General features: G+C 68.2%; 105 protein-coding genes and 1 riboswitch (1 of these 106 cut by a window edge). Of the genes, 52 read left to right on the top strand and 53 right to left on the bottom strand.

What is annotated here, in order from left to right:
• Nucleotides 1–144: 144 nt before the first annotated feature.
• Together ABE434_RS09545 and ABE434_RS09550 are read right to left on the bottom strand one after the other, a co-directional pair.
• Nucleotides 145–729 carry a ferritin-like domain-containing protein gene (locus tag ABE434_RS09545; protein ID WP_179460352.1) on the bottom strand — a complete coding sequence of 195 codons (585 nt, stop codon included), beginning with the start codon at nt 727–729 and terminating at the stop codon, nt 145–147.
• Nucleotides 730–758: 29 nt separating this feature from the next.
• Nucleotides 759–1,241 (bottom strand): peroxiredoxin, encoded by a 483-nt coding sequence (locus ABE434_RS09550; protein WP_346478651.1) that lies wholly within the window; start codon nt 1,239–1,241, stop codon nt 759–761.
• A 251-nt stretch (nt 1,242–1,492) separates the two neighbouring features.
• Here ABE434_RS09550 and ABE434_RS09555 point away from each other — a divergent pair, with 251 nt between their 5' ends.
• Nucleotides 1,493–2,389 (top strand): DnaJ C-terminal domain-containing protein, encoded by an 897-nt coding sequence (locus ABE434_RS09555; protein WP_346478652.1) that lies wholly within the window; start codon nt 1,493–1,495, stop codon nt 2,387–2,389.
• A gap of 124 nt (nt 2,390–2,513) precedes the next feature.
• Here the strand turns inward: ABE434_RS09555 and pilH are convergent, their stop codons facing one another.
• Complete coding sequence (pilH, locus tag ABE434_RS09560; protein WP_176990568.1) at nt 2,514–2,897, bottom strand: twitching motility response regulator PilH; 384 nt, start codon at nt 2,895–2,897, stop codon at nt 2,514–2,516.
• A gap of 89 nt (nt 2,898–2,986) precedes the next feature.
• Nucleotides 2,987–3,982 carry a YhdH/YhfP family quinone oxidoreductase gene (locus ABE434_RS09565; RefSeq protein ID WP_346478653.1) on the bottom strand — a complete coding sequence of 332 codons (996 nt, stop codon included), beginning with the start codon at nt 3,980–3,982 and terminating at the stop codon, nt 2,987–2,989.
• Nucleotides 3,983–4,203: 221 nt separating this feature from the next.
• Here ABE434_RS09565 and hflK point away from each other — a divergent pair, with 221 nt between their 5' ends.
• The 4 genes from hflK to ABE434_RS09585 all read left to right on the top strand — a co-directional run bounded on the left by hflK (nt 4,204) and on the right by ABE434_RS09585 (nt 8,039).
• Nucleotides 4,204–5,325: an FtsH protease activity modulator HflK gene (hflK, locus tag ABE434_RS09570; protein ID WP_121038866.1), complete on the top strand. Its 1,122-nt coding sequence runs from the start codon at nt 4,204–4,206 to the stop codon at nt 5,323–5,325.
• Nucleotides 5,322–6,185: a protease modulator HflC gene (locus ABE434_RS09575; protein WP_019186091.1), complete on the top strand. Its 864-nt coding sequence runs from the start codon at nt 5,322–5,324 to the stop codon at nt 6,183–6,185. Before hflK ends, ABE434_RS09575 begins: the two co-directional genes overlap by 4 nt.
• A 69-nt stretch (nt 6,186–6,254) precedes the next feature.
• Nucleotides 6,255–6,440 (top strand): DUF2065 family protein, encoded by a 186-nt coding sequence (locus ABE434_RS09580; RefSeq protein ID WP_346478654.1) that lies wholly within the window; start codon nt 6,255–6,257, stop codon nt 6,438–6,440.
• Nucleotides 6,441–6,746: 306 nt separating this feature from the next.
• A complete protein-coding gene (locus ABE434_RS09585) occupies nt 6,747–8,039 on the top strand; it encodes an adenylosuccinate synthase (protein ID WP_088432983.1) in 1,293 nt (430 codons plus the stop codon).
• Between the two features lie 99 nt (nt 8,040–8,138).
• Here the strand turns inward: ABE434_RS09585 and ABE434_RS09590 are convergent, their stop codons facing one another.
• On the bottom strand, nt 8,139–8,552 hold the full coding sequence (locus ABE434_RS09590) for a hypothetical protein (RefSeq protein WP_346478655.1): 414 nt from the start codon (nt 8,550–8,552) through the stop codon (nt 8,139–8,141).
• A gap of 205 nt (nt 8,553–8,757) precedes the next feature.
• Between ABE434_RS09590 and ABE434_RS09595 the strand changes: the two genes are divergently transcribed.
• Nucleotides 8,758–9,111 carry a hypothetical protein gene (locus tag ABE434_RS09595; protein ID WP_346478656.1) on the top strand — a complete coding sequence of 118 codons (354 nt, stop codon included), beginning with the start codon at nt 8,758–8,760 and terminating at the stop codon, nt 9,109–9,111.
• Here the strand turns inward: ABE434_RS09595 and ABE434_RS09600 are convergent, their stop codons facing one another.
• Both ABE434_RS09600 and ABE434_RS09605 read right to left on the bottom strand, forming a co-directional pair.
• Complete coding sequence (locus ABE434_RS09600; protein WP_346478657.1) at nt 9,112–9,807, bottom strand: M23 family metallopeptidase; 696 nt, start codon at nt 9,805–9,807, stop codon at nt 9,112–9,114.
• Nucleotides 9,808–9,810: 3 nt separating this feature from the next.
• Nucleotides 9,811–10,788, bottom strand: coding sequence for a L,D-transpeptidase (locus tag ABE434_RS09605; RefSeq protein WP_346478658.1), 978 nt, complete (start codon nt 10,786–10,788; stop codon nt 9,811–9,813).
• A 205-nt stretch (nt 10,789–10,993) separates the two neighbouring features.
• Here ABE434_RS09605 and ABE434_RS09610 point away from each other — a divergent pair, with 205 nt between their 5' ends.
• Nucleotides 10,994–13,126, top strand: coding sequence for a methyl-accepting chemotaxis protein (locus ABE434_RS09610; protein ID WP_346478659.1), 2,133 nt, complete (start codon nt 10,994–10,996; stop codon nt 13,124–13,126).
• A 93-nt stretch (nt 13,127–13,219) separates the two neighbouring features.
• On the opposite strand, the gene ABE434_RS09615 is transcribed toward ABE434_RS09610, so the two are convergent.
• Nucleotides 13,220–14,080 carry a PA4780 family RIO1-like protein kinase gene (locus ABE434_RS09615; protein ID WP_346478660.1) on the bottom strand — a complete coding sequence of 287 codons (861 nt, stop codon included), beginning with the start codon at nt 14,078–14,080 and terminating at the stop codon, nt 13,220–13,222.
• A gap of 190 nt (nt 14,081–14,270) precedes the next feature.
• Here ABE434_RS09615 and ABE434_RS09620 point away from each other — a divergent pair, with 190 nt between their 5' ends.
• From ABE434_RS09620 to ABE434_RS09635, 4 genes are read left to right on the top strand one after another with little or no spacing between them, the layout of a single operon-like run.
• Nucleotides 14,271–15,398, top strand: coding sequence for a DJ-1/PfpI family protein (locus ABE434_RS09620; RefSeq protein ID WP_346478661.1), 1,128 nt, complete (start codon nt 14,271–14,273; stop codon nt 15,396–15,398).
• 4 nt (nt 15,399–15,402) lie between these two features.
• Entirely contained in the window at nt 15,403–16,089 is a 687-nt protein-coding gene (locus ABE434_RS09625; RefSeq protein WP_346478662.1) for a response regulator transcription factor, read from the top strand.
• Nucleotides 16,086–17,489, top strand: coding sequence for a HAMP domain-containing sensor histidine kinase (locus tag ABE434_RS09630; RefSeq protein ID WP_346478663.1), 1,404 nt, complete (start codon nt 16,086–16,088; stop codon nt 17,487–17,489). Before ABE434_RS09625 ends, ABE434_RS09630 begins: the two co-directional genes overlap by 4 nt.
• Nucleotides 17,455–18,276 (top strand): hypothetical protein, encoded by an 822-nt coding sequence (locus tag ABE434_RS09635; protein ID WP_346478664.1) that lies wholly within the window; start codon nt 17,455–17,457, stop codon nt 18,274–18,276. The genes ABE434_RS09630 and ABE434_RS09635 overlap by 35 nt, the downstream gene beginning before the upstream one ends.
• Nucleotides 18,277–18,302: 26 nt before the next feature.
• On the opposite strand, the gene ABE434_RS09640 is transcribed toward ABE434_RS09635, so the two are convergent.
• Complete coding sequence (locus ABE434_RS09640; protein WP_346478665.1) at nt 18,303–20,390, bottom strand: catalase; 2,088 nt, start codon at nt 20,388–20,390, stop codon at nt 18,303–18,305.
• Between the two features lie 181 nt (nt 20,391–20,571).
• Here ABE434_RS09640 and ABE434_RS09645 point away from each other — a divergent pair, with 181 nt between their 5' ends.
• Both ABE434_RS09645 and ABE434_RS09650 read left to right on the top strand, forming a co-directional pair.
• Complete coding sequence (locus ABE434_RS09645; protein WP_019183477.1) at nt 20,572–21,282, top strand: AraC family transcriptional regulator; 711 nt, start codon at nt 20,572–20,574, stop codon at nt 21,280–21,282.
• Nucleotides 21,283–21,357: 75 nt separating this feature from the next.
• Entirely contained in the window at nt 21,358–22,755 is a 1,398-nt protein-coding gene (locus ABE434_RS09650; protein ID WP_346478751.1) for an amino acid permease, read from the top strand.
• A gap of 714 nt (nt 22,756–23,469) precedes the next feature.
• Here ABE434_RS09650 and gcvP read toward each other — a convergent pair.
• Nucleotides 23,470–26,349 carry an aminomethyl-transferring glycine dehydrogenase gene (gene gcvP, locus ABE434_RS09655; RefSeq protein ID WP_346478666.1) on the bottom strand — a complete coding sequence of 960 codons (2,880 nt, stop codon included), beginning with the start codon at nt 26,347–26,349 and terminating at the stop codon, nt 23,470–23,472.
• Between the two features lie 88 nt (nt 26,350–26,437).
• A riboswitch (glycine riboswitch) is annotated at nt 26,438–26,539 on the bottom strand.
• A gap of 280 nt (nt 26,540–26,819) precedes the next feature.
• Between gcvP and ABE434_RS09660 the strand changes: the two genes are divergently transcribed.
• Both ABE434_RS09660 and ABE434_RS09665 read left to right on the top strand, forming a co-directional pair.
• Nucleotides 26,820–28,043 (top strand): multidrug effflux MFS transporter, encoded by a 1,224-nt coding sequence (locus tag ABE434_RS09660; RefSeq protein ID WP_346478667.1) that lies wholly within the window; start codon nt 26,820–26,822, stop codon nt 28,041–28,043.
• Nucleotides 28,044–28,114: 71 nt separating this feature from the next.
• Nucleotides 28,115–28,501 (top strand): hypothetical protein, encoded by a 387-nt coding sequence (locus ABE434_RS09665; protein ID WP_346478668.1) that lies wholly within the window; start codon nt 28,115–28,117, stop codon nt 28,499–28,501.
• Between the two features lie 81 nt (nt 28,502–28,582).
• Here ABE434_RS09665 and ABE434_RS09670 read toward each other — a convergent pair whose 3' ends face one another.
• The 4 genes from ABE434_RS09670 to ABE434_RS09685 form a co-directional block, all read right to left on the bottom strand.
• Nucleotides 28,583–30,565, bottom strand: a complete 1,983-nt coding sequence (locus ABE434_RS09670; RefSeq protein WP_346478669.1) for a M2 family metallopeptidase — start codon at nt 30,563–30,565, stop codon at nt 28,583–28,585.
• A 344-nt stretch (nt 30,566–30,909) separates the two neighbouring features.
• Complete coding sequence (locus ABE434_RS09675; RefSeq protein ID WP_346478670.1) at nt 30,910–32,562, bottom strand: phosphoethanolamine--lipid A transferase; 1,653 nt, start codon at nt 32,560–32,562, stop codon at nt 30,910–30,912.
• Nucleotides 32,559–33,329, bottom strand: a complete 771-nt coding sequence (locus ABE434_RS09680; RefSeq protein WP_346478671.1) for a phosphatase PAP2 family protein — start codon at nt 33,327–33,329, stop codon at nt 32,559–32,561. The genes ABE434_RS09675 and ABE434_RS09680 overlap by 4 nt, the downstream gene beginning before the upstream one ends.
• 100 nt (nt 33,330–33,429) lie before the next feature.
• Nucleotides 33,430–35,139 carry a glycosyltransferase family 39 protein gene (locus ABE434_RS09685; RefSeq protein WP_346478672.1) on the bottom strand — a complete coding sequence of 570 codons (1,710 nt, stop codon included), beginning with the start codon at nt 35,137–35,139 and terminating at the stop codon, nt 33,430–33,432.
• A 130-nt stretch (nt 35,140–35,269) separates the two neighbouring features.
• Between ABE434_RS09685 and ABE434_RS09690 the strand changes: the two genes are divergently transcribed.
• From ABE434_RS09690 to ABE434_RS09700, 3 genes are all read left to right on the top strand, one after another.
• The gene (locus ABE434_RS09690; protein ID WP_346478673.1) at nt 35,270–35,971 is read left to right on the top strand and encodes a response regulator transcription factor; all 702 of its coding nucleotides are present in this window, start codon (nt 35,270–35,272) and stop codon (nt 35,969–35,971) included.
• Nucleotides 35,958–37,298 (top strand): HAMP domain-containing sensor histidine kinase, encoded by a 1,341-nt coding sequence (locus ABE434_RS09695; RefSeq protein WP_346478674.1) that lies wholly within the window; start codon nt 35,958–35,960, stop codon nt 37,296–37,298. Before ABE434_RS09690 ends, ABE434_RS09695 begins: the two co-directional genes overlap by 14 nt.
• A 105-nt stretch (nt 37,299–37,403) precedes the next feature.
• Nucleotides 37,404–38,654, top strand: coding sequence for a DUF819 family protein (locus ABE434_RS09700; RefSeq protein WP_346478675.1), 1,251 nt, complete (start codon nt 37,404–37,406; stop codon nt 38,652–38,654).
• Nucleotides 38,655–38,796: 142 nt separating this feature from the next.
• Here ABE434_RS09700 and ABE434_RS09705 read toward each other — a convergent pair whose 3' ends face one another.
• On the bottom strand, nt 38,797–39,021 hold the full coding sequence (locus ABE434_RS09705; RefSeq protein WP_019183464.1) for a CstA-like transporter-associated (seleno)protein: 225 nt from the start codon (nt 39,019–39,021) through the stop codon (nt 38,797–38,799).
• The gene (locus ABE434_RS09710) at nt 39,021–41,102 is read right to left on the bottom strand and encodes a carbon starvation CstA family protein (RefSeq protein WP_346478676.1); all 2,082 of its coding nucleotides are present in this window, start codon (nt 41,100–41,102) and stop codon (nt 39,021–39,023) included. The genes ABE434_RS09705 and ABE434_RS09710 overlap by 1 nt, the downstream gene beginning before the upstream one ends.
• A 227-nt stretch (nt 41,103–41,329) precedes the next feature.
• On the opposite strand from ABE434_RS09710, the gene ABE434_RS09715 reads away from it, so the two are divergent.
• Nucleotides 41,330–42,181 (top strand): pirin family protein, encoded by an 852-nt coding sequence (locus tag ABE434_RS09715; protein ID WP_346478677.1) that lies wholly within the window; start codon nt 41,330–41,332, stop codon nt 42,179–42,181.
• Nucleotides 42,182–42,305: 124 nt separating this feature from the next.
• Here the strand turns inward: ABE434_RS09715 and ABE434_RS09720 are convergent, their stop codons facing one another.
• The 4 genes from ABE434_RS09720 to ABE434_RS09735 all read right to left on the bottom strand — a co-directional run bounded on the left by ABE434_RS09720 (nt 42,306) and on the right by ABE434_RS09735 (nt 46,921).
• Nucleotides 42,306–42,767 carry a hypothetical protein gene (locus ABE434_RS09720; protein ID WP_346478678.1) on the bottom strand — a complete coding sequence of 154 codons (462 nt, stop codon included), beginning with the start codon at nt 42,765–42,767 and terminating at the stop codon, nt 42,306–42,308.
• Between the two features lie 231 nt (nt 42,768–42,998).
• Nucleotides 42,999–43,721, bottom strand: coding sequence for an aquaporin Z (gene aqpZ / locus ABE434_RS09725; protein WP_346478679.1), 723 nt, complete (start codon nt 43,719–43,721; stop codon nt 42,999–43,001).
• Nucleotides 43,722–43,835: 114 nt separating this feature from the next.
• Nucleotides 43,836–44,699: a pirin family protein gene (locus tag ABE434_RS09730; RefSeq protein WP_346478680.1), complete on the bottom strand. Its 864-nt coding sequence runs from the start codon at nt 44,697–44,699 to the stop codon at nt 43,836–43,838.
• A gap of 158 nt (nt 44,700–44,857) precedes the next feature.
• A complete protein-coding gene (locus ABE434_RS09735; protein WP_346478681.1) occupies nt 44,858–46,921 on the bottom strand; it encodes a 3-hydroxyacyl-CoA dehydrogenase NAD-binding domain-containing protein in 2,064 nt (687 codons plus the stop codon).
• Between the two features lie 238 nt (nt 46,922–47,159).
• Here ABE434_RS09735 and rpoE point away from each other — a divergent pair, with 238 nt between their 5' ends.
• From rpoE to recO, 9 genes are all read left to right on the top strand, one after another.
• The gene (gene rpoE / locus ABE434_RS09740; protein ID WP_176989186.1) at nt 47,160–47,780 is read left to right on the top strand and encodes an RNA polymerase sigma factor RpoE; all 621 of its coding nucleotides are present in this window, start codon (nt 47,160–47,162) and stop codon (nt 47,778–47,780) included.
• Nucleotides 47,777–48,682: a sigma-E factor negative regulatory protein gene (locus tag ABE434_RS09745; RefSeq protein ID WP_346478682.1), complete on the top strand. Its 906-nt coding sequence runs from the start codon at nt 47,777–47,779 to the stop codon at nt 48,680–48,682. Before rpoE ends, ABE434_RS09745 begins: the two co-directional genes overlap by 4 nt.
• 85 nt (nt 48,683–48,767) lie before the next feature.
• On the top strand, nt 48,768–50,294 hold the full coding sequence (locus ABE434_RS09750) for a DegQ family serine endoprotease (RefSeq protein ID WP_346478683.1): 1,527 nt from the start codon (nt 48,768–48,770) through the stop codon (nt 50,292–50,294).
• A gap of 168 nt (nt 50,295–50,462) precedes the next feature.
• Nucleotides 50,463–52,253, top strand: a complete 1,791-nt coding sequence (lepA, locus tag ABE434_RS09755) for a translation elongation factor 4 (RefSeq protein WP_176989513.1) — start codon at nt 50,463–50,465, stop codon at nt 52,251–52,253.
• Nucleotides 52,254–52,353: 100 nt separating this feature from the next.
• Nucleotides 52,354–53,148 (top strand): signal peptidase I, encoded by a 795-nt coding sequence (gene lepB / locus ABE434_RS09760; RefSeq protein WP_176989189.1) that lies wholly within the window; start codon nt 52,354–52,356, stop codon nt 53,146–53,148.
• Nucleotides 53,149–53,180: 32 nt separating this feature from the next.
• Nucleotides 53,181–53,564 carry a DUF4845 domain-containing protein gene (locus ABE434_RS09765; RefSeq protein WP_179458246.1) on the top strand — a complete coding sequence of 128 codons (384 nt, stop codon included), beginning with the start codon at nt 53,181–53,183 and terminating at the stop codon, nt 53,562–53,564.
• Nucleotides 53,554–54,234, top strand: a complete 681-nt coding sequence (rnc, locus tag ABE434_RS09770; protein WP_179458247.1) for a ribonuclease III — start codon at nt 53,554–53,556, stop codon at nt 54,232–54,234. Before ABE434_RS09765 ends, rnc begins: the two co-directional genes overlap by 11 nt.
• The gene (gene era, locus ABE434_RS09775; RefSeq protein ID WP_176989192.1) at nt 54,231–55,127 is read left to right on the top strand and encodes a GTPase Era; all 897 of its coding nucleotides are present in this window, start codon (nt 54,231–54,233) and stop codon (nt 55,125–55,127) included. Before rnc ends, era begins: the two co-directional genes overlap by 4 nt.
• 31 nt (nt 55,128–55,158) lie before the next feature.
• On the top strand, nt 55,159–55,884 hold the full coding sequence (recO, locus tag ABE434_RS09780; RefSeq protein WP_346478684.1) for a DNA repair protein RecO: 726 nt from the start codon (nt 55,159–55,161) through the stop codon (nt 55,882–55,884).
• Between the two features lie 10 nt (nt 55,885–55,894).
• On the opposite strand, the gene ABE434_RS09785 is transcribed toward recO, so the two are convergent.
• Nucleotides 55,895–56,629, bottom strand: coding sequence for a response regulator (locus ABE434_RS09785; RefSeq protein ID WP_346478752.1), 735 nt, complete (start codon nt 56,627–56,629; stop codon nt 55,895–55,897).
• 137 nt (nt 56,630–56,766) lie between these two features.
• On the opposite strand from ABE434_RS09785, the gene rlmD reads away from it, so the two are divergent.
• Nucleotides 56,767–58,101, top strand: a complete 1,335-nt coding sequence (gene rlmD / locus ABE434_RS09790; RefSeq protein WP_179458249.1) for a 23S rRNA (uracil(1939)-C(5))-methyltransferase RlmD — start codon at nt 56,767–56,769, stop codon at nt 58,099–58,101.
• A 12-nt stretch (nt 58,102–58,113) separates the two neighbouring features.
• Here rlmD and ABE434_RS09795 read toward each other — a convergent pair whose 3' ends face one another.
• On the bottom strand, nt 58,114–58,725 hold the full coding sequence (locus ABE434_RS09795; RefSeq protein WP_346478685.1) for a hypothetical protein: 612 nt from the start codon (nt 58,723–58,725) through the stop codon (nt 58,114–58,116).
• Nucleotides 58,726–58,803: 78 nt separating this feature from the next.
• Between ABE434_RS09795 and ABE434_RS09800 the strand changes: the two genes are divergently transcribed.
• The 8 genes from ABE434_RS09800 (at nt 58,804) to ABE434_RS09835 (ending at nt 64,552) form a co-directional block, all read left to right on the top strand.
• Entirely contained in the window at nt 58,804–59,307 is a 504-nt protein-coding gene (locus tag ABE434_RS09800) for a CYTH domain-containing protein (protein ID WP_346478686.1), read from the top strand.
• 45 nt (nt 59,308–59,352) lie between these two features.
• Nucleotides 59,353–60,045: a DsbA family oxidoreductase gene (locus ABE434_RS09805; protein WP_346478687.1), complete on the top strand. Its 693-nt coding sequence runs from the start codon at nt 59,353–59,355 to the stop codon at nt 60,043–60,045.
• A gap of 67 nt (nt 60,046–60,112) precedes the next feature.
• Nucleotides 60,113–61,120, top strand: coding sequence for a beta-N-acetylhexosaminidase (nagZ, locus tag ABE434_RS09810; protein ID WP_346478688.1), 1,008 nt, complete (start codon nt 60,113–60,115; stop codon nt 61,118–61,120).
• Entirely contained in the window at nt 61,120–61,674 is a 555-nt protein-coding gene (locus ABE434_RS09815) for a hypoxanthine-guanine phosphoribosyltransferase (RefSeq protein ID WP_019183441.1), read from the top strand. Before nagZ ends, ABE434_RS09815 begins: the two co-directional genes overlap by 1 nt.
• Nucleotides 61,674–62,420 (top strand): S-methyl-5'-thioinosine phosphorylase, encoded by a 747-nt coding sequence (locus ABE434_RS09820; protein WP_176989199.1) that lies wholly within the window; start codon nt 61,674–61,676, stop codon nt 62,418–62,420. The genes ABE434_RS09815 and ABE434_RS09820 overlap by 1 nt, the downstream gene beginning before the upstream one ends.
• A gap of 88 nt (nt 62,421–62,508) precedes the next feature.
• Nucleotides 62,509–62,715, top strand: a complete 207-nt coding sequence (locus ABE434_RS09825) for a cold-shock protein (protein WP_019183439.1) — start codon at nt 62,509–62,511, stop codon at nt 62,713–62,715.
• Between the two features lie 63 nt (nt 62,716–62,778).
• Nucleotides 62,779–64,026: an NAD(P)/FAD-dependent oxidoreductase gene (locus tag ABE434_RS09830; RefSeq protein ID WP_346478689.1), complete on the top strand. Its 1,248-nt coding sequence runs from the start codon at nt 62,779–62,781 to the stop codon at nt 64,024–64,026.
• 256 nt (nt 64,027–64,282) lie between these two features.
• Nucleotides 64,283–64,552 carry a hypothetical protein gene (locus ABE434_RS09835; protein ID WP_176989201.1) on the top strand — a complete coding sequence of 90 codons (270 nt, stop codon included), beginning with the start codon at nt 64,283–64,285 and terminating at the stop codon, nt 64,550–64,552.
• 44 nt (nt 64,553–64,596) lie between these two features.
• Here the strand turns inward: ABE434_RS09835 and pdeM are convergent, their stop codons facing one another.
• Genes pdeM through ABE434_RS09855 form a run of 4 tightly spaced genes read right to left on the bottom strand, consistent with a single transcriptional unit; the run spans nt 64,597 to nt 70,301 of the window.
• Nucleotides 64,597–65,241 carry a ligase-associated DNA damage response endonuclease PdeM gene (pdeM, locus tag ABE434_RS09840; protein ID WP_346478690.1) on the bottom strand — a complete coding sequence of 215 codons (645 nt, stop codon included), beginning with the start codon at nt 65,239–65,241 and terminating at the stop codon, nt 64,597–64,599.
• Nucleotides 65,231–67,678, bottom strand: a complete 2,448-nt coding sequence (locus ABE434_RS09845; protein ID WP_346478691.1) for a ligase-associated DNA damage response DEXH box helicase — start codon at nt 67,676–67,678, stop codon at nt 65,231–65,233. Before ABE434_RS09845 ends, pdeM begins: the two co-directional genes overlap by 11 nt.
• Before the next feature lie 14 nt (nt 67,679–67,692).
• Nucleotides 67,693–69,297, bottom strand: coding sequence for an ATP-dependent DNA ligase (locus tag ABE434_RS09850; protein ID WP_346478692.1), 1,605 nt, complete (start codon nt 69,295–69,297; stop codon nt 67,693–67,695).
• A complete protein-coding gene (locus ABE434_RS09855; RefSeq protein WP_346478693.1) occupies nt 69,294–70,301 on the bottom strand; it encodes a ligase-associated DNA damage response exonuclease in 1,008 nt (335 codons plus the stop codon). The genes ABE434_RS09850 and ABE434_RS09855 overlap by 4 nt, the downstream gene beginning before the upstream one ends.
• A gap of 109 nt (nt 70,302–70,410) precedes the next feature.
• Here ABE434_RS09855 and ABE434_RS09860 point away from each other — a divergent pair, with 109 nt between their 5' ends.
• A complete protein-coding gene (locus ABE434_RS09860) occupies nt 70,411–72,042 on the top strand; it encodes an isovaleryl-CoA dehydrogenase (RefSeq protein WP_346478694.1) in 1,632 nt (543 codons plus the stop codon).
• A 67-nt stretch (nt 72,043–72,109) separates the two neighbouring features.
• On the opposite strand, the gene ABE434_RS09865 is transcribed toward ABE434_RS09860, so the two are convergent.
• The 3 genes from ABE434_RS09865 to ABE434_RS09875 form a co-directional block, all read right to left on the bottom strand.
• Nucleotides 72,110–72,514: a hypothetical protein gene (locus tag ABE434_RS09865; protein ID WP_176989207.1), complete on the bottom strand. Its 405-nt coding sequence runs from the start codon at nt 72,512–72,514 to the stop codon at nt 72,110–72,112.
• A gap of 150 nt (nt 72,515–72,664) precedes the next feature.
• Nucleotides 72,665–73,006, bottom strand: coding sequence for a hypothetical protein (locus tag ABE434_RS09870; protein ID WP_019183430.1), 342 nt, complete (start codon nt 73,004–73,006; stop codon nt 72,665–72,667).
• Nucleotides 73,007–73,130: 124 nt separating this feature from the next.
• Entirely contained in the window at nt 73,131–74,306 is a 1,176-nt protein-coding gene (locus ABE434_RS09875; protein ID WP_346478695.1) for a thiolase family protein, read from the bottom strand.
• Between the two features lie 176 nt (nt 74,307–74,482).
• On the opposite strand from ABE434_RS09875, the gene ABE434_RS09880 reads away from it, so the two are divergent.
• Nucleotides 74,483–77,350, top strand: coding sequence for a S8 family serine peptidase (locus ABE434_RS09880; protein WP_346478696.1), 2,868 nt, complete (start codon nt 74,483–74,485; stop codon nt 77,348–77,350).
• Between the two features lie 81 nt (nt 77,351–77,431).
• Here ABE434_RS09880 and ABE434_RS09885 read toward each other — a convergent pair whose 3' ends face one another.
• Nucleotides 77,432–78,529 carry a Glu/Leu/Phe/Val dehydrogenase dimerization domain-containing protein gene (locus ABE434_RS09885; RefSeq protein ID WP_346478697.1) on the bottom strand — a complete coding sequence of 366 codons (1,098 nt, stop codon included), beginning with the start codon at nt 78,527–78,529 and terminating at the stop codon, nt 77,432–77,434.
• Nucleotides 78,530–78,816: 287 nt separating this feature from the next.
• Here ABE434_RS09885 and ABE434_RS09890 point away from each other — a divergent pair, with 287 nt between their 5' ends.
• On the top strand, nt 78,817–79,932 hold the full coding sequence (locus ABE434_RS09890) for an HDOD domain-containing protein (protein ID WP_346478753.1): 1,116 nt from the start codon (nt 78,817–78,819) through the stop codon (nt 79,930–79,932).
• Nucleotide 79,933: 1 nt separating this feature from the next.
• Here the strand turns inward: ABE434_RS09890 and ABE434_RS09895 are convergent, their stop codons facing one another.
• The 3 genes from ABE434_RS09895 to ABE434_RS09905 all read right to left on the bottom strand — a co-directional run bounded on the left by ABE434_RS09895 (nt 79,934) and on the right by ABE434_RS09905 (nt 82,849).
• The gene (locus ABE434_RS09895) at nt 79,934–81,511 is read right to left on the bottom strand and encodes a phospholipase D family protein (RefSeq protein WP_346478698.1); all 1,578 of its coding nucleotides are present in this window, start codon (nt 81,509–81,511) and stop codon (nt 79,934–79,936) included.
• Nucleotides 81,512–81,559: 48 nt separating this feature from the next.
• Nucleotides 81,560–82,270: an rRNA pseudouridine synthase gene (locus ABE434_RS09900; protein WP_346471805.1), complete on the bottom strand. Its 711-nt coding sequence runs from the start codon at nt 82,268–82,270 to the stop codon at nt 81,560–81,562.
• An 81-nt stretch (nt 82,271–82,351) separates the two neighbouring features.
• On the bottom strand, nt 82,352–82,849 hold the full coding sequence (locus ABE434_RS09905; protein WP_313211374.1) for a M48 family metallopeptidase: 498 nt from the start codon (nt 82,847–82,849) through the stop codon (nt 82,352–82,354).
• A 72-nt stretch (nt 82,850–82,921) separates the two neighbouring features.
• Between ABE434_RS09905 and ABE434_RS09910 the strand changes: the two genes are divergently transcribed.
• Both ABE434_RS09910 and ABE434_RS09915 read left to right on the top strand, forming a co-directional pair.
• Entirely contained in the window at nt 82,922–83,473 is a 552-nt protein-coding gene (locus ABE434_RS09910) for a DUF2058 domain-containing protein (protein WP_313211375.1), read from the top strand.
• A 109-nt stretch (nt 83,474–83,582) separates the two neighbouring features.
• Entirely contained in the window at nt 83,583–83,849 is a 267-nt protein-coding gene (locus ABE434_RS09915) for a DksA/TraR family C4-type zinc finger protein (protein ID WP_121038682.1), read from the top strand.
• Nucleotides 83,850–83,894: 45 nt separating this feature from the next.
• On the opposite strand, the gene ABE434_RS09920 is transcribed toward ABE434_RS09915, so the two are convergent.
• Entirely contained in the window at nt 83,895–84,476 is a 582-nt protein-coding gene (locus tag ABE434_RS09920; RefSeq protein ID WP_346478699.1) for a mechanosensitive ion channel family protein, read from the bottom strand.
• An 80-nt stretch (nt 84,477–84,556) separates the two neighbouring features.
• Nucleotides 84,557–84,748, bottom strand: coding sequence for a hypothetical protein (locus ABE434_RS09925; protein WP_346478700.1), 192 nt, complete (start codon nt 84,746–84,748; stop codon nt 84,557–84,559).
• Between the two features lie 134 nt (nt 84,749–84,882).
• Here ABE434_RS09925 and ABE434_RS09930 point away from each other — a divergent pair, with 134 nt between their 5' ends.
• From ABE434_RS09930 to ABE434_RS09940, 3 genes are read left to right on the top strand one after another with little or no spacing between them, the layout of a single operon-like run.
• Nucleotides 84,883–85,467 (top strand): sigma-70 family RNA polymerase sigma factor, encoded by a 585-nt coding sequence (locus tag ABE434_RS09930; protein WP_346478701.1) that lies wholly within the window; start codon nt 84,883–84,885, stop codon nt 85,465–85,467.
• The gene (locus tag ABE434_RS09935) at nt 85,464–85,982 is read left to right on the top strand and encodes a hypothetical protein (protein WP_346478702.1); all 519 of its coding nucleotides are present in this window, start codon (nt 85,464–85,466) and stop codon (nt 85,980–85,982) included. The genes ABE434_RS09930 and ABE434_RS09935 overlap by 4 nt, the downstream gene beginning before the upstream one ends.
• 11 nt (nt 85,983–85,993) lie before the next feature.
• Nucleotides 85,994–86,875 carry a DUF4097 family beta strand repeat-containing protein gene (locus ABE434_RS09940; protein WP_346478703.1) on the top strand — a complete coding sequence of 294 codons (882 nt, stop codon included), beginning with the start codon at nt 85,994–85,996 and terminating at the stop codon, nt 86,873–86,875.
• A gap of 45 nt (nt 86,876–86,920) precedes the next feature.
• Here ABE434_RS09940 and ABE434_RS09945 read toward each other — a convergent pair whose 3' ends face one another.
• From ABE434_RS09945 to ABE434_RS09955, 3 genes are all read right to left on the bottom strand, one after another.
• Nucleotides 86,921–87,100, bottom strand: coding sequence for a hypothetical protein (locus tag ABE434_RS09945; RefSeq protein ID WP_019183415.1), 180 nt, complete (start codon nt 87,098–87,100; stop codon nt 86,921–86,923).
• 11 nt (nt 87,101–87,111) lie between these two features.
• Nucleotides 87,112–87,360, bottom strand: a complete 249-nt coding sequence (locus ABE434_RS09950) for a YkgJ family cysteine cluster protein (protein ID WP_019183414.1) — start codon at nt 87,358–87,360, stop codon at nt 87,112–87,114.
• A gap of 367 nt (nt 87,361–87,727) precedes the next feature.
• Nucleotides 87,728–89,083: an Hsp70 family protein gene (locus tag ABE434_RS09955; protein ID WP_346478704.1), complete on the bottom strand. Its 1,356-nt coding sequence runs from the start codon at nt 89,081–89,083 to the stop codon at nt 87,728–87,730.
• Between the two features lie 118 nt (nt 89,084–89,201).
• Between ABE434_RS09955 and ABE434_RS09960 the strand changes: the two genes are divergently transcribed.
• Nucleotides 89,202–89,537 carry a zinc ribbon domain-containing protein YjdM gene (locus tag ABE434_RS09960; protein ID WP_179458273.1) on the top strand — a complete coding sequence of 112 codons (336 nt, stop codon included), beginning with the start codon at nt 89,202–89,204 and terminating at the stop codon, nt 89,535–89,537.
• 6 nt (nt 89,538–89,543) lie between these two features.
• Here the strand turns inward: ABE434_RS09960 and ABE434_RS09965 are convergent, their stop codons facing one another.
• Complete coding sequence (locus tag ABE434_RS09965) at nt 89,544–90,683, bottom strand: tetratricopeptide repeat protein (protein WP_346478705.1); 1,140 nt, start codon at nt 90,681–90,683, stop codon at nt 89,544–89,546.
• Between the two features lie 230 nt (nt 90,684–90,913).
• On the opposite strand from ABE434_RS09965, the gene ABE434_RS09970 reads away from it, so the two are divergent.
• From ABE434_RS09970 to ABE434_RS09985, 4 genes are all read left to right on the top strand, one after another.
• Nucleotides 90,914–91,519, top strand: coding sequence for a hypothetical protein (locus ABE434_RS09970; protein WP_346478706.1), 606 nt, complete (start codon nt 90,914–90,916; stop codon nt 91,517–91,519).
• Nucleotides 91,520–91,566: 47 nt separating this feature from the next.
• Entirely contained in the window at nt 91,567–91,746 is a 180-nt protein-coding gene (locus ABE434_RS09975; RefSeq protein ID WP_346478707.1) for an oxidoreductase-like domain-containing protein, read from the top strand.
• A gap of 14 nt (nt 91,747–91,760) precedes the next feature.
• On the top strand, nt 91,761–92,408 hold the full coding sequence (locus tag ABE434_RS09980; protein WP_346478708.1) for a DUF998 domain-containing protein: 648 nt from the start codon (nt 91,761–91,763) through the stop codon (nt 92,406–92,408).
• Between the two features lie 99 nt (nt 92,409–92,507).
• Nucleotides 92,508–93,833 carry an AcvB/VirJ family lysyl-phosphatidylglycerol hydrolase gene (locus tag ABE434_RS09985; protein ID WP_346478709.1) on the top strand — a complete coding sequence of 442 codons (1,326 nt, stop codon included), beginning with the start codon at nt 92,508–92,510 and terminating at the stop codon, nt 93,831–93,833.
• Nucleotides 93,834–93,879: 46 nt separating this feature from the next.
• On the opposite strand, the gene mprF is transcribed toward ABE434_RS09985, so the two are convergent.
• The gene (mprF, locus tag ABE434_RS09990) at nt 93,880–96,444 is read right to left on the bottom strand and encodes a bifunctional lysylphosphatidylglycerol flippase/synthetase MprF (RefSeq protein WP_346478710.1); all 2,565 of its coding nucleotides are present in this window, start codon (nt 96,442–96,444) and stop codon (nt 93,880–93,882) included.
• Between the two features lie 193 nt (nt 96,445–96,637).
• Between mprF and ABE434_RS09995 the strand changes: the two genes are divergently transcribed.
• The gene (locus tag ABE434_RS09995) at nt 96,638–96,985 is read left to right on the top strand and encodes a RidA family protein (protein ID WP_346478711.1); all 348 of its coding nucleotides are present in this window, start codon (nt 96,638–96,640) and stop codon (nt 96,983–96,985) included.
• Between the two features lie 43 nt (nt 96,986–97,028).
• Here ABE434_RS09995 and rnfB read toward each other — a convergent pair whose 3' ends face one another.
• From rnfB to ABE434_RS10035, 8 genes are all read right to left on the bottom strand, one after another.
• On the bottom strand, nt 97,029–97,454 hold the full coding sequence (rnfB, locus tag ABE434_RS10000) for an Rnf electron transport complex subunit RnfB (RefSeq protein WP_346478712.1): 426 nt from the start codon (nt 97,452–97,454) through the stop codon (nt 97,029–97,031).
• A gap of 28 nt (nt 97,455–97,482) precedes the next feature.
• Entirely contained in the window at nt 97,483–98,124 is a 642-nt protein-coding gene (locus tag ABE434_RS10005; protein ID WP_346478713.1) for an HAD family hydrolase, read from the bottom strand.
• Between the two features lie 60 nt (nt 98,125–98,184).
• Nucleotides 98,185–100,263: a methionine--tRNA ligase gene (gene metG / locus ABE434_RS10010; protein ID WP_346478714.1), complete on the bottom strand. Its 2,079-nt coding sequence runs from the start codon at nt 100,261–100,263 to the stop codon at nt 98,185–98,187.
• A 97-nt stretch (nt 100,264–100,360) separates the two neighbouring features.
• Nucleotides 100,361–100,804, bottom strand: coding sequence for a DUF2147 domain-containing protein (locus ABE434_RS10015; RefSeq protein WP_070425636.1), 444 nt, complete (start codon nt 100,802–100,804; stop codon nt 100,361–100,363).
• A 101-nt stretch (nt 100,805–100,905) separates the two neighbouring features.
• Nucleotides 100,906–101,325: a VOC family protein gene (locus tag ABE434_RS10020; protein WP_176989229.1), complete on the bottom strand. Its 420-nt coding sequence runs from the start codon at nt 101,323–101,325 to the stop codon at nt 100,906–100,908.
• A complete protein-coding gene (locus tag ABE434_RS10025; protein ID WP_346478754.1) occupies nt 101,322–102,362 on the bottom strand; it encodes a serine hydrolase domain-containing protein in 1,041 nt (346 codons plus the stop codon). Before ABE434_RS10025 ends, ABE434_RS10020 begins: the two co-directional genes overlap by 4 nt.
• A 57-nt stretch (nt 102,363–102,419) precedes the next feature.
• Nucleotides 102,420–104,336, bottom strand: a complete 1,917-nt coding sequence (locus tag ABE434_RS10030) for a DUF885 family protein (protein WP_346478715.1) — start codon at nt 104,334–104,336, stop codon at nt 102,420–102,422.
• Nucleotides 104,337–104,467: 131 nt separating this feature from the next.
• Nucleotides 104,468–105,145 carry a DUF502 domain-containing protein gene (locus ABE434_RS10035; RefSeq protein ID WP_070425632.1) on the bottom strand — a complete coding sequence of 226 codons (678 nt, stop codon included), beginning with the start codon at nt 105,143–105,145 and terminating at the stop codon, nt 104,468–104,470.
• Nucleotides 105,146–105,244: 99 nt separating this feature from the next.
• Here ABE434_RS10035 and ABE434_RS10040 point away from each other — a divergent pair, with 99 nt between their 5' ends.
• On the top strand, nt 105,245–106,516 hold the full coding sequence (locus ABE434_RS10040; RefSeq protein WP_346478716.1) for a hypothetical protein: 1,272 nt from the start codon (nt 105,245–105,247) through the stop codon (nt 106,514–106,516).
• Between the two features lie 22 nt (nt 106,517–106,538).
• On the opposite strand, the gene ABE434_RS10045 is transcribed toward ABE434_RS10040, so the two are convergent.
• The 5 genes from ABE434_RS10045 to trxA form a co-directional block, all read right to left on the bottom strand.
• Nucleotides 106,539–107,270 (bottom strand): hypothetical protein, encoded by a 732-nt coding sequence (locus ABE434_RS10045; protein WP_346478717.1) that lies wholly within the window; start codon nt 107,268–107,270, stop codon nt 106,539–106,541.
• A 51-nt stretch (nt 107,271–107,321) separates the two neighbouring features.
• The gene (locus ABE434_RS10050) at nt 107,322–107,786 is read right to left on the bottom strand and encodes a DUF4442 domain-containing protein (RefSeq protein ID WP_176989233.1); all 465 of its coding nucleotides are present in this window, start codon (nt 107,784–107,786) and stop codon (nt 107,322–107,324) included.
• 69 nt (nt 107,787–107,855) lie between these two features.
• Nucleotides 107,856–109,487, bottom strand: a complete 1,632-nt coding sequence (locus tag ABE434_RS10055; RefSeq protein ID WP_346478718.1) for a CHASE2 domain-containing protein — start codon at nt 109,485–109,487, stop codon at nt 107,856–107,858.
• Nucleotides 109,484–111,073 carry a FecR domain-containing protein gene (locus ABE434_RS10060; protein WP_346478755.1) on the bottom strand — a complete coding sequence of 530 codons (1,590 nt, stop codon included), beginning with the start codon at nt 111,071–111,073 and terminating at the stop codon, nt 109,484–109,486. The genes ABE434_RS10055 and ABE434_RS10060 overlap by 4 nt, the downstream gene beginning before the upstream one ends.
• A 284-nt stretch (nt 111,074–111,357) precedes the next feature.
• A protein-coding gene (gene trxA / locus ABE434_RS10065; protein ID WP_176989235.1) for a thioredoxin crosses the window boundary here: on the bottom strand, nt 111,358–112,138 show its 3' portion. 89 nt of this gene lie beyond the right edge of the window; only the last 781 of its 870 coding nucleotides appear in the window; the start codon falls outside the window, past its right edge — the gene reads right to left on this strand; its stop codon occupies nt 111,358–111,360.

Here is a 112,138-nt window from a genome sequence, read left to right on the forward strand (position 1 = left end):
CTTGTGGGTTTGGGCGGGCTGTGGGCGGGCAGCACACCACCACGGGTTGGGGGGGCGGCGGGCCGGCCGGACACCTTGGCGCCGCCCCGGGCCCGGCACTACACGTGCCTTCGGATCCTGCGAGAAGCCGGCACGCGGCCGGCGTTACTCGCCGATCCAGCCGTCGAGCAGATCGGCGAATTCGTCGGCGTGCTCTTCTTCCTGCGCGAGGATCTCTTCGAGGATGCGCTTGGTCGTGGTGTCCTTGTCGCCGACGAAGTTGATCATCTCGCGGTAGCTGTCGATCGCGATGCGCTCGGCAATGAGGTTCTCGCGGACCATGTCGCGCAGGTCGCTGCCTTCCTTGTACTCGGCATGCGAACGTGCGGTGAGCGTATCCGGGTTGAGATCCGGCTCGCCGCCGAGCTGCACGATGCGCTCTGCCAGCTTGCCGGCGTGCGCCTGCTCCTGCTGGGCGTGCTCCAGGAACTCGGCCTTGATCGAATCGGCGAGCATGCCCTTGGCCATGAAGTAATGGCGGTAGTAGCGCAGCACGCACACGTACTCGGTGGCGAGCGCATCGTTGAGCAGCTTGATCACCGCCTTGCGGTCGGCGCTGTAGCTGTCGGTGATCGCGCCGTCTTCGATGTCCTTGCGGGCCTTGGCGCGCAGGGTGGCGGTATCGCTGATGCCCGGCGGACGGGCGGTGTTCGGGGCGGTATCGGGGGTGTTCTTGGCTGGCTTGGACATGGCTGGCCGGATTCCTCTGTTGCGTGGGTCTAGCGGGGGAGATGCTCCAGCACGTACTGCGCCGAAGACACCTCGAATTTTCCGGGTTCCTCGATGAAGGTTTCGCGCACGACACCGTCTTCAACGTACAGCGCGAAGCGGCGCGAGCGGATGCCCATCCCGGAGCTGCTGGCATCCATTTCCAGGCCGAGGGCCCGGGTGAAGTCGCCATTGCCGTCGGACAACAGCTGCAGGCCGTCGGGCACCTGCTGGCTCTCGCCCCAGGCCTTCATCACGAACGGATCGTTGACCGCCATGCAGAACACTTCGATGCCGCGGTGGCGGAACGCGGGGAACTGCTCGATGAAGCCGGGCAGGTGCCGGGCCGAACAGGTCGGGGTGAATGCGCCGGGCACGCCGAACAGCACCGCCTTGCGCGAATCGAACAGGGCATGGGTGTCGATGGTCTCCATGCCCTCGCGGATGCGCTTGAGGGTGACTTCGGGAATGCGGTCGCCAACGTGGATGGTCATGCGGACTCCTTGGACACAGGCAGGGTAGTGAGGGGCATGGGATGGCCATGTCAACACGTTGAAAACCGGACGTGCAGACCCATCTGGAGCGGGAGAGGCGGGCTACCGGGGGCAGCGTAGCCGGCCGGGATGTCCGCCGCATTGCGCAGGATCATTCGCGCCCGGCGTCACGGTGGGCCGGTCCGCAGCGGCTAGAATTGCGCGGACGGCGCCCGCCCACGCGGGTGGCCGAACTTAGTCGAGGTGTTTGGATGGAATTCAAGGATTACTACGCCACGCTCGGGGTGGAACCCACCGCGGGCGATGCTGAGATCAAGACCGCTTACCGCCGCCTGGCGCGCAAGTACCACCCGGATGTGAGCAAGGAAGCGGGGGCGGAGGACAAATTCAAGGCGGTCAACGAGGCTTATGAGGCGCTGCGCGACCCGCAGAAGCGCGCGGCCTATGACCAGCTGAAGGCGCAGGGCTACCGGCCCGGCGAAGAGTTCCACACCCCGCCGAACTATGGCGGTGGGCAGGGCTACGATTTTGAAGAGGTGTTCGGGGGCGGCGCCGGTGGCGGCGGCTTCAGCGACTTCTTCGAAAGCCTGTTCGCGCGCCAGCGGGGCGGCGGTGGCGGCCGCGCCAGCGGATTCGGCGGCGCCAGCCAGGGCCCGCAGCCCACCCGCGACACCCGCGCCAAGCTGTCGGTGCCGCTGGAAGCCGCCTACCAGGGCGACAGCCTGCGCATCAACGTGGGCGGCAAGCAGCTGGATGTGCGCGTGCCCAAGGGCATCCGCCCGGGCCAGGTGATCCGCCTGACCGGGCAGGGCACCGGCGGTGGCAACCTGCTGCTGGAAGTGGAATACGCCGAACACCCCCAGTTCGAGGTGGACGGTCGCAACATCCTGTACACCCTGCAGGTCACCCCGTGGCAGGCCGCGCTGGGGACCAGCATCAGCGTGCCGACCCTGGGCGGGGCGGTGGAGTTGAAGGTGCCGGCCGAGTCCGACGCGGGCCGCAAGCTGCGCCTGCGCGGCCGCGGCCTGCCGGGCAACCCGGACGGCGACCAGATCGTGGAGCTGGAGATCATCGCGCCGGCGCCGGCCGACGAAGCGCAGAAGAAGGCCTACAAGGCGCTGGCCAAGGCGTTCGGCGAGAAGGTGTGATGCAAGGCGTTGCGCGGCGTCCCGGTCATTGTTGCGTACCGACCAACGGTCGGTATCTACCGGGTCGGCCGCGATTGCCTTCGCGGTAGAAGCCGACCGTTGGTCGGCTCATCGTGCCATCGGCTCATGCCGTCGGCGGTTCCTGGTGGCTGAAAACGCGCTCCAGCACCTCGGACAGCTCGTCCTCGGAGAACGGCTTGGTGATGTAGGCCTTGGCGCCCTGCCGCATGCCCCACATGCGGTCGGTGTCCTGGTCCTTGGTGGTCACCAGGATCACCGGGATGTGCTTGGTCGAGGCATCGCGTGCCAGGGTACGGGTCGCCTGGAAACCATTGAGGTTGGGCATCACCACGTCCATCAGCACCAGATCGGGCAGCTCGGCCTTGGCCGCTTCCACCCCGGCCGCGCCATCGGTGGCGGTCAGGATTTCGTGCCCGAGTTTTTCGACGATCCGCTGTATCCCCAACAGCTGCGACGGTGAATCGTCGACGATCAGAATGCGTGCCATGTTGTTCCCCGTGTGATGCCCGCAGTGTAGTGCGGGCCTCGCACCGTCGTGAAGCGCCGGACGTGCCGTCCGTCGCCCGGCTGCCACGCTCAGTCGATTCGTACCAAAGTGCGGCCGTGGTTGCCGCCTGCGAGCAGGGCATCGAACGCTGCCGGCAGGCCATCCAGCCCGACTTCGCCCGTGCAGATCGTCTCCAGATGCGCCGGTTTCCACGCGCCGCCCAGCTTCGCCCAGACTGCTTCGCGCAGATCACGCGGTGCGCTGGAGGACGACACACCGATCAGCGACACGCCGCGGATGATGAAGGGCATGACCGTCATGTCCAGCGCCGGGCTCGCGGCCAGGCCGGCGCTGACGACCGAGCCGTAGGGCACGGTCTGGGCCAGCAGGCTGGTCAGCATCGCGCCGCCGGCATTGTCCAGGCCGCCGCCGAAGCGTGCCGATTCCATCGGCCGGGTGGTCGCCAGCACGTCCCGCGGCAGGACCTCGCGGGCACCCAGTCCACGCAGGTAGTCGGCCTGGTCGGCCTTGCCGCTGATCGCATGCACCTCGAAACCGGCCCGGGTGAAGATGTCCACCGCCAGCGAGCCGACCCCGCCGGTCGCTCCGGTCACGGCCAGCGGCCCGTGGGCGGGGGTCTGCCGGTTGTCCAGCATCCGCACCAGGGCCAGCGCAGCGGTGAAGCCGGCCGTGCCCAGGATCATCGCCTCACGCGGGGTCAGTCCCGTCGGCTGCGGGATCACCGCGCTGGCGGCCAGGCGCACATATGGGCTGTAGCCGCCATCGCGGGTCTCGCTCAGCCCGCAGCCGGTGGCCAGTACCGCATCGCCCTCGCGGTAGGCCGGATCGGTCGAGGCGACCACGGTGCCGGCCACGTCGATGCCGCCGACCAGCGGGAAGCGGCGCAGGATCCTGCCCTTGCCGGTGCCGGCCAACGCATCTTTATAGTTGACCGAGGACCAGTGCGCGCGGATCACCACCTCGCCCGGGTTGAGCTGGTCCAGGCCGATCGGTTCCAGCCCGGCGTGGTAGCCGGTATCGTCCTGGTGGATGCGGAAAGCGTTGAACCGGTCGGGAATTGCCATGAAGATGCCTGACGGGGGAAAACACCACCTTACCCGCTGCTCCGGCGCGCGGGGACCCTCACGGACCTTCGCGGATGCGGTTATGAATCGTTCCCCGAGATGCGTGACCCCTTCCAATCCTGTCGATCTGCCCCATCTAGTAGAATCGACAGCGATTTAACGTTTTAACGGTTGACGGTGCGGGAATGGCCCGCAGGCAACCTTACCTTGATGGAGCGTGCATGGCCTGGAATACACCCGGCGGCAACAAGGGCGGACAAGGCCCCGACGAGAATCGACGTGGGCCGTTCGGTCCTCGCGGTGGCGGCAATGGCGGCGGTTGGGGCGGTTTGCCCGGTCCGCTGAAAGACCTGTTCGATGGCGGCATCCTGCGGTGGGTGGCAGTGGCTGCGGTGTTGCTGCTGCTGTTCTCCAGCTTCCAGCTGATCGGCGAACAGCAACGCGGCGTCGTGCTGCGCTTCGGTCAGTTCCATCGCATCCTGCAGCCTGGCCCGAACTTCAAGCTGCCGTGGCCGCTGGAATCGGTGACCAAGGTCAATGCCACCGAGATCAAGACGTTCAGCAGCCAGGTGCCGGTCCTGACCCGCGACGAGAACATCGTCAACGTCTCGCTCAACGTCCAGTACCGCATCGACGATCCGCGTCTGTATCTGTTCGGCTCGGTCGATGCCGACCAGGTGCTGGAACAGACCGCGCAGAGCGCCGTGCGTGAGCAGGTCGGTCGTGCGGACCTCAACAACGTGCTGAACAACCGTGGCCCGCTGGCCGTGGCGGCCGAAGAGCGCCTGCAGGCCTCGCTCGGCAGCTACCGCACCGGTCTGTCGGTGACCGGCCTGACCCTGCCCGATGCCCGCCCGCCCGAGGAGGTCAAGCCGGCCTTCGACGAGGTCAACGGTGCCCAGCAGGTCAAGGAGCGTCTGATCAACGAAGCCCAGGCCTACGCGGCCAAGGTGGTTCCGGAAGCGCGCGGCCAGGCCTCGCGGGCCCGTACCACCGCCGAAGGCTACAAGCAGGCCGTGGTCGCCAAGGCCGAGGGTGATGCCTCGCGCTTCAGCCTGCTGCAGGTCCAGTACAAGGATGCCCCGGAAGTCACGCGCAAGCGCCTGTGGCTGGAAACGGTGCAGAAGGTGCTCTCGGAGAACCGCAAGATCATCGGTGGCGATGGCCGCCAGCTGATCTACGTGCCGATGCCGGGCGACAACCGCACCAGCACCAATGCCGCTCCGGCGGTGACCCCGGAAGTCATGCTGCCGTCGCTGCCTGCCAGCACGGCCGTCGATGGCGTTCGCAATGCGGAGCGTCCGACGACGCGCCCGACCGGTCGTGAGGAGGGCAGCCGATGAGAAGTTCACTGTGGATTGGTCTGGCCGTAGCGGTCCTGCTCGGCCTGCTGGGTTCGGTCTACGTGGTCCGTGAGGACCAGACCGCGATGGTGTTGAACCTGGGCAAGGTGGTCCGTGCGGACATCAAGCCGGGCCTGCACTTCAAGGTGCCGCTGGTGGAAACGGTGCGCGTGTTCGATCGCCGCTTCCAGGTGCTCGACACCGCCCCGGCGCGTTACTTCACCGCCGAGCAGAAGGACGTCAGCGTCGACTTCTTCGCGATCGGTTACATTTCCGACGTGCGCGCGTATTTCCGTGCGACCGGCGGCGATGCCCGCGTGGCGAATGCCCGTCTGGCCCCGATCATCACCGATTCCCTGCGCAACCAGATCAACTCGCGTTCGTTGCAGCAGCTGGTGTCCGGGGATCGCAGCGAACTGATCGCCAACCAGCTGACCGGCATCAACGAGTCGGTCAAGGCGCTCGGCATGCAGATCATCGACCTGCGCATCAAGCAGATCGACCTGCCGACCGACAGCCAGGTGATCAACGATGTGTACGAACGCATGCGCGCCCAGCGTAAGCAGGAAGCCGCCAAGCTGCGCGCCGAGGGTGAGGAGCAGTCGCTGACCATCCGTGCCCAGGCCGACCGCGAGAGCACCGTGATCGTGGCCGAAGCCGAGCGTGATGCCCAGCAGCTGCGTGGTGCCGGCGATGCCGACGCCGCCCGCATCTACGGCAAGGCCGGTTCGGCCGACCCGTCGTTCTACGCCTTCTACCGCAGCCTGGAGGCCTACCGTGGCTCCATGACCGACGGCAACGGCGTGATCGTGCTCGACAAGAACGACCCGTTCCTGCAGTACCTCAAGAGCGATCGCTGAGGCCGCAGGCGGTAGTCATCCACGGGGACCCGGTGCAGACCGGGTCCCCGTTTTGTTTGTGGAGATGTCATGAAAGAACTGTTCTCGGCCCTGTGCCTGGTCGCCGTGCTCGAAGGCCTGTTCCTGTTCGCCGCCCCGCTGGCCTGGAAACGGATGGCCGAGCAGCTGCTGATGCTGCGCAGCAGCGCCCTGCGTGCCTGGGGCGGGGTGATCCTGCTGGCCGGGCTGACCACGCTGTGGTGGTTGAAGCACTGAGCGGGTTCCCGCCATGCCCTGTCTGGTAGTGCCGGCCGCTGGCCGGCACCATTCCGCGGCGGTCCTGACCGGCCGGTGAAGTCCGCCCGCGGCCGGGGTGGCAGCGGCCACCGGAAACCCGGATAATGCACAAAAGCCGGACGGGCACTCTGTTTCAGGGTCACTCGTCCGGCTTTTTCCGTGTCTGGGTACCCCAGCGTCGGCGCGCTCCCCGCTGGAGCCCGCCACCCCGCGCTGATCGGCCACCCCGGCATGGTCCCAAACCCGCGGCCCCGATGGCCGCACAAAAACCAGGAGTTACCCGTCATGGGTCAGTCAGTTGTCGTGTTGGGTGCCCAGTGGGGCGATGAAGGCAAGGGCAAGATCGTCGATCTGCTCACCGAGGAAATCGGCGCTGTCGTGCGCTTCCAGGGCGGCCACAATGCCGGCCACACGCTGGTCATCAATGGCAAGAAGACCGTCCTGCACCTGATTCCGTCGGGCATCCTGCGTGAAGACGCGCTGTGCCTGATCGGCAACGGCGTGGTGATCTCGCCGGCCGCGCTGCAGAAGGAAATCGCCGAGCTGGAAACCTCCGGCGTGGAAGTGCGTTCGCGCCTGAAGATCTCCCCGGCCGCGCCGCTGATCATGCCGTACCACATCGCCCTGGACCAGGCGCGCGAACGCGCTGCCGGCGGCAAGGCGATCGGCACCACCGGCCGTGGCATCGGCCCGGCGTACGAAGACAAGGTGGCGCGTCGCGGCATCCGCATCGCCGACCTGCATTACCCGGCCCAGCTGGAAGAACTCCTGCGCACCGCGCTGGATTACCACAACTTCGTGCTGACCAATTACCTCAAGACCGACGCGGTCGACTTCCAGAAGACCTACGACGAAGCACTGGCTTTCGGCGAGTACGTGGAGCCGATGAAGTCCGACGTCGCCGGCATCCTGCACGACCTGCGCAAGCAGGGTAAGCGCGTGCTGTTCGAAGGCGCCCAGGGCGCGCTGCTGGACATCGACCACGGCACCTACCCGTATGTCACCAGCTCCAACACCACCGTCGGTGGCGCACTGGCCGGTGCCGGCGTGGGCGCCGATGCGATCGACTACGTGCTGGGTATCGCCAAGGCCTACGCGACCCGCGTCGGCGGTGGCCCGTTCCCGACCGAGCTGGACGATGAAGTCGGCCAGGGCATCCGCGACCGCGGTGCCGAGTACGGCGCCTCGACCGGCCGCCCGCGTCGCTGCGGCTGGATGGACATCGTCGCGCTCAAGCGCGCCGTGGCCATCAACGGCATCAGCGGCCTGTGCATCACCAAGCTGGACGTGCTCGACGGCATGGAAAAGCTGAAGGTCTGCATCGCCTACGAATACCGCGGCAAGCGTACCGAGTACGCCCCGCTGGACGCGCAGGGCTGGGAAGAATGCACGCCGGTGTACCTGGAGTTCCCGGGCTGGACCGAGAACACCCACGGCATCACCAACTGGGACGACCTGCCGCCGGCCGCCCGCGCTTACCTGCGCGCGCTGGAAGAGCTGGCCGGTTGCCCGGTCAGCATCGTCTCGACCGGCCCGGACCGCGACCACACCATGGTCCTGCAGGATCCGTTCGCCTGATCAGGCGCGTAGTCCCGGGCCATGTCCGGTATGGCGTGAAGGTCTAAGGCGTAAAGAAAAGCCCCGCGCAAGCGGGGCTTTTCCGTTGCCGAGCCCGGGTCAGCGCCGGCCGAGGCCCATCTGCAGTTCCGACAGTTCCAGATTCTCATCGTGGTTGGCATCCAGGTTCTGGAAACGCATCTCCGATGAGCGACGCATCTCCTCGGCACTCAATTCGCCGTCGCCGTTGAGGTCGGCGATGCGGACCCATTCGGCCGCCGAGAACTCGCCGTCACGTTGCGGGCCGAGCACCGCCTGCACCTCCTCCACGCTCACCCGGTAATTGTGGTCCGCATCGACCAGACGGAAGAAAGCATCTCCGTCGTACTCATCGCGGCTGACCTTGCCGTCGCCATTGCGGTCCAGCATCGCGAAACGATCCGGCGCGGTGGCGGGCAGGTCCTGCGCCCCGGCGGTACTTGCGGCGACTCCGCCGCAGAGAAGGAGCAGGGCAACGCGGTGCGCGAGCATCATCACAGGTGTCTCCAGACCGCAGGGGTGGGGCATGTCTTCAGCACGCAGTGTCCGCCGCGTCGATGCCCGGGGCAACGGCAATTTCCCGTATTCGCACCAGTAGTTTTACTGGTTGCCCGCGTCCATCGGACCGCAGTGACCACGCCCGCCAGCGCGGCGCCATGGCATGCTGTGCAGCCTCACCAATCAGCAGGGGCGACACAGGGTGCCTGAAGATCACGTGGCCACCGGCATGAGCAGCGCGGACCGCGCGTTGCATGCGGTGGTGTCCGAGCTTGAAGCGCTGTTGCGCGGCGACGGGGAAACCCACTGGGCCGACTGGATGCAGCGGGTCATCACCCAGCTTGAGCAGGGCGATCCAGGCGCGCCGGAGAGCGTGCTGCGCGCCTATGGCGGCATGGGGTCGTTCAATGATGTTGCGTTGGGCCTGGATTACAGCAATGGCCACTTCCAGTGGCGCGCAGACGCGGGTGAACTCAATGAGCGCCTGGATGCACTGCGCGGTCGCGCCTGGCAACTGGCGCGGGCGATCCGGGACGCATCCCCCGGCGCGCGTTGATCAGAGCGCCTGCTGTCCCTTCAGCACCGGATACGGATTGATCGATTCGCCTTTCCACCACTGCTTTTCCGGACCCAGTACATGAATCTCGAAATGCAGGTGGGGCGCCTCCGGACTCGCGTTGCCGGTGCTGCCGACATAGCCGATCACCTCACCGCGCTTGATCGTCTTCTTCTCGGCCAGCCCGTCGGCGTAGCGGTCCAGATGCGCGTAGTAGTAACAGTAGCGACCGCTGGGTTCGAACTGGTACACCGTCAGGCCGCCCCGCACGCTGTCGAACAGTTTCTCCACCGTCCCGTCGGCAACGGCCAGCACCGGCGTCCCGTTCGGCGCCAGGATGTCGATCGCATCATGTACGCGGCCTTCGCTGCGCGCATCGGTGAAGGTGTCCTGCAGCTGATCGGCCCCGACGCCCTGCACGGGCAGCAGCAACGCGCCCACCGCGCCGCTTGTCGGTGCGGGTGTCGAAACGCCCGCGTCCGGCGCGGGCGGTGTGGCTGAGGTGTCGGCGGGCACCGGTGTCGTGGCCGGCGCCGGTGGCGGCGGGGCATCAAGCGCAGCGCGGGCCGAACTGGTGGCCGATCCCACCTTGGCCGGTTCGGCGGCGCCAAGCCGGGATGAGGGGCCCGGCCCCAGCAGCCAGTACCCGACCACGCCGATTACCAGTCCTACTGCCAGTAGTCGAAAGGTCTTCATCCATTACTCCTGCATCACGACCGGCACCGAGGCGTCGACCGCAGCGGCGACCTGCAGCGCATCCCAGTTGGTCATGCGCACACAGCCGTGCGATTCGGTCTTGCCGACATGGCCGGGTTCGGGCGTGCCGTGCAGGCCGTAGTGGGGCTTGGAGATGTCGATCCAGACCACGCCGACCGGATTGTTCGGGCCCGGCGGCAGGACCGCCTTGCTGTCGCCCGCCTTGGCATCCCAGAACAGCTTGGGGTTGTAGTGGAAGGTGGGATCGCGGGAGATGCCCAGGATCTTCCATTTCCCGATCGGCAGCGGGTCATGCTTGCTGCCCGAGGACACCGGGAACTGCGCGTAGACTTTGCCGTCCGCATCGAACAGCCGCAGCGTGGAGTCGGATTTGTCGATCACCAGCTTGCTGGCCTTCGGCAGCGGGGCGGCCGCGATGTTCGGCACCTGGATCACGCTGCCGGCCTTGCCCAGGTCGACGCCCGGGTTGAGCGTCTTCAACAGCTCGGGGGAGGCATGGAAGCGCTCGCCCAGCGCTTCTTCAATCGAACCGAAGCCCAGGGTCTTCAGCTTGGCCTGCGCGGCCGGACCCTTGGGCGCCGGCTGGAACGGACCGGCCACGTCTTCCGCAGTGAGCGTGTAGCGCACCAGGGGCGGGGCGGCATCCGGCTGCAGCGCCTGCCAGGTGGCATCGTCCAGTTCGCCGGTCACCTTGATGCCATGGGCGGCCTGGAAGCCGGACACGGCGCGCTTCTGGTTGGAGCCGCGCTCCCCATCGATCTGGCCGGGGGAGAAGTGCGCGCGGTCCAGCAGCACCTGCGCATGCAGATCCGAGCGTGGACCGGTCGCCAGCGGCGTCGCGTCGGCGTCCGGGATCGCGGCGGGCGCGGGTGCCGTCTGTGCGACCGCCCAACCGGAGGAGACCCCCAGGGCGAGGGCGAGCGCGGTGAGGCGGGCGAGACGGTGCAGGCGAAGGGACATCGGCAACTCCAGCGGGAACGTGTTTCCACCATGCCTGCCGGGCGTGCGCACTTGCCGTGAAAAGCCTGACGGGGGGCTGAGCGGCGACGCGGGGGGCAACGCCGGCGTTATGTGAATCCATTCACAGCGGGCTCACGGCCGTCGGTCAAGGCGCTGCGTCTGCCGCCGATACCAGCCCACCCCCCCCACGTTTTTCGGATGTCTCATGGAATTTTTGCGGAACGTCAGCGTTGTCTGGCGTCTAGGTATGGGCTTTGGCCTGTTGTTGCTGCTGGTCGCGGCCGTGGTCGCCACCGGTGCCACCGGGAGTGCGGTACAGAAGCGCGCGATGCAGCAGGTGGTCGAGGTCAACGTGGCCAAGGTGCGGCTGCTCTCGGACATGCTCGATGCCAACAACCAGATGATGGTCGTGCGCCGGGAGATGCTGATCCGCCAGGGCGACGGTCTGGCCGAGGATGAGGCGCGCATCGCCGCGCTGGTCGCGCGCTATGAAGCCAGCTGGGCCGCCTACCAGGCCTTGCCCGCGCAGCCGGAAGACAAGGCCGTCGGCGACGCCATCGCGGCCGCCCGCGCGGTGGCGCGTCCGCTCAACAAGCAGATGAGCGAACAGCTTCAGCAGGGCGATTTTGCCGCTGCCACGGCCCTCACCCTGGGCGCCGTGCAGGCCGCCGCCAAGGGCTGGAACCAGGCGCTCAGCGAGGGCGTGGTCTACGAGGAAAAGGAAAGCCGCGAGGCCGCTGCCGAAGCGATCCGGCTGGGCGAGCGGACCCTGCTGCAGCTGCTGGTGCTGGGCGCGATCGCGCTGGTGGTCGGCATCGCCGCCTCCGTGCTGATCGGCCGCAGCCTGACCGGTCCGCTGGCCCGCGCCGTCGGCCTGGCCACCCGGATGGCCAAGGGTGATCTGGCCCATGACGTCCATCTGGGCGGTCGCGATGAGATCACCCAGCTCGGCAACGCGATGGCCACGGTCCGCCAGAGTGTCCAGGGCGCGATCACCGCACAGCTGGACATGGCCCGCCAGCATGAGGCCGGTGCCATCAGCCATCGCATGGACGAAACGGCCTTCCCGGGCGATTTCGGCCGGATGATCCGCGCCACCAACGAGCTGGTCGGTTCGCACGTGGCCGTCGAGTTCCATATGGTCGAGGTGATGCAGCGCTACGCGATCGGCGACCTGAGCCGTGATCTGGACAGCTACCCGGGCGAGAAGGCCGTGCTGACCACCACCATGGCCACCGTCAAGGCCAGCCTGATGGCGATCAACCAGCAGATCGAGACACTGGCCTCGGCCGCGCGTGCCGGCGACTTCTCCGTGCGCGGCGACGAGCCGGCGTTCCAGTTCCAGTTCCGCGCGATGGTCGCCCAGCTCAACGGGATGATGGCCAGCTCGCAGGCCAGCATCGCGGACCTGTCGCAGGTGTTGCGCGCGATTTCCACCGGCGACCTGACCTCACGCATGGACGGCAGGTACGAAGGTGTCTTTGCGCAGATGCGCGACGATGCCAACGTCACCGCGGTGCAGCTGACCGGCATCGTGCAGCAGATCCAGGGCGCGGCCGGCAGCATCAACGATGCCGCGCAGGAACTGGCGGCGGGCCACAATGACCTGTCGCGCCGTACCGAGCAGCAGGCAGCCAACCTGGAAGAAGCGGCGGCCTCGATGGAGGAGCTGACCTCCACGGTCCGGCAGAACGCCGAGCTGGCCAACCAGGCCGACCATGAAGCCCACGCGGCGGGTGCGGCGGTCAAGGCGACCGAGCAGGCGATCGCGCAGATGGCCGCGGTGATGAGCGAGATCGACCAGTCCTCGGCGCGTATCGGAGAGATTTCCTCGGTGATCGACGGCATCGCCTTCCAGACCAACATCCTCGCCCTGAACGCGGCCGTCGAAGCGGCCCGTGCTGGTGAGAACGGGCGCGGCTTCGCGGTGGTGGCCACCGAGGTACGCACGCTGGCGCAGCGCGCCGGCACGGCGGCCAAGGAGATCAAAGACCTGATCGATGAGTCCAGCAGCAAGGTCAAGACCGGACTGAGCGTCACCGTGCAGTCCGAAGCGGCGATCGCCCGCCTGACCCAGGCCAGCTCGCGCACCAATCAGCTGATGAGCGACATTGCCGCGGCGACCAAGGAACAGGCCGCCGGCATCGAGCAGGTCAACCAGGTGGTCGTGCAGATGGACCAGGTGACCCAGCAGAACGCGGCGCTGGTCGAAGAAGCCACCGCCGCCAGCCGCGCGCTGGAGCAGCAGGCGCACGCACTGACCGAATCGGTGGCGGTGTTCACGCTGGAGGACCCCGCGGCAGGCCTGCGGCGCCGGGGGTCACTGCAGGCCGCGTGACGGCACCTGCGCGCTGAGTTGGACGGAAAAGCCCCGCATCCGCGGGGCTTTTTTCATGCCGATCCAGCCGCCCGACGCAGCGGCGCCCCCCGCTCAGTCGTCGTTTTCTTCGGCGGCTTCGCGACCCTGCTGGCGGATCAGCGCTTCCTCGCGCGCATCGTTGATGGCGTGGCGCACGCCATCCAGGTCGATGGTGCTTTCATCCTGCTCGAACTCGCCGGTCAGCACGCTGTCCGGGAGCAGATCGCCGGCCTCGAACAGCGCCCACATCTCCTCGCCGTACCAGGTCTCCAGCAGCTCCGGCGCCCAGCGGCCGAGGTAGGCGGTGAGGTTGTTGACGTCGCGCAGCAGCATCGTGCGTGCGGCGTTGTTGCCTGCCGCGCTGACCACCTGCGGGAAATCGATCACGACCGGGCCTTCCGGGCCGACCAGCACGTTGTACGGCGACAGATCGCCGTGGATCAGCCCGCAGCACAGCATGCGCACGACCTGGCGGACAAGGATCTGGTGGAACTCCCGGGCCTGTTCGGGGCTCAGTTCGACCTCGCCCAGGCGCGCGGCGGAATAGCCCTCGGCATCGGTGACCAGCTCCATCACCAGCACGCCGTGGAAATAGCCATACGGCTCGGGCACGCGCACGCCGGCATCGCGCAGCTGGTACAGCGCATCGACCTCGGTGTTCTTCCAGGCCGCTTCCTGCTGCTTGCGGCCGTAATTGCTGGCCTTGCCCACGGCGCGCGCTTCGCGGCTGCCACGGACCTTGCGGCCTTCCTGGTACTGCACGCGCTGCTGGAAGCTGCGCTGGGCCATGTCCTTGTAGACCTTGGCGCAACGCACATCGTCGCCGCTGCGGACCACGTATACCGCTGCTTCCTTGCCGCTCTTGAGCGGGCGGAGCACTTCATCGATCACGCCGTCGTCGATCAGCGCCTGCAAGCCTTGGGGGGTCTTCACGGTATCTCGGGAATCGGCGGGCGCGGGGCCTGCCCTGGAGGGGGAGGGATTTTCGCATCTTCGGGGCGAGGGAGCCATCGACACGGCACCCGGCGGCCGGGTTGTTCAGCTGTGTGCACGCCGGCGCCGGCTTGAAATCTGCTTCACATCCGCGCGGCAGGCTGGGGTCACTTCCCAAGGAGTGCCGCTCATGATGCTGTCCCTGCTGCGCCGCACCGGTGCCGTCCTGGCCCTGCTGATGGCCATCCCGACACTGCACGCCCGCCCCGCGGCGTCCGATACGGTGCTGATCGTGGTCAGCGGCGAAGGACGCGATCACGGCAAGACCCGGCCTGGCTTCGAGATGGACGAGTTCGCCCAGGCCTACCTGATCTTCCGCGACAACGGCCTGGCCGTGCAGGTCGCCAGCCCGCGTGGCGGGCCGGTGGAAGCCGACAAGTTCGATCCGAAGGAACCGTTCAACGCGCGCGTCCTGGCCGATCCGGCGGCGACCGCGCTGCTGGCCGATACCCGCGCCACCGCGACGCTCAGCGCGGCCGACTACGCAGCGGTCTACGTGGTCGGCGGCAAGGGCGCGATGTTCGACCTGCCCACCGATGGCGCACTGCGCGCTCTGCTGGGCACGGTGCACGACCGCGGCGGCGTGGTCGCGGCGGTCTGCCATGGCCCGGCGGCGCTGGTGGAGGTGCGGCAGGCGAACGGATCCCGGCTGGTCGCCGGGCGCCGCATGACCGGCTTCACCAACGCGGAGGAGGGCGTGTTCGGCAAACGCTGGGCGAAGGAGTTCCCGTTCCTGCTGGAAACCGCGCTGCGCGAGCGCGGTGCGCACTGGGAGCAGGCGCCGCTGATGATGCCCAAGCTGGTGGTGGACGGTCGGCTGATCACCGGGCAGAACCCGTACTCCACGCCGGCGGTCGCCGAAGCGATCGTGCGCGCCATCGGTCGCACCCCGGTCGCCCGCACCCCTTGGCGCGATGAAGCCAGCATGGCGCTGGTGCAGCGCCTGCTCGACGGCGAGGGCGACGCGGTCAGGCGCACGCTGGCCAGCGACCGCACCGGCTATCACGACCAGTTGATCGGGGTGCTCGGCTACTACCAGCTGCAGGCCGCGCAGGACGATGCCGCGGTGCGGGATGCGCTGGCGATCATGCAGTTGGCTGCGCCCTACATGAGCGAGCCGCAGCTGCCGCTGGGCATCGCGCAGGCACATTGGCGGCTGGGCGAGGTGGCGCAGGCGCGCAGCGTGCTCGGCAAACTGCTGGAATCCCACCCGGACATGGCCGAAGCTAAGCAGCTCAAGGCCACGATCGAAGGCTGACCCGATGCACGACGGCCTGCACATCCTGGTCATCGAGGACAACCCGGCGCTGCGCGCCGGCATGGCCACGCTGCTGGAGGCGCGTGGCCATCGCGTGGCCTTTGCCGCCGATGGCCGCAGCGGCCTGCAGATGGCGCTGGACGAACCGCCCAACGTACTGGTGCTGGACCTGACCCTGCCGGGCATGGACGGCCTGCGCGTGTGCAGTCATCTGCGCGAACAGGCCGACCGCCACATCCCCATCCTGATGCTGACCGCGCGCGATACGCTGGGCGACAAACTGATCGGCTTCCAGGCCGGTGCCGATGACTACCTGGTCAAGCCGTTCGCCGGCGAGGAACTGTTGGCGCGATGCCTGGCGCTCGCCCATCGGCACGGCCGACGCGACGGGCACGTGCTGCGCATCGGGTCGCTCGGCATCGACCGCCGTAGCGGCGCCGTGTGCCGCAGTGGGCAGACGATCGAGTTACCACAGACGGCCTATCGGCTGCTGGTGCTGCTCGCCGAAGCCTGGCCGCGCACGGTGACCCGCAGTGAGTTGATCCGCCGTCTCTGGGGTGATGAAGCGCCGCCATCGGATCCGCTGCGCTCGCACCTGTACCTGCTGCGCCAAGCCTTGGACAGGCCGTTCGAGCGGCCGATGCTCAAGACCGTGCACGATGTCGGCTTCAAGCTGGAGGCCGACGCATGACGGCACCGGTGCACCGCCTGCGCAACCGCTTGATGCTGGCCTTCGCGGTGTTCGCGCTCGCGGTGGCCAGCCTGTTCGGCCTGTACGTGGCGGTGTTCGTGTACAGCGTGGAGGATCGCTTCTTCGAGGCGATGCTCGAACAGGAAGCACGGCAGCAGCTGGACCAGCGGGCTGCGAGTGGCACGTGGTCGCCGCCGCGCAATGCCTTCATGACGATCCACGACAGCCCTGCCACGTTCCCGGCGGACCTCAAGGTCGCCTTCAATGCCGAGCCGTGGCGCCGCGAGATCGCCGGCACCGCGGGACGGCACTATCACCTGCGCGCGCTGCAGCCGGGCGGATCCGGTGCACCGGGGTGGCTGGTCGCCGAGGTCAGCCAGCAGCTGGTGGTCCGGCCGATGCGCCGCCAGATACTGGCGTTGCTGGCCTGGTCCGGCGCGGCCGTGGTCGTGGTCGCCGTGCTGGCCGGTGCGTGGCTGGCGCGACGTACCACGCGGCCGTTGTCGAAACTCGCGGCACTGGTGGATGACATGGCACCGGATCGTTTGCCGGTCGGGTTCGCGGCTGATTTCCCCGATGACGAGGTCGGTGTGCTGGCCCGTGGCCTGGACAGGCTGAGCGGGCAGGTGCGCGCCTTCGTTGCGCGCGAACATGCGTTCACCCGCGATGCCAGCCATGAGCTGCGCACGCCATTGGCCGTGATCCGCAGCGCGACCGAACAGCTGGCCCGCGAGCCGGGACTGTCTGCGGCCGGGCGGTTGCAGCTCGACCATGTACAACACTCCGCGCGTCACCTCGAACAGACCGTGATCACCCTGCTCACGCTGGCCCGCGAAGAGAACGTGGAACGGGACGCGACGCCGCTGGCGGTACTGCCGGTGCTGGAACAGGTGGTGGTCGAGCAGGCGGCGCTGCTGGAGGGCAAGCCGGTGGCGGTGCGGGTCGATGTGCCCGGCGACGCGCGCCTGACGGTACCCGGTCCGGTCCTGCACATGCTGCTGGCCAATCTGGTGGGCAATGCATTCGCGCACACGCGGGCCGGGGAGGTGCACATCGACGTCGCGGCCGGACGGCTGCGCATCCGCAACACGGCGCCGGCAGGCGACCCCGACACGATCGTGCGGGCATTCGCGAAAGGCGAGGGCAGTGCCGGCTTCGGGCTCGGCCTGGCGATCGTGCACCGGCTGTGCGACCGCTTCGCCATCGACCTGCGCATCGAGGGAACCGAGCACGCCACGGTCGCCAGTTTCAGCGTGCAGCAAGGCCGCGCTCACGGCTGCCCCACGCAGGGCGTGGCAACGGGGGCCGGCCCGCTTCCGTCGACCGCAAAAGTACGCGATGCTCTGCCGAACGGGGGAGGGGCGCATGGGAAACAGGGACGAGGGCAGTATCCACGGTGACGTACCGGCGGGCATCGCGACCACCGCTGGCGGTGAGTCGCGGGCACCGGTGGATGATCAGGCGCCGACCGACTGGTCGTTGCTGCCGGTCACGCACGGCAATGAAGATTCGATGGTCGCGGTGATCTGGCGCCTGCTGCGGCAGGAGCCGGCGCTGATGGTGAGCGCCGGCTACGTGTTCCTCTCCGTGCTGGGGTTGTGGTCGAGCTACTTCTTCTATTTCAAATTCCGGCTGTCGATCCTGGACTACCTGCAGGTCAGCGACTTCCTGGTCGCCGGGCTGCGCGATCCGGCCTACGTCCTGATCCTGCTGCTGGGCGCGCTGCTGGCAGTGCTGCTGGGCTGGCCGGAAACACTGCGGCGGCGCAACCCGGCCAAGGTGGCACGCCTGCGTGCGCGGCACTGGGGATGGCGGATGCTGTTCTCGGAGTCGCCGTGGATGAACTGGGAATTCTCCGGGCTGCGTCCGCTGACCGGTATGTGCATTGCGGTGGTCTGCTTCATGGCATTCGGCGCGGCACTGTATGCCCTGAGCTCGGCCGAGAAGATCCTCGAGGGCAGGGGCGGTACGTCGGTGCAGGTCGTGCTCGGTGATGACGCGGCGGCGCTTCCCGGCACCGCGAAACTGCTGGGATCCAGCAGTGCCTTCGTGTTCCTGTGGTGGCCGGAGCAGCGGCGCGCCGAGGCAGTGCCGATCGGCTCGATCCGCCGGCTGCAGTCGATGGCCGTCCCCGTGAAGCCGGCGCCGGTGCCCAAGCCGGCCCCTGCGGCGCCCGCGCCGCGCTGAGATCAGCACGGCGCACCGCGCACGGCTCAGGCGAGCGTGCGCACCTTCGGCTCGCGGGCCCACTGGCGGGTGGCGGCAGCAGCGAGGAACGCCTTGGCATCCTCGGCCTCGACCACGCCGGCATCGTTGCCGACGCGGGCCACCTTCAGCAGCGCCTGTGCCCCATCGTCGGCGCCGATCGCCTTCAGATGCGCCCAGGCGTCGCTGACGAAGTCGATCGCGGCCGACTCCCTGCTCAGCTTCTTGGCCGCGTCATTGCTGAGCACGACGGCCACCGCATCGAAGATCACCGACGGCGTGCCTGCAAGCTGGCCGTCCGCCGCCAGCGTCTTGCCGTCACTGAGTTTGGCGCCACCGATCTTCGGCGCCACCAGCTTGACGCTGGCGCCGGCCTTGTCGGCGGCCTTGCGCAGGTTGGCGATCAGCGCGGCATCCGAGCCCTCGTCGAACAGGATGCCGATGCAGCGGCCCTTGAGCAGGTCCTTAGTGCGGCCGATGATGCGCACCTCCGGTGCCTTCGGGAAATCCTGCGCCGGGGTCTGCGTGGCGGCCGGTTCGGGCACGGCGGGCATCGCCAGACCGTCGGCCACGCGCTTGGCCAGCGTCTCGTCAATGTTGCGCAGGTGGCTCACGGTGCGCTCGCGCACCTTGACCGTCTCCACCTTGGACAGCTCGAACACCAGCGCCGAGGCCAGGTGCGCCTGCTCCGGGGCTTCCAGGCTGCGGAAGAACATCCGGGCCTGGCTGTAGTGATCGGCGAAGCTCTCCGCACGCACGCGGCCCTTGCGGCCATCATCCGGCGCGGTGGCGTGGCTGGGGAAGCCGTCGGGGGTTTCGCGCGGGGTGTCGCCCTGCAGGGAGCTGGGATCGTAGGCAACCCGCCCCTTCGGGATGCTCATCTGCATGTGGCCGTCGCGCTGGTGGTTGGCGAACGGACACTTGGGGGCGTTGACCGGAATCTGGTGGAAGTTCGGACCGCCCAGGCGGCTGAGCTGGGTGTCCAGATAGGAGAACAGGCGCCCCTGCAGCAGCGGATCGTTGCTGAAATCAATGCCCGGCGGCACATTGGCCGGGCAGTAGGCGACCTGCTCGGTCTCGGCGAAGAAGTTGTCCGGCCAGCGGTCCAGCACCATGCGTCCGATCACGGTCAGCGGGACCAGCGACTCGGGAATGATCTTGGTCGAATCCAGGTGGTCGAACGGGAACGATTCGGCCTGTTCCTCGGTGAAAAGCTGCACGGCCAGCTCCCACTCGGGGAAGTCGCCGGCGGTGATCGCCTCGAACAGATCGCGCCGGTGGAAGTCGTTGTCCGCGCTCTGCAGCTTGACCGCCTCGTCCCATACCGTGGACTGGATGCCCAGCTTCGGCCGCCAGTGGAATTTGACGAAGGTCGATTCGCCGGCATCGTTGATGAGCCGGAAACTGTGGATGCCGAAGCCTTCGATGGTGCGCAGCGAGCGCGGGATCGTGCGGTCGCTCATCGCCCACATGATCATGTGCATCGACTCGGGCATCAGCGACACGAAGTCCCAGAAGGTGTCGTGCGCGCTGGCCGCCTGCGGGAAGGCGCGGTCCGGCTCCATCTTCACGGCATGGATCAGGTCCGGGAACTTGATCGCGTCCTGGATGAAGAACACCGGGATGTTGTTGCCGACCAGGTCCCAGTTGCCTTCCTTGGTATAGAACTTCACCGCGAAGCCGCGCACATCGCGCGGGGTGTCGACCGAACCGGCGCCGCCGGCCACGGTGGAGAAGCGGGTGAACAACGGGGTGCGCACGCCCACTTCGCTGAGGATCCGGGCGCGGGTGTACTCGCCGAGCGAGCGGGTCAGCTCGAAGTAACCGTGCGCTGCGCTGCCGCGCGCATGCACGATGCGCTCGGGGATGCGCTCATGGTCGAAGTGGGTGATCTTCTCGCGCAGGATGAAGTCTTCCAGCAGGGTCGGCCCGCGCGGGGTGGCCCGCAGCGAGTTCTGGTTGTCACCGACCGGGATGCCCTGGTTGGTGGTCAGCACCGGGTGGCCGTTGCCCGCACGCTGGTGCAGTTCATCCCCCTCGCCGCGGACATCGGCAGGTGCGGGGGCGTTCTTCGTGCTTTTCTTGCTGGCGGCCATGAGGCGACTCCGGGAGCTGGCGGGAAGGGGATCGCCTCACACTGGCGGCCAGGGCGTTAATCGAGGGTGCGAATACGCGGCCCTGCTTGCACCCGCGCTTCACATGCCGCGTCCGGCGGCTGTGTGGGCGGGGCCCGGGCAGGTATCCTTGGGCGCGTCTTCTCCTGTGTTTCCCAGCCGCATGCGCGTTGAACCCGCCGACATCGAAGCCTTGTTTGATGCGATCCCCGACGTCCTGTTCTTCATGAAGGACTGCGACGGGCGCTATACGCACATCAACCAGACCATGCTGCGCCGGCTCGGCCTGAAGTCGCGCAAGGAGGTGATCGGGCGCACCGCGGCGGAGATCTATCCCACCGGGCTGGGCGCGGATTACGCGACCCAGGACGAACAGGTGCTGGCCGGCAAGGTCATCGAGAACCTGATGGAGCTGCATCTGTTCGCCAACCGCGAGCCGGGCTGGTGCCTGACCTGCAAGCGGCCGCTGCTGGTCGACGGGCAGATCCGCGGGCTGATCGGGATCTCGCGCGACCTGGGGCAGAAGGACAGCCTGGGCACCCAGTACGAACAGCTCCGCCTGGCCCTTGCCCATCTGAATGCGCACTACGCGGAGAACGTGCGCATGCAGACCCTGCTCGACATCACCGGATTCTCGCTGTCCAAGCTGGAGCGCACCTTCCGCAAGGTGTTCCAGATGACCCCGCAGCAGGTCCTGACCCGCCTGCGCATCCAGATGGCGGTGCACCTGCTGCATGGCCCGGACAGCATCGCCAGCATCGGCCAGGCCTGCGGCTTCACGGACCAGAGTGCCTTCACCCGCAAGTTCAAGGCCGAAGTCGGGCTGTCGCCCCGGGCCTACCGCGCCCAGATCGGCGAGCGCGCCGCCGCCTGAGGCGGGAAGGGGCTTCCGGCCTATGCCGCCGCGCGGCCGACAGGGTATGGTGTCGCACTTGTTGCCCGCCAATCGATTCCGATGCCCGCATCCCAGACTCCGGCTCCCGCCACCCCGCCCGCCGCTGCCCGCCTCGGGCACGCGCTGAAGCCCCGCCAGCTGATCATGATGGGCCTGGGCAGCGCGATCGGCGCCGGCCTGTTCCTCGGCTCCGGTGTGGGTGTTCAGGCCGCCGGCCCCGCGGTCCTGTTGTCGTATCTCGTCGCCGGCGCGCTGGTGATCATCGTGATGAACGCGCTGGGCGAAATGGCCGCAGCCAAGCCGACCAGCGGTGCGTTTTCGGTGTATGCCGCCGACGCGATGGGGGCCACCGCCGGCGCGACGGTGGGTTGGCTGTGGTGGGTGCAGCTGGTGATCGTGATTGCCGCCGAGGCGGTCGGTGCGGCCGGCCTGCTCGCCACGGTATGGCCGGCGATTCCGGTCCCGATGGCGGCGCTGGCCTTCATGCTGTTCTTCACCGCGATCAACCTGCTCGGAGTGAAGAACTTCGGCGAGTTCGAATTCTGGTTTGCGATCCTCAAAGTCGCCGCGATCGTCGGCTTCATCCTGATCGGCGTGGCGCTGCTGATGGGCTGGCTGCCGGACGTGGCTTCGCCGGGCCTGCGCAACTTCACCGAGCACGGCGGCTTCATGCCCAAGGGGCTGGCCGGCATCGGCGCGGCGCTGCTGGTGGTGATATTCGCCTTTGGCGGCACCGAGATCGTGGCGGTGGCCGCGGCCGAAACCGAGGATCCCGAGCGCAGCATCGCCCGTGCGATCCGCACCGTGGCCTGGCGCATCCTGGTGTTCTACATCGGTTCGCTGAGCGTGATCATCGCGGTGGTGCCGTGGACCAGCGAGGCGCTGAAGTCGCCGTTCGCGGCGGTGCTGGAAGCGGCGAAGATTCCGGGCGCGGCGACGGCGATCACGCTGATCGCGGTGATCGCGCTGCTGTCGGCGTTGAACGCCAATCTCTACGGTGCGTCGCGGATGATGTATTCGCTGGCGCAGCGTCGTGAGGCGCCGGCGGTGCTGGGCTGGACCGACCCGCGCCAGGTGCCGATCATCGCGGTGCTGGCAAGTGTGCTGTTCGGTTTCGCGGCGACGGTGATGGAGCTGCTGTTCCCGGACAAGGTGCTGCCGGTGCTGCTCAATATCGTGGGTTCGACGTGTCTGCTGGTGTGGACGATTTCGCTGTTGTCCCAGTTGATCCTGCGCCATCGTGCGAACCGCGATGGGACGCGTCTGCCGTTTCGGATGGCGGGGTATCCGTATCTGACGGTGTTCGGGTTGGGGGTGCTGGCGCTGATCTTCGGTCTGTTGCTGTCCGAGGCGCACACGCGGGTGCAGTTCCTGTCGATGGCGGCGCTGACGGTGGTGATTGCGGCGAGCAGTGAGATTTCGCGTCGGGTGCGTGCTGCAGCCAACAGCTGACAGCTAACAGCTAACAGCTAACAGCTAACAGCGGCAGGTTTTGGGGTCCGCTGGTTGGGGCGGGCACGGGTGGGTTGTCGGGACCCGCCGCAAGTACGTCCCTGTAGGCTCGTGTGTTGCCATCCATTGCAACACACGGTCCCGCCAACCCACCCATGCCCACCCTTTGACAGGGGGCTGGTGGGCAATGGAAAGTCCAAAGCAGAAAGCAGAAAGCAGAAAGCAGCCGAGCTGGCGCTGCGCTGCTCGCTTCTCGAGTCTGATTGCTCACCGCTAAGCGCTCAGCGCTCAGCGCTCGGCACTCAGTACTCAACGCTCGACACCAGCACCAACACCAGCACCAGCGCCGGTGCCGATGCCGATGCGATTGGCTGAAAAGCAATGCGACGACCGCAGGGCGTGCCGAGGCTCGTCTCCGCCGCGCGGCATCTGCGTTTGTTTTCTCATAGGCGACCGACCCATTGTCGAGGGGCTGGGGTGTGTGGGTTGGCGGGACCATGAGCGCCATGGATGGCGCGACACGAGCCTCCATGGATGGATTCACGGCGTGTCCCGCGAACCCACACACCCCCGCCCAGCCTGCAGAATCTGAGGGCCGCTCTCCTTCAAAAGCGCGCGGGAACCGGGAGTCGGGAGGCGGGGAGTCGGCAGCACCCCATAACAAAAACGGCCCGCTTGCGCGGGCCGTCTGCTGTTGCCTCAGGGCAGGAGGGCTTAGACCTCCACGCCCTCGTCTTCCTTGTACGCATCGACCGGGATGCAGGCGCACATCACGTTCTTGTCGCCGTAGACGTTGTCCACGCGCGCCACCGGCGGCCAGTACTTCTGCTGGCGCAGGCTGGCCAGCGGGAAGGCCGCCAGCTCACGCGGGTAGGCGTGGGCCCACTCGCTGGCCGAGACCGCCGTGGCGGTGTGCGGGGCGTGCTTGAGCGGGTTGTCCTCGCGATCCAGACGGCCGTCTTCGATCGCGGCGATTTCCTCGCGGATCTGGATCATCGCGTTGATGAAGCGATCCAGCTCGTGGAGCGATTCGCTTTCGGTCGGTTCCACCATCAGCGTGCCGGCGACCGGGAAGCTCAGGGTCGGGGCGTGGAAGCCGAAGTCGATCAGGCGCTTGGCCACGTCCTCGGCGCCGATGCCGGAGGTCTTCTCCAGCGGACGCACGTCCAGGATGCACTCGTGTGCCACCAGCCCGTTGCGGCCGGTGTACAGGGTCTTGAAGTGCGGGGCCAGGCGCTTGGCGATGTAGTTGGCGTTGAGCAGCGCGACCTGGGTCGCCTTGCGCAGGCCGGCGGTACCCATCAGCGTGATGTACATCCAGCTGATCGGCAGGATCGAGGCGCTGCCGAAGCTGGCCGCACTGACCATGCCGACATCGCCTTCGCCGCCCAGCACCTTCGGCAGGAACGGCGCGAGGTGCGACTTGACCGCGCACGGGCCGACGCCCGGGCCGCCGCCGCCGTGCGGGATGCAGAAGGTCTTGTGCAGGTTGAGGTGCGACACGTCCGAGCCCCACTTGCCGGGCTTGGCCACGCCGACCAGGGCGTTCATGTTGGCGCCGTCGGTGTACACCTGGCCGCCGTGCTTGTGCACGATCTCGCAGATGTCCACCACCTCTTCCTCGAACACGCCATGCGTGGACGGGTAGGTGATCATCAGCGCGGCCAGGCGGTCGCTGTACTTCTCCGCATTGATGCGGATGTCGTCCAGGTCGACGTTGCCGTTGGCATCGGTCTTGGTCACCACGACCTTCATGCCGCACATCTGCGCGGAGGCCGGGTTGGTGCCGTGCGCCGAATCCGGGATCAGGCAGACGTCGCGATGGCCTTCGCCGCGCGAGCGGTGGTAGGCGCGGATCGCCAGCAGGCCGGCGTATTCGCCCTGCGCGCCGGAGTTCGGCTGCAGGCTGACCGCGTCGTAGCCGGTGCACTCGACCAGCATCGCTTCGAGGCCGTCGATCAGTTCCTTGTAGCCGGTGGCCTGGTCGGCCGGGGCCAGCGGATGGATGTTGGCGAACTCCGGCCAGGTCACCGGGATCATCTCGGCGGTGGCGTTGAGCTTCATGGTGCAGCTGCCCAGCGGGATCATGGTGCGATCCATGGCCAGGTCCTTGTCCGCCAGCGAACGCAGGTAACGCAGCAGTTCGTGTTCGCTGTGGTGGGTGTTGAACACCGGGTGGGTCAGGAAGGCGCTGGTGCGCACCAGATCGGCCGGCAGCGCATCGGCGGTGGCCGCATCCAGTGCGTCCACGTCGACGGTCGCACCGAACAGCTGGCCGAGCGCGACGATGTCGGCGCGGGTGGCGGTTTCGTCCAGGCTGATGCCGACCGCGTCGCTGTCGATCGCACGCAGGTTGATGCGCGCTGCGGCGGCCTTGGCGTGGATCGCCTTGGCGTCGATGTCCTTGACGTGCAGGGTGTCGAAGAAGTGCTCGCCCACGTTGACGCCGGCGCTGCGCAGGGCAGCGGCCAGGATCGCGGCCAGGCGGTGGGTGCGGCGGGCGATGCGGGTCAGGCCTTCCGGACCGTGGTACACGGCATACATCGAGGCCATCACCGCCAGCAGCACCTGGGCGGTACAGATGTTGGAGGTCGCCTTCTCGCGGCGGATGTGCTGCTCGCGGGTCTGCAGGGTCAGGCGGTAGGCGGCATTGCCCTGCGCATCGACCGAGACGCCGATCAGGCGGCCCGGCATCGAGCGCTTGTACGCATCGCGGCAGGCCATGAAGGCGGCGTGCGGGCCGCCGAAGCCGAACGGCACGCCGAACCGCTGCGAGTTGCCGACCACGATGTCCGCGCCCCATTCGCCGGGGGCGGCGATCAGGGTCAACGCCAGCAGGTCAGTCGCCACCGCGACCAGGCCGCCGCGCGCGTGCACGGCATCGGCCAGCGCCTTGTAGTCGCCGATATGGCCGAAGGTATCCGGGTACTGCAGCAGCACGCCGTAGGCTTCGGCGTCCATCGCCTCGGCCGGGGTGCCCACGCGCAGCACGATGCCCATCGGCTCGGCGCGGGTGCGCAGCAGTTCCAGCGTCTGCGGGTGCACCGCGTCGTGCACGAAGAAGGTGTCGGACTTCGACTTGGCCGAGCGCTTGGCCAGCGTCATCGCTTCAGCGGCAGCGGTGGCTTCATCCAGCAGCGAGGCGTTGGCGATCTCCATGCCGGTCAGGTCGGCGCACAGGGTCTGGAAGTTGATCAGCGCTTCCATGCGGCCCTGCGAGATCTCGGCCTGGTACGGGGTGTAGGCGGTGTACCACGCCGGGTTTTCCAGCACGTTGCGCAGGATGACGTTCGGGGTCAGCGTGCCGTAGTAGCCCTGGCCGATGAAGGTGCGGAAGACCTGGTTCTTGTCGGCGATGGCGCGGATCTTGGCCAGTGCCTGCACTTCGGTCAGCGACTCGGGCAGGTCCAGCGGTGCCGGCGACTTGATCCCGGCCGGGACGATCGCATCGGTCAGCGCGTCCAGCGAGGCGTGGCCGACCACGTCGAGCATCTGTGCGATTTCGGCGTCGTTGGGGCCGATGTGGCGTTCGACGAACGCGTGGCTGTGTTCAAGCTCGCGCAGGGAGGGGGTGTTCTGGGACATGGCTGGCATCTCGGAGAGTGGGCACGCACGTTCGGAAGGCGGTCGGGCCAGGGCGCGTCGCGGGCGACAGCGATCCACCGGACCTTGCGGTCTTCCTGGGTGCCCCTCTGTCCTTTTGCCTGAGAGTTTAAAAGCGCGCATCTGCGTGCTTCGTGCCCCTTCGGCGCCGGCATTCGCCGGTCTCTCCAGAGTTTTGATGCGGGTGGTATCGGGCCTGAGCGATTACGGGCGTTGCGCCTTCGGCAGCGGGTGTCCGCTTCTCCCACCATGTAGCCCGGCGATTATAGCCCAGCGCTTTCGGCCGCTGGGCCTTTCCAGCACATGAATACGGGGCCATCCGGACCCCGGAAACGTGCCCCCGGGCATGGTGCCGGGGGCGGCAAAGGCCTATGATCGCTGGATCCTCGTATTCATCTGGCGCCGCCCGTACCGGGCTGGCGCCCGCCGCGCATTGCGCACGGCCGCTGACGGAAGCCCGCATGACGCCCGCCTCACCCTCGACCCGCCGCCTGGCCCTGCTGCTCGCAGGCCTGGCGATGTTCGGTCCGTTCTCGATCGACACCATTTTCCCGGCCTTCCTGCTGCTGGGCGACCGCATGCAGGTGGACCAGGTCGCGGTGCAGCAGACCATCAGCGTGTACCTGCTGTTCTACGGCCTGATGAGCCTGGCGCACGGCCCGCTCTCGGATGCGTTCGGCCGCCGGCGGGTGATCATCGGCGGGCTGGTGCTGTTCATCGGCGCCTCGATTGGTTGTGCGCTGTCGCGCGACATGACCACGCTGCTGGTGTTCCGCGCGCTGCAGGGCGTGACCGCCGGTGTCGGCGTGATCGTCGGCCGCGCGGTGATCCGTGATCTGTACCACGGCGCCGATGCGCAGCGGTTGATGAGCCAGGTCTCGATGATCTTCGGCGTCGCGCCGGCGATCGCGCCGATCATCGGTGGCTGGATCCTGCTGGGCGGCGGCGACTGGCCGTTGATCTTCTGGTTCCTGGTGCTGTTCGGCGTGGTGCTGCTGCTGGCTACCAGCAAGTGGCTGCCCGAAACCCACCCGGTGGAAGCACGCACGCCGCTGTCGATGCGCGAACTGCTGCGCAGCTACGCGCGCATGGGCTCCAACCCGCGCCTGCTGCGCCTGGCCGCGGCCGGTGCGTTCAATTTCTCCGGCATCTTCCTGTACATCGCCTCGGCGCCGGTGTTCGTGATGCAGCACCTGCAACTGGGCGAGGGCGGCTTTGCCTGGCTGTTCATTCCGACCATCGGCGGCATGACCGTGGGCTCGTTCCTGTCCGGCCGGATGGCCGGGCGGATCGTGCCGCAGCGGCAGATCGCGATCGGCTTCGCGCTGTGCGCGGTCTCGGCGCTGCTGAATTTCGGTTACGTGGTGTCGGTGCCGCAGATCGCATTGCCGTGGGCGGTGATGCCGATCTTCCTGGGCGGTGTCGGCATGGCGCTGATCTTCCCGATCCTGGCGCTGGCCGTGCTGGACATGTATCCGCATCAGCGCGGCCTGGCCTCGTCCATGCAGATGTTCATCCAGCTGATGATCAACACGGTGGTGGCCGGCGTGGTCTCGCCGATGCTCAGCAGCAACCCCCTGCATCTGGCCCTGGGCTACGCGGCGTTCTTCGCCGTCGGTGGCAGCTTCTGGTACTGGGAGCGGCACGCCGAGCGCCGCCGTGAAGTACTGACGCCCATCGAGTGACCCCCCTGCCGCACAGGCCCGCCAGGGGCCGTGCGGTATCCTTGGCGCTTTGACGCAGTCCGGATTTTCCCATGTCGACCACCTCCAAACTGCGCCGCGACATCCGCCGGCGCCGCGAAACCCAGGCCGCCAACCGCGAGCAGGCCACCGCCACGCCGGTTGAGCCGCATGCCGAACTGCGCGACCAGCAGCGCACGCTGCTGGCCGGCATCGTCCGCCGGGACGGCGAGTGGGTGCTGGGCATGGATGGTCGCATCGCCGGCCAGACGCGGAGCGCGGCGCGGGTGCTGGCCCTGATCATGCAGGCCGCCGAACTGCACGAACGCCAGGGAACGCCGGTGCGCCTGGTGTATTCGGATGCACTGAAGGACGCCGCGCATGCCGAGGCGAAAGCGGACGGCATGGATTTCGAGCAGTTCAAGGTCGAGCTGGCGGCAGCCCTGAAACCGAAGTCATAACGCCGCGCATCAAAAAAAAACCGGCCTTGCGGCCGGTTTTTCGTTTTACCGCTGTCGCCGGGCGGGCCCCGGCGGCAGCCGTTACGGTGCCTTGGGGGCCACCGGTGCAGCCGCGGCCGTCGGAGCCTGCCAGCCACACATCTGGCCCTGGTTCTGCTGCTTGAGCCACTCGTTGACCGGGGTGAAGTACTCGATCATCGGGCCGGCATCGAGCTTGTCGCCGCCGGTGATTTCCTTCAGCGTGGCCTGCCACGGCTGGCTGGCGCCCTTGCTCAGCATCGCCCAGAACTTCTGGCCGGCTTCCTTGTTGCCGTAGAAGCTGCACTGGTGCAGCGGGCCCTTGTAGCCGGACGCATCGCACAGGCCCTTGTAGAACTGGAACTGCAGGATGCGCGCCAGGAAGTAGCGGGTGTAGGGGGTGTTGCCCGGCACGTGGTACTTGGCACCCGCGTCGAAGAATTCCTCACCGCGCGCGCTGGCCGGGGCCACGCCCTGGTACTTGGCCTTCAGGTCCCACCAGGCCTGGTTGTAGTGGTCCGGGGTGATCGAACCGTCGAACACGCCCCAGCGCCAGCGGTCGATCATCAGGCCGAACGGCAGGAACGACACACCGCTCAGGGCCATGCGCATCTGCGCGTTGATGGTGGCTTCGCGGCTTTCCTGCGGCGTGTCGACCAGGCCGATCGAGTTGAGGTACTGCGGCGTCATCGCGAGCACGATGGTGTCGCCGATCGCTTCGTGGAAGCCGTCGTTGGCGCCGCCCTGGAACAACGGCGGCAGCGGGTTGTAGGCCAGGTCGTAATAGATATGGCCCAGCTCGTGGTAGATCGTGGTGAAGTTCTCTTCGTTGGGCTTGATGCACATCTTGGTGCGCACGTCGCCGTCCATGTTCATGTCCCACGCGCTGGCGTGGCAGACCACATCACGGTCCAGCGGCTTGATGAACTGGGTCTTGTCCCAGTACGACTTCGGCAGGGCCGGCATGCCGAGCGAGACGTAGAAGTCCTGCGCGCGCTCGGTCATCTGCTTGGCGGTGCGCAGTTCGGCCTCACGCTGCGCCTTGTACAGCGCCTCCACGTTCGCGCCGCTGCCGGCCTTGGCCAACGCGCCGCTGAGGTTGGTCTGGTACTGCTTTTCCAGTGCGGCGGTGATGTCCAGGTTGCCGGCGCCGGGGTACGGTTCCAGCTGGTCCCACAGGTTGGACCAGTCCTGCTGCCACATGTTGCCGGTCAGGTGCGCGGCGATCAGGCCGCCGTTGACCTCGGCTTTGTCCTTGCCGTAGGTGGCGTCGAGCTTGGTACGTGCATAGCAGTGCAGCTGCTCGTACATCGGCTTGACCTGGTCCCACAGGCGGTCGGTTTCCGGTCCGATCTGGTCGGCGGGCATGTCGTAGCCGCTGCGCCACATCTGGCCGGCGTCGGCGAAGCCCATTTCCTTGGCCCCTTCATTGACCAGGCTGACGAAGCGTTCGTAATCGGCGCGCATCGGCTTGGTGGTGCCGTGCCAGCCCTGCCAGGCGTCGAGCTGCGCGTCGTAGTCGCGGCTGCGGGCGAGCACCTGTTCCAGATCGCCGAGCTGGCGACAGGTCTGCGGGTTGGCTTCGTCGGTGCAGTACTTGCCGGAGCCGTAGGCGCCTTCCATGCGGCTGGCGATGCGGGTCAGCTCGGAGAGCTTGGCCGGGTCGCGCGGGGCGGGCATGGAGGTCATCAGCTTGAGCAGGTGGATCTGGCGCTTGGTGTCTTCGCTCATGGGCTGGCCGTCGTACTGGCCGGCCTGGGTGATCCAGCCGTTGAGGACGGTGAGCCAGCGTTCGTTGGCCTTGGCAGCGACGCGCTCGGAATCGTCATTGATGTAGGTGGAGGACAGCCACTGCGCCGAGGTCATTTCCGGGTACATGGCCTTGTACTCGGCGTTGACGCGGGCGATGAACTGGTCCGCGGTTTCCTTGGACTGGGTGGCGCCCGCAGCCGGTGCATCGGCGGGGGACGGTTCCTTCTGGCAGGCCGCCAGCGTCAGTGCGGCAGCACTGACTGCCAGGGCCAGCAGGAGCGGGCGGTGGTTCACGGGCACATCCTTGGGTGGTGACAGACCGGCGAAGGCTAGTGAAGCGCCGGTCGCACCGCAAGGGGCAGGGCAGCAGGGGGCGTTTCGATTGGCAGCGCCAACGTCAACGGCGATGCGTCCGTGCTCCGTGGGGCGGTGCGGTGCGGGTGGGTTGTCGGGACCCGCCGCAAGTACGTCCATGTAGGCTTATGTCGCGCCATCCATGGCGCTCATGGTCCCGCCAACCCACCCACACCACCCCGTCGACAGTGGGTCGGTGCGCACGGAGAAACAGCGGCTCTTTGTCCGGCTATCCGCCGACGCGCCGAACTGAAGAGCGAATATCTGACAGCAGACTGTCCGCTTCAAACCTCGCACCCGGCAAAAAGATCCCGGTCACGCTCATACACCGATGTCCTGACCTGCATCAGCCCGAGGACCGACGGGAACAGATTGTCGTGATCGGTGTACTTGCCCGCGCGCTCCCGCACGCAGGCCAGGTTGAGCCCACGGTTGGCGGCGAAGGACGGGGAGAACCACATCGCCATCGGCACGCGGGTCTGTTCCTGCGGCGCGATCGCGTACGGAACGCCATGCAGGTACAGACCCTTCTCGCCCAGCGACTCGCCGTGATCGGAGAGGTAGATCATCGCGGTGTCGTAGTCGTCCATGCCCTTGAGGGTGCCGATCGTGCGCGAGAGCAGGTGATCGGTGTACAGCAGCGCGTTGTCGTAACTGTTGGTGATCTGCGCGCGGCTGCACTTGCCGAGGTCCGGTGTATCGCAGGTGGGGGTGAAGCGGCGGAAGCGTGCCGGATAGCGTTCGAAGTAGCTCGGCCCGTGGTTGCCCAGCTGATGCAGCACCACCACGCGGTCGCCGGGTCTGGCGCGGACCTGGGCGGCGAGGTCGTCGATCAGGATTTCATCCATGCAGCGCCCGTTGGTGCACAGGGTCGGGTGCTTGGCATCGTCCAGTGCCTGCATCTCCAGGCCCTCGCAGACGCCCTTGCAACCGGACTGGTTGTCGCGCCACAACGTGGCGATGCCGGCGTGGTCCAGTACGTGCAACAGCGACTGGTGCGCGCGGATCTTCTTCTCGTCGTAGTCGTGGCGACCGTAGGGCGAGAACAGGCAGGGCAGCGAGACTTCGGTGCTGGTGCCGCACGAATGCATGTCGGGGAAGTTGATCACCCCGGCCTGGGCCAGTTCCGGCGTGGTCTGCCTGGTGTAGCCGTTGAGCCCCCAGTTCTGCGCGCGCGCGGTTTCACCCATGACGATCACCAGCAGGCGCGGGCGGCTGCCGGCGGCATGCGGGGTCGCCTTGGCATCCATGCCGATCGGCAGCTTGGGGGCGCGCTGGATCGGATTGTCACCGCGCAGTGCCTTGGGCAGGCCGAGCAGGACGTTGCCGGGCGTGGCCAGGTAGCGCACTTCGCGTTGGTTGCGCATCAGCGACGACATTTCCTGGAAGGACAGCATCGCCCCGCCGAAGGCGATCAACGCCGAGAGCAGCAGAAAACCGATACGCCACAGCAGCGCCGCGCCCAGCGTGCGCCGGCGCAGCTGCACGCGCCACAGCAGCAGCATGGGTGCGAAGGCCAACAGCAGCAACGGCAGGATCAGGGTGGGCGTGATCAATTCCCGGCTTTCCTTGTGATCGGTCGCCAGCACGTTGCGCAGCATGTCCGCATCCAGATAGATGTGGTAACTGCCCATGTAGTGCGCAGCCAGTGCGGTGCAGATCAGCAGCACGCTGAGGACCACTTTGGCATTCCAGCGCCAGACCAGCAGCCCCATCAGCAGGCTGTGCGCGCCGACCAGGAACAGGAACAGCGAGAGTGCGAATCCAATGCTGCCCGGGTGGGTCGCCATCGCGCTGTGCCAGAACAGGCCGTTGCAGGCGACCGCGAAGAACACGCTGGTGAGCAGGATCAGGGTCTCGGTGGTGCACTGCGGGCGCCAGGCGCGCAGGGTGGCCAGCGCCGGGAAGCGTGTAGCACGCGGGAGGGCGGCGCTCATGCCACGTCTCCCTGCGCACTGACGGGCGCCGCGCTGCGTTCGAGCACGCGGATGCGTTCCACCAGCAGGTACAGGGCCAGCGACACCGCCCAGCAGGTGGCCAGCGTCCACAGATCATGTGAGAGGAAATGCGCGCCACGCAGTTGCTGCGAAATCCCGAACACGCCGCCGGCCAGCAGGCCGATCGCCAGGCCGCGCCAGCGCCAGGCGGGGCGCACCATCAGGGCGAAGAAGTACAGGCTGATCCATGCAAAGCCTGCGCTGGAGTGCCCGCCCGGGAAGCACACCCCGCGCGGCATGCCCGGTGGGCGTGTGGCGAACAGGCCGATGAACGCGCGGGTGCCGCCGTAGCGGGTGAGATCCCACGGGCAGTCCATGTTGGTGAATGACTTGAGCAGCGAGACCAGACCGGTGCCCAGCGCGACCGCCAGCACCAGGTACAGCAGCGGCCAGCGCCACCCGGCCGCACGCTCACTGCGCCACGCGTGGAAACACAGCACGATCGCCACGAGCGCCGCCACACTGCTGGCCCATTTGCCGGCCTGATGGATCAGATGCGTGGTGAACCAGGCGTTCTGCAGCGCCCACTGCTGGCCTTCCAGGCGATACCACTGGTCGGCCAGCCACTGGTCGCCCCCGGCGCCCATCAGCACCGCACTGGCGAGCAGGGTCAACGCCAGCGGAGCCCAGAGGTGGTCGCGGAGGAAACCCGGCGTGGCCGTGGCAGCGGGCGCGGAGGAAAGAGCAACGGTGGACGCTGGGAACATGGACAAAGGGGCCGGCGGAGATTCCGGCGCCATGGTCGTCAGCGGGGTGTCGGAGAGCGGTCGGAGCGATGTTGGCCGCCGGTTAAGCGCGGCCTGCCGTTCAGTCTTCCTCGTCCTGCGCGGTGTCGGTCGCGGTCACCGCCGCGTGGCAGTCGGCCTGCCACGCGGTGCCCGGGAACAGCAGCCAGCGGTTGCGGTTCGCGCTGCCGATCTCGATCACGGCCGCGGGGTCCACGCAGGGACTGATCGCTTCATCCAGCACCAGCAGCCAGCGCTGCGCGGGCGCCTGCGCCAGCCACGGGCCGGCGGCCTGCCATTGCTGCTCCCACGGTGTCTTGAAACCGAAGTCGGTGACGGGGCGGTCGGCCTGCAGCAGGTTCTGCTCGCGCCAGGCGACCACGCCCAGTTCGGCCTGCGGGCCGATCCGCGCGCCCACCTGCCGCATCACGGCGGAGGCGGAGCTGTACGGATCCAGCGTGGGCATCAGCACCCAGCCATACAGATTCCAGAGCAGGCATGACGTCGCCACCACCAGCGCGCCGACACGGCGTGGCCGCCACCACAGTGCCAAGGCCAGCAGCAGCACGCCGAAGGCGAGCAGCCAGCCGCCGAGCACCGGCAGCAGGCTGTCGGGCATGGCGCGCCGTGCCAGTTGCGCATGCGCCCACGCACTGCCGTTCCAGAGCTGCAGGCCGATGTACAACCCGGCCGCGCCCAGCAGAACGACATAGGCCCACAGCAGCCAACGCAGCCCGGCACGACGCAGCAGCCCGGGCAGCAGGGGCGCGGCGGCCAGGCACAGCGCGGGCAGCATCGGGAAGATGTAGACCTCACGCTTGCCTGGGCTGGCGCTGAAGAACACCAGTACCAGCAGGGCCCAGCCCAGCAGCAGCCACCAGCGCCCGTCCAGGCGCTTGAGGCGCCGCCACCAGGCCGGGATCAGCGCCGGCAGCAGCAGGCTGCCGGGCAGCCACAAGGTCGCCATCACCTGCAGGTAGTACCAGGCAGGTTTCACGTGGTGCCAGGCGTTGGCGTAGCGGGTGCCGGTCTGTTTGAACAGCAGTTCACGCGCATACGCGTGCAGGGCCGGATCGGGCGAGTGCAGCAGTGCCACCCCCAACGGCGCCAGCCAGACCGCGGTGCCGAGCAGGAACGCCGGCAGCAGCCACCACAGATCGCGCGCGATGCCCGGCGGCAGCGCCGTGCCACGGGTGCGCCAGCGCCAGAGGGCGAACGGCACCAGCACCAGCAGCGGCAGGAAGCCCACGCCCTTGGTCACCGTGCCGAGACCCGCCGCGAAACCGGCCAGCCACAGCGCCGGCCGGTTGCGACCCTCCAGCAGGTGGCGCAGCAGCCCCCACAGCGACAGGGTGGTCATCGCCACCAGCACCATGTCGATCTGGGCCCGTTTGGCCATCAGGCCGAACTGCAGGCAACTGAACAAGGCGAGCATCGCCCACCCGCCGACGCGCCGGCTCCACAGCCGCCGACCCAGATCCCAGGTCAGCCACAGGGTCAGCAGGGCAGCCAGCAGCGAGGGCACCAGGAAGGCAACGGCCCAGCCGCCGAACAGCTGGTGGCTGGCCGCCTGCATCCACATGAAAACAGGGGGTTTTTCCGCATACAGTTCGCTGCCGCGGTGGGGCAGCAGCCATTGGCCGGAGTCGACCATGGCGCGGGCCGCCAGCACGAAACGCGGCTCATCCGGCGGCGAGGGCTGGCGCAGGCCGATGCCGGCCGCCAGCGCCACCAGCAGGGCAAGGCAGACCAGCACACGCGGCCAGCGCCGCAGGAAGGAGGATTCGGTCACGCCCAGGCTCATCGGCAAAACAGCCACTGTCTCCCCGACAGCGTAGGAAAAGCGTCGTAACCACCCCATTGCGACCGGATTCCGACATGGTTCCCGCTACCATGCGCCCAACCGGTCAAGAGAGTGTCCCATGCGGCTGCTGGTCATTGAAGACAACCGTCAGCTGGTTGCCAATCTTTTCGATTACTTCGAATCCCGGGGCCATCTGCTCGATGTCGCGCCCGACGGCGTGACCGGGCTGCACCTGGCCGTGTCGCAGCCCTATGACGCGCTGATCCTGGACTGGATGCTGCCGCGGATGGAAGGCCCGGAAGTGCTGCGACGGTTGCGCGCCGACCACGGTTCGGAAGTGCCGGTGATCATGCTGACCGCCCGCGACGAGCTGCCGGACAAGATCGCCGGTTTCCGCGCCGGCGCGGATGATTACCTGACCAAGCCGTTCGCGCTGCCGGAGCTGGAAGTGCGCCTGGAAGCATTGATGGTGCGTGCCAACGGTCGCAACCCGCGCAAGCTGCTGGAGGTGGCCGATCTCAGGCTGGATCTGGCCACGCTGGAGGCGCAGCGTGACGGCAAGCCACTGCACCTTTACCCGGCCTGCCGCAAACTGCTGGAAGTGCTGATGCGCGCCAGCCCGGGGGCGGTCACCCGCCAGCAGCTGGAGTTCGCGCTGTGGGGCGACGAGCTGCCCGACGGCGACCTGCTGCGCTCGCATGTCTACGAGCTGCGCCGCAGCGTGGATGGCCCGTTCCAGCAGAAGCTGATCCATACCCTGCCGCGGGTGGGGTACCGCCTGGGCGTGTCGGCTGCGGACAGTTCCGATGCAGTGGCATAAGCGCGTGGCCAAGCCAGCGCCGATGCACCGGCGCATGGTGTGGTGGCTGCTGGGCTATCTGGCGCTGATCTCGCTGGCGGTGTTCAGCGTGGGCAACTATGTGCATGAACACGCCGAGCACTCGGCATGGCGCGCGCTGCTCAACTCCGAGCTGGACAGCATCGTCAACCACATCGAACACGAGCCGCACTACCGCTGGCAGGATTCGGACACCCTGCGGCTGTTCCATATCAACGGCAGCCCTGCGGTGCCGGAGAGCCTGCGCACGCTGCACCCGGGCCTGCACGACGGGGTGATGGTCAACGACCGCCAGAGTGCGGTGATGATCCGCGAGACCCCGCAGCTGGGGCGGCTGGCGCTGGTGCTGGACATCAATGACTTCCACGAGCTGGAACAGTTCGCCACGCGCTGGGTGTTGCTGGCCGGGGTGCTGATGATCATCGTCACCGTGCTGATGGCGTCGTTCGGCGTCGGCCGGTTGGTGCGCCCGCTGAGCTCGCTGGCCAGGCGCATCGATGAGCTGCACCCGGGTGTTCCCGGGCAGCGGGTGGAGGTGGACCCGCGTGCCAGCTCGGAGCTGTACGTCATCGCCAATGCGCTCAACGATTACCTGGCGCGCAACGAACAGTTCGTCGAGCGCGAGCGCGTTTTCATCAGCACGGCCAGCCATGAGCTGCGTACGCCGATCGCGGTGATCACCGGGGCCTCGGAGCTGGCGCTCGGACAGCCTGACATCCCAGAGCGTGCACGGCAGCAGATGCAGCGCGTGCACCGCACGGCGCAGGGCGTGGAGCAGCTGATCCAGCTGCTGCTGGTGCTCGCGCGCGACCCTGCGCGGTTGGCCGCACTGGGCGAACGCATTCCCTTGGACCTGCTGGTACCGGACATCATCGAAGACCATCGTCACCTGATGGGCGACAAGGACCTGCGCATCGGGATCGATGGCCTGGCGCGGGTGGACATCATCGCGCCGCTGGGCGTGGTGCAGGCGGCGATCGGCAACCTGCTGCGCAACGCGATCGAGAACAGTGGCCGCGGCACCATCCACATCCAGGTCTCCGACCAGGCGGTGGTGACCCTGCAGGATCCGGGGCTCGGCATGAGCCCGGAAGAGATCGCGGCGGTGCACGCGCGCATGGCGCGGGGCGACCGCAACGAACAGAGCGGGATCGGCCTGGAGCTGATCGCCCGGCTCTGCGAACACCTGGGCTGGGCGCTGCAGATCCAGCCCTGCGTGCCGCGCGGAACCTGCGTGATCCTCGATCTGGGTGCTTCGCTGCCGGAACGCAGTGACAGGGGCTCGCTGCCAGCGTCGTCACCGCCCTGATCGCTGCGCTGCAAAGTGTGGCCTCGTGAAGACAATGTTAAGCTCCGGAGGCGCCGCTCTATGCGGCGCTTTTTTTTATCCCTTCGATCGACAGAGGATGGCGTGATGCCGACCGAACCCAGTACTGCCCTGATCACCAATGACATCGTCGGCCTCGGCCTGATCGCCGCCACGCTCGCCGTGATTTTCTGGGCCGCCAGCGGCCCGACGCCGTTGCTCAAGAAGGTGTTCGCCTGGGTGCCGGCGTTGCTGCTGTGCTACTTCATCCCGGCCATCTACAACACCGCCGGCCTCATCGATGGCCACAACACCTCGCTCTACAACCCGATCGCCCGTGACGTGCTGCTGCCCGCCGCGCTGGTGCTGCTGACGCTCTCGATCGACCTGAAGGGCATCATGAAGCTCGGCCCGAAGCTGCTGCTGGTGTTCTGCGCCGGCACGCTGGGCATCATCCTCGGCGCCATCGTGTCGTTCCAGACCATGTCCTGGATCCACCCGGCCACCGTGGCCGGCGATACCTGGAAGGGCATGGCCGCCCTGGCCGGCAGCTGGATCGGCGGCGGCGCCAACATGGTGGCGATGCGCGAAGTATTCGGCACCGATGCGACCACGTTCGGCCAGTTCGCCGTGGTCGATGTGGCCTGCGCGAGCCTGTGGATGGCGGTGCTGCTGTTCCTCGCCAACCGCGCCCAGCAGATCGATGCGCGCAACGGGGCCGATACCCGCGCCATCGATGAGATGAAGGCCCGGATTTCCGCTTACGAAGCGCAGAACGCGCGCATTCCCAGCCTCACCGACCTGATGGTGATCGTCGGTGTGGCACTGGGCGGTGTCGGCCTGGCGCATGCCATCGCGGCACCGCTGAGCGGCTGGTTCAAGGCCAACGTGAGCTGGGCCAGCCAGTTCAGCCTGGACAGCGCGTTCGTCTGGGTGGTGCTGTTGTCCACCGCGCTCGGCCTGGGTTTGAGCTTCACCCGCGCGCGGCGCCTGGAGTCGGCCGGTGCGTCGCGTCTTGGCACGCTGTTCCTGTACTTCCTGATCGCCTGCATCGGCATGCAGATGGATCTGCTCTCGCTGCTCGACCGTCCGTGGTTGTTCGCGCTCGGTGCGATCTGGATGCTCACGCACATCCTGGTGCTGTGGATCGCCGCCAAGCTGCTGCGCGCACCGCTGTTCTTCTTCGCGATCGGCTCGCAGGGCAACATCGGTGCAGCGGCATCGGCCCCGGTGGTCGCCGCGGCATTCCATCCGTCGCTGGCCCCGGTCGGCGTGCTGCTGGGCACCGTGGGCTATGCCACCGGGACTGGGCTGGCCTATGTGACCGGCCTGATCCTGAAGTGGATGGCCGGCGCGTAAGGCGGGATCGAGGCGCCACGACCCACGGTCGTGGCGGGTCCCGGCCGCAGGGCGGCCCAACAAAAACGGCGGCGCTTTCGCGCCGCCGATTTTTTGTAGCGGTGTCCCGATCAACGGTCGGGACCGTGCGGACGCTGCGGCTTCAGCAGCACCGTCCCCCGTTCTTGCCGCTGTAACGCGCCTCCTGGCGCTCGCGGAAGAACGTCTTGTAGTCCATCGGCACGCGGTCCGGATGCTTCTCCAGCACATGCCGGACGTAGTTGTCGTAGTCGGGAATCCCGCAGCACAGCCGCGCGGTCTGCACCAGGCGCCGCCAGATGCGGCGGTGGGCCTGGTACTGACCGGCGGGGACGAGTTCGGTACTCATCACAGGTCCGCCATCTGGTGCGGCTCAAGCGCCACGTACGGGGTTTCCCTGTCGGTCCGCTGCGGGGTGCGGCGGGCCATGAAGATGGTCTTGATCGCGTAGAACAGGATCGAGAACACCACGAACAGGAACAGCACGGTCAGGCCGGTGTTGACGTAGGCGTTGACCACGATCTGGTGCATCTGGCCGACGGTCTTGGCCGGCGCGGTCAGGGTGCCGGTGGCGATCGCATCCTGGTACTTGTGTGCCTGGGCCAGGAAGCCCTGTGCCGGGTTGCTGTCGAAGATCTTGATCAGGCCCGCATAGGTGGTGCAGATCAGCAGCCACACCGCCGGTACGCCGGTCACCCAGGCGAAGCGGTCACGCTTCATCTTGAACAGCACCACGGTGCCGAGCATCAGTGCGATACCCGCCAGCATCTGGTTGGAGATGCCGAACAGCGGCCACAGGGTCTGGATACCACCGAAGGGATCGACCACGCCCGTATAGAGCAGGTAGCCCCACAGCGCCACGCAGCCGGCGGTGGCGATGATGTTGGCGGTCCACGATTCGGTCTTCTTCAGGGCCGGGATGAAGTTGCCCAGCAGGTCCTGCAGCATGAAGCGACCGGCACGGGTACCGGCATCGACCGCAGTGAGGATGAACAAGGCTTCGAACAGGATCGCGAAGTGGTACCAGAACGCCATCATCGCGTTGCTGCCGCTCGGGATCGCCTCGTGCAGGATCTGCGCGATGCCCACCGCCAGCGTCGGTGCGCCACCGGCGCGGTGCAGGATGGTCGGCTCGCCGATGGCCGCGGCCGTGGCCTCCAGCTGCTCGGGAGTGATGATGAAGCCCCACGTATTGCTGATGTAGGCCGCAGCGGAGACCGCATCCGGACCGATCACGGCGGCCGGCGCGTTCATGGCGAAGTAGATGCCCGGATCGATGATCGAGGCGGCCACCAGCGCCATCACCGCGACGAACGATTCCATCAGCATGCCGCCGTAGCCGATGTAGCGCATGTGGCGCTCATTGGCGAGCAGCTTGGGCGTGGTGCCCGAGGCGATCAGCGCATGGAAACCGGACACCGCGCCGCAGGCGATGGTGATGAACAGGAACGGGAACATCCCGCCTTTCCAGACCGGGCCGTCGCCACTGGCGGCGAACTGGGTCAGCGCCGGCATCTTCAGTTCCGGCATGACGATCAGGATGCCGATCGCCAGCGCCACGATGGTGCCGATCTTGAGGAAGGTGGACAGGTAGTCGCGCGGCGCCAGCAGCAGCCACACCGGCAGCACCGAGGCGACGAAGCCGTAGCCGATCAGCATCCAGGTGATCTGGATGCCGGTGAAGGTGAAGGCCGGGCCCCAGACCGGATCGGCGGCGACCTTGCCACCGAACCAGATCGCGGCCAGCAGCAGGATCAGGCCGACCACGGAAATCTCACCGATCTTGCCCGGGCGGATGTAGCGCATGTACACGCCCATCAGGATCGCGATCGGCATGGTCGCGATGACCGTGAACATGCCCCAGGGGCTTTCGGCCAGCGCCTTGACCACGACCATCGCCAGCACCGCGAGGATGATGATCATGATCAGGAAGGCACCGAACAAGGCGATGGTGCCGGGCACCGGCCCCATTTCCTCGCGCACCAGATCGCCCAGCGAGCGACCGTTGCGGCGGCTGGAGAGGAACAGGATCATGAAATCCTGCACCGCGCCGGCCACGACCACGCCCACCACCAGCCAGAGCAGGCCGGGCAGGTAGCCCATCTGCGCGGCCAGCACCGGCCCGACCAGCGGGCCCGCACCGGCGATGGCGGCGAAGTGGTGGCCGAACAGCACGTGCTTGTTGGTCGGAACGTAATCCAGGCCATCGTTGTTGATCACCGCGGGCGTGGCCCGGGTCGGATCGAGCTGCATCACCTTGTCGGCGATGAACAGGCTGTAGAAGCGATACGCGATGAGATAGATGGAGACCGCAGCGACGACGATCCACAGCGCATTGATGGGTTCACCGCGGCGCAGCGCGACGGTGCCTAGACAGAATGCGCCAAGCAGTGCGATGACTGCCCAACCCAGTTTCGAAAAACCTTTCATGAGATTGCGTCTCCCTGGAGATCGTCGTAAGAGTCCGCCTTGGCACTGACGGGGTCAATGCAATGGCGGGGGCTTGCCGCTAGTACTTTGGTCGTAGGGTGGGTGGGGAGCGTGCCCGTGCACGTCATCGGAACATCACGCTTGGAACAATCGGTTGCGGGCATGACGGTTGGCCGGCGGGGCCGGCGAGGCCATCTTGTCGATAGATCACCGACCCTGGAGTCACCATGAGCAGCCCAACCCCGGTGCGCGTGCTGCGCACCATCCGTGGCATGGCCACCTCCGATGGCGCCGGCGTCCGCCTGACGCGGGTCATCGGTGGGCCGTCGCTGCCCGACCTGGATCCGTTCCTGCTGCTGGATGAATTCGGCACGGACCGTGCCGAGGACTACATCGCCGGCTTCCCCAGCCATCCGCACCGCGGGTTCGAGACCGTCACCTACATGCTCGACGGCCGGATGCGGCACAAGGACAACCACGGCAACGAGGGCCTGCTCACGCCGGGCAGCGTGCAGTGGATGACCGCCGGACGCGGCCTGATCCACTCGGAGATGCCCGAGCAGGAATCCGGCCAGATGCGCGGTTTCCAGCTGTGGGTGAACCTCCCGGCGCGCGACAAGATGACGGACCCGAAATACCAGGAGTTCGCGCCGGACCACATCCCGGTGACGGCGCCGGCCGAGGGCGTGCAGGTCAAGGTGATCGCCGGGCAGGTGGGTGACACCGTCGGGCCGATCGTGCAGCCGGCCACCGACCCGGTGTATCTCGACATCACCCTGGAGGCGCGCGCGGGCTGGAGCTACACGCTGCCTGATGGCCACAACGCGTTTGCCTACGTGTTCGAAGGGGGGCTGGAGATCGGCGAGGGCGACGATGCGCGCCCGGTGGCCAAGCAGGAAATGGCGGTGCTGGGCGGCGGTGAGCAGCTGGCGCTGCGCGCGGGCGAAACCGGTGCGCGCCTGATCCTGGTGGCGGGCCGTCCGCTGCGCGAGCCGGTCATGCGGCACGGGCCGTTCGTGATGAACACCAAGCAGGAGCTGATGCAGGCCTTCGTGGATTTCCAGGAAGGCCGCTTCTGAGGCGCGGCAGTGCCGGCCGTTGGCCGGCAACGGCATGACACCTGACAGGGTGGGAGGCGCCGACCAGCGGTCGGCGCTACCGTTGCTTCCGGGATGTGTGCGGCGCACCGTCCCGGCCTCTTCCTCAGCGCCCGGCGGCGACAGCCGAGGGCGTCAGGTTCATGCCCTGCGCCAGCGACTGCAGCGAACCCAGTTCGCTCCTGTCGCCCGCGTACAACGCAATCTGCGCGAAGCGGTTCTTGTCGAACTTCACCACGGTAATGCGGCGGGTGTCGTAGCCCGGCGGTTTCTGGCCGCCCAGGTCGGGCTGGTACCAGTACAGCGTTTCACCCGCGAAGCTGCCTTTTTCCTGGCGCAGCGCGCGGTTCAACGGCAGCTCCGGGTTGCGGGCACTCAGGGTGAGGCTGAGCACTTCACGCCCATCGGCGGTCCTGGCCTTGCACAGGATCAGATCCCGCTGGGCCAGTTCCTGCCACTGCAGGCCGCTGCTGGCGGGCAGGGACGGACATTCGCTGGTGGATTGCGCCGCAACGGCGCCGGCAGACATCGACAGACACACACACACGACAGCGCGCAGGACGTTCATGGTTCCCCCAGGGTCGATGATCGCGTCCGTCGCTGACAGGCATTCCGGCGGCCGTCGACAACCCAGGCCGTGGTGGCGCATTCCCCGCGCGCGTACCGGATGACTCGCTGCCGTCAATGTCGGACGAGTGATCCGGACCTTAACGGAATGTGACTCAGTGTACAAATAACGGTTTCAGGTGAACCTTTCTGCACCGCTGGCCGGGCAGCGCGAGGCCGCCCGGCCGGATCCTCAGCGGGGCGCCGCGCCCATCCATTTGTAGACGATGCCGCCGATCAGGCCGCCCAGCAGCGGCGCCAGCCAGAACAGCCAGAGCTGGCTCAGCGCACCGCTGCCGGCGAACAGGGCCACGGCGGTGGAGCGGGCCGGGTTGACCGAGGTATTGGTGACCGGAATGCTGATCAGGTGGATCAGGGTCAGGGCCAGGCCGATCGCGATCGGTGCAAAGCCCGCCGGTGCGTTGCCGTGGGTCGAGCCCATGATGACGATCAGGAAGAAGGCGGTCAGCACCACTTCGCACAGGAACGCGGCCGCGACGCTGTAGCCTCCCGGTGAGAGTGCGCCATACCCGTTGCTGGCGAATGCGCCGGCCTGGCTGCCATCGATCTGGAAGCCGGGCGCGCCGGAGGCGATCTGCAGCAGGATGAAGCCGGCCAGCGCACCGCCGAGCACCTGCGCGACGATGTAGGGGAGCAGGTCACGGGCCGGGAAGCGGCCGCCGGCCCACAGGCCGACGCTGACCGCCGGATTGAAGTGCGCGCCGGAGACATGCCCGAACGCATAGGCGCCGGTCAGCACGGTCAGGCCGAAGGCCAGCGCGACGCCCACGAAACCGATCCCCAGCGGATTGCCGTCGCCGCCGAACTTGGCGGCCAGCACGGCGCTGCCACACCCACCCAATACCAACCAGAACGTGCCCAGGAACTCGGCGGCCAGACGCTTGCCCATGCTCATCGATGTGCTCCACGTTATGCCCGGGGTGGGCAGGCGCAACGTAGCTGAATCGGGGTTCATCGGGGTGACGGTCACGTCAAGACCCGACGAACGGTTGGCCGCCGGGTGTGCGGCTCAGTACGCGGGCAGCGGAATCAACTCTTTGTCGTCGCCCGGAATCGTGCCGAAGCGGCCGGATTCCCAGTCGTGCTTGGCCTGCTCGATCCGCTCGGTGGAGCTGGAGACGAAGTTCCACCAGAGATGGCGCGGGCCATCGAGTGGCTCGCCGCCCATCAGCATCGCCTTGATCGGGGTCTTGGCGCGCAGGCGGCCGCGGGCGCCGGGCTCGGGAATGATCAGGTGCTGGGCGGGAACGTCCACGCCATCGAGCTGGGCCTGGCCTTCGAGGATGTACAGCGAACGCTCGGCGTGGCCGGTATCCAGGTCGATCTCCGCATCGGCGTCGAGATCGATGGCGACGTTGAGGGTATCGGCGAACACCTTGACCGGGGATTCTTCGCCGTACGCGCGGCCGGCGATGACGCGCAGCCACGCACCGTTGCGGCGCTGCTGGGGCAGGGTGTCGGCGGCATGGTGGTAGAACGCGGGATCGGTCTCTTCGGCACTCTTCGGCAGTGCCAGCCAGGTCTGCATGCCGTGCAGCGGATGGTCGTGTTCGCGCTCGATGGCGGGCGTCCGTTCGGAGTGGGCGATGCCGCGGCCGGCGGTCATCCAGTTGACGTCACCGGGGCGGATGACCTGGTCCGAGCCGAGGGTGTCGCGGTGGCCGATGGCGCCGGACCACAGGAAGGTGACGGTGGCCAGGCCGATGTGGGGGTGCGGGCGCACGTCGATGCCAGTGCCGGGGGAGAGCACGGCCGGGCCCATCTGGTCGACGAAGACGAAGGGGCCGACGCTGCGCGCCTGCAGGGTCGGCACGGCGCGGCGCACCTGCAGGCCACCGATGTCATGGATGCGGGGGGCGATGATGGTCGTCATGCGGGCGGTCTCGCTGGCGGGGACAGAGCGGGAGGATCGCATGCGGGGTGTGGGGGTGGGAGGCCTGTATCGGTAACAGGGTGTTCTGGTTGCACGCCGGCGGCGGAAACAACAACGCCACCCTGCGGTGGCGTCGTCGTTTCAGGTCACGGCGATCCTCAGATCACCGGTTCGCGCAGTACCGGCGAATCCCAGCCCGGGCGGGGCGCGAAACGGTCGCCATGGCGCTGCTGCAGAACCTTGAGGCGTTCGACCAGGGCGTCGGCACCGGTGGCGCGGATGTACTGGATCGGGCCGCCGCGGAACGGGGCGAAACCGGTCCCGAAGATCACGCCGGCATCGAGCAGGTCGGCATCGGCGACGACGCCGTCGTGCAGGCAGGCCACCGCTTCGTTGAGCAGCGGCAGGATCAGGCGGTCTTCCAGATCGGCCGGCACCTCGTAGTTGGCGGGGACGTCCGGCTTCTGCGCGCGGCCGTTCTCCCACTTGTACAGGCCCTGGCCGTCCTTCTTGCCGCGCTTGCCCTGTTCCACGGTCGCCAGTGCGGCCGGCACCTGCAGGCCGAGGAACGGCGCCAGTTCCTTGCCCACGCCGGCCGCCACATCCAGGCCGACGGTGTCGAGCAGTTCGATCGGGCCCATCGGCATGCCGAACTTGACCGCGGCCTTGTCCAGCACCGGGCCCGGGACGCCTTCGGCATACGCGGTGGCGGCTTCAAGCATGTACGGGAACAGCACGCGGTTGACCAGGAAGCCGGGCGTGCCGGCGACCGGTACCGGGAACTTGCCCAGCGCCTTGCAGAACGAGGCCAGGCGGCGCTCGGTCTCCGGCGCCATCCCGTCGTGATGGATGATTTCCACCAGCGGCATCTGCGCGACCGGATTGAAGTAATGCAGGCCGGCGAACTGCGCCGGACGCTGGATGTGGTCGCGCAGTTCGTCCAGCGGGATCGACGAGGTGTTGGTGGTCAGCAGCGCATCGGCCTTCATCTTCGGCTCCAGCGACTGGTACAGCTCACGCTTGGCCTCCGGGTTCTCGATGATGGCTTCGATCACCAGATCCGCCTGGGCCACGCCCTCGCCGGCAAGATCCGCCTTCAGGCGTGCCGCCACGGCCGGGCGCTTGCTGTCGTCCTTGACCCGCTTGGCGAACAGCGCCTGCGCGCGTTCCATGGCCGGGTCGATGAAGCGCTGCTCGCGGTCCTGCAGGGTCACGTTGAAGCCCTTGTAGGCCGACCACGCGGCGATGTCACCGCCCATCACACCGGCACCGACGACGTGCACGTGCTGGATGCCGTGGTCCTTGCCGCCGAGGGCCTTCAGGCGTTCGGTCAGGAAGAAGATGCGGATCAGGTTGCGGGCGGTCGGGGTGCCGGCCAGCTTGACCACGGCGCGGCGTTCGGCATCCAGTCGGGTCTGGATCGGGCTGCCACCGGTGCGTGCCCAGGTGTTGATCAGCGCGTACGGCGCCGGGTAATGCTCCTTGCGCGCCTTGCGGGCGACCTGCTTGGCCATCTGCGGGGCGAGCAGCCTGCGGGCCAGCCAGGTGTTGGTGATCCAGGCGGTCGCGCGCTGCTTGAACGGGCGGGTGGTGCCCTTCAGCGCGAGCGACACGGCGGTATCGAGCAGCACGGCCGGTGCGACGACCTTGTCGACCAGGCCGATGTTGCGTGCGGCCGAGGCCGACAGGTTGCGGCCGGTCAGCATCATGTCCATCGCGGCCGGTGCGCCGACCAGCTGCGGCAGGCGCGAGCTGCCGCCCCAGCCCGGGAAGATGCCCAGCTGGGTCTCCGGCAGGCCGATCCGGGTGGAGGGATCGTTCGACGCCACGCGGTAACGACAGGCCAGGGCCAGCTCGGTGCCGCCGCCCAGGCAATGGCCGTGGATCGCGGCGACGGTCGGGCAGGGCAGCTCGGCCAGCTTCTGGTAGGTGCTCTGGCCACGGCGGATCGCGTCATTGACGGTGCCGCGGCGGTCGAATTCCTGGAATTCCTTCAGGTCCGCCCCGGCGATGAAGCCGGCCGCCTTGATCGACTGGATCACCACCGCCTTGGGCGGGTCCATCGCGATCCGCTCGATCAGGTCGCCCAGTTCGAGCAGCACGTCCTGCGACATGGCATTGACGCTGCTGTCCTGGCGGTCGAGGCTGAGCACGACGACGCCATCGTCACGGATCTGCGGGTGCCAATGCGAGAAGCGGAGCCCATCGAAGCCTGAGAGCATGGGAACGTTCCATCCGGTTGTGTATGGAGAAGGGGGCTATGATCCAGAGGTTGTTTCCTCCCCGTCAAATCCCTATAGCTGGGGGAGAGAAGCCGTCGATCCATTGCCTGGATCGGAAACCTTAACGGAACGGTGGTTAAAAGCTGGTGCGGCGCGGTGTGATCGCGCGCTGAACTTTTCCCGGGATTGGCAGTCTCATTGCCCGACGTCGGTTGGGCTGACAGGAGTGCGGCCCCCCATGGCCGAGGTTGAAACACCACAGGAGCTGGACCTGGAGCTGGTCCGACGTGTGCAGCGTGGCGAGAGCGCGGCGTTCGATGTCCTGGTACGCAAGTACCAGCATCGGATCATCGCGCTGATCGGGCGCTACATCGCGGACTGGAGTGAATGTCAGGACGTGGCCCAGGACACTTTCGTCCGCGCGTATCGCGCGATCGGCAGTTTCCGGGGCGACGCCCAGTTCTATACCTGGCTGCACAGGATCGCCGTGAACACTGCCAAGAACCATCTCGCCGCCCACAACCGCCGCCCGCCCACCGATGACATCGAGATCGGGGACGCCGAGCAGTACGACAGCGGCACGCGCCTGCGCGACACCGACACGCCCGAGCGCGAGTTGATGCGCCAGGAGCTGGAGCAGACGGTGATGAAGGCGGTCTCCGCGCTGCCTGAAGAACTGCGCTCGGCCATCACCATGCGCGAGGTGGAGGGCCTGAGTTATGACGAAATCGCGCAGAAGATGGGGTGCCCGATCGGCACCGTGCGGTCGCGGATCTTCCGTGCCCGCGAGGCGATCGACACTGAACTTCGGCCGCTGCTCGATGTGGGCAGCGCCACCCGCGAGAAGAGCCGCGCATGAGCCACGATATGTCCAATGATGCTTCCCGGGGCGCGTCCCCCGATAAATTCGACGCCCATTACCGGCAGCAGTTGTCGTCGTTGATCGACGGTGAGCTGTCGGCCGATGAAGCCCGTTTCATGCTGCGTCGGCTGGAACACGATGAGTCCCTGTCGAGCTGCAACGAACGCTGGCAGATGCTCGGCGATGTGCTGCGCGGGCAGGCCTGCGCGCCGGCGCCGGTCGATTTCGCCGAGCGGGTCCGCGTTTCCGTGGTCGCTGAGCCGGCACCAGCGATGCAGGCCAATGTCGAGCGCAGCCAGGACCGCAAGGAACGCCGTGGCGGCTGGCGTCGTTGGGGCGGTGGCGCGGCACTGGCCGCTTCCGTCGCGGCCGTGGCGATGTTCATGACCCGCGAGCAGCTGCCGGACCCGGCAGCGCTGGACGCGCCGACCACCATCATCGCCAGCCAGGCCGAGCTGCCGCCCGCGCCCGCGCCGGCGCCGGCGACCGAGGCCTCTGCCGCCGAGCAGGCGCTGGCGGTAGCGGCGGTTCCGGCTGCAGCCGTGGCGGCCGCCAGCCGCCGCCAGGACGTGGCCAATGCGCGCCGCGCCAGTGCCACCCGCACCCAGCAGGCGGCACGCAGCGCTGCCGAGCGCAGTGCCGAGCCGCAGCGTGCGGTCGCCAGCCAGGCGCCGCTGACGCCGGCCGTACCGGCGGCCACTGCGCGCCAGTTCCCGTTCGGTGAGGTGGGCAATCTGCAGGCCAAACCGTGGCCGCGCTCCAGCCTGGCCCCGGCCGCGGGCGGCGCGCTCAATGCCAGCTTCTCCACGCAGGCACCGCAGGCCGCGTTCTATCCGTTCGAGCCGCGTCTTCAGGAATCGGCCGACACGGCCGAACCTGCGCGCCGGCACCGCGACTGAACATCGTTGCCCTGACGTTCCGCTCCGGCCTGTGCGCCGGAGCGCTCCCCCCCGCTTTGTTCCCTGACCCGGAGGTTCGTGTCTGATGACCGCCCGTATCCGTACCCATGCCCTGGCGCTGATCGCCATGACCCTGCCGCTGGTGGCCTGCGCCCAGTCGCCGTCACCGGCCACCGCGGCCGCCCCGGCGGCCGCTGCACCGCGCGCGCCTGCACCGCAGTTGGTCAGTGGCCTGCCGGACTTCACCAACCTGGTCGAACAAGTCGGGCCGGGCGTGGTCAATGTCGAGACCACCATCGTGCGCAGCAACAACCGCCAGCCCCGGGCCATGGGGCCGGGGGGCGACGATGAGATGCCCGAGTTCTTCCGCCGCTTCTTCGGCCCGGACTTCCAGATGCCGGGGCAGGGCCCCGGTGGCCAGGACGACGGTCCGCGCATCCAGGGCCGCGGCATGGGCTCGGGTTTCATCATCTCCGCCGATGGCTATGTGCTGACCAACTATCACGTGGTCGCCGACGCCAGCGAAGTGAAGGTCAAGCTCGGCGACCGCCGCGAGTTCACCGCCAAGGTGATCGGCAGCGATCAGCAGTACGATGTGGCGTTGCTCAAGATCGACGGCAAGAATCTGCCGACCGTGCGTGTGGGGGATTCCAACACCCTCAAGCCGGGCCAGTGGGTGGTCGCGATCGGCTCGCCGTTCGGCCTGGATCATTCGGTCACCGCCGGTGTGGTCAGCGCGGTCGGCCGCAGCACCGGCGGCCCGGACCAGCGCTATGTGCCCTTCATCCAGACCGACGTGGCGATCAACCAGGGCAACTCCGGCGGCCCGCTGCTCAACACCCGCGGTGAAGTCGTCGGCATCAACTCGCAGATCTTCTCCGCTTCGGGCGGCTACATGGGCATCAGCTTCGCGATCCCGATCGACCTGGCCATGGGCGCGGTCGAACAGATCAAGAAGACCGGCCGGGTCAGCCGCGGCCAGCTCGGCGCGGCGGTCGGCCCGATCGATGGCCTGAAGGCCCAGGGGCTGGGCCTGCCGGACAGCCGCGGCGCGCTGGTCAACGAAGTGGTCGCGGGCAGCGCGGCGCTCAAGGCCGGTATCGAGCCGGGCGATGTGATCCGCTCGGTCAACGGCAGCCCGATCACTACCTTCAGCGATCTGCCGCCGGCCATCGGCGCGCTGCCGCCGGGCAGCAAGGTGCGCCTGAGCGTGCTGCGCGATGGCAAGGAGCGGGAGATCACCGCCACCCTGACCGAGCTGGCCGAAGACGCCGAGCGCGGTCCGGCCCGTCCAGCCGCGGAAGCGGCCAAGCCGGAGACAGGTGCCAATGCCCTGCTGGGGCTGGAGGTGGCCGATCTGACCGCCCCGCAGCGCCAGCAGCTGGGCCTGTCGGCGGGCGAGGGCGTGCGCATCACCCGGGTCAATGGCCAGTCGGCGCGTGACGCCGGCCTGTCGCCGGGCCTGGTGGTGCTGCAGGTCGGCCGGACCCCGGTCGGCAGCGTGGCCGCGCTGAACAAGGCGTTGGGCGGCTACTCCAAGGGTGATGTGGTCATGCTGCTGATCCGCGCCAACGGCAACAGCGCCTTCGTGGCGGTCAAGGCCGGGCAGTAAGCCCCGCCCCGCCTGCGTTTCCGGGCCCGCTTCGGCGGGCCCGGTCGTTTCTGGCGGGGCGATCATGGCAAACGCGGGCGGCCGCACGCGGGACCGGGCCGGCCATGCGATAATCCGCAGTCATCCTGACGACGCGACGCGCCGCCGCCACCTATGTCTTCTGATTCGATGCGGTTCATCCGCAACTTCTCCATCATCGCCCACGTCGACCACGGCAAGTCCACGCTGGCCGATCGCATCATCCAGCTTTGCGGCGGCCTCCAGGCCCGTGAGATGGAGGCGCAGGTGCTCGACTCGAACCCGATCGAGCGCGAGCGTGGCATCACCATCAAGGCCCAGTCGGTCTCGCTGCCGTATGTCGCCAAAGACGGCCACACCTACCACCTGAACTTCATCGACACCCCCGGGCATGTCGACTTCTCCTATGAAGTCAGCCGCTCGCTGGCCGCCTGCGAAGGCGCGCTGCTGGTGGTCGATGCGGCCCAAGGCGTGGAAGCGCAGTCCGTGGCCAACTGCTACACGGCGGTCGAACAGGGGCTGGAAGTGGTGCCGGTGATCAACAAGATCGACCTGCCCACCGCCGATATCGACCGTGCCAAGGCCGAGATCGAGGCCGTGATCGGCATCGATGCGACCGACGCCGTGGCGGTCAGCGCCAAGACCGGCCTGAACGTGGGCGACGTGCTGGAAGCGATCGTGCATCGCATCCCGCCGCCGGTGCCGCGCGATACCGACAAGCTGCAGGCGCTGATCATCGACTCGTGGTTCGACAACTACCTGGGCGTGGTCTCGCTGGTGCGCGTGATGCAGGGCCAGATCAAGGCCGGCGACAAGCTGCAGGTGATGTCCACCGGCCGCAACCACCAGGTCGACAACGTCGGCGTGTTCACCCCCAAGCGCAAGGTGCTGCCGGCACTGAACGCCGGTGAGGTGGGCTGGGTGACGGCCAGCATCAAGGACGTGCACGGTGCGCCGGTCGGCGACACCCTGACCCTGGCCGCCGATCCGGCCGCCAAGCCGCTGCCGGGCTTCCAGGAAATGCAGCCGCGCGTGTTCGCCGGCCTGTTCCCGGTCGATGCCGAGGATTACCCGGACCTGCGCGAAGCGCTGGACAAGCTGCGCCTGAACGATGCCGCGCTGCGCTTCGAGCCGGAAAGCTCCGAAGCGATGGGCTTCGGCTTCCGCTGCGGCTTCCTGGGCATGCTGCACATGGAAATCGTGCAGGAGCGCCTGGAGCGCGAGTACAACCTGGACCTGATCAGCACCGCGCCCACCGTGGTCTATGAAGTGCTCAAGACCGACGGCACCATCATCAACATGGACAACCCGGCCAAGCTGCCGCCGGTGAACATGGTCGATGAGATCCGCGAGCCGATCATCCGCGCCAACGTACTCACCCCCGAGGAGTACATCGGCAACATCATCAAGCTGTGCGAGGAAAAGCGCGGCAGCCAGATCGGCATCAACTACCTGGGCAGCCAGGTGCAGATCAGCTATGAGCTGCCGATGGCCGAAGTGGTGCTGGACTTCTTCGACAAGCTCAAGTCGGTCAGCCGTGGCTATGCCTCGCTGGACTATCACTTCGTGCGCTTCGATGCCGGCCCGTTCGTCCGCGTGGACGTGCTGATCAACGGCGACAAGGTCGATGCGCTGTCGCTGATCGTGCACCGCAGCCATGCCGACCGCCGCGGCCGCGAGCTGTGCGAGAAGATGAAGGAACTGATCCCGCGCCAGCAGTTCGACGTGGCGATCCAGGCCGCCGTCGGCTCGCAGATCATCTCGCGCACCACGGTCAAGGCGATGCGCAAGAACGTGCTGGCCAAGTGCTATGGTGGCGACGTTTCGCGCAAGAAGAAGCTGCTCGAGAAACAGAAGGAAGGCAAGAAGCGCATGAAGCAGGTCGGCCGCGTGGAAATCCCGCAGGAAGCCTTCCTGGCCGTGCTGCAGATGGACAAGTAAGGCCGGATGGCTTTCCCGGCAGCGGCGGGCGGCACCGGATCGGTGTCGCCGGACGCGCAGGGGCACACCACACCGCTGCAATCGTTCCCAAGGACACTGCATGAAATTGTTTGAGCTCCTCCTGGTCGTACTGACGTTGGCCTCGGGCCTGATCCTGCTGGCCGAGAAGCTGTACTTCGCCAAGCGCCGCGCCCAGCGCGCCGGCCTGCTGGACACCGAGCCGGTGATGGTCGACTACGCGCGGGCGTTCTTCCCGGTGCTGGCGATCGTGCTGGTGGTGCGCAGCTTCATCGCCGAACCGTACAAGATCCCGTCCAGCTCGATGATGCCCAACCTGCTGATCGGCGATTTCATCCTGGTCAACAAGTTCTCCTACGGCCTGCGCCTGCCGCTGAACAACGCCAAGGTGATCCCGTTCGGCGAGCCCAAGCGCGGCGACGTGGTGGTGTTCCACTTCCCGGGCCATTCGGACAACGATCCGGCCAAGGGCGAGAACTTCATCAAGCGCGTGATCGGCGTGCCGGGCGACCAGATCGAGTTCCAGGGCAACGGCCTGATCCTCAATGGCGAGCCGGTCAAATACGACAACAAGGGCCTGTACGCCGGCCACAACGGCCAGGGCGAGGGCAGTTCGCTGCTGGTCGAGCACCTGCCGGGCCGCACCCATACCGTGCTGGAGACCGATTACGCCCGCGGCGAAGGGCAGTGGACCGTCCCGGCCGGCAGGTACCTGGTGATGGGCGACAATCGCGACAACAGTGACGACGGCCGTTTCTGGGGCCTGCTGCCGGAAGAGAACCTCCGCGGCAAGGCGTTCCTGATCTGGCTGAACTGCTCGGGCTGGTTCTGCAAGGACGGCTTTGAGCCGTCGCGGATCGGCACGGCTATCCATTGATTCATGGCACACGCGTATCTGGGGAGAACGCAATGAAGAACATGACATCGCAGCGCGGCATCACCTTGACCTCGTTCCTGGTGGTGCTGATCGTGGTCGCCTTTGGCCTGTACATCGGCATGAAGCTGTTCCCGATGTACCAGGAGTACTACGCCGTCCGTTCGGCGATGAAGAGCCTGGCCAAGGAGCCCGGCGTGGGCAATATGGAGCCGCGCCGCATCCAGGACATGTTCTTCAAGCGCCTGTACATCAACTACTCCGAAAACGTGAAACCCGCCGACGTGAAGTTCGATCGCATCGATGGCGGCTGGAACATGAAGGTCTACTACGAAGTGCGCCGTGAAATGATCGGCAACCTGGACGTGGTGGGCAAATTTGATTCAAACCAGGAATTGACCCGTAGCGGTGCCGACTAAGACCTTCCAACGCGGTGACCTGATCGGTCACGCCTTCAACGATCCGGGCCTGCTCCAGCAGGCGCTGACGCATCGCAGCGCCGGCACGCCCAACAATGAGCGGCTGGAATTCCTCGGCGACAGCATCGTCAACATGATGGTGGCCCAGGCGCTCTACGAACGCTGGCCCAAGGCCGACGAGGGCGCGCTGACCCGTGCCCGCGCCGAGCTGGTGCGTGAAGGCGCGCTGGCGGTGATCGCGCGCGAGCTGCAACTGGGCGAGCGCCTGATCCTGGGCCCCGGCGAGATGAAGACCGGCGGACATCGCCGCGACTCCATCCTGGCCGATGCACTGGAGGCCGTCGTCGCCGCGATCTACCTCGATGCCGGGTTTGCCGCCTGCGGCACGGTGGTGCTGCCCTGGTTCAGCGCCTCGATGCAGGCCCTGCCGGCCACTGGCAAGCCCGAGAAAGACCCCAAGACGCGGCTGCAGGAATGGCTGCAGGCCCGGCAGAAGGCGCTGCCCCAGTACGAGCTGGTGTCAGAATCGGGTGACGATCATGCCAAGACCTTCCGGGTACGCTGCGGCGTAACCGACCCCGCTGTCAGCACCGAAGGCGAAGGTGCCTCGCGACGGCTGGCCGAACAACAAGCGGCTGCCGCCGCCCTTGAGCAACTGGATTCCAAGTGAACGAAGCAACCCCCCATCGTTCCGGCAGCGTGGCCGTCATCGGTCGCCCCAACGTCGGCAAATCCACCCTGACCAACGCCCTGGTGGGCGCCAAGGTCAGCATCGTCTCCAACCGCCCGCAGACCACGCGGCACCGGTTGCTGGGCATTGCCAGCTACCCGGACGGCCAGATCGTGCTGGTCGACACCCCCGGCCTGCACCGCGCGCAGAAGCGCGCCATGAACCGGGTGATGAACCGCGCCGCGCGCGGCTCGCTCGAGGGCGTGGACGCCGGCATGCTGGTGATCGAGGCCGGCCGCTGGGATGACGAAGACACCCTGGCCTTCAACGTGCTCAGCGACTCCGGCATCCCGGTGGTGCTGGTGGTCAACAAGATCGACCGCCTCAAGGACAAGGGCGCCCTGCTGCCGTTCCTGCAGCAGGTCACCGAAGGCCGCACGTTCGCGGCCGTGCATCCGATCTCGGCGCAGAAGCGCAACGGCCTGGAGTCGCTGGTCCGCGACCTGATGAAGCTGTTGCCGGAAGCCCCGCCGATGTTTGGCGAGGACGAGATCACCGACCGCAGCCAGCGTTTCCTGGCCGGTGAACTGGTGCGCGAGCAGCTGATGCGCCAGCTCGGTGAGGAACTGCCGTATGCGACCACGGTCGAGATCGAGCGCTTCGTCGAAGACGGCAACCTGCTGCGCATCGGCGCGGTGATCTGGGTCGAGCGCGAAGGCCAGAAGGCGATCGTGATCGGCAAGGCCGGCACCCGCCTGAAGGAAATCGGGGCCAAGTCGCGCCTGCAGATGGAGCGCCTGTTCGGGGCCAAAGTCTTCCTGGAAACCTGGGTCCGCGTGCGCGAAGGCTGGTCCGACGACGAAGCCGCGCTCAAGGCGTTCGGCTACGAATAAGCCGGCCATCCCGGCCCCGGGCGGTTGAGCCATGCGCATCGAGGATGAGCCGGCCTTCGTACTGCACGCCCGGGCGTGGCGGGAGACCAGCCTGCTGGTTGAAGTGCTGACCGAGCAGTATGGCCGGATCGGGGTGCTGGCCCGGGGTGTCTCCAGCCCGCGCAGCCAGGCGCTGCGCGCGGCCCTGCAGCCGTTGCAGTGGATCCGCCTGACCGCCGTGCAGCGGGGCGAACTGGCCCAGCTGCGTGGGGCCGAAGCGCTCGATGCCGCGCCGCGGCTGACCGGCGAGGCGATGCTGGCCGGGTTCTACATCAACGAGCTGATGATGCGGCTGGCGCCCCGCCAGGACCCGCTGCCCGAGCTCTATGACCACTACGCGCAGGTGCGTGCCCGGTTGCGCGATGGCGAGCCGTTGGCCTGGACCCTGCGGCGTTTCGAGCGCGATCTGCTGGAGGCGCTGGGGTTCGGCTTCGATCTGCTGCACGGCAGCGATGACGAGCCGGTCGACCCGGCCGCGCGCTACGAACTGGACCCGCAGGAGGGGCCGCGTCGGCTGCTCAGCGACCGTGGTGTCGATCAGCGCCGTGGCACGGCGACCGGCAGCGCCTTGCTGGCGCTGGCCGCCGATGCGATGCCGGGGCCCGAGGATCTGGGCAGCCTGCGTCGGCCGATGCGCGCGGTGCTGATGCACCACCTGGGCGGACGCGGCCTGAAATCCTGGGAAATGCTCGAGGACCTGGCCCGGCGGCGCACGTAGCGTCGGGGATCTACTGCAGCAGCGCGTCGACCGCCACGCGGAAGCGTCCCTGGGCACCGGTGGATTCCGGGGCCTGGTGCAGCTGGCGGACCGCCCGCGCCAGGCGTGCGGCGCCGACGAACCCGCAGCTCGCCTGCAGCCGATGCAGCTGCCCCCGCAGGGCCCGCACATCGTCCTCGCGCAGGGCCTGGGCCACGGCATCGCGCACCCCCGGCAACTCGGCCAGGAACAGTTCGCGCAGGGCGATCAGGTGGTGGCGCTGCCCATTCAGCGCAGCCAGGGCAGTGGTCTCGTCCCAATCCTGGCGCAGGCTGTCGGCATCGTCCGCGTCCGGGTCGAGCGGGGCCGACAGGCTGCCGGCGGTATGTACCAGCGCACGACGGACCGCCTTGAGCAGGTGTTCGCGGCTCAGCGGCTTGACCAGGGTTTCGCTGAAGCCGGCGTCGCGCAGGCGCGAGTGGATCGAGGTATCGCCGTCGGCAGTGTGCGCCAGCGCCGGGGTGTCCGGCCGCGAGCGGCGCAGTTCCTGCAGCAGCTGGGTGCCGTTGCCGTCGGGCAGGTTGACGTCGATCAGCCACAGGTCATGCTGGCTGCCGCGGGCGCGGTCCATGGCGGTGGCCAGTGAATCGGCGGTATCGACCTGGGCCGGCAGGGTTTCCAGCGCGGCCTTGAAGAAGCCGCGGCTGATGGTGTCGTCCTCGACGAGCAGGAATCGGGGCATGGGATCCCTCGGGGTCATCTGCATATGGGCTGCCTCCATGTCAGCTGCCTCCATAGTAAACGCGAAGGCTCGGCCTGCAAGCGGTTTCATCGGGCGGCAAGTCAGTTGGCAGTTGGTATCTGCGACAATACGCACCCTTTTTGCCCGCAGCCTGTTGCCACGTGGCCCGAACCCGCTCCCGCCTCGACCGTACCCCCTTCCAGACCGACATCCTCGACCTCAGCCATGATGGCCGTGGCGTTGCCCGCCGCGACGGCGAGGGTGGCAAGGTCACCTTCATCACCGGCGCGCTGCCGGGCGAGGTGGTGACCGCCGAACCGACCGCGCGCAACCGCCATTTCGATGAAGCCCGGACCCTCGAGGTGGTACAGGCCTCGCCGCAGCGGGTGACCCCGCGCTGCCCGCATTTCGGCGTCTGCGCCGGCTGCGTGCTGCAGCACCTGGAGGAGTCGCAGCAGATCGTGGCCAAGCAGCGCGTGCTGATCGACAACCTGACCCGGATCGGCCACGTCAGCCCCGGCACCGTGCTGCCGCCGCTGGTCGGCGACAGCTGGGGCTACCGCCGCAAGGGCCGCTTCTCGGTGCGCCGCGTCGAGAAGAAAGACAAGACCCTGGTCGGCTTCCGCGAGCTGGATCCGCGTTTCGTCGCGGACCTGAGCCAGTGCCTGACGGTCATTCCCGAGATCGGCATGAAGGTCGGCGTGCTGTCCGAGTTCATCGAAACGCTCGATGGCAAACGCGATATCCCCCAGATCGAATTCATCGCCGGCGATGACGCGATCGTCCTGACCATCCGCCACATGCAGCCGCTCAGCGACGCTGACCGCGCGGCCTGGACCGCCTTCGGGCAGGAGCACGGCTTCGCGATCTCGCTGCAGCCCGGTGGCGTGGAGTCCGTGCATCCGCTGTGGCCGGCCGAAGTACCGCTGTCGTTCAAGCTGGCGCCGTGGGACGTCGAGCTGGCGTTCCGCCCGCTGGACTTCATCCAGGTCAACGCCAAGCTCAACGTGCAGATGATCGCGCACGCGCTGGCGCTGCTGGATGCCGGCCCGGACGAGCGCGTGCTCGATCTGTTCTGCGGCCTGGGCAACTTCACCCTGCCGCTGGCGCGTACCGTACGCAACGTCGTCGGCGTGGAAGGTGATGCCGGCCTGGTCGCGCGTGCGAAAGAGAACGCCGTGCGCAACGGCTTGGAGAATGCCGAGTTCCATGCCGCCGACCTGACCCAGGACCAGCGCCAGGCGTCGTGGATGCGCCAGGGCTTCGACAAGCTGCTGCTGGATCCGCCGCGCTCGGGCGCGATCGAAGTGCTGCAGCAGCTGCCGCTGAAGCAGTTCAAGCGGATCGTCTACGTGAGCTGCCATCCCGGCTCGCTGGCGCGCGACGCCGGCTACCTGGTCAACGAGCAGGGTTTCACCCTGGTCTCGGCCGGCGCGATGGACATGTTCCCGCACACCGCGCACGTGGAAAGCATCGCGGTGTTCGAAAAGCGCTGACCGCGTTCGGGCTCAGCGGCGGTCTGCCGCCGCGGCGTTCTGCCACTGGCCCTGTGCATCGAACACATAGGACTGCGGGTCGGTACCGCGCTCGGTGCCGTCCCCGGCGGTGACATCGCAGCGGATCTCCGCGGCCTCCGTGCTGCGCAGTTCGCAGTCGTCGATCGCCAGGATCTGCAGGCGCTGCTGGAAGGCACGCAGTTCCTCTCGGGCAGCGGCATCGTCGATGGCCGCGGCACGATGATGGAGTTGTTCGATGAGCAGTTCGCGGACGCGCTCACGCGGAGGCACCGGCGCGTCGACATCGGCGCGCTGCATCGCCCAGCCCATCCCCTGCGGGACGAAGCGCAGCATCCGGTAGCGGTTCTTGAGCCCGATCTCCATGCCGACCAGGCACTCGTACGCGCCGGTCACCGTCGTGCTGGCAAAGCACGGCCCATGCTCGAACCCGCGCGGGGTGAACATCGACTGCAGCAGCAGATCCTGGGCGGAGGCGGCCGGTTTCTTCTCGGCCTCGATCATGGCCATGATGGCCGCTTCGATCTGCGCGTGCGTGGGCGGCGCGGCGGCCGACACGGTCAGTGGCAGCAGCGACAGCAGCAGGGTGGGGAAAAGGGATTTCATCGGGCGTCCTTGCAGGGCAGCCGGCCAGTATAGAAGCAGCACGTGGCCGCCGTGCCGGGATCGCCGCATACTGTGCGCATGGGCATCGAAATCGAACGAAAATACCTCGTCACCGGCGAAGGCTGGCGCACCGCCGCACACGCGGTGATCCCGATGGCGCAGGGCTATCTCAACGACACCGCCTCGCTCGACAGTGGCGCACAGAAGGCCTCCGTGCGCGTGCGCATCCAGGGCGAGCAGGCCTTCCTCAACATGAAATCGCGCGAGATCGGGCATACCCGGCAGGAGTTCGATTACCCGATCCCGGTGGACGATGCGCGCGCGCTGCTGGCGCTGTGTGTCGGCGGGCTGATCGACAAGCGCCGGCATCTGGTCTCGCACGAAGGGCTGCTCTGGGAAGTGGACGAGTTCCTGGGCGAGAACGCCGGGCTGGTGGTGGCCGAAGTCGAGCTCGAGCACGCCGGTCAGGCGATCACGCTGCCCGACTGGGCCGGTGCTGAAGTGACCGACGAGGTCCGTTATTACAATCTGGCGCTGGCCGCACACCCGTTTTCACGCTGGTCCAGCGCTGAACGCGGCTGACCGCCAGACCTTGTAAACGCCCCGCGACACCCACAGTCTGGCCAGATGAAAATCGATATCTGGTCGGATGTGGTGTGCCCCTGGTGCTGGATCGGCAAGCACCGGTTCCAGCAGGGCCTGGCGTTGCTGGGCGATGACGCGCCCGACGTGGAGGTGCACTGGCACCCGTTCCTGCTCGACCCCGACGCGGGAACCACGCCCGTCCCGCTGCGCGAGGCCTACGCGGCCAAGTTCGGCAGCGCCGAGCGCACCGAACAGATCCTGACCCAGACCCAGACCGCGGCGCGCGCCGAAGGCCTGCCGATGGACTTCGACCAGGGCCAGGTCCGGGTCACCACGCTGCCGGCGCACCGTCTGATGTGGCTGGCCGGGCGTGAAGGCGTCCAGGCCGCGGTCGGCGAGGCGCTGTTCCGCGCGCATTTCGTGGAAGGCCGCAACCTGGCCGACCCGCAGACCCTGATCGCTGCCGGCGCTGCCGGTGGTCTCGACGCCGGGCGCATCACTGCGCTGCTGGCGGGCGAGGAGGGGCTGGAGGAGATCCAGGCGCAGCTGGCACAGGCGCAGCGCTTTGGCATTCAGTCGGTGCCCACCTTTGTGATCGACGACACGTACGCCATCCAGGGCGCCCAGCCGCCGGAGGCCTTCGCCCAGGCACTGCGCCAGATCGCGGCGGAGCGTTCGCCCGCAGGGGCTGCCGGGCAGGGCGACGGCTGCGGCCCGGACGGCTGCGAGGTCTGACGCTGCGCGCGGGTTCTGCGACAATGCGGCGGTGCGCCATGGTGGCGCCCCGTATTGGAGACACCCCATGCTCGTGATCGGCGTTGCCGGGACCGAACTCACCGCCCAGGAACGCGAATGGCTGCAGCACGACGCCGTGGCCGGCGTCATCCTGTTCAAGCGCAACTTCGCCTCGCGCGAGCAGGTGGCCGAGCTGTCGGCGGCGATCCGTGCCGCCGCGCCGCGCCCGCAGCTGATCTGCGTGGACCAGGAAGGCGGGCGCGTGCAGCGCTTCCGTGAGGGCTACAGCGCCCTGCCGCCGCTGCAGGGCTTCGATGCGCTGTATGCCACCGATCCGCAGGCTGCGCTGGCCCTGGCCGAGCAGCACGCCTGGCTGATGGCCAGCGAAGTGCGCGCCAGCGGCGTGGACCTCAGCTTCGCCCCCGTGGTCGATCTGGGTCGCGGCAACCGGGCCATCGGCGATCGCGCCTTCAGCGCCGATCCGCAGGTGGTGGCCGCGTTCACCGCGGCCTATGTGCGCGGGATGCACAGCGTCGGCATGGCCGCCACGCTCAAGCATTTCCCGGGCCACGGCACCGTGCTGGAAGACACCCATTTCGACGATGCCAGCGACCCGCGCACGCTCGATGAACTGCGCGCGCTGGACCTGGTCCCGTTCGCGGCCGGCATCCGCGCCGGCGCCGATGCGGTGATGATGGCCCACGTGGTCTACCCGCAGGTCGCGCCGGAGCCGGCCGGATACTCGCCGCGCTGGATCCAGCAGATCCTGCGCGAGGAGATGGGCTTCCGCGGCGTGGTCTTCTCCGATGACATCGGCATGGCGGCCTCGTTCTCGGCCGGTGGCGTCAAGGCGCGCGTGGATGCGCATCTGGACGCCGGCTGCGACGTGGTGCTGGTCTGCCACCCCGAACTGGTGGAAGAATCGCTGCGCGCGGTCGAAGGCCGCACCCTCAACACTGCTGCGCTGCTCGGCCTGATCGGTCGCGGCGCGCTGGGCTGGGACGGCCTGCTGGCCGATTCCCGCCATGGCACCACCCAATCCCGTTTGCTTGACACCCTTGGAAGAACCGTCTGATGCCCAACCTCACCATTTCCCAGGCCCTGGCCCAGGCCGACCTGCTGGTCGACCGTCCCACCATCGACAAGGCCATCGCTGGCATCGCCGACGCCATCGCGCGCGATTACAAGGGCGAGGTCCCGCTGTTCCTGTCGATCATGCACGGTGCGCTGCCGTTCGCCGGCCAGCTTGCGCTGGAACTGGGCGCACGCGGCCAGGATGTGCAGTTCGATTACCTGCACGCCACCCGCTACCGCGGTGAAACCACCGGCGGCGACCTGGTCTGGAAGCACAAGCCGGCCACCGCGCTGTTCGGCCGCCGCGTGCTGCTGGTCGATGACATCCTCGACGAGGGCTACACGCTGCAGGGCGTGCGCACCTGGTGCCTGGAGCAGGGTGCCACCGACGTGCGCATCGCCGCGCTGACGGTCAAGCTGCACGACCGCGCGCTGCCGGACGTCAAGGCCGACTACGCCGGCATCGACCTGCCGGACCGCTATGTGTTCGGGTTCGGCATGGACGTCAACGAGACGCTGCGCTGCGTGCCGGCCATCTACGCGATGAAGGAATGATGGAACACATTTCCCTCGCCGTCATCGGCGGCACCGGCGTCTACAAGCTGGCCCAGCTCGACGACGTGAGCAGCCACCAGGTCGAGACCCGTTACGGCACGCCGTCCGGTCCGATCCGCGTCGGCACGCTGCTGGGCCAGCGCGTGGCCTTTCTCGCGCGCCATGGCGAAGGCCATTCGCTGCCGCCGCACAAGATCAACTACCGCGCCAATCTCGCTGCGCTCCAGCAGATCGGCGCGCAGCGCGTGCTTGCGCTCAACACGGTCGGCGGGATCACCGAGCACTTCGGCCCGCGCGTGCTGGCCTGCCCGGACCAGCTGATCGACTACACCTGGGGGCGCATCTCGACCCTGTGCGAAGAACCGGGTACCGACGTGCTGCACGTCGACTTCGGCCATCCGTACACGCCGATGCTGCGCAGCAAGGTGCTGGCCGCGGCGAAAGTCACCGGCGTGCGCCTGCAGGACGGGGGCTGCTACGGCGCCACCCAGGGCCCACGGTTGGAAACCAATGCGGAAATCGCGCGCATGCGCCGTGATGGCTGCGATCTGGTCGGCATGACCGGCATGCCCGAAGCCAGCCTGGCCCGCGAGCTTGGGCTGGACTACGCCTGCCTGGCGATCGTGGCCAACTGGGCCGCCGGTTGTGGCGATGGCGATGAGATCACGATGGCCGAAGTGCTGGCCAATGTGGACGCTGCCTCCTCTGGCCTGCCCGAATTGATCGGTGAATTGGCACGGGGGTGATTGTCATTCCGGTACAAGGTTTGCATACTCCGCCAGTGCGCTGGTTGAGCGTACACCACCCATTCATAGAAGAAGGTCTCGCATCACCATGCCGAACGGTACCGTCAAGTGGTTCAACGACGCCAAGGGATTTGGCTTTATCTCGCCGGAGGACGGCAGCGCCGACGTCTTCGCGCACTTCTCCGCGATCAACTCCAAGGGCTTCCGCAGTCTGCAGGAAGGCCAGAAGGTCACCTATGACGTGACCCAGGGCCCGAAGGGCGCCCAAGCCTCGAACATCGTGCCGGCTGAGTGATTTTTTCAGCTGCGCATTGAAAACCCCGCTTCGGCGGGGTTTTTTTTATCAGTGAGTCCGCGCATGACCCCTCGTCGCACCATCGCCATCGTCGGCTACGGCACGGCTGGCCAAGCCTTGTCGATCCTGCTTTCACGTGACCATCACGACGTGCACGTCTTCGAGCGTGCCACCACGCCCGGTCCGGTCGGGGCGGGGTTCCTGCTCCAGCCCAGCGGCCTGGACGTGCTGTGGCAGATGGAGCTGCTGCCGGCGGTGCTCCGTCATGGCGCCGCCGTGCGCCGGCTGTACGGCGAGACCCCGTGCGGACGCGCGGTGATGGACATGCGCTATGCCGACCTGGATCCATCGCTGCACGGGGTGGGCATGCAGCGCGGCGCGCTGTTCTCGCTGCTGGCCGACGCGTGGGAGCGCCCGGGCAACCTGCAGGCCGACACCGCCATCGTCGCGGTGGACGCCGCACAGGGGCGCCTGCGCGACGCACGCGGGCACTGGCATGGCCCTTACGATCTGGTGATCGCCGCCGATGGCGCCGCCTCGTCGCTGCGCGCGCAGGTGCAGGGCACCACGCTGGACCGCGAATACCCGTGGGGCGCGCTGTGGTGCCTGCTGCCGCGCGGCGATTGGCCGCACATCGATGAACTGCGGCAGCGCTACGTGGCCGCGCGCAGGATGATCGGCCTGCTGCCGGTGGGGACGCGACCGGGCAACGACACGCCGCAGCTGAGTTTCTTCTGGAGCCTGCCCCGCGACCGGTTCGCGCAGTGGGAGCGTGACGGCATGGCGCGCTGGCTCGATGAGGTTGCCGCGCTGTGGCCGCAGGCGCACGAGCGGCTCGCCGGCGTGACCGGACCGGCGCAACTGGCCCGCGCCGGCTATCGCGATGCGGTGCTCTCGCGTTGGCATCGCGAGCGGCTGGTGCTGGTCGGCGATGCCGCCCACGCGATGAGTCCCCAGCTGGGGCAGGGCGTGAACATGGCCCTGATGGACGCGATGGCGCTGCGCGATGCGCTGCGCACCCATGCCGATCGCGACACCGCGCTGCAGGCCTACCAGGCACAGCGCCGGGCCCACGTCGCGATCTACCAGTACTGGAGCCGCTGGCTGACGCCGTTGTTCCAGTCCGAGCGCGACGGCTGGGCGCGCGCACGCGATCTGCTGTTCCAGCCGATGGGCCGCGTCCCGGGCGGGCGCGGGCACATGCTCCGCGTGCTCAGCGGCACGCAGCACGGCTGGCTCGGCAGACTGCCGTTGTCGCCCGGCTTCGCGCAGGCGATGCGCGCGTTGCACGCACCCGATGGCATCCGCTGATAACGCGGCGTAGTGGTGCCTGCGCGCCGATGTGAGGACGTGAATAACATTCATTGACGGTGGACTCACCGTCGGCATGGGACAACAGCGTGGCAAACGCAGCGTACGCGGCTTTTCATCCTGCGCCCCGTGCTGCTCACGCCGAAGCGGTGTCCGATTCCTGATCGCTTGGAGGCCCGCGACTGACGGGTGGTAGGGTGGTGCTGCGTTTGCGACCTACGGTCCGGTGGACCGATCGCAACCCAAGGAGATTGAAATGCTGTTCTCGGCCGAAACTCTGGAAAGTGAAATCCGCAAACTGCGCGGACTACTGCAGATGCTGCATGAGGATCAGCCGGACGTGATGGAAGACGTGTTCGAGTTCCATGTGACCAGCCTCATCACGCACGCGGCGCCGGAGCACCATCCGCGCATCCGTGCCGCCGCCCACGAGATGTTGACCGCGATCCAGCGGCAACCGGTGCGGCCCAATCCGCACGCGCCGGACATCCGGTTGATGCCGGACCTGCTGGTCTCGGCCGCCTGATCCACACACGTTGACTGAGTGACTGTTGTCGCGCGCTGCTCGACCTAGCGCGCCGGCAACGCGATGGCCTGGTCTTCGACGCAGGCCACCAGTCTTTCGCCCGTGCCCAGCACCGGCGCGATACCTGCGGTGAATCCCGAGAAGGCGGGCAGGATCGTCATACCCTCGCGCAGCCAGAACGATGGCCAGCGCCGCTGCATGCCCGGCAGCCGGGCCAGCGGATGCAGGTGGCCGCACAGCACGTGCAGGCCGGGCTGACGCTGCGGTGCGTGACGCAGCAGGAACGGTCCCTCCTCGACACGTTCACCCAGCAGGTCGATGCCCAGATCGGCCTTGGGCAGCACACGGTCATGATTGCCCTCCAGCGCGCCGATCCAGAGCCCGGGATGTTGTTCGCGCCAGCCCTGCCATTGCCGGTACCACGCGGCGCGGTGTGCAGCGCCATGCAGTACATCGCCGAGTATCCACAGCTGGCGCACCGCGTGCTGCTGCACCATCGCGCCGAGACGCTGCAGATCATCGGAGGTGCCCCCGCTGGGCAGGCCGATGCCCGAGCGCCGGAACAGGTCCGCCTTGCCCAGGTGCAGATCGGCGATCATCAGGCCCTGCCGCGCGGGCCAATACAGCGCACGCGCGCCAAGCAGCTGGACGGTTTCGCCGGCGAGGGTGATCGGCAGTTCAGGCGCCATGGCGTTTCTCCAGTTGCTGTGCGGCGCGCAGGACGCGGGTCTTCCAGTCTTCGTTGCTGAGCTGGCCGCGCAGTCGTTCGGCCCACAACGGGAAGGACAGCGGGCCCAGGCTGGTGGGGTGCTGCAGGCTCAACGTGCGTGCCTGGCAGGACGCCAGCGCACGGGCCAGGCTGTCGAGATCGAGTTGATCGTGCAGCACCTCGTGTTCGGCCAGCGTCAGCAGGATGTGATCCGGATCATGCTGGCGCAGCACGTCGTACAGCAGCCCGCTGGAGGCCTGCAGCTGGCGCAGGCTGCGTGGCGTACGGCCGGGCAGTGCCGGCACCAGCATGCCGGACACGCGCGCGATGTCGCGGAACTGGCGTCGCGCCAGTTCGCCCAGGTTGAGGCTCTCGCGCAGATCCGTGAGCAGTCCTTCCGGTTCCAGCAGGGTGCGCACGCGCGCGGCATCGATCTCGACGGCACGCGCCGGCGCCAGCACGAACCCGTAGTCGTTGGCCGCGTAGCCGAACGTATTGGTGTGCACGCGCGTCCAGCGCATCGCCATCAACGCGGCCAGCCCTTCATTGACCTGGCGGCCGGCGAAGGGGTACACGAACACGAACTGACCTTCGCGGCGGCGGACGTGTTCCACCAGCAGCAGCTCGGGCGCGGGCAACGCCGACAGGCGCGTCTGCAACGACAACAGCGGCGCGAGCCACTGCATCTCCGGGCTCTCCGGTGGGCGGGCCAGCACCGCTTCCATTTCATGCCCGAGCGCCTCGGAGAGCGGCAGGCGCCCGCCCTGCCAACGAGGCACCACACCGTCGCCGCCGCGTGCCAGCCGCACGTACGCGGTCAGATTCTCCAGGCGCACCAGTTCGAGCAGGCGCCCGGCGAACTGGAAGCGATCCCCCGGGCGCAGCCGGCTGAGGAACTGTTCCTCCACCGCGCCGAGCCGGCCGCCGCGCAGGAACTGGACCATGACGCTGCCATCGCTGGTGATGGTGCCGATCGACAAACGATGTCGCAGCGCGACGCGACGGTCATGCACGCGGTAGATGCCATCGTCATCGCGCACGACTTTGTGGAAATCCGGATACTGCGACAGCGCGCGACCGCCCTGCACGATGAACTCCAGTACGCCCTCCCAGTGCGCGTGGTCCAGCGCGGCGAAGGCATGCGTGCGTCGTACCTGCGTGAACAGCGCATCGGGATCGAAGCCACCGCCGAGCGCGCAGCTCACCGCGTGCTGCGCCAGGACGTCCAGCGACAGCCGCAGCGGCCGGCGGGCCTCGATATGACCCTGGACCAGCGCACGTCGCGCCGCGGCGTACTCGACCAGCTCCAGCGCATGCGAGGGCACGCACACGATGTGCCCGGATTCGCCGGGGCGATGTCTGGCGCGTCCGGCACGTTGCAGCAGTCGGGCGATGCCCTTGGGGCTGCCGATCTGCAGGACCTGGTCGACACTGGGGAAATCGACGCCGAGATCGAGGCTGGACGTCGCGACCACGCAGCGCAGCCGGCCTTCACGCAGGCCTTGTTCCGCGGCACGGCGCAGGGCCGGGTCGAGCGAGCCGTGATGCAGGGCGAGCGTGTCCGGCTCTTCCGGCCACACCGCCGACAGTGCCTGGTGCCACAGTTCGGCGTGGGCACGCGTGTTGGTGAACAGCAGGCTGGTGCGCACCGCCAGCAGTTTTTCCAGGACGCGCTGCAGCTGCGACAGGCCCAGGTGACCGGCCCAGGGGAAACGCTCGCCCTGGGCCGGCAACAGTGTCTCCACGCTGACCGCGCGCGGCCGCGCGCCGGCCACCAGCGGCGCGTCGGGCACGTCGGGCAGCAGCACGTCGCGCGCCTCGTCCAAATTGCCGAGCGTCGCTGAGAGCCCCCACACCTGCAGGGTGGGCAGGGCATCGCGCAGGCGGCGCAGGTTCAACTGCAGCAGTACGCCGCGCTTGTTGCCCAGCAGTTCGTGCCACTCATCCACGACCACGCAGCGCAGGTGCTGCAGGCGCGCCATCGTGTCGGGATAGCTCAGCAACAACGCCAGCGACTCCGGGGTGGTCACCAGTACATCGAGCCGGCCCTCGCGCGCCAGGCGCTTGTCGCGCGCGCTGGCATCGCCGGTGCGCAGGCCCACCTGCCAGTCCAGCCCGAGCGCGTCCAGCGGCTCGCGCAGCGCGCGCGCGGTGTCGGCGGCCAGCGCACGCAGCGGCGTGATCCACAGGACCTGCAGGACCGGCACCGGTGTCTTCGCGCGGCCGCGGGTCGTCCGTGGCGGCGGATCGTGCAGCGCCTGCAGCAGCGGACCGCCGAACATCGCCAGTGTCTTGCCGCTGCCGGTCGGTGTGTGCAGCAGGCCGGACTCGCCGGCCAGATAGTGCCGCCACATCGCTTTCTGGAAGGGCAGCGGCGCCCAGCCCCGGCTGGCGAACCACGCCGTCAGGCGGGCCATGGCCTCCCGTCGCGTCACCGCGCCAGCGCCTGCAGCTGGGCCAGGCTGTCGGCCTCACTGGCCGGCTTGTCGTGCCGCCAGCGCAGGATGCGGGGGAAGCGCACCGCGATGCCGGACTTGTGGCGCTTGCTGCGGTTCACCGCTTCAAAGCCGAGTTCGAACACCTGTTCGCCACGGACACTGCGCACCGGCCCGAACCGTTCGATCGTGTTCGCGCGGATCCAGCGGTCCAGCGCGAGGATTTCCTTGTCGTCCAGGCCAGAGTACGCCTTGGCCACCGGCACCAGGGTTTCGCCATCCCACACCCCGAAGGTGTAATCGGTGTACAGCGTGCTGCGCCGGCCATGGCCGGACTGCGCATAGATCATCACCGCATCGATGGTCAGTGGATCGATTTTCCATTTCCACCAGTCGCCGCGCCGGCGTCCCGCCTGGTAGACCGAATCGCGGCGCTTGAGCATCAACCCTTCCACACCACGCTCGCGGGCGAGATCGCGGTGCAGGGCGGCGGCGCTCCAATCCGCGACGCTGACCTCCGGCGACAGCATCAGGCGCGGGTCGTCCAACGTGGCGAGTACGTCGGCCAGGCGCGCACGCCGTTGCGAAAGCGGCAGCGCGCGCAGGTCTTCACCGCCCAGCTCGAGCAGATCGTAGGCGAGCACGCGTACCGGTGTATCGCGCAGTGTCTTCGGCCCGGGCTTGAGCCGCTGGATGCGGGTCTGCAGCGCGGTGAACGGCAGTGGCAATGCGTCGCCCTCGGCCCAGGCCAGCAGCTCGCCATCGATCACGCAGCCATCGGGCAACGCCATCGCCGCCGCGTCGATTTCGGGGAAGCGGCCATCCAGCCGCTCTTCGCCGCGCGACCACAGCGCGACCTCGCCCTGGCGACGCAGCACCTGCAGGCGGATGCCGTCCCACTTCCACTCCAGCAGCCAGTCCTTGATCGGACCGAGCGTGTCGACCTCCGCCTCCAGCGGCGAGGCCAGGAAGAACGGGTAGGGCTGCTGGCGATCTTCAGGGCGCTCTTCCGGTGACAGCAGGGCTGCCAGCAATCCGGGCGTCGGCACCCAGCTGCCGAGCATGCGCTGGGCGATGCGCGCGATATCGATCCCCGACCACTCCGCCAGTGCCTGCTGCACCAGCCGCTGTGAGACACCCACGCGCAGCGCACCCGTCAGCAGCTTGTTGAACACCAGCCGCTCGTCGAAGGCGAGCTGTTGCCACGCCCCGGTGATGGCCGCGTGGCGTACCGGTTCGGGCTGATTGGCGACCGGCAGCAGTTTCTGCTCGATCCAGTCGGCCAGCGCGATATCCGCGCCGACCTGCAGCGGATCGTCCATCAGCAGGGTCAGCGTCTCGGCCAGGTCGCCAACCTGGTCGTAGCTGTCGTCCACCAGCCAGGCCGGCGTGTCGGAGATCTCCGCGACCCACGCGCGCAGCTCGGCGTTGCCAGCGATCTTCCGGCGCGCGCTGGTGACCTTGCCGCCGGCCAGCAGGAACAGCGCCCACGCCGCGTCGTGCGGGGGCGCCTGCTGGAAGTAGCGCACCAGCGCGGCGCGCTTGTCGCCGGTGGCAGTGCTGCGGTCGAGTTCACTGTAGAGCGCGGCGAAGCGTTTCATTCTTCGTCCCCGTAGCCGGTGGCGAAGGCCTCGGCGGCGACGCCGCGCTCGCGCAGGAAACGGATCAGCGCGTCGGTGTTGCCGTGGGTGGCGATGACGCGGCGGGCACCGGTCTCGGCGATGGTGCGCAGCAGGTCGGGCCAGTCGGCATGATCGGAGACGACGAAGCCACGGTCGTAGTTGCGGCGGCGGCGGTTGCCGCGCACCCGCATCCATCCCGACGCGAAACCAAGCTGCGCGCGCTTGAAGCGGCGCATCCATGCACTCCCCGCTGCCGAGGGCGGGGCCAGGATCAGCTTGCCGGCGAACTCCGCACCGCGCGCCTGCTCGCTGACCGGCTCGGTGGCGAGCATCGGAATCCCGGCCTCGCGGTAGACCGCCACGCCGGTGGCGATCGCGCCATGCAGCAGCGCCGGCTGCGTATCCAGCGGCAGCAGTTCGGCCAGGATCCGCTGTGCCTTGCCCAGCGCGTAGCAGAGCAGCACGGCCGCCTCGCCGCGCGCTTCGCATTCGCGCCGCCACGCCACGATGTCCGCCGCGACCTGCGACGTGTCCGGCCAGCGGTACACCGGCAGGCCGAAGGTCGCCTCGGTGATGAAGGTGTCGCAGGGCACCACCTCGAACGGGTCGCAGCTTGGATCGTGCTGCCGCTTGTAGTCGCCCGAGGCGACCCATACCCGTCCCCCATGCGCGATCCGCACCTGGGCCGAGCCGAGCACGTGCCCGGCCGAATGCAGGGAGACCTCGGTGTCGCCGAGGGTGAAGCGTTCGCCGTATGCGTGCGCGCTGCAGTCCACATCGCCCAGCCGCCAGCGCAGGATCGGCAGGGTCTGCGTGGTGCAGTGGTAGTGGCCCATGCCGTTGCGCGCGTGATCGCCATGGCCGTGCGTGATCACCGCCCGCGGCACCGGTCGCCACGGGTCGATGTGGAAATCACCAGCCGGGCAGTACAGCCCCTCGGGCCGGAGCACCACCAGGTCGTCGTTGTCGGCATCCGCGTTCATGCCTGCACTGTGCCGCCGCGCTCGTGCAGGAGGTGAGAATCCGCATGAACGGCGGCCTGCAGGGGGATGCGGCAGAATCGGTGCATCTGTCTGCAAGGAGCTTGCCGTGATGACGTCAGCACTGCCCGCGTTCGAAACGCACGAGGTGAGCAACCAGCCGCCACCTTTCGGGGGGCGCAATCTGTGGGCCGACGACGTCGCACTGGCCGAGGCAGTGCAGCGCGAAGGAGGCGCCGCGTTCGCGGGCCAGCTGGCGCGCTATGGCGGCCTCGCCGGCGATGAGCTGTACCGGATCGGCTTCGACGCCAATCGCGATCGGCCGCGGCTGCGCACCCACGATGCGCAGGGCCATCGCATCGATACGGTCGAGTTCCATCCGGCGTACCACCAGCTGATGACGACGGCGAAGACGCATGGCGTGGCCGGGCTGTCCTGGCACGACGGGCGGCCGGGTGCGCATGTCGCGCGCGCGGCATTGAGTTACCTGCATCACCAGGCCGAGGCGGGGACCAGTTGTCCGCTGACGATGACCCACGCCGCCGTCGCCGTGCTGCGCCAGGATCCGTCGCTCGCCGCCTGGGCGGACAAGGCGGCGGCCCCGCATTACGACCCGCGTGACGTGCCGATCGCGGACAAGGCCGGGATCACCCTGGGCATGGGCATGACCGAGAAGCAGGGCGGCTCGGACGTGCGCAGCAACACCACGCGGGCCGAGCCCCAGGCCGATGGCAGCTATGCGCTGGTCGGCCACAAGTGGTTCTTCTCCGCCCCGATGTCCGATGGCTTCCTGGTGCTGGCGCAGGCGTCGGTGGGCCTGAGTTGCTTCCTGATGCCGCGACGCCTGCCCGATGGCAACCGCAACGCGTTCCGGCTGATGCGCTTGAAAGACAAGCTTGGCGACTGGTCCAACGCCTCCAGCGAGGTGGAGCTGTGCGGTGCCTGGGCGCAGCGTGTCGGCGAGGAAGGGCGGGGGGTGGCCACCATCATCGGCATGGTCATGATGACGCGGCTGGACTGCATGCTCGGTGCCGCCGCCGAGATGCGCATGGCCCTGGCCCAGGCGCTGCACCACACACGGCACCGCAGCAGCTTCGGCACGCGGCTGAGCGAGCACCCGCTGATGGCCAACGTTCTGGCCGATCTGGCGATCGAATCCGAAGCGGCCACGGTGTTCGCCATGCGTGTGGCACGCGCGGTGGACCAGTCCGCGGCCGATCCGCAGCAGGCCGCGTTCGCGCGCATCGCCACGGCCGTGGGCAAGTACTGGGTGTGCAAGCGCGCGGCCGTGTTCGTCAATGAAGCGCAGGAGTGCCTCGGCGGCGCGGGCTATGTGGAGGAGTCGATGCTGCCGCGGCTGTACCGGCAGGCGCCGTTGAATTCGATCTGGGAAGGCAGCGGAAACATCCAGTGTCTGGACGTACTGCGTGCCTTGTCACGCGAGCCGCAGGTGCTGCACGCGCTGGATGCGGAATTGAATGCGGTGGCCGGTGCCGATGCGATCTACGACGCCTCACTGCGGGCGTTGCGCGTCCAGCTCGCGGCCACGCCGGAGCAGGCACAGGCCCGCCGTATCACCGAACGCCTGGCGCTGCTGCTGCAGGCCGCGGTCCTGCTGCGGGCGCAGAGTCCGAACACATCCGCCTTCATCCGTTCACGGCTCGGGGCCGAGCACGGGATGGCCTTCGGCACGCTGCCGGCGGATATCGATGTCGCGGCCGTGCTGGGCCGCGCACTGCCCTGACGCAGACGCCCCCTCCAAGGGAGGGGGCGTCGTGACCCACGTGATGCCCTTGAAGGGGCGGCCGGACTCAGCGCTTGGCTTCGTTGGCGTTCTTGTTGGCATCGTCCGCGACGTCGCGCGCCTTGTCGGCGACCTTCTGCGCGGCATCGGCGGTGGACTCGCTGGCGTGGGCAGCCGCATCCTTGGCGGCGACCTTGGCTTCGCCGGCAGCCTCGGAGGTGGCCGCAGCAGCGCGGTCGAGTGCCTGCTGGGTATCGGCGGCAGCGCGCTCGGAGGCGGCCGCGGCATCATCGGCAGCACTGCGGGTGGCCGCAGCAGCCTTGTCGACGGCTTCGCGCGCGGCGGCATTGGTGCTGTCGGCGGCCTGTGCGGCGTCACGGCGGGCCTGTTCGGCCTCCGGGCCCTTGCACGCGGCCAGGCCGAGCAGCAGGGAAGCGGCCAGCAGGGAGGTGGTCAGCGGACGGATCTTCATGTGGCGCTCCAGAACGGCGATGGATGGGAGGCCAGCCTATTCATGCGCCTGTGAAGACGCGGTGCGCGCGGCAGCGCGGCAAAGAACACCCAAAGAAAAAGCCGCTGGCGAACCAGCGGCTTCTTCAGACTTGCTTGAAGAAAGAAGTGATTACTTCTTGGCTTCTTCAGCAGCGTCCTTGGCCTGCTCAGCGGTGTTTTCCGCAGTCTTGGCAGCGTCCTTCGCCTGCTCAGCAGCAGCGTCGGTGGCAGCGCCAGCAGCCTGGGCAGCGGCATCAGCCGAAGCGTCAGCAGCGGTGGTGGCGGTGTCAGCAGCAGCCTGGGCAGCGTCAGCAGCCGGGGCGCCAGCAGCAGCGGCCTGGTCAGCAGCGGCCTGGGCGTCAGCGGCGGCTTCGTTGGCCGAAGCGGCGGCGTCAGCAGCCTGCTCCTGCTTCGAGCAGGCGGTCAGAGCCAGGCCCAGGGCCATTGCGATCAGCAGCTTGTTGATGCTCATTGTTGTGAATCCTCGTCGTTAGATTAGGCAACGCGCTATTGCGCGCCCGGCAACATGATGACAAGCCACGATTGGCTGTCAAGCGATCGCGCATTCAGTTTTGAGAAATGCGCGTTAAACCAAATCAAATCAATTCGATAGCGATGGCGGTTGCTTCGCCGCCGCCAATGCACAGGGTAGCAATTCCGCGCTTGGCGTCGCGCTTGCGCAACGCGTTCACCAGCGTGACCACCAAGCGTGCACCCGACGCACCGATGGGATGACCCAATGCGCAGGCACCGCCATTGACGTTGACCTTGTCATGCGGAATGCCCAGCTCGCGGATCGGCGCCATCGCGACCACGGCGAAGGCTTCGTTGATCTCGAACAGGTCCACCTGGTCCAGCGTCCAGCCGGTCTTTTCCAGAAGCTTGTGGATCGCACCGATCGGCGCGGTGGTGAACCACTCCGGCGCCTGCGAATGGGTGGCGTGGCCGACGATGCGGGCCAGCGGCTTCAGGCCGCGGGCGGCGGCGTCTTCCTCGGTGAGCAGCACGACCGCGGCGGCGCCGTCGGAGATGCTCGAGGAGCTGGCGGCGGTGACCGTGCCGTCCTTCTTGAACGCCGGGCGCAGGGTCGGGATCTTGGCGATGTCCGAGCGGCTCGGCTGTTCGTCCTGTGCGTACTCGACCTCACCCTTGCGGGTGCTGACCTTCACCGGCACGATTTCTCCGTCGAAGGCGCCATTGGCCTGCGCGGCCTGCGCGCGGCGGACCGATTCGATGGCGAAGGCATCCTGGTCCTCGCGGCTGACCTGGTACTTCTCCACCGTGCATTCGGCGAACTCGCCCATGGCCTTGCCGTCGTAGGCATTGACCAGGCCGTCGTGCGCCATGTGGTCGATCACCTGGAAGTTGCCGAAGCGGTTGCCGGTGCGCGAGTTGGGGATCATGTGCGGGGCGTTGGACATCGACTCCATGCCGCCGGCGACCACGATGCTGGCCGAGCCGGCCTTGATCAGGTCATGCCCCAGCATGATGGCTTTCATGCCCGAGCCGCACACCTTGTTGAGGGTGGTGGCGCCGGTGGAGACCGGAATCCCGGCGGCGATCGCGGCCTGGCGGGCCGGCGCCTGGCCGAGGTTGGCCGGCAGCACGCAGCCCATGATCACTTCGGAAACGTCCGCAGCCGGTACTCCGGACTGCTCCAGGGCCGCTGCGATCACGGTGGCCCCCAGGGTCGGGGATGGCACGCCGTTGAACTGGCCCAGGAAGGAGCCGATGGCGGTGCGCTTGGCGGCGGCGATGACGATGTTGGACATGTGCAATCTCTTTGGTGCGTGAGCGAAGAGCGGAATGGGAACGCGGGCGTTGGAAGCCGACGCATTTCCCGGCAGACTGCGTGGGGGTCGGTCCAGTATAGAGGGTCGGCATTGACTGCCGGTGTCTGCCCGGGAGGCAGGCAGGTGGGGAAGGTCCATTCACAAGGGGAGCAGGGATGAAGCAGGTTGTGATCGGCAGGTCGGCCTTGGCCGCGGCATTGGCGTTGGCACTGAGTGCCTGCGGAGGCGGAGGCAGCAATGTCCGCGGGGATCTGGAGCCGTCGCCGCCTCCGACCCAGCCCCCGTCGCCGCCCCCCACCACGCCACCTTCTCCACCACCGCCGACGGCGCCGACGCCGCAGCCGGCGATCGACGCGCACCTGGCCATCGTCCAGGCGGGGCCGGCGCAGTCCGCCGGCTGGACCGGTGCCGGCGTGCGCATCGGCATCGTCGATTCGGGCGTGAACCGTGAGCATCCCGCGCTCAGCGGGCGGGTGCTGGCGAACTACACCTACGTCGATCCGCGCGTGAACAACGTCAATGTGGACGACGTGGTCGGCCACGGCACCGTCGTCGCCGAACTGGCCGCCGGTCGCAGGGTAGGCAGCTGGCCGGGCGGCGTGGCCAGCGAAGCCCAGATCGTCTCGGCGCGGATCATCGCCGACAAGCGCCCCGTCGATGACGGCTCGGGCAGTGGCAACGAAGTGAACGGTGCGATCGGCCTGGACGGCGTGCATCAGGACCTGATCGCGGCCGGCGTCAAGATCATGAACAACTCGTGGGGCGGCCTGTACTGGACCAACCCGTCGGCCACCGCGCCGATCGCCCAGGAATACCGGCCCTTCATCATCAGCAACGGCGGCCTGGTGGTGTTCGCCACCGGCAACGAGAGCAAGCCCAATCCCTCCAGCATGGCTGCGCTGCCCAGCCAGGTTGGGCCGGGCGGCAGCCTGCCCGCGGCGGATCTGGAACGCGGCTGGCTGAGCGTGACCGCGGTCGATACCGCAGACCCGGGCAAGCTGGCTTCGTATGCCAACGCCTGCGGCGTCGCGGCGCAGTATTGCCTCGCCGCACCGGGCACGGTGGCCTATGTCGATCCGGCCAACAAGGGCGGCACGCCGGAGTACTACTATGGCTCGGGCACGTCCTATGCGGCGCCGCTGGTCTCCGGCGCGGCGGCCCTGGTGTGGCAGAAGTATCCGTATTTCACCAACGACCTGGTGCGCCAGACGCTGCTGGGCACCGCGACCGATCTCGGCGCGGCCGGCGTGGACCGGACGTTCGGCTACGGCCTGCTCAACATCGCCAAGGCGATCAATGGTCCGGCCAGGCTGGACTGGGGCGATGTGACGGTCAACGTCGCCACGCTGGGGCTGGATTCGGTGTGGAGCAACGACATCAGCGGCAACGGCGGCCTGACCAAGCAGGGTGCGGGTGCGTTGACCCTGGCCGGCGCCAATACCTACACCGGTGACACCATCATCGAGCGCGGCACCCTCGCGCTGCGCGGCGGTGCGTCGCTGCGGTCCAACGTGCTCATCGCGCCGCAGGCCGGCAATCCCAATGCCGCGGCGCTGCAGTTCATGAACGGCACCACGCGGGTCAGCGGCAACGTGGACAACGGCGCCAGCGTGATCCTGCGCAGCGACAACATCGATGCGGTCATCGAAGGCAACTACATCCAGCGTGCCAGCGCGCAACTGGTGGTCGCACTGGGCGCCAACCCGCTCCTGGTGAACGGTAGCGCCACGCTGGCCGGCACGGTGCGCGTGGACAGCATCATCAGCGGCTACGTGCCCCAGGACGGACGCACGCAGCCGCTGCTGCATGCCGATGGTGGGGTGACCGGCACCTTCGCCAGCGTCACCAACGGGCTGGCGCCCGGCACCCTGCTCCAGGCCAGCCTGCTGCATGCGAACAACGACGTCACCCTGGTCACCGACCGCATCAACGTGACCAGCGCGAGCCTGCAGGCCGGCCTCGGTGGAACCGCGCTGGCGTCGGCGGCGCGCGTGGAATCCGCGTTCGAGGTGCTCGATGGCAACGGGGCGGCGCTGGACGGGTTCGCGGACGCGGCCGGCCAGCTGCAGCAGGTCGATGGGGCCAGCGCCTTGCAGGCAAGCCTGGACAGCCTGTCCGGCAAGGCGCATGCGCTGGCGACGGCGGCGACCTTCGACAGCATCGACATGAACCGTCGTGCGCTGTCGGCACGGGTCGGTGACGTGCAGGCCGCACCGCGCCTGCGCGGTGCCTGGCAGAGTGCGTTGGGCGAGGCGGGGCAGGGCAGCTTCGCCGGCAACGGGGTGGCGACCCGGGGCTGGATGATGGGCCAGGACATGGCGCTGGGCAGCCACGGCATGCTCGGTTTCGCGTTCGGCGAAACGCGCAGCTACGGCAGCCGGGAGTGGGGCAGTGACCGCGGCCGCGATCGTCAATCGCAGGCGCAGGTCTATGCGGGCTGGGGGACCGGCCGTGCGTATGCGATGGGCCAGATCGGCGCCGGCCAGTTCACCCGTGAGATCGATCGCCAGCTGCTGCTGGGGGCCGGCCAGTACGGCGTCAACGCGCGCTACGGCGGCAGCTTCAGCGCGGCCAGCGTGGAATCGGGCTACCGCTTCGGCAGCGCCACCGCCTCGCTGACGCCTTACCTGGGTGCCGAGTACGCCCGGGTGGACAGTGACGGTTTCAGCGAAGCGGGCGGCATGGGCTTTGGCCTGCGCGCGCACGATGCCGTGAGCACGCGCAGCCAGGCCCTGGCCGGTCTGCGTGCCGAGCGTCGCTGGGGCGGCTGGTCGCTGCGCGGCTACGCCGAGTGGCAACAGCATCTGTCCAGCGACGGCCTGGCCTTGGACGCCAGCTTCGTCGGGGTCGAGGCCTGGGCACCGGTGGCCGGGTTGCAGCCGGCCCGCTCGGGCGGTCTGTTCGGGCTCTCGGTGGAATCGTGGCTGAGCCGCACCAGCCGCCTGGCGTTCGGCTACGACCAGCGCTTCGGCCCGCGGGGCGATCTGCGCCAGGTGCAGCTGCGCTATTCGGCCGGGTTCTGACGGCCGGTCTCACTGCGACGTGTGTAAAAAAAGAGGGCGCGATCGATGATCGCGCCCTCCTTCGTTGTATCGCCCAACGGCTCAGTTACCGCGCAGGGTGCCCCGGCGCGGCGTGCTGGGACCCAGCGGCATCTTCAGTTTGCCGATCGACAGGATGCGCGATTCGGCGATCTGGTCGGCGGCGCGCTGCGGAGCGATGCCCTCGCTCTGCGACAGCGCGAAGATGCGGCCGAGGTTGTGGTAAATGCTGCGGATCAGGCGCATCGCACGCTCGCGGTTGTAGCCGTCGATTTCCAGCGAGACGTTCATGACACCGCCGGCGTTGACCGCGTAATCCGGTGCGTAGAGGATGCCGCGCGCATGCAGTTCGTCACCCACTTCCAGGCTCGAGAGCTGGTTGTTGGCGGTGCCGCAGACGATCTTGCACTTCAGGCGCGGCAGCGTGTCCGGATTGATCGCCCCTTCCAGCGCGCACGGGGCGAAGATGTCCGCGTTGACGTCGTAGATATCCTCCGGCTTGACCGCTTCGGCGCCGTATTCGGTGACCGCGCGGTCAACGCGCGCGCTGTCCAGGTCGCTGACGTACAGCTTGGCGCCGCGGTCGCGTAGCAGCTTCACCAGTTCCATGCCGATATGGCCCAGGCCCTGGACCGCGATGCTGGCCTTGCCGACTTCCTCGTGGCCCAGCTTGTGCTGCATCGACGCCATCAGCGCCTGCAGGGCGCCATACGCGGTGAACGGTGCCGGATCGCCGGAGCCGCCATGCACCTGGTGTACGCCGGTGACGTACTCGCTCTCCAGGTAGATGTTCTCCATGTCGTTGACATCGGTGCCGACGTCCTCGGCAGTGATGTAGCGGCCACCCAGCGAATCCACGTAACGGCCGAACGCGCGGAACAGTACCTCGGACTTGTCGCGCTTCGGGTCGCCGATGATCACCGCCTTGCCGCCGCCCACGTTCAGACCGGCCAGCGCGTTCTTGTAGGTCATGGTGCGGCTTAGCCGCAGCGCGTCGGCGAGGGCCTCGTCGGTGCTGGCGTAGGGGCGCATGCGCACACCGCCCAGGGCCGGGCCGAGCGTGGTGTTGTGGATGGCGATGATCGCCCTCAGACCGGCGTCGCGGTTGTGGCAGAACACCACTTGTTCGTGACCGGTGGTTTCGAGGGTTTCAAATAACATGGTGGCTCCGATGGTGCGAACGGTGGCGAACAGCGGCGAACGCGCCAGCAAAAGGTGGGTTGTAAAACAAAAAAAGCGACGTCGTCGGGTCTCGGACGGGTCGCGCGGCGCCATTCTAGTGCATTCCGGCGGAGGGTGTTGTCAGGGCTCTCCCGTCGCGCCGCCATTAAAGTTGCTGAAGCGCAGGCCGATGCCGTGGCAACGGTGTGGATGGCCGGTCATCGCAGGAAGGATCACGTGGGCGCAGTCGCAACAACGCAAGTGCGGGATCCGGCGTGTCCAAGGCCATGGGCGTGATCGGCGTGATGCTGGTTGGCGCCGCCGTGCTGGCCTTGCTGGGGGTGATCGGCCTGGTCCGCCACCGGCGTGCCGTGGCGCAGCCATCGAGGGCGCGTGTCGCCACCGGGCAGGCGGGGGCGACGGCAGTGCCTGCCGCCGCTCTGTCGCCGGGCACCGATCCGGTCGCGGTGCTGCAGGCCGGGCTGCACACGCTCGCGCTGGTGCCCCGCAGTGGCGATGCCGCCGATGCCGCGACGCCGCACACGGTGGAGCTGCGCGATGCCGTCACGGCGTCGCTGCTGGCCCGTGACTGGTCGGCCAAGCACCTGCCACGCCGGCCGCAGCTGCTGCCGCAGCTGATCCAGACCGTCAACGACAGCGATGCATCGGCACGTGCGATGGCCGCGATCATCAGCCAGGATCCGGTGCTGACCGGCAACCTGCTGCGCATCGCCAACAGCCCGGTCTACCGCGTGCAGGCGCGCCCGGTGGAGACGCTGCAGCGCGCGGTCACCCTGGTGGGGACCGATGGCATCCGCCAGATCATCAGTGCGGTGCTGGTGCAGCCGGTGATGCAGCTGCAGTGCGATGCGTTTCCGCAGTTCAGTGCGGTGATCTGGGAGCACGCGCTGCTGGCCTCGCGCGCGGCCGCCGACCACGCCCGCACGGTGACCCACGAAGATGGCTTCGCCGCGCAGTGGCTGGGCCTGACCCAGGGCCTGGGGGCGGCGCTGGTGATGCGCCACCTGCTCGATGCCTGTGCGCAGCAGTCGGTGGCCGCGCCGCCGCGTGCGCTGGCGGCGGACCTGCTCGACAGCTGGACCCTGCCGGTGGCCAGCCGCATCGCGGCGGCATGGGAGCTGCCCAAGGCCGTGCACGACGCCTTGATCCGCCAGAGCGGCAGTGGACTGGCGGCGAGCCTGCGTTTCGCCCGCGCGGCGGCGGCGGCCAGCCTGCTGTGCCGGCACGGCCAGATCGGCCAGGTCCAGGCGCTGGCCCTGCTGGAACAACTGGACGGTACGCCGCCGCATGCGCTGCAGTGGATCTGGCGGCGCGTGCACGGGCGCGCGGTGGAGACCCTGGACGGTGAAGAGGCCGAGCTCGAGGTTGCCGGGGCCGGCTGAGCTACAGCTGCGATTCCAGCGGCAGCCAGCTGATCGCGCGCGCGCTGGCGCGCAACCAGAACCCCGTATCCGGTTCGGTATACAACCACTGCGGTGGCTGGGCATCGCGTTCCAGCCAGCGGACGTCACCGTCCGGCCCCAAGGCCACCCAGTAGCTCTGGCTCGGGCTGGCCAGGCGCAGGTACTCCTGGCGCAGCTGCCCGGCCAGCACGGGGTCGTCGAACAGCACGCCCATCTCGGTGTTGAGATAGGCCGAACGCGGGTCGAGGTTGAACGAGCCCACGAAGCCCCGCCGGTCATCGACCATGAAGGCCTTGGTGTGCAGGCTGGCGCCGCTGCTGCCGAACAGGCCGCCGCCATCGACGTTGCCGCGCGATTTGAGTTCGTACAGCTGCACGCCACTGCGCAGCAGCGGCGCCCGGTAGTGCATGTAGCCACTGTGCACGGCGGCCACGTCATTGGCGGCCAGTGAGTTGGTGATCACCCCGACCTGGGCACCACGTGCGACCATCGCGCCCAGCCCTTCGGTGCCTTCCTCGCCGGGCACGAAGTAGGGCGAGATCAACAGCGCCTTGTGCTGTGCGCTTTCCAGTTCCTGGACCAGGCGCGTCACCAGCCAGCCGGCCTGGTCATCGCGGCGATGCTTCATGGGCGGATCCGAGGCGATCTCCACGTTGGGCGTCCAGTGCAGGTCGAGCGCATCGCGGTAATACGAGCGCTCCGCCTGCGAACGCGCCACGCGCGCCAGATACGGCTTCGCACTGTCCAGCCGCGCTTCGTGTTCGCTTTCGCGGATCAGCAGGCGCAGCTGCGGTTCGGTGTAGAACGCCAGGGCGCGGATCGGCACCGCGGTGTCGCTGTTCCAGTAGTCGTCGAAGATCGTGTTGGCCTGCTGCACCGCTGCACCGGCCACCAGCAGGTCCAGGTCGCGGAAGTTCACGTCGGGGCGTGCGCTGAAATACTCCTCGCCGATGTTGCGGCCGCCGACGATCGCCACGCGTCCGTCGGCGATCCAGGACTTGTTGTGCATGCGGTGATTGACGCTGAAAACGCGCTGCACCATCTCGACCAGGCGCCAGAGCCCGCTGCGGTTGCGGAACGGGTTGTACAGGCGGATCTCGATGTTGGGATGCGCATCGAGCGCCATCATCAGCGCGTCCTTGTCCTGCGCGTTCATGTCATCGAGCAGGATGCGTACCCGCACGCCGCGCTCGGCCGCGCGGTACAGCTCGTTGGCCATGAGATGGCCGATGAGGTCGTCGTGCCAGATGTAGTACTGCAGGTCCAGGCTGCGCCCGGCGTGCTGGGTGATCACTGCGCGTGCGGCGTACGCGTCCAGCCCGTCGGACAGGAAGGCCACACCGGTCTGGCCGGGGTGCTCGGCCTGCAGGCGGACCAGCTCGCGATCGATCGGGGTCTGGTCGGCCTGGGTGGGCAGCACCGTCGAACGCTCGCCCACGGCCTGCGGGGTGAGGTGATCGGCCAGCAGCAGGCCGCTGAGGACCAGCAGGATCAGCAGGGCGACAACGATCCCCAGCCAGCGCAGCAGCCGGCGCCAGAACGGTTTTTTCTCGGTCATGCCCCGATCGTAAGCGGCCGGGGCGTGCAGGGCGAGTGCTGGCGCGGTTTAGAAACGCTCGTCCGGTGCCAGGTAACGCCACTGGCCCGGGACCAGCTTGCCCATCGCCACGCGGCCGATGCGCAGGCGGCGGATGCTGATGACCTCCAGCCCGACCTGGGCGCACATGTCGCGCAGCTGGCCTGGATGCACCGGCTTGATCGCAAAGCGCAGGCGGGTTTCGTTCTGCCAGCTCACCTTGCACGGTGGCAACGGCCAGCTGCGGAAGCTCAGGCCGTGCGCGAGGCGCTTCATGCCATAGGGCGCCAGCTCGCCACTGACTTCCACCAGGTATTCCTGCTCCAGCGTTGCACCGCGATCCTTCAGGTGCGAGATCACGCGCCCGTCCTGGCTGACCACCACCAGGCCGCTTTCGTCGTCGGACAGCGGCATCACCAGCTGCAGGGCGTGGAAATGCCGCTGCAGCAGGGTCACCCCGGTGGCGTCGAGTTCACTGCGGCTTTCCGGGGTCACCAGGGCGCACAGTTCGTCCGAGCGCATGCCGGCCGGTTTGTGCAGCAGCATGCTTACGGTCTCGGTGCGGGTCGCCTCGGCGTTCTCGCGCAGCACGATTTCCTCGTCGGTGACCATCGTCTGCGGCTGTTCGACCACCTGGCCGTTGACGGTCACCCAGCCGCCCTCGATGTAGCGCTGGGCGTCGCCACGGGAGCAGCCGATCAGGCTGGTCAGGCGTTTGTCGAGTCGGATCGGGTCGGTCATGGGGCAGGCAACATAAAACGGGAAACGGGCGGGGAGTGTACTGGCTGGGGCCCGGCGCTGCGCGATGAGGGCCGCTGCGGCTCAGGCCGGCGTGCGTTCCAGGTGGGTCAGGTACAGGCGCAGATCGAACTCCAGCTGGTGGTAGTCCGCTTCCATGTGGGTACACAGCTGGTAGAAGGCCTTGTTGTGGTCCGATTCCTTCAGATGGGCCAGCTCGTGCACCACGATCATCTTCAGGAACGGCGCCGGTGCCTCGCGGAACACCGTGGCGATGCGGATCTCGCGGCTGGCCTTGAGCCGGCTGCCCTGCACCCGCGAGACCGTGGTGTGGGTGCCCAGCGCGTGCTTGAGCACCTGCAGCCTGCTGTCGTAGATCACCTTGGACAGCGGCGCGGACTGGCGCAGGTAGCGCTCTTTCAGGCCCTGGGTGTAATCGTAGAGCTGGCGGTCGTTGCGGACCGTATGCAGTTCGGCATAGCGCTGCTCCAGCCACGGCCCCAGCCGGTCGCCCGCGATCAGCTCGCGCACCTGCTGCTGCAGGGCGTCGGGATAGCCGGCGAGGTACTTCAGGGCGGTCATCGGGCGGTTGGGGCGGGACGGGCAGACCAGTATGATGGCCTCCGGAATCCCGCAACAACAGATGCTAGGCGTATGGCGAAGGCAAATCCCCTGCAGGAGCAGCTGCTCAAGGCTGGGCTGGTCAAGAAATCCCAGGTCTCCCAGGCCGCCCGTGAACAGGTGAAAGCCCGTCACGGCAAGGCCCCGGCCGCGCCCAGCGAAAGCCAGCGCGAGGCCGAGCGCCTGCGCGCGGAAAAGGCCGAGCGCGATCGCGCGCTGGAAGCCGAGCGCAAAGCCAAGGCCCACGCCCAGGAACTGCAGGCCCAGGTCCGCCAGATCGTCGAGGCGCACAAGGTCAAGCGTGAAGGCGAGAGCGAGTACCGCTTCAACGATGGCACGCTGATCCGCACCCTGCTGGTCAACAACGTGCTGCGCCGCCAGCTGGCCTCGGGCAGCCTGGTGATCGTGCGCCATGGCGACGGCTTCGAACTGCTGCCGCGGGCGGCGGCCGAGAAGGTCCGCGAGCGCGATGCCAGCGTGATCGTGCTCGACAACAGCCAGCCCGGCAGCGAGCCCAGCACCGGCAACGCCGAGGACGATGCGTACTACGCCCAGTTCCAGGTGCCGGACGACCTGGTCTGGTAAGCCCCGTCTGAAGCGTTCACCCGGCGCCGCGGGCGTTCAGCCCTACGTCGGCTGGACGTCGTGGGCCGGGTCTATGCTGGTGGCCTGACACCGGCATGGGAGACACATCATGGCGACAGGTTGGGCAGGCGACGGCGCCGTCCAGGATCAGATCGACGCCACCGTCGATGAGGCCATCCAGCGGGCCCGCGCACAGTTGCGCGACGGCCCCGGATTGACCCACTGCGAGCACTGTGACGCGCCCATTCCCGAGGCGCGGCGGAAGGCCGTCCCCGGCGTTCGCCTGTGCGTGCGCTGCCAGGAAGAAGAAGACGCCGCCCAGCAGGAGGGCAGCGGCTACAACCGGCGCGGCAGCAAGGACAGCCAGCTTCGGTAGATACCGACCAACGGTCGGCATCTACAACCGGCATGGCACGCGCCCTCAACCGTCCCCCTGGATCCCGCCGGGTGCCTGCGACGGATCCCGCCAGCGGCGTACCGTGCGCTGGAAGAACATGTTGTTCGGCATCTGCAGCACCGTGCCTTCATGCCCGCTGCCGGTTTCCTGCAACGTGGTGTAGATCAGATTGATGTCGATCACGCGGCCCTTGAGTCCAGGCTTCTCACCGTTTTCCAGCAGCTCGATGTAATCGTGCAGGCGGAACGGACGGGTGGTGAAGATCAGCAGCGTGCAGAAGATGTTGGACAGCACGCTCCACGCGGCGAAGAACGCCACCGCGCCGACGGCGGCGAAACCGGTGAAGGCAGTCCACAGCACCGAGGCCGATGCGCCGACGATGCTCAGCACGATCAGCACCGCACCGAAGTTGATCACGAAGCTGCTGATGCGGCGCGCGCCCATCACCATTTCCGGCGGCAGGGTGTAGTGCTCGCCGAGGCGGCGGATCAGCCGACGGGCGATCAGGCGCAGCAGCCAGGCCACCAGCACGGTCACCAGGATCTGCAGGGCAGGGACGCCGTATTGCAGCCAGTCGTGGGTCCAGGCGGGCAGATGGTCTTTCATGGGGGCGGAATTCCTTTGCAGCGATAGTGCCGATCCCGCCATGGTAATGCCGATGCGCATCAGCGCATCGTGGTGCCCGCTTACTGCACGGGCCTGCCGTACACGTCGAACGCAGCGATCATGGTGGAGACGCACAGCGGCGCATTCTGTGCGTACTGCACACAGACATCCGGCGCCTCGGGCGCCAGCGTGACCCGGATCTGCAAGGGGCTCCACGGCAGCGTGCAGCCGGTGGCCAGTGAGAGCAGCAGGGCCAGGCAACTGGAAGGCATGGGGATACTCCTTGGCGGGGCCGGTAGTGACAAGGGATTGGATGCCGCTGCCACCGGAAAGGTTTAAAGACCGCGCGGAAAAAGAAATCCAGCGGCGGCTTAAACCTTTTCCATGCCCCCCGCATCCAACGGATATGCTCGACACGACCATGCCCACTTCCAGCGCCCCGACCGAGGCCGATGCTGCCGATGACCATGCCCTGGTGCGTGCCGCGGCAGCCGGTGACGTCACGGCGTACGAGCGGATCTACCGGCGCCATTCGCCACGGGTATACGCCGTGCTCTGGCGCCTGTGTGGCGGCCATGCGGCCCGCGCCGAGGATGCCCTGCAGGAGGCCTTCCTGCAGGCATGGCGCGCGCTGCCGGGCTTCCGTTTCGAAAGCAGCCTGGGCACCTGGCTGCACCGCCTGGGCGTGAATGCAGCGCTGATGGAACTGCGCGCCAACGCCACCGGCGATGCACGCGATGCCGGTGAGGAAGGCTGGGAGTCGTTGGCGATGCTGCCCGCCCAGGACCGCTGCGCGGGCACCTCGATGGACCTGGAGCGCGCGCTGGAAACACTGCCGCCACGGGCCCGCGCGGTCCTGGTCCTGCATGACATCGAAGGGTGGAAACACCAGGAAATCGCCGACCAGCTGCAGATGGCCGTTGGCAGTTCCAAAGCACAGCTGCACCGAGCGCGCGGCCTGCTGCGTGCACGCTTAGGAGAAACCGCATGAACCCCCATGATTCCGAACACGACGAACTGACTGCACGCCTGCGTGCCTTGCCTGCCGAGCGCGTTCCGCCGGCACGGGTCTGGCAGGCCATCGCCGCCCAGCTGCCGGCCCAGAGTGCAGCCCCGTCCCCGGCGGCGACCGTGCCCACGTTGTCGACGCGTCGCCGACGTGGCCGCTGGCCGCTGCGCATCGGGCTCGGCCTGGCGGCCGCGCTGGCGGTGCTGATGGTGGTGCCGACCCCGGTCCCGCATACGCCGGCACCGTCGCTGCTGCAGCGCCAGGCCGATGCGATGGCCGGCGAGTACCAGCAGGCCATCGCGGCCCTGCCCAATGCCGAGGTCACCGAGGAATGGCGCCCGGCCCTGCACGAACTCGACGCCAGTGCGGACACCATCCGCGCGGCCATCGCTGAAAATCCGCGCTCGCGCTATCTGCTCGGGCAACTGCAGCGTACCTATGCGCTGCGGCTGGAACTGACCCAGCAGGCGGTGTTGTCCACCGGCCTGCCCACCTGAAGGAGAACCCCATGCGTATTCCTCTGTCCCTGATCGCCGCGCTCGCCCTGTGCCTGCCGCTGGTCGCCCAGGCCGCCACCAGCATCAACGAGCGCCATCCCCTGGGCGCCGGCGGGCGCGTGGAAATCAGCAACATCGCCGGCAAGGTCACCGTCCGTGGCTGGGATCGCAGTGACGTGGCACTGACCGGCTCATTGGCCGACGGGCTCACCCTCAAGCAGGACAAGAGCAGCAACCGCGTGCGCTGGGAAGTGGAGTACCCGCGCGGCCGCAGCAATGGCGGGGCGACCCTGGAGCTGCGCGTGCCACGTTCGGTGGAAGTGCAGCTGGGCACCGTCAGCGCAGACATCGATGTGGCCGATATCGACGTGCGCCGCCTGCAGGCCAACAGTGTCAGCGGCAGCATCACCGCGGCCGGGCGCAGTGGCGAGACCACGTTGAACACGGTCAGCGGCGGCATCCGTTCGCAGCTGCAGACCGCACGGCTGGATGCGCGCACGGTCAGCGGCCAGCTGCTGGCCGGTGGCGGGGCATCGGGGGAAGTGGCGGCCGAATCGGTCTCCGGCCGGGTCAACGTCAATGCCGGGCGGATCCAGCGGCTGGCGGTGGAAACCGTCTCGGGCAGCCTGGATGTGAGCGCGACCGGCATGGCGCCGGGCGGCAAGGTGACGATGCAGACGGTCAGCGGTTCGGTCGCGCTGAAGCTGCCGGCCAATGTCTCGGCGCAGTTGAACGTCAAGACGTTCAGTGGTGGGATCCAGTCCGACGCCGGGCAGGTGGAGAAGCCGCGCTACGGGCCGGGCAGCAGCCTGGATGCGCGTCTTGGCTCGGGCGATGGGGATATTTCGATCAACGCCCATTCCGGGAGCGTGCGGGTCAGCCTGGGCCGCTGAGTGCGGCCACCGCACCGGCCGATGCCGGTGCGGTCGGCAGCAATGTCAGCCGGCTTTTTTCAGCGCCAGGGTATTGCCCAGCACTTCGATCTTGCCGCCACCCTTGCGGAAGGCAGCCAGATCCGCAGCGATGCTCTGGCTGCTGACGGCGGAATTGGACCCTTGCTTGCGGTCGACGCGAACGGTGTTGCTTGCCTTGGGGGAGGTCTTTGGCGTACGAGCCATGGATGCTCCTGCTATGGATGAAGCGTGGAAGAAAACGTCGACAGATCCTGCTGTTGTCGACGGTAGTCCTGCCGCACGAGGCGGCAATCATCGCCGCCCATGTCGAACTGGCGGCAGATCGCGGGTCGCTGCGAGTAGATCGTGCAGCGCAGGTGATAGGGGTCGATCGCGGCGCACCAGCCTTCTTCGTTGCGTGCCATCACCGTGCCGCCACGCGCATCGGTGTCCAGCAGATAGCCGGGCACGTTGTCGTCGGGCATCACGGTGACGGTGAGCCGACAGCACACCGCGTCGCAACGACGGCAGTCGATGGGGTCGGGCTCGGACGATGTAAGGAGTGCAGCCAGGCGTTCGCCCAATCTGAGTGTCTCTTTGGCGGCTCGGGGTGAAGCATGCTGTGAACGAGCCGGATCACAGCGATGAGCGATCCCGGCACCGCGGACAGGCCGACGGTGGCAGTATCGAAGAGGACGGTGGCCAATCAGGCCCGGAAGACAATGCGGGGTGCGTCAAGCGCATTGCGCTTTGAAGCCGAAAGATGATAGCGCTTTCGGCGTAACGTTTTGTTAATAAGGCCGTTCACGCCTCTTCAGGCCTTGTGGGACAAGGCCTGGCGTAACAGGGATGTCAGTGGGCGGCGGCCAGTGCCAGCCCGTGGACCACACCGAACGACGGATTTCCGCGGACCAGGGTCGAGCCCGGGAAGGCGTTGGCCACGGCCTGCTGCAGGTAGCCGGCGCGCGACATGCCACCGGTCAGGAACACCGCTGCCGGGTCGTGGCCGATGTCGCTGCGCACCTGCTCCAGCAGGGCGGTCAGCTCGCCCAGATACCCGCCGGCGGCGGTTTCCAGCCGCGCGGCGTCGATCTGCACCTGCAGGCCACGCTCGATGAAGTCCAGCGCACTGTCATGGCGGTTCACGCTGCTCAGGGCGATCTTGCAGCGCTCGACTTCGCGGTACAGGCGTGCGGTGTTGCCCGTGTCCTGCAGGGCGGTCAGGCGCGGACCGAACGGCGCGTCCACGTCGCGGTAGGCGTGCTGGCGGAAATCGCGCTGGCGGGTCATGTCCTGGACCATCGCCGCTTCCACGTAATGGTGCGCCGGCACCCGGGTGATGCCGCGGCCGAACAGCGGCATGTAGCCGCCAAGGCTGAGGGCCAGGTCGATATCGGTACCGCCGCGGGCGATGCCCCAGGCGCGGTGGATGGTCGGGGCCTGGCCGCCGCCGACGCGGGCGTGCGCGACGTCGGTGGTACCACCGCCGATATCCACCACCACCGCGTCGTGCTCCTGCGGGCTCTCGGCGTGGTAATGCATCGCGGCGGCCGCCGGCTCTTCGAGGAAATCGATGCTGTCGAAGCCGGCTGCGATCGCCGCGCCGTGCAGGATCTCCAGCGCCTGCGCGTTGCCGGCCTCGCCGATCGAGCTGCGGAACTGGACCGGGCGGCCCAGCGTGGCGGTGCGGATCGGCGTGTCCAGCTGGCGCGAGGCGGTCAGGCGGATGTGCTCGAGGATGTGCGTGGCGATGCCGGCAATCGTCTGGCGCGCACGCGGGTGCAGGTTGTAGCCGAGCATCGACTTGGGGCTCTGCACCAGGTTGCCTTCGTTCTCTTCGAAGTAGGCCTCCAGCGCGTCATCGCCATAGACCGCGTTCTGCAGCAGGGTGGTGGAGCTGAGCGGCGCGCGCATCTGCTCTTCCATCCACTGCCGGCGCACCACGCGCAGGGCCTCGCGGCGCAGTGCATCGGGCGTGCGCTCCTGGCCGGCGGCGCGGGCATCGCGCGCGGCCGCATCGACCAGCCGGGCCAGATCGTGCTCCAGCGCCGGGGTCAGTTCGAAGTCATTCGGGTCGCGCATCACCTCGGGGAAATACACGGTGGTGCGGAACTGTTCGGCCTGGCCGAACTGGATCGGCACGACCTTGCCGTCGATCACCACGGCGGCGGCGGAGTTGCTGGTGCCAAAGTCGATGCCGAGTTTCATGCGCGGGCCGGGCCGGTGGTCAGGGGGCGCGCACTTTGCGGCAACGGGACCGCCGACGCAAGGGCAGGGGGTAACGGGCGGTTACAATGGCGGCCGTTTCGTTACCGAAGAGCTGTCGATGTCCGCCATTCCCGCCTGCCCGCAGTGCACCCTGGAAAACACCTATGCCGATGGCGCGCTGTTCATCTGCGCGGACTGCGGCCACGAGTGGGCGGCCGGCGACGGCGCGGGCGAGGCCCTGGTGGTACGTGACAGCAACGGCAACGTGCTGGCCGCCGGCGACACCGTCACCGTGATCAAGGACCTGAAGGTGAAGGGCTCCTCGATCCCGCTCAAGCAGGGCACCGTGATCCGCAACATCCGCCTGGTCGAGGACGATGCCGAGCACATCGAAGGCAACTCGGAGAAGATCAAGGGCCTGGTCCTGAAGACCTGCTTCCTCAAGAAGGCCTGATCGGCCTCAGTCGGCGTGGGTGCCGCGCTGGCGCCAGCGCTGCAGGCTGTCCAGCTTGGCCTGGTAGCGGGACTGCAGCGCATCGCCGTTTTCCGCGGCCAGGTCGCGCGCGCGCTGCATCTCCTGCGAGGCGCGGTTCGGGTTGCCGGCCAGGAAGTAGGCGCGGGCCAGGGCGAAGTGGAACGGGTGGGCCGTGTCATACAGGCGCACCGCGCGGCGGTAGTAGCGGACGGCCCCCGCATAATCGCGTCGCTGTTCCGCCCGCGCCCCGAGGATGTACTGCGCGAAGGGGTCGCTGTGCTGCACCCGGGCCAGGCGGTCGTCCAGTCGCTCGGCCTCGCGGGTGTCGCCCAGCCGACGGTAGAGCGCGCTGGCGTTGCTCAGGCTGACGCCGTGCCGTGGCTGCAGCCGCAGCGCGGTTTCATAGTCCCGGCGGGCCTGGGCCATGTCGCCCACGCGCGCATCGAGCACGCCGAGGTTGTTCCAGCTCCCGACGAAGTCCGGCGCCATGCGCAGGGCGGTCTGGAAGTAGGCGCGCGCGCCGGCGGCATCCCCGGCGGCCATCCGGTCGGCCCCCCGGTTGTTGTAGAAGTGGGCCAGCGCCCGTTGCCGGGTGATCTTCTGCGGCCCGTACCGGTCATACAGCACGCTGTGGTCCAGATCGACGGTGCCGCTGCGCCCGTCCAGCGCGATCCCGGCATTGACGTGGCCGACGCTGTAGATCACCCCGGAGGCCTGGTACCAGCTCACCACCTGGGCCACCTCCTGCACATGCGCGTCGATGCCGGCCAGGTTGGCCAGGGTGACGAACAGCAGGGTGAACGACAGGCAGTTGGCGCGCCGGGTCTGCCAGGTCTCGCCGATCGTGTAGGTTGCATCGGCGTCGTAGGCCAGGTGCAGTCCCTGCGCGTCGAAGATCATCTCGACCAGCCGCTCCAGGCGGCGCTCGCGCGAGTAACCGGGATCGATGACCCGCTCGTGCAGCAGGGCCAGCAGCGGGGTCGGCACGTCCAGAATCTGCGCCGGCGTGGGCAGGGCGGTGGCGGCGCCCGGTTCGGTGGCGATGGACGGCGGCGTGGTGTTTGCCGCCCAGACCGGCGCGGCGGCCAGGGCCATCCACACGATAAGTACTCTGCATGCGGTCATCGCCGTCACCTCGCGGGGCGCTGGGGTCCGTCAGGCCCAGTCTAGGCGCGTTGTCGGGCGGCGGCGCGCCGTTCATCGGCTGTCGGCGCCATCCACAGAGGATGTGGACCAGCGGTCGACAAACATGTGGATAACCGTGCGCAGCCACTGCGCGGCAACGGGTCTTTGAGGGTGGTCAAAAAAACACCGCCCGGCTTGCCAGCGTCGCCGCGACGGCCAATCATGGCGGCATGCACTTTGAACCGATCCCCCTCCCTGCCGGACAGCTCGCCGCGCTGGAAACCGCCTACGCCGTGCCGCCGCGGGCGTACCACAACTGGTCGCACGTCCAGGCCGTCCTGCAGCACTGCCGCACGGTCGCCGACGCCGGCCCCGGCTGGAGCCGGCCGCGCGAGGTGCAGCTGGCCGCGCTCTACCACGACGCCATCTACGACGCGGGCCGTGGCGACAACGAAGCGCGCTCGGCGGACATGGCGCGCGAGGCCATCGCGCGCTGGTTGCCGGATGCCGGGATCGATGCGGCGCGCGTGGTCGAGCTGATCGAACTGACCGCGCGCCACAGCAGACTCGCGCCCGGCGATGTGGACCCCGAGGCCGCGCTGTTCCTGGACTGCGACATGGCCATTCTGGGTGCGCCGGCGCCGGTGTTCGATGCCTACGACCGGGGCATCGCGGAGGAATACGCCGGCCACGTGCCGGGCTTCCTGTTCCGGCTGAATCGACGACGCTTCCTGAAGCAGGTGCTGGGCCAGCCGCGCATCTTCCTGAGCGACTTCTTCCACCAGCGCCTGGATGCGCCGGCGCGCGACAATCTCCGTCGCCGGGTTGAGCGCTGAACCACGCCCGCTACACTGTGCGCGCTGTTTTCCCTCCGTGTGTGGCCATGCCCGTGTCCGTTCCAGATCCCGATCCGCGTCCGCAGCCGCCGGAAGAACCCGGCCCCAACGAGTGCTGTGGCAGCGGCTGCCCGCTGTGCGTGCTGGATCTGTACAGCGATGAGCTGCAGCGCTACCGCGCCGCGCTGGCGGCGTGGCAACAGCGCCACCCCGAGGCCACCGACTGAGCAAAGGCGCTGCGATGTCGCTTCCCCTTTCACGCCCCTCCCGCTGGCCGCCGACGCATCACGGACGGGTCGCCCTGGCCACGCTGCTGGCCCTGGGGCTGTTCATCGCCATCGCGCTGTGGACGCAATGGGCGCGCGATGATCTGGACTGGGTGCAGGCCACGCTGAGCCTGTACCTGCACGGGCCCTGGGGGCTGGCGTTGCGCAGTGCCTACTGTGTCCTGGCGCTGGCGATCATGCTGCTGGCTGTGTCCCTGCATGCCAACAGCCGTTCACCGCGCCGCAGTGCAGCCGCACCGCTGCTGTTCTGGGTTGCCGCGCTGGGGCTGATGGGGGTGGCGATCGGCGACAGCTGGTTGCCCGGGCGCGCGCCCCTGCTGGCACCGCTGGTGCACGGGGTGTCGGCCAATACCGCCTTCCTGTGCGTGAGCGTGGCGATGCTGCTGCAGAGCTGGTACCTGCGCGCCGACCCCCGCTGGCGCGACTGGGCCGGTCCCGCATGGTGGTGGGCCTGGCTGTGCTTCGTGCTGTTGTGGCTGCACGTGCTCTGGCGCGGGCCGCCGCGCGGCGCCGGCCAGAAACTGGTGATCGCGGCGGTGCTGGTCTGGCTGGTGTCGGTGGCCTGGCAGCTGTGGCGGCAGGCACGCCGCGACGCGCGCTGAGCGTCCGGCCACGCTGTGTACATGCCCTTGGCAGGACAGGGGCGTATCGTTGGTGCACTAGTCATGGGATGCGCGACGATGCGGCGAGCCGGTTGGGGGATGATGCTGGGTGTGGTGCTGGCGGGGATGTCCGGACAGGTGCTGGCCGCGCCGCCGCAGCAGCTCAGTCACGGGCGTTTCGAGAACGTGCCGGTGTACCTGCCGGACGGTCGTCCGCAACGGGTGGTGGTGTGGTTCGACGGCACCGCCGGCCATGCCGACAGCCAGCAGCGCATCGATGCACTGCGCGCCGAGGGCGCCCTGGTCGCGCAGGTCGATGTCGCGCATCTGCGCCAGGTGCTGGCCCGCGAGAAGAGCGGTGACTGCGCGTTCGGTGCCGGTGATGTGGAGAATTTCTCGCGCTGGTTCCAGGCCTACCTGCACGTGCCGGGCTACCACCTGCCGCTGATCGGCGGCGATGGCGAGGGCGCCGCGCTGGCCTATGCCGTGGCCGCCGAGGCCGACACCCAGGTGTTTGCCGGGCTGCTCACCACCGGCTTCTGCCCATCGGGGGTACGCGAGCGCAAGGTCTGCGGCGCCGGCAGCAGCCATGGCCGCCTGCAGCCGGCCGAACTGAATTTCCCGTGGTTGAACGCGGCCGGCGATGTGCATTGCCCGGCCGGCGAGTCGGCCGCGTTCGTGCGCAGGGTCGGCATGGGGCGCCAGTTCGAGCGCACCGCACGGGGCGATGCGTTGCCCGGCCTGTTGGCCGCGGCAAAGGTGATCGGGGCACAGAAGGGCGTCAGCCTGGCGCCGCCGCCGGATGATCTCAAGGGCCTGCCCGTGGTCGACGTGCCCTCGAGCAAGGCCGGCGATACCTTCGCCATCTTCGTCTCCGGCGACGGCGGCTGGGCAGGCCTGGACAAAGAGGTGGCCGCCTCGTTGAGCGAGGCCGGGGTGCCGGTGGTCGGCGTGGATTCGCTGCGTTACTTCTGGACCGCACGCACCCCCGAAGGCTTCGCGCGCGACCTGGAGCGCATCGCCACGCACTACAGCCGCCAGTGGCAGCGCCGCAACGTGGTGCTGGTCGGTTTCTCGCAGGGCGCCGATGTGCTGCCGGCGGCGATCAATCAGCTGTCACCGGCCACGCGGGAGTCGGTGTCGATGATTGCGCTGTTGTCGGTCGGCAAGACCGCGGACTACGAATTCCATGTGAGCAACTGGCTCGGCGGCGGCGGCGATGGCCTGCCGATCGCGCCGGAGGTGGCCCGGCTGCCGGCCGGCAGGACGCTGTGCGTGTACGGCCAGGACGATGGGGATGCGCTCTGCCCGTCGCTCCCGCCCGGTGGCAACGCGCAGATCATCGCGCTGCCCGGCGATCACCATTTCAAGGGCGATTACGATCGTCTCGCGGACACCATCGTGCAGCATCTGCCCGCGCGTTGAGCGCCAGCGCCAGCGGTCAGCACCGACGCTGGGTGCCGGCACGGGATCAATCGTGCCGGCGCGGGTCCAGCGAGATCAACCGGGTTGCATCGAGCAGGGCGGCAGGCAGGTGCACGCCGCCTGGCGCGGCCAGATAGCGGGCCCGCCAGACCGGCGCGAACTTCGACTTGAAGCGACGCAGCCCGCTGAAGCCATAGAAGCGCTCACCGTGCCGCGCCACCACATTGGCGAAGCGGTTCCAGCGCCCGGCCAGGCGATGCTGGGCGAGCCCGGACAGCGGCGCCATGCCCAGCGAGAACCGGTGGAAGCCTTGTTGGCGCCCCCACAGGAACAGCTCGATGAACAGGAAATCCATGGTCCCCTTGGGCGCGTCATCGACATGCCGCATCAGGTCGACCGACAGTTCGTTCCCGGCCGGCGCCTGCCACAGATTGGCGAAGGCCACGATACGGCCCTCGGCCTCGACCAGCGCCACCGGGAAGCGTGACAGGTAGGCCGCATCGAAGCTGCCCAGCGAGAAACCCTTTTCATCGCCGGCCTTGTCGTCCAGCCACTGCTGGGAGACCACCGACAATGCAGGCAGCAATGCAGGTACGTCCTCGGGCGTCGCAACCCGGAAGCTCAAGCCACCGCGCTTGCCGCGGTTCCAGGCCTGGCGCAGATCGGCGCGATCGCGGCCTTCCAGCGTGAAGTCCTGCAGCGGCACCATTGCCTCTTCACCGAGCTTGACCAGGGTCAGGCCGAGGTCGAGGTAGGTCTGCCAGTGCGCTTCACCGACCTGGTAGAACACCGGGCGCAGGCCCAGCCGGTCGGCCTCCTCACGGAAGCGCCAGATCAGCGCGCGCACCACCTCCGGTGGGCCGACCGGATCGCCCATCGCGATCAGCGAACCGCCGTAGCGCTGCATCATCACGAAGCCGCGCTGCGTATCATCACGCAGCACCGCCTTGTCCGCGGTGAGCACCAGGCAGGCCTGGGTGTCCTCGGCGGCGGCCAGGATCGGGGCGAGCGCGTCCAGCGTGGACGCATCGGCGGCTGGCAGCGGACTGCGCGTGCTGTGCAGCAACCGCGCCAGGCCGAAGATGGTCAGCGCGATCGCCACCAGCAGCAACGCACGCAACGCACGTGGCGCGTTGCCCTGCAGCGCGAACTGCCACCACAGCTCGTTCTGGTATTCCACGTGGCTGTAGACGAAGAACAGCAGCCAGATCACGGCGACCAGGACCAGCCCGAGGTTGCGGATCCACGGCCATGACCAGGCTTCATCCAGCAACGCGCCCTGGCGGTAGAACTCGCGGCGCGAGGCCCACAGCGCCGCGGCCACCAGCAGCGCCGACAGCGCGATCAGTACCTGCCCACCGCGTAGCCAGATCGGCAAGGGGGAGAGCACACAGATGCCGAGTGCGAGCATCCACGCGGCATGGCTGCGTCGCTGCAGGCCCTGGCCGATCAGCAGCAGCGCGACACCCGCCAGACTGCCCAGCAGGTGCGAGGTCTCCAGGATTGGCAGCGAGGCGGTGACCAGGTGCCGGCGCGACGTCGGCAGGGTGCCGTCGATCACCAGCGCGGCGCCGACGCTGAACACCGCCAGCGCGATGATCTGGGGCAGCCACGGGCGCAGCGCGGTCCAGCCGACCCGGGTCGCCCCGGCACCGGCGCGCAGCGGGCGGCGCAGTGCGGGCGCGACTGCCAGCACCGTGGCCAGCAGCAGCGGCAGCACGTAATAGGTGACACGGTAGATCAGCGCGGCGGCCAGCACCGCGGCCGGGGCCACCTGCGGCAGCAGCTTGAGCAGGCTCCACTCGAACACGCCCAGGCCGGCCGGCACGCTGGAGATCAGGCCGGCCAGCACCGCGACCAGATACAGCCCGACGAAACCGGGCAGACCGGTCGGGGTATCCATCGGCAGCAGCACATAGAAGGCCGCGCTGGCCAGCACCAGCTCGACCACGCTCAGCGCGGTGACGCCCAGCATGGTGCGCCGGTCGGGCAGCCACAGCGCGTGCCCGCGGATCTGGAAACTGCGGCCCTCGCGGCCGACCAGCAGCACCGTGCCCGCATACGCGAGCAGCCCCGCAATGCCGATCGCGCGCACCGCCTGCACCGGGATCGGCAGGGCCAGCGCCGCCGCGCCCGGTTCAAGCACGAAGGCCAGCGCCAGCAGCAGCCACGCACCGAACACGAAGCCCAGGGTGCTCATCAACACGACCTGGCCGATCTCGCCCAGGCTCAGGCCGGCACGGCCATAGCCGCGCAGGCGCACCGCACCACCGGTGAGCGCGGCAAAGCCCAGCGTCTGCCCCAGCGTATGCGCGAGGAACGCGGTGATGCCGATCCGTGCCGGATGCAGGCGCTTGCCGCTGCGGCGCAGGCCGATCGCATCGAAGCCGATCAGGCACGCATAGCTGGCCAGCCCGAGCAGCACGGTCAGCGCGATCTGTCCGGCGCCGAGATGGTGGAAGGCCTCGCGGATCGCGCGGTAGCCGTGCGCGTCGAATTCGTTGGCCAGGCCGCGCAGGGCCAGGGCCAGGATCACCAGCGGGATGACGACGGTGGCAGCGCGGCGCCAGGGGGCGCGGGCCGGGGTCGGAGCAGGGGCGGTGTCGGTCATCGGTACAGCGTGCTCCGGGGTGGGCGATGAAGGAGTCAACGCAGGCGTGGCCGCCTGGCCGGCAAATCGTGCGCCTGATGCCGACGCTTGCCAAGCGGGTGCGCTGTGCATGCTGTGGCCGCTTTGCAGGCAGGGCCCGGCACGCGCGCGCCGCATCGGTGACAATGCCGTTTCATCCAGAGGAGCAATCGCCATGTTGGAACGTTTCGATGTCGGCCCGCGCATGTCCGAAATGACCGTGCACAACAAGGTCGCCTATCTCTCCGGGCAGATCCCCGAAGACACCAGCCAGGACATCACCGGGCAGACCCGCCAGGTGCTGGAAGAAATCGACAAGCTGCTGGCGCTGGTGGCCAGCGCCAAGCAGCACATCCTGCGTGCGGAGATTTTCCTCGCCGACATCGGCGATTTCGCCGGCATGAATGCCGCGTGGGATGAGTGGGTGGTGGCAGGCATGACCCCGGCACGCGCCACCGTGGAAGCCAAGCTGGCCGATCCGAGCTGGAAAGTAGAGATCGTGGTGACGGCGGCCCTGCCGTAACCGTACCCTCCCGCCGCCGTCGCGAGGCGTCCAGCGCCCCGCGTTACGGCCGGGGCGCGCTGACCAGGTCGATGCAGTCCACCGGACACGGTGGGATGCACAGCTCGCAGCCGGTGCACAGATCGGCGATGACGGTGTGCATGTACTTGGCGCCGCCGACGATCGCATCGACCGGGCAGGCCTGGATGCACTTGGTGCAGCCGATGCAGTCCGCTTCGATCACCACCGCGACCTGCGGTGCCTTGTGTTCGCCGCGGGAGCGGTCGAATGGCAGCGCCGGCACGCCCAGTGCATTCGCCAGCGCGCGCGCGCCCGCATCGCCGCCGGGCGGGCAGTGATCGACGCCCGCCACGCCACGCGCCATCGCCTCGGCATACGGGCGGCAGCCGTCGTAGCCGCATTGCCCGCACTGGGTCTGCGGCAACAGTCGATCGAGGCGTTCGGTCAGGGTATCGATGGTGGGGCTCATGGCGTGGCGGTGGCTGCGCGGTGGGGCATCAGGCCCGGCTGTGCCGGGCAGGGGGCGTGCTCGCCGGTTCCGCCCGACGGGACTTGATGGGCTTGCCGCGATACCAGGGCTCGTGGGCGAGCGCGAGCATCGGGCGGTCTTCGCGGCTGTCGCCGTAGGCGTGGATGCGCAGGTAGCGCGCGAGGTCGTAACGCCGACGGATGTGCTCCACCTTGCGCGGCCCGCAGTCGCCCTCGGCATAGCGCCCGGTGAGGCGTCCGTCGCGGCTTTCCAGCCGGTTGCAGATCAGGTCCAGCCCCATCGCCTCGCACCATGGGCGCAGATACAGGTCCAGCGAGCCGGATACGATCACCACGGTGTGCTGCTGCGTGAGGTGCCAGTGGATCTGGTCGAGCATCTCCGGCCGCATCAGCTCGGGCAGCACGTCACGCGCATAGCCCGCGGCCTGGGCGGTGATGTCCTCGACATGGCGGTCGGTGAAGGTCAGGCGGGTGACGCGCGCGCGCAGGCGCTTGGCCGAGATCAGCTTGAGGCGGTAGGCCAGCAGCCACGGACCCACTTTCCACCAGGCCTGTGCAAGCTGTTCGGGGGTGGCCACACGGCGCAGGAAGCGGCCGTAGGTATCGCAGGTGGTGACCGTGTGGTCGAAATCGAACAGCGCCAGTTCCAACCCACACCTCCAGGCAGAAGAGCGTGGCAGGGCGACCGCGTGGCCGCCCTGCCGCCGCGGTCAGCGGACCGGCATGCCCGGCAGCGCGGCGCTGTCGGCGTCCAGCAGGGCGAGTGCGCCACCGTCGAAACCGGCCGACAGGATCATGCCTTCGCTCAAGCCGAAGCGCATCTTGCGCGGGGCCAGGTTGGCGATGAACACCACGCTGCGGCCGACCAGCTTTTCCGGCTCGCCGTAGCTGGCGCGGATGCCGGAGAAGATCTGGCGCTTGCCCAGGTCACCGGCATCGAGTTCGAAGCGCAGCAGCTTGTCCGAGCCTTCCACGAATTCGCAGACCAGCACCTTGCCGATGCGCAGATCCAGCTTGGCGAAGTCGTCGATGCCGATGTAGGCCGGTGCGGCCTCGCCATCGGCCGCAGCGACCGGTGCCGGTGCGGCAGCGGGCTTGGCCGGTTTGGCCGGGGCGGCGGGGGCCGGGGTGGCGGCCTGCAGGGTGTCTTTGGAAGCGTCGGTCATGGCGTCGATTTTTTTCGGGTCGATACGGGTAAACAGGGGCTCGTACACCGCGATGGTGTGCGCGGTCAGCGGGGCGGCGATGTCGGTCCAGGCGTGCACCGGCGCGGCCAGGAAGGCCTCGGCCTGCGCGGCGGTGGCCGGCAGTACCGGCTTGAGCGCGGTGACCAGCACGCGGAACAGGTTCAGGCCCTGGGTGCAGACGGACTGCAGCTGCGCGTCCGCGCCCTCCTGCTTGGCGATCACCCACGGCTTTTCATCGTCGATGTAGCGGTTGGCCTCGTCGGCCAGTGCCATGGTCTGGCGCAGCGCGCTGGCCGGATCGTTGCGCTCGTACGCCTCGCGGATCGGCGCCAGTGCGGCGACGAAGCGGTCGTACTGGGCCGCATCGGGCAGCGCAGCGGCCAGGCGGCCTTCGAAGCGCTTGCTGATGAAGCCGGCGCAGCGGCTGGCCAGGTTGACGAACTTGCCGACCAGGTCCGCGTTGACGCGCGCGATGAAATCACCCAGGTTCAGGTCGAGATCGTCGACGCCGCCGGAGGACTTGGCCGCGAAGTAATAGCGCAGCGCTTCCGGTTCAAGCCCTTCATCCAGGTAGGTGCGGGCCATCACGAAGGTGCCGCGCGACTTGGACATCTTGGCGCCGTCCACGGTCAGGTACCCGTTGACGTGCAGGCGGGTCGGCGCGCGGTGGCCGGTGCCATGCAGCACCGCCGGCCAGAACAGACCGTGGAAGTTCACGATGTCCTTGCCGATGAAGTGGTGCAGCTCGGTGCTGGTGCCGGCGCGCAGGTGCGCGTCGAAGTCTTCGCCGGTCTTCGCGCACAGGGCCTGGAAGCTGGACAGGTAACCGATCGGCGCGTCGAGCCAGACGTAGAAGTACTTGCCCGGGTGGCCCGGAATCTGGAAGCCGAAGTACGGCGCATCGCGCGAAATGTCCCACGCGCGCAGGCCGCCTTCGGCGTTGAGCCACTCACCCAGCTTGGCCTTGACGCCGGGCAGGGCGACGTCGCCGGCCAGCCACTCGCGCAGGAAGCCTTCGAAGCGGCCGACCTCGAAGAAGAAATGCTCCGAATCGCGGATTTCCGGCGTGGCGCCGGAGATCACCGATTTCGGGTCCTTCAGGTCGGTCGGGCTGTAGGTGGCGCCACACACTTCGCAGTTGTCGCCGTACTGGTCCGGGGTGCCACAGTTCGGGCAGATGCCCTTGATGTAGCGGTCCGGCAGGAACATGCCTTTGGCCGGGTCGTAGAACTGGGCCACGGAGCGGCGCGCGATATGGCCTTCGGCCTCGAGCTTGAGGTAGAAGGCTTCGGTCAGCGCCTTGTTGGCCGCCGAGTTGGTCGAGTCGTAGTGGTCGAACGCGACGCCGAACGCGGCGAAATCGCGCTCATGGCTGGCCTGGATGTTGGCGATGAAGGCCTCCGGGGTCACGCCGGCCTTTTCGGCCGCGAGCATGATCGGGGTGCCATGGGTGTCATCGGCGCAGACGAACCAGGTCTTGCCGCCGCTCATTCGACGCGCGCGCACCCAGATGTCAGCCTGGATGTAGCCGACCAGGTGGCCCAGGTGCAGCGGGCCGTTGGCGTAGGGCAGGGCGGTGGTGACGAGAGCGGTGCGGGTCATGATGGGCGCTGTTGCCAGGGGAACCGGGGATTATCGCACGCCAAAACGCAGTAACCCGGCCGAAGCCGGGTTACGGGGGCTGGAACCCGCGCGGGGCTTACTCGCGGACCCAGGTCTGGGCGCGGCAGATGAAGGCCACGCAGCCGGACACGTCCAGCTTGGCGCCGCCGGTCTGCAGCTTCATCTTGGACTTGTAGGTCTTGCCGTTGCCCGGGTCCAGGATGGTGCCGCCGGACCAGGCGTTGGCGCCATCGGCCTTCAGGTTCCACAGGATGGTCATGCCCTTGACCGGCTTGTTCTTGTTGGCGCCCTCGCAGCCGTCGCAGACCGGATTGGGGCCCTTGTCCGAGTGCAGGATGTCCACGACCTTGCCGGTCAGGGTGCCGTTGGTGGCCTGGGTGATCTCCACGATCGACTTCACCTTGCCGGTCTTGTCGTCGATGGTCTTCCAGCGGCCGACGGCGCCGTCGGCGGCGCTGGCCGACATCGCGGCCATCATCAGCGGCAGCGCCAGCAACAGGGTCTTGAAAGTCTTGCGCATGTTCCCCTCCCAGGGATGTCCGTGAACGCCGGCGCAGGCGGCCGGTACAGGGCCGACTGTATACCCATTCGCTCCGGTACGGAACGTGCCCGGCGCACGGTTCAGCCGGCGTCGGCCGGGATCTCGTACAGCTCCAGCGGCAGGTCGTCCGGGTCGGCGAAGAAGGTGAACCGGCGGCCGGTGTACTCGTCCACCCGGATCGGCTCGCAGGCCACGCCGGCCGCGGTCAGCCGCTCGATCATCGGTTCCAGCGCGTGCACGCGGAAGGCCAGGTGGCGCAGGCCCTGCGCCTCCGGGCGGCTGGGGCGGGGCGGTGCGCCCGGGAAGGAGAACAGCTCCAGCTGGCTGCCGTCGGGCAGGGCCAGGTCGAGCTTCCAGGAGTCGCGCGCCTGCCGGTAGTTTTCGGCGATCACCCGCAGCCCGAGCACGCGCGTGTAGAACGCCTTCGAGCGCGCGTAGTCCGCGGCGATCAACGCCACGTGGTGCACGCCGAACAAGAGAGAAGTGTGCGTATCGTTCATTGCAGGGTGTCCAGCCAGCGCCGGGCGATCTGCAGCGCCAGCGGATAGGGTTCGGGGGCGTTGCGGTTGCTGAGCACGATCACCGTGAGGCGCTGCGCCGGATAGCGCAGGATCACGTTGCGGAAGCCGATGCTCTCGCCGCTGTGCCACTGCGCGCCACCGTTGAGACGCCAGCCGAAACCGTAGAACGGCACGTCCGGCTCGGCGGTGCGCGTGGCAGGCGAGAACATCTGCTTCAACGATGTCGCCTTCAGCAGGCGCTGGTCATACAGCGCCGCGTCCCAGCGGGCCAGGTCATCCAGCGACGAATACACGCCGCCATCGCCGAGCACCGCACTGGTCGGGCTCTGGTCGGTGCGCTGCCAGCGCCCGTCTTGCTCGCTGTAACCGTAGGCGCGGCGCGCGATGTCGTCCACGCCGTCCTGGTGGGCGACGCTGTCGTGCATGCCGAGCGGCAGGAAGATGCGCTGGCGCAGGAAGCGGGCGAAATCGGTGCCGGAGGCCTTGCCGACCACCAGCGCCAGCAGCGCGTAACCGCTGTTGCTGTAGCGGTAGGCCGTGCCCGGGGCGAAGTACGTTCGATCCTGGCCTTCCAGTAGATGCAGGACATCCTGGTCATGCACCTGCGCGGTCGCGTCGGCGGCCATCAGGTCTTCGTAATCGAGCAGGCCGCCGGTGTGGCTGAGCAGCTGGCGCAGGGTGATCGCATCCGCCGCGGCCGGCAGCGAGGGCAGCCAGCGTTTCACGGGATCGTCCAGGGTCAGCGCGCCATCTTCGGCCAGCAGCAGGATCGCCGCGGCGGTGAACTGCTTGCTGACCGAGGCCAGGCGGAAACTGGTCTGCGCGGTCACCGCAGTGCCATCTTCCAGCACCGCCAACCCGTAGCCGCGACGGAACACCGGTCTGCCGTCATGCAGTACCAGCACTGCCGCGCCCGGAACCTGGCCGTCGTAGCGCTGCATCAGCGCATCGATGCCCGGGTCCGGTGGCGTCAGCACCGGCGCTGCCACGACAGCACCGCTCCCGGCGATGCACATCGCACTGATCCACACACGCAGATGCCGGACGATGTGCATGCTCGTTTCCTTCGGGGGTCAGGGCGCAGGTGTTGTCGCACCATTTGGGCTGGCGATCCAGCGGGCGATCTTGGCATCCAGGATGTCCAGCGGCATCGAGCCGTCGCGCAGCACTTCCTCGTGGAAGCGACGCGCATCGAAACGCGGCCCCAGCGCCGCCTTGGCCTTGTCGCGCAGCTCCATCATCTTCAGCTCGCCCAGCCCATTGGCCAGGGTCTGGCCGGGCAGGGCCATGAAGCGCTCGACTTCGGCGGTGGCATCGGCGGCGCTCATGTCCGCGGTCTTGACCAGGTAATCGACCGCCTGGCGCTTGCTCCAGCCCTGCGCGTGCACGCCGGTGTCGGCGGACATGCGCGCGGCGCGGGTCAGCGCGGCCTGCAGGTAGCCGATGCGCTCGTACGGATCCCGGTAGACGCCCAGTTCCTCGCCCAGCGATTCGGCGTACAGGCCCCAGCCCTCGACGAAGGCGATATCGCCGCCCAGGCGACGGAAGCGCGGCAGCTTGTCCAGCTCCTGCTGCAGGCCCAGCTGCACGTGATGGCCCGGGATGCCCTCATGCAGGAACTGCATCGGCGCGGACCAGCGGCGGCGGCTCGGCAGATCGCCGGTGTTGATGTACAGCACGCCCGGGCGCATCCCGTCCGGCAGCGGCTGCTGGTAGCTCACCGCGCCGGCGGTGGCCGCGCGCTCGGGCTCCACCGCGCGGATCTCCATCGGCGCCTTCGGCAGCGTGCCGAGCAGGGTCGGCAGGCGCGCGTTGACCTGGCTCTGCAGCTGCTTGTACCGGTTGAGCAGTGCATCGGCATTGGCGTACTGGAAATCGCGATCGGTGCGCATGGTGCGCAGCAGCTTCTGCTGCGAGCCGCGAAGCCTGTTCTCTTTCATGATCGTGGCGATCTGCGCCTGCAGCGAGGCCACGCGCTGTTCGGCCAGTGCATGGATCTGCTCGGGCGTCAGCGTGGAGGCGGTGCTCTGCACGATGGTCTGCGCATACCAGGCCTTGCCGCCGGGCAGGCCGGCCAGGCCATCGGTGCTGCGCGCGGCGGGCAGGTACTCGGTGGCGATGAAACCGCGCAGGGCGCGGTAGGACGGCATGATACGGAACTCGATCATGCGCTTGTACTCGGCGGTGATCCGCGCCTTGTCGGCCGCCGGAAAATCCTCGGGCAGGTTGCGTACCGGTGCCCAGAAGATGCTCTCTTCGGCGGTCGGCTTGATCACCGCATCCAGCTGCGGCAGCACTTTTTCCATCAGATCGCGCGGCTGCACCACGCCGGCGGCCATGCCCTGGCGCATGTTCGCGATGGCCTGTTCGAACAGGGCGGGAATGCCCAGCGAGCGGCGCGACCAGCCGTCGTAATCCTGCACCGTGTTGAACGGTTGCGCGCCGGAGCCGGAGCCGAGGATGGCCATGATGCTGCCCAGGTTGTAGTACTGGCTCACCGGCAGCATCCAGCCGGGGAACTGCTCGGCCGCCAGAGACATGCGCGCATCGCGCACGAAGATCTCGTAGCTGAGCAGGTCCTGGCCGGTCAGGCCGTCCGGACCGATCTTCTCGACCTTGCCCAGCCATTCCACGGTGAAGTCATGCGACTGCTGCCGATAGGCGGCCGAGAGGATGTTGGGGAGCTGGTCGTTGTGGCGGCTGTCGCCCTGGAAGGTGGCCTGCAGCGGATTGAGCCGCATTGAGGCATCCCAGTATTCATCGTAGATGCGGTCCAGCTGGGCGGCCTTGCTCTGCTGGCGCACCAGCGGCTGGCGGGCCGGGGCGGCGGCCGGGCGTGCACGGGGCTTGGCCTTGGGCTTGGCGGCAGGCCGGGACTGCGTCGCGGCGGGCCGGGTGGCCTTTTTCTTGGCAGCTTCGGCCGGAGCAGCGGCACTGAAGGCCATCAATGCGGCGATGGCAAGCGCCAGGGCGCGGGCGGGGTGGGGCATCGGCTGTTTCCGTAAACGCACAGACACGGGAGCTTGCCCGATTCGCCTGCGTACGGCCAGCATCGCTCCCCGGTCAGCTTTGTCATGTACGGCGCCCAGTCAGCTGCGGCAGCGCAGGGCTGCCGCAGGAATCAGCGATCGCCGGCGCGGGTGAACGGCATGGTTTCCGGGGCGACCGCGCCGCCGGAGATGATGAAGCTCATCGCCTGGTCCACGGTCCAGTCGGTGGGCGTCAACAGCTCGACCGGCACGATTTCCAGATAGCCCGAGGTCGGATTCGGGGTGGTGGGTACGTAGACGGCGGCCAGCTCGCGGCCGCTGCCTTCTTCCTTCATCACCCGCGTCACCAGGCCGACCGACTTCATGTCGCGATGCGGGAAGTCGATCAGCACCACGCGCTGGGTGCTGCCCGGTTCGGTCTGCAGCATGTCCAGCAGCTTCTTGGCGCTGTCATAGATGATGCTCGCCAGCGGGATGCGCTTGATCACCGCACCGAACCAGCGCAGCAGGCGCTGGCCGATCACGCGGCGGCTGAGCACGCCGACCGACAGGATCACCAGCAGAGTGGCGGCCAGGGCGATGATGTCCTGCATCCACTCGACCTTGATCCAGCCCAGGTAATGCGGGAACGAGGCGGCGATCTGCTCGGACAGCGGCACCACCAGCGGGCTGGAGATGCCCGAGAGCAGCACGAACACGAATTTGACCACCACCCAGGTCAGCCAGATCGGCAGCAGGGTCAGCAGGCCGGTCAGGAACAGCCGCTGCAGGGAGGGACGCGGAACGAGTTGGGGGGCTTCGGGCGACATCCGCGCATTGTAGCGGGGGCGATGCCCGGTTTACGCTGCCGGTCCCCGCAGGACGCGGGGTCCGGGGAGAACACTGTGGTGAGGAATGGACTGAAATGGGTGGTCGTCTCGATCCTGAGCCTGCTGCTGGCCGTGGCCGGACTCTGGGCCGCCTCGCGGTTCTGGCCGCTGCCGGCCGAGCAGCGCGAGGCGATGCGGCTGCTGCAGGCACCGCTGCCCACGCCCGGCGCGAATGGCTTCAGCGCGTTGTGGACCCTGCGCCATGACGGCCTGGATGCCGCCGGCCGCGAGGCCGTGATGGCGCAGGATGCCGCGCGTTGGCGCCAGGGGACGCCCGGCCAGCGGCCCCAGGACTCCAGCGCGGACGGCCGCTACCCCACGACCCTGCGTCCGGGCTCGGCGAGCTGCGGCCGCCGGGCCGTCGGCTGTCTCGCGGCGGTGCGCGGCGACCCCGACAGGTTCCAGGCCGCGCATGCCGGCCATGAAGCGTTTCACCAGCGCGTGGCTGCGATCGTCGGCTACGGTCACTTCGTCTCCCCGTTCACGCCGTTCGACACCGACCCGATGGTGCCGCTGCCGGCCTTCCAGCCGGTGTTCGATCCGGTGTCCGCGCACGCGCTTGCCCATGTGCGTGGCGACAGTGGCGCCGCACTGGCCGGTGCCTGTGGGGACATCCTCAGTGGGCGCCGGATGGCCGGGCAGGGCGACACCCTGGTCACCAGCATGATCGGCGCGGCGATGGTGGAGAGCAACGCGCGGGTGCTGGCCGACATCCTGGTCGAACTGCCCGCGGATGCGCCCGTGCCTGCGGTCTGCGACGCTGCACTGGCGCCAATGACGCCTGCCGAGCAGAGCCTGTGCACCGCGATGCGCGGTGAGTTCGCGCTGGCCGGGGCGGGGTTGCGTCTGTCGAGCGGGGATCCGGAGGGAAATCGCCTGCTGTTGGATGTGCCACGCACCCAGGCACGCATCGCGCCGCGCTACGCGTGGGCATGCGCGGCGGGCGCCGAGCTGGTGGCCGCGCGGGATGCGCCCACGCCGATTCCCGGGCCGGCGCAGGATCGCTTCGCCTGCATCGCCAATCCGCTGGGCTGCACCCTGGCCAACATCAGCGGACCGGACATGCGGCAGTACGCGGGCCGCCCGCAGGACGCCGCCGCGATGTTGCGCCTGGTGGCGGCGCAGCGCTGGCTGCGGCAACAGCCCGTGGCGGTGTCCGTGGCGCTGCAGACGTTGCCCGAGGCACTGCGCTCGCCCACCCGCACGCCGGTGCTCAGCGAAGACGGGCAGTGGTTGCAGGTGGATCGGCGCGTGGTCGTGGACGAGCTCGGGCCGACACTGCGGGTGCCGATGCGCGCGCCGGCACGATGAGCGGCGCGCGGTTGGCGGTGCCCTAGCGGTCGTCCGTCGCCTCCAGCGGCTGGAATGCACTGCCATCGCCCACCGTCTCCAGCGTCCAGCGGCGTGGCGAGGTGAGGGTCTCCCAGCGCACGCTGTCTTCGTCCGAGTCGATGCTGCCCTCGGTATAGCGCACGCGGCGGGTCGCGTAGTTGATGCTCAGGCTTTCGGTGTGCCCCGAGTTGCGCATCATCGAGCTGTTGTCGTAGCCGATCAACGCGAAAGCGCCGTCCTGCCAGCGGAAGGTGAAGCTGGCCGAACCCGTCGACCAGCTGCCGGCGTTGGAGAAGAAGTACAGCGTGGTGCGCAGCGTGCCGCGCACGATCGAGACGCCGGGACCGTCCTCGAAGACATCGGACAGGTTCGGCGCCTCGTGGCGAGTGATCAACGTGTGGTTCTGCGCGGCGAGCGTGTAACCGCCCGCCGGGCCAGCGAACGCAATGGCGAGCATGCGCGGGTTGCTGTCCAGCGGGCTGATGCCGAAGCCATCGTGTTCGACGATGTTGCGCGGATCCTGCTGGCGCAGCACCAGAACGAGATCATCGCGTTTGTCGCCGTTGAGATCGCCGCTGAGCTGTTCCTCGATGCGCCACCCGGACGGCAGGAAACCCTCGGCCGTGGTGGCGCGCGCCGGCAGCACCGGATAGTCGACCGGCGGTATCCGCAGTTCCTGCGCAGACGCGGTCAGGGCGGTGAGCAGCAGCGGGGTCAACAGGAGCAGGCGCATGGTCTTCCGTGGCGGTGATCAGGCGCGCGAGCATAGCAAGCGCGACATGACTCACCCCGCGCGTTGGCGTGCCTCGGGCTTGAGCCGCAGGTAGACCTGCTTGCGCACGCGGGCGATCACCTCGCCGTTGGCATCGACGATGTCATTGCTGAACCAGTGCAGGTATTTCCCGCCGCTGGCGGTGGCGGCACGCAGCTGGTCCAGCAGTGCCTCGTCCAGCCGGAACTCGGCCACCACCGTGCCGCGGCCCGGCTTGAGGAACTCGATCTCGCCGGCGCGATCCCAGACGTAGTAATCGCGTCCCAGGTTCTGCATCACGGTGAGCATCCAGAATGGATCTGTCATCGCGAACAGGCTGCCGCCGAAATGCGTGCCCACGTAGTTGCGGTTCCACGGGCGCATGCGCAGCTCGACGCGCACATGGCGGTAGTCCGGGCTGACATCGGTCACGTGGATGCCGGTGAACAGGAACGGCGGCCATAGATTGATGCCGTGGCGGAAGACAGAGGCCTTCATTCGGATCACGTCACGCTGGGGAGGTGACCGGAGTCTACCATTCGCTTGCGTATGGTGGGCGGTGGGGGCTCAGCCGGGGCCGCCGTCGTCGACCGCATAGCCGTTGCGCCCCGCGGCCTTGGCCTGGTACAGCGCCGCGTCGGCCCCTTCGAAATAATGCCGCGGTTCCGTGCCGGGGCTCGGCACCCGGGTGAACACGCCGGCGCTCAGGGTGATATGCGTGGTCGCGCCACGGCCGGCCGGAATCTCCAGGCCCTGCGCCCGCGCCACCAGATCCTGCACCACCTGCACCGCGCCTTCCGGCGTGGTGTCGGGCAGGATCAGCGCGAACTCGTCGCCGCCGAAGCGGGCGGCCATGTCACGCGGACGACGTGCGTGCGCACGGATTTCCTGGGCGATACGGCGCAGCACGGTGTCGCCGGCCTGATGACCGAACTCATCGTTGTGGCGCTTGAAGTGGTCCACGTCGATCAGCACCAGGCTCAGCGGCCGCCCGCTGCGGCGGCCGGCGTCGTGCTCGGCCTGCAGGGTCTGCTCGAAGCGCAGCCGGTTGCCCAACCCGGTGAGCGCATCGCTGTTGGCCTGGCGCCGCCAGGCGCTCACCCGCCACAGCGTCCACCCCAGCAGGACGGTCAACATGCCGGTCAAGGCCGCGGCCGGTGCGAACCACAGATGGCCCGCACGCAGCAGCACGAAGCTGAGCAGCAGCGTCAGCGGCAGGGCGAGTACACCGCTCTGCCACGCCCGCGGCAGCGTCAGCAACAGGCAGCACAGCGCCACCAGCAGCCCGGTGAGGGCGCTCTGCCACGCCGGCGGCAGCGGGTTGATCACCTTGTCGGCAAGCAGCATCGAGGCGACATTGGCCTGGTACTCGCTGCCACTCATCCAGCGCTCGCGGGTGGTCGGGGTGAGCAGTCGCGTCGCGACGCCGCTGGCGGTCATGCCGACCAGCACCAGGCGCCCGCGCAGCAGCGCCGGGTCGACGTCGCCGTCGAGCACATCCGCGTAGGACACCTGCGGGAAGCGTTCGGGCGGTCCGGCGTAGCGCACGCGCACGTAATGGTCGCGGCGCCACTGGTAGGGTGAGGCCACCGTCGGCTGGTCGTCGTGCAGGCCGGGCAGCGGACCCTGCGTGTCGGCCAGTGCCAGTCCAAGCGCCGGCCAGTGCGGTGCGCCGATCCCGGCGGTGAGGTACAGCCCACGCGCGACGCCATCGCCGTCGACTTCGATATCAGTGTGGCCCAGGCCGGCCGCGTTGGCGGCGATCAGCGGGATCGGCAGCAGTTCCTCGGCCATGCGGGGGCCACTGGCGGGCGCGGCCAGCACCGGCAGCACAACGTGTCCGTTGCGGCGGATCGCCGCCGCCAGTTCCGCATCCTGGGTGCTGTCCTGGCGGTCCGGTTCGGACAGCACCAGGTCCAGCACCACGCGCTCGGCGCCGGCGTCGGTGAGCCGGTCCAGCAGGCGTGCGTGGGTGCCGCGCGGCCAGGGCCACTGCCCAAGCTGCTGCAGGCTGTTGTCGTCGATCGCCACGATCAGCAGGCGCGCATCCGGCGTGTACTCCCAGCCGCCGACGTACGCGTCGTAGACCGCCTCATCCTGTTTCCAGAACCACTGCCAGTGACTGGCCACGACCGCCAGCGCGCCGACCAGGGCGGCCAGCACGATGCGTTGCGGCCAGGGCAGGTGCAGGGGAGTCACAACAGCAGCCACAACAACAGTGCACCACCCCCGGCGGCGTAACAGGTGCGGCACGGCAGGGCGATCTGCTGCGCCGGCGAAAACGGACCGGCGTACCCGTCCTCGTCGATGTACTGCACGCGCACGTGCAGCGTGCCGCGCCAGGGGCGCTTGATCGACACTTCCGGCTGGTCGAGCTCGCGGTCGAGCAGCGGCGCGCTGAAATCGCCGCGACGGTCCAGCTGCACGCGATAACGTTGGCCGGGTTCGCCGGCCTGCCAGCGCAGGGTCAGCTGGCCTTTGGCGGCTTCGGGCGGCTGCAGGGCCGGGTCGACCGGCAGATCGGTGATGGTCAGCGGCAGGGGCTGGCCGAACCGGCCGCGATGGCCGTTGCGGTCCACCGACGCCACCCGCCAGACATAGTCACCCGGCGCCAGGTCCTGGCCCGGGCGCAGCTGCGTGCCGCGGCCGTCCTGCTCCAGCACCGGGGCGAGGAACTGCGGATCGCGGGCGATCTGCAGCACGGTGCGCTCGGCATCGGCAACGCGGGCCCACTCGAAGCGCGGTCGCGCGCTGTTGACGGTCTGGCCATGCAGCGGGCGCACGGTCAGCGGTGCGACCGGCTGGTCACGCACCTCGAAATCCTGCCCGGCATCCAGGCCTTCCACCTGCGCCGCGCTGACCGCGCGCACCAGCACGCGCAGATCGCCCGGCGGCAGGTCGGGCAGGGTGAGCGCGGTGGCGTCGGTGTCGCGCGCGAACAGCAGCACGTCGGGTTGATCGGCACGGACGACTTCGACCCGGTAGCCGACGGCGTCCGTCACCGGCTGCCAGGCCAGGGCTGCGGGCAGGGTGGCCAGCCGCTGCGGATCGGTGGAGAGCACGGGCGCGGGCAACAGGGCCTCCAGGCCGGCGGGTCGCGTATCCAGCGAGGGGCTGCGCGTGGCCTGGCCACGGGTGACCAGGCGCTGGCCGCGGCGGTTGCCGACCTGCACGCGCCCTTCCAGCACTTCGGTCGCCGCGCCGCGGCCCTCAAGGCCGGCGCTGACCCGGAACACGGTGCCACGCACGCTGCTGGTCGCGGTGGGCGCATCGATGATGTAGCGCGACGCCGGGCCGTTGGCCGGCGTCACCCGGTTGCTGGCGCGGCCCTGCTCCAGGCGCAGGCGGGTGTCGACCATGCCGGTGTGGCCGTAGCGGGAGAGCTGATCGAAGCGCAGCCGAGAACGTTCGCGCAGCTGCAGGCGCGAGTCATCGGCGAACACCACGGTGACGCTGGCATCCTCGCCGGTGACAAGTTCCTGGCCGATCCGCAGCAGATCGCCTTCCAGCACATCGCGGCGAGGCTGGCCGTCGGCCTGGCTCTGCACCGGGCCGCGGACGGCGAGCACCCGCGCCGGGGCGGGCTGCACCTGCAGCCAGGCCACCGGGAAGCGCAGCTGGCTGCCGGGCGGCAGGCGGTAGGGATCGGCGATGCGGTTGTGCGACTGCAGCTGTTCCCAGGCGATGGTCGGCTTGAGATAGCGGGCGCTGAGGTCCCAGATCGTATCGCCGGGCCGGACCCGGTAGGTCCAATCCTGGGCCAGGAGCGGCGCGGCGGACAGCATCAAGGCCACCAGCACCAGCAGGCGGGCAGCCAAAGAGAAACAAGGCAATCGGGTCAATCTCACGGTCGTTCACGGCCCTGCAAGGCGGGGCGCAGCCAAGTAGGCCGCCATGGCCCAGACCTCATCCTCCCCGATGGATCGCGGCCTCCAATGGGCCGCGGCGGCATTATTGCCCGGGAGCCGTGCAGGGTTTCTGAACGTGATTCACGTCACACATCGAAGACGAGCGTTCGGATAGACGACTTGGCAGGGCCAGCGCCCCGGCAGGCGCTGGCCCTGATTGATCAGAACAGCAGCGACGCCATCCGGCGGCGGTACTGGCCGACCAGATCTTCATCCTCGATCACCTTGAAGGCGTCGATCAGCAGCTTGCGCGGGCGACCGTCGTCATACGTACGGTCCCGCCGCAGCATGTCCAGGAACTGCTCCAGCGCGGCCGCGTCCTGCCCGGACAGCAGCAGCTGCACGCCACGCAGGTGGCGGGCCTGCAGATCGTCGCCGTTCGCGGCAATGCGGGCGTCCAGCACCTCGGGAGCCGGCGCGTCCTGCAGCGCGCTGGCGAACTCCAGGCGGGCCCGGGCGCGCACGGCGCGATCATCGGTGGACAGATTGGCCGGCAGAGCATCGATCAGTGCCGTGGCTTCGGCGGTGGCGCCGGTCTGCAGCAGGGCCAGCGCGAGGTCGAGCTTGAGCTCCTCCTTGTCCGGCTCGGCGGCGATGGCCGCGCGCAGCACGTCGACCTGGGCCTGCGGATCGAGCGGAGCGGCTTCGACGGCGTCCTCGGCCTCGGCTTCTGCTGCGGCCTCCAGCGGCATCACGCCATGCTGGGTCAGGAACTCGCGCAGCTGACCTTCCGGTACCGCGCCGGGGAAACCATCGACGATCTGCCCGCCCTTGACCAGGAACACGGTCGGCACCGAGCGGATCTGGAAGGCGGCCGCGATCTGCTGTTCCTTGTCGACATCGACCTTGGCCAGCTCGAAGGCACCGTGGTATTCGCCGGCCAGCTTTTCCAGCATCGGGCCCAGGGTCTTGCAGGGGCCGCACCAGGTGGCCCAGAAATCG

The organism is Stenotrophomonas sp. TWI1183 (assembly GCF_039673115.1).
GTDB classification, from domain to species: domain Bacteria; phylum Pseudomonadota; class Gammaproteobacteria; order Xanthomonadales; family Xanthomonadaceae; genus Stenotrophomonas; species Stenotrophomonas maltophilia_AA.

Coding starts and splice junctions, on each gene's coding strand:
- ABE434_RS09545 (WP_179460352.1), bottom strand. CDS start 729: ATGTCCAAGCCAGCCAAGAACACCCCCGATACCGCCCCGAACACCGCC.
- ABE434_RS09550 (WP_346478651.1), bottom strand. CDS start 1,241: ATGACCATCCACGTTGGCGACCGCATTCCCGAAGTCACCCTCAAGCGC.
- ABE434_RS09555 (WP_346478652.1), top strand. CDS start 1,493: ATGGAATTCAAGGATTACTACGCCACGCTCGGGGTGGAACCCACCGCG.
- pilH (WP_176990568.1), bottom strand. CDS start 2,897: ATGGCACGCATTCTGATCGTCGACGATTCACCGTCGCAGCTGTTGGGG.
- ABE434_RS09565 (WP_346478653.1), bottom strand. CDS start 3,982: ATGGCAATTCCCGACCGGTTCAACGCTTTCCGCATCCACCAGGACGAT.
- hflK (WP_121038866.1), top strand. CDS start 4,204: ATGGCCTGGAATACACCCGGCGGCAACAAGGGCGGACAAGGCCCCGAC.
- ABE434_RS09575 (WP_019186091.1), top strand. CDS start 5,322: ATGAGAAGTTCACTGTGGATTGGTCTGGCCGTAGCGGTCCTGCTCGGC.
- ABE434_RS09580 (WP_346478654.1), top strand. CDS start 6,255: ATGAAAGAACTGTTCTCGGCCCTGTGCCTGGTCGCCGTGCTCGAAGGC.
- ABE434_RS09585 (WP_088432983.1), top strand. CDS start 6,747: ATGGGTCAGTCAGTTGTCGTGTTGGGTGCCCAGTGGGGCGATGAAGGC.
- ABE434_RS09590 (WP_346478655.1), bottom strand. CDS start 8,552: ATGATGCTCGCGCACCGCGTTGCCCTGCTCCTTCTCTGCGGCGGAGTC.
- ABE434_RS09600 (WP_346478657.1), bottom strand. CDS start 9,807: ATGAAGACCTTTCGACTACTGGCAGTAGGACTGGTAATCGGCGTGGTC.
- ABE434_RS09605 (WP_346478658.1), bottom strand. CDS start 10,788: ATGTCCCTTCGCCTGCACCGTCTCGCCCGCCTCACCGCGCTCGCCCTC.
- ABE434_RS09610 (WP_346478659.1), top strand. CDS start 10,994: ATGGAATTTTTGCGGAACGTCAGCGTTGTCTGGCGTCTAGGTATGGGC.
- ABE434_RS09620 (WP_346478661.1), top strand. CDS start 14,271: ATGATGCTGTCCCTGCTGCGCCGCACCGGTGCCGTCCTGGCCCTGCTG.
- ABE434_RS09625 (WP_346478662.1), top strand. CDS start 15,403: ATGCACGACGGCCTGCACATCCTGGTCATCGAGGACAACCCGGCGCTG.
- ABE434_RS09630 (WP_346478663.1), top strand. CDS start 16,086: ATGACGGCACCGGTGCACCGCCTGCGCAACCGCTTGATGCTGGCCTTC.
- ABE434_RS09635 (WP_346478664.1), top strand. CDS start 17,455: ATGGGAAACAGGGACGAGGGCAGTATCCACGGTGACGTACCGGCGGGC.
- ABE434_RS09640 (WP_346478665.1), bottom strand. CDS start 20,390: ATGGCCGCCAGCAAGAAAAGCACGAAGAACGCCCCCGCACCTGCCGAT.
- ABE434_RS09645 (WP_019183477.1), top strand. CDS start 20,572: ATGCGCGTTGAACCCGCCGACATCGAAGCCTTGTTTGATGCGATCCCC.
- gcvP (WP_346478666.1), bottom strand. CDS start 26,349: ATGCCAGCCATGTCCCAGAACACCCCCTCCCTGCGCGAGCTTGAACAC.
- ABE434_RS09660 (WP_346478667.1), top strand. CDS start 26,820: ATGACGCCCGCCTCACCCTCGACCCGCCGCCTGGCCCTGCTGCTCGCA.
- ABE434_RS09665 (WP_346478668.1), top strand. CDS start 28,115: ATGTCGACCACCTCCAAACTGCGCCGCGACATCCGCCGGCGCCGCGAA.
- ABE434_RS09675 (WP_346478670.1), bottom strand. CDS start 32,562: ATGAGCGCCGCCCTCCCGCGTGCTACACGCTTCCCGGCGCTGGCCACC.
- ABE434_RS09680 (WP_346478671.1), bottom strand. CDS start 33,329: ATGTTCCCAGCGTCCACCGTTGCTCTTTCCTCCGCGCCCGCTGCCACG.
- ABE434_RS09690 (WP_346478673.1), top strand. CDS start 35,270: ATGCGGCTGCTGGTCATTGAAGACAACCGTCAGCTGGTTGCCAATCTT.
- ABE434_RS09695 (WP_346478674.1), top strand. CDS start 35,958: ATGCAGTGGCATAAGCGCGTGGCCAAGCCAGCGCCGATGCACCGGCGC.
- ABE434_RS09700 (WP_346478675.1), top strand. CDS start 37,404: ATGCCGACCGAACCCAGTACTGCCCTGATCACCAATGACATCGTCGGC.
- ABE434_RS09705 (WP_019183464.1), bottom strand. CDS start 39,021: ATGAGTACCGAACTCGTCCCCGCCGGTCAGTACCAGGCCCACCGCCGC.
- ABE434_RS09710 (WP_346478676.1), bottom strand. CDS start 41,102: ATGAAAGGTTTTTCGAAACTGGGTTGGGCAGTCATCGCACTGCTTGGC.
- ABE434_RS09715 (WP_346478677.1), top strand. CDS start 41,330: ATGAGCAGCCCAACCCCGGTGCGCGTGCTGCGCACCATCCGTGGCATG.
- ABE434_RS09720 (WP_346478678.1), bottom strand. CDS start 42,767: ATGAACGTCCTGCGCGCTGTCGTGTGTGTGTGTCTGTCGATGTCTGCC.
- aqpZ (WP_346478679.1), bottom strand. CDS start 43,721: ATGAGCATGGGCAAGCGTCTGGCCGCCGAGTTCCTGGGCACGTTCTGG.
- ABE434_RS09730 (WP_346478680.1), bottom strand. CDS start 44,699: ATGACGACCATCATCGCCCCCCGCATCCATGACATCGGTGGCCTGCAG.
- ABE434_RS09735 (WP_346478681.1), bottom strand. CDS start 46,921: ATGCTCTCAGGCTTCGATGGGCTCCGCTTCTCGCATTGGCACCCGCAG.
- rpoE (WP_176989186.1), top strand. CDS start 47,160: ATGGCCGAGGTTGAAACACCACAGGAGCTGGACCTGGAGCTGGTCCGA.
- ABE434_RS09745 (WP_346478682.1), top strand. CDS start 47,777: ATGAGCCACGATATGTCCAATGATGCTTCCCGGGGCGCGTCCCCCGAT.
- ABE434_RS09750 (WP_346478683.1), top strand. CDS start 48,768: ATGACCGCCCGTATCCGTACCCATGCCCTGGCGCTGATCGCCATGACC.
- lepA (WP_176989513.1), top strand. CDS start 50,463: ATGCGGTTCATCCGCAACTTCTCCATCATCGCCCACGTCGACCACGGC.
- lepB (WP_176989189.1), top strand. CDS start 52,354: ATGAAATTGTTTGAGCTCCTCCTGGTCGTACTGACGTTGGCCTCGGGC.
- ABE434_RS09765 (WP_179458246.1), top strand. CDS start 53,181: ATGAAGAACATGACATCGCAGCGCGGCATCACCTTGACCTCGTTCCTG.
- recO (WP_346478684.1), top strand. CDS start 55,159: ATGCGCATCGAGGATGAGCCGGCCTTCGTACTGCACGCCCGGGCGTGG.
- ABE434_RS09785 (WP_346478752.1), bottom strand. CDS start 56,629: ATGCAGATGACCCCGAGGGATCCCATGCCCCGATTCCTGCTCGTCGAG.
- ABE434_RS09795 (WP_346478685.1), bottom strand. CDS start 58,725: ATGAAATCCCTTTTCCCCACCCTGCTGCTGTCGCTGCTGCCACTGACC.
- ABE434_RS09800 (WP_346478686.1), top strand. CDS start 58,804: ATGGGCATCGAAATCGAACGAAAATACCTCGTCACCGGCGAAGGCTGG.
- ABE434_RS09805 (WP_346478687.1), top strand. CDS start 59,353: ATGAAAATCGATATCTGGTCGGATGTGGTGTGCCCCTGGTGCTGGATC.
- nagZ (WP_346478688.1), top strand. CDS start 60,113: ATGCTCGTGATCGGCGTTGCCGGGACCGAACTCACCGCCCAGGAACGC.
- ABE434_RS09815 (WP_019183441.1), top strand. CDS start 61,120: ATGCCCAACCTCACCATTTCCCAGGCCCTGGCCCAGGCCGACCTGCTG.
- ABE434_RS09820 (WP_176989199.1), top strand. CDS start 61,674: ATGGAACACATTTCCCTCGCCGTCATCGGCGGCACCGGCGTCTACAAG.
- ABE434_RS09825 (WP_019183439.1), top strand. CDS start 62,509: ATGCCGAACGGTACCGTCAAGTGGTTCAACGACGCCAAGGGATTTGGC.
- ABE434_RS09830 (WP_346478689.1), top strand. CDS start 62,779: ATGACCCCTCGTCGCACCATCGCCATCGTCGGCTACGGCACGGCTGGC.
- ABE434_RS09835 (WP_176989201.1), top strand. CDS start 64,283: ATGCTGTTCTCGGCCGAAACTCTGGAAAGTGAAATCCGCAAACTGCGC.
- pdeM (WP_346478690.1), bottom strand. CDS start 65,241: ATGGCGCCTGAACTGCCGATCACCCTCGCCGGCGAAACCGTCCAGCTG.
- ABE434_RS09845 (WP_346478691.1), bottom strand. CDS start 67,678: ATGGCCCGCCTGACGGCGTGGTTCGCCAGCCGGGGCTGGGCGCCGCTG.
- ABE434_RS09850 (WP_346478692.1), bottom strand. CDS start 69,297: ATGAAACGCTTCGCCGCGCTCTACAGTGAACTCGACCGCAGCACTGCC.
- ABE434_RS09855 (WP_346478693.1), bottom strand. CDS start 70,301: ATGAACGCGGATGCCGACAACGACGACCTGGTGGTGCTCCGGCCCGAG.
- ABE434_RS09860 (WP_346478694.1), top strand. CDS start 70,411: ATGACGTCAGCACTGCCCGCGTTCGAAACGCACGAGGTGAGCAACCAG.
- ABE434_RS09865 (WP_176989207.1), bottom strand. CDS start 72,514: ATGAAGATCCGTCCGCTGACCACCTCCCTGCTGGCCGCTTCCCTGCTG.
- ABE434_RS09870 (WP_019183430.1), bottom strand. CDS start 73,006: ATGAGCATCAACAAGCTGCTGATCGCAATGGCCCTGGGCCTGGCTCTG.
- ABE434_RS09875 (WP_346478695.1), bottom strand. CDS start 74,306: ATGTCCAACATCGTCATCGCCGCCGCCAAGCGCACCGCCATCGGCTCC.
- ABE434_RS09880 (WP_346478696.1), top strand. CDS start 74,483: ATGAAGCAGGTTGTGATCGGCAGGTCGGCCTTGGCCGCGGCATTGGCG.
- ABE434_RS09885 (WP_346478697.1), bottom strand. CDS start 78,529: ATGTTATTTGAAACCCTCGAAACCACCGGTCACGAACAAGTGGTGTTC.
- ABE434_RS09890 (WP_346478753.1), top strand. CDS start 78,817: ATGGGCGTGATCGGCGTGATGCTGGTTGGCGCCGCCGTGCTGGCCTTG.
- ABE434_RS09895 (WP_346478698.1), bottom strand. CDS start 81,511: ATGACCGAGAAAAAACCGTTCTGGCGCCGGCTGCTGCGCTGGCTGGGG.
- ABE434_RS09900 (WP_346471805.1), bottom strand. CDS start 82,270: ATGACCGACCCGATCCGACTCGACAAACGCCTGACCAGCCTGATCGGC.
- ABE434_RS09905 (WP_313211374.1), bottom strand. CDS start 82,849: ATGACCGCCCTGAAGTACCTCGCCGGCTATCCCGACGCCCTGCAGCAG.
- ABE434_RS09910 (WP_313211375.1), top strand. CDS start 82,922: ATGGCGAAGGCAAATCCCCTGCAGGAGCAGCTGCTCAAGGCTGGGCTG.
- ABE434_RS09915 (WP_121038682.1), top strand. CDS start 83,583: ATGGCGACAGGTTGGGCAGGCGACGGCGCCGTCCAGGATCAGATCGAC.
- ABE434_RS09920 (WP_346478699.1), bottom strand. CDS start 84,476: ATGAAAGACCATCTGCCCGCCTGGACCCACGACTGGCTGCAATACGGC.
- ABE434_RS09925 (WP_346478700.1), bottom strand. CDS start 84,748: ATGCCTTCCAGTTGCCTGGCCCTGCTGCTCTCACTGGCCACCGGCTGC.
- ABE434_RS09930 (WP_346478701.1), top strand. CDS start 84,883: ATGCTCGACACGACCATGCCCACTTCCAGCGCCCCGACCGAGGCCGAT.
- ABE434_RS09935 (WP_346478702.1), top strand. CDS start 85,464: ATGAACCCCCATGATTCCGAACACGACGAACTGACTGCACGCCTGCGT.
- ABE434_RS09940 (WP_346478703.1), top strand. CDS start 85,994: ATGCGTATTCCTCTGTCCCTGATCGCCGCGCTCGCCCTGTGCCTGCCG.
- ABE434_RS09945 (WP_019183415.1), bottom strand. CDS start 87,100: ATGGCTCGTACGCCAAAGACCTCCCCCAAGGCAAGCAACACCGTTCGC.
- ABE434_RS09950 (WP_019183414.1), bottom strand. CDS start 87,360: ATGCCCGACGACAACGTGCCCGGCTATCTGCTGGACACCGATGCGCGT.
- ABE434_RS09955 (WP_346478704.1), bottom strand. CDS start 89,083: ATGAAACTCGGCATCGACTTTGGCACCAGCAACTCCGCCGCCGCCGTG.
- ABE434_RS09960 (WP_179458273.1), top strand. CDS start 89,202: ATGTCCGCCATTCCCGCCTGCCCGCAGTGCACCCTGGAAAACACCTAT.
- ABE434_RS09965 (WP_346478705.1), bottom strand. CDS start 90,683: ATGACCGCATGCAGAGTACTTATCGTGTGGATGGCCCTGGCCGCCGCG.
- ABE434_RS09970 (WP_346478706.1), top strand. CDS start 90,914: ATGCACTTTGAACCGATCCCCCTCCCTGCCGGACAGCTCGCCGCGCTG.
- ABE434_RS09975 (WP_346478707.1), top strand. CDS start 91,567: ATGCCCGTGTCCGTTCCAGATCCCGATCCGCGTCCGCAGCCGCCGGAA.
- ABE434_RS09980 (WP_346478708.1), top strand. CDS start 91,761: ATGTCGCTTCCCCTTTCACGCCCCTCCCGCTGGCCGCCGACGCATCAC.
- ABE434_RS09985 (WP_346478709.1), top strand. CDS start 92,508: ATGATGCTGGGTGTGGTGCTGGCGGGGATGTCCGGACAGGTGCTGGCC.
- mprF (WP_346478710.1), bottom strand. CDS start 96,444: ATGACCGACACCGCCCCTGCTCCGACCCCGGCCCGCGCCCCCTGGCGC.
- ABE434_RS09995 (WP_346478711.1), top strand. CDS start 96,638: ATGTTGGAACGTTTCGATGTCGGCCCGCGCATGTCCGAAATGACCGTG.
- rnfB (WP_346478712.1), bottom strand. CDS start 97,454: ATGAGCCCCACCATCGATACCCTGACCGAACGCCTCGATCGACTGTTG.
- metG (WP_346478714.1), bottom strand. CDS start 100,263: ATGACCCGCACCGCTCTCGTCACCACCGCCCTGCCCTACGCCAACGGC.
- ABE434_RS10015 (WP_070425636.1), bottom strand. CDS start 100,804: ATGCGCAAGACTTTCAAGACCCTGTTGCTGGCGCTGCCGCTGATGATG.
- ABE434_RS10020 (WP_176989229.1), bottom strand. CDS start 101,325: ATGAACGATACGCACACTTCTCTCTTGTTCGGCGTGCACCACGTGGCG.
- ABE434_RS10025 (WP_346478754.1), bottom strand. CDS start 102,362: ATGTGCATCGCCGGGAGCGGTGCTGTCGTGGCAGCGCCGGTGCTGACG.
- ABE434_RS10030 (WP_346478715.1), bottom strand. CDS start 104,336: ATGCCCCACCCCGCCCGCGCCCTGGCGCTTGCCATCGCCGCATTGATG.
- ABE434_RS10035 (WP_070425632.1), bottom strand. CDS start 105,145: ATGTCGCCCGAAGCCCCCCAACTCGTTCCGCGTCCCTCCCTGCAGCGG.
- ABE434_RS10045 (WP_346478717.1), bottom strand. CDS start 107,270: ATGCGCCTGCTCCTGTTGACCCCGCTGCTGCTCACCGCCCTGACCGCG.
- ABE434_RS10050 (WP_176989233.1), bottom strand. CDS start 107,786: ATGAAGGCCTCTGTCTTCCGCCACGGCATCAATCTATGGCCGCCGTTC.
- ABE434_RS10060 (WP_346478755.1), bottom strand. CDS start 111,073: ATGCTGTCCGCCGCGCCGCTCCTGGCCCAGGATTGGACCTACCGGGTC.